Below are 113,372 nucleotides of genomic sequence, written 5' to 3' on the forward strand. Positions count from 1 at the left end.
TTCGACCCCATCAACGCGGCCCTCAACCTCGCCACGGCCGAGTGCCACACCGAGATGCTCACCATCCAGCCCGGCGGCGCCCGCCCCAGCCTGGAGCTCACCGAGGCCCTGGAGCGCGACCAGCCGCTGACCGACCGCGGTGTCCGGATCCGGACCCTCTACCAGCACACCGTCCGGCACAGCCGCGGCACGCTCGCGTACGTCGACCTCCTCAAGGCCGGCAAGGTCGAGGTGCGCACGCTGGAGGAGCTCTTCGAGCGCCTCATCATCTTCGACCGGACCGTCGCCTTCATCCCGGCCAGCGACGACCGCCAGGTCGCCCTGGAGCTGCGCCACCCGGGGCTGGTGGACTACCTCATCAAGGTGTTCGAGCAGCTCTGGCACCGCGCGGTGCCGCTCCAGGAGGAAGTCACGTACCAGCACACCCGCGGGGGCATCTCGGGCGTGCAGCGCACCATCGCGCAGCTCCTCATCGAGGGGCACGTGGACGAGGCCATCGCCCGTCGGCTGGGCATGAACGTACGGACCTGCCGCGCGCACATCGCGAAGCTCGCCAGCACCCTCGGCAGCGGCAGCAGGGCCCAGCTCGGCTTCCTCATCGCCCGCTCCGGGATCCTGGAGGACGAGGGCGACTGAAACGGGCCGGGCCCCGCCCGGAATCCCGGACGGGGCCTGTGCGCGCGAGAGTCGCTCCGGTACCTGCGGTCAGTCGCTCTGACGCTTCGGCGCGGGGCGCCAGACGACCAGGGCGTTGCCGGGCACCGGCGGCTGGTACTTGACCAGATCCCGCCGGTACGAAGCGTGTACCTGGGCCTCGCGCTGCTGGAGCACGGCCGCCGCGCCGTCCACCGCCGCCGAGAGCTCGGCCACGCGCTGCTGGAGCGCCGCGACCTGGTTCTCCAGTTCGATGATCCGCTTGATCCCGGCCAGGTTGATGCCCTCGTCCTGGGACAGCGCCTGCACCGTGCGGAGCAGTTCGATGTCGCGGGCCGAGTAGCGCCGGCCGCGGCCGGCCGTCCGGTCCGGGGAGACCAGGCCGAGCCGGTCGTACTGGCGCAGGGTCTGCGGATGCAGGCCCGAGAGCTGGGCGGCCACCGAGATGACGTACACAGGAGTGTCGTCGTTGAGCTGGTAGTGGCTCCTGCGGCGGCCGTCCATGATCATGCTCCCTTCGCGGACTCGAACAGCACGGCGCGCGGGTCCTCCGACTCCGTCGCGTCGCGGTACATCTCCAGCGCCTCGCGGGCCTTGTCCGACAGCGAGGCCGGAACGGCGACCTCCACCGTCACCAGCAGGTCTCCGCGGGTGCCGTCCTTGCGGACCGCTCCCTTGCCGCGGGCCCGCATCGTACGGCCGCTGGGGGTGCCCGGCGGCAGCTTCAGCGTCACCGAGGGGCCGTTCAGGGTCGGGACCTTGATGTCGGCGCCCAGGGCGGCCTCGGCGATCGTCACCGGGACGGTGACCGTCAGGTTGTCGTCCTTGCGGCCGAACACCGGGTGGCCGTCGACGTGGACGACCACGTACAAGTCACCGGCGGGGCCGCCGCGCTCGCCCGGGGCGCCCTTGCCGCGCAGCCGGATCCGCTGGCCGTCGGAGACGCCCGCCGGGATGCGGACCTGCATGGTGCGGGAGGACTTGGCCCGCCCGCTGCCCTTGCAGACGTCGCAGGGGGTCTCGGCGATCAGGCCGCGGCCCTTGCAGTCCGCGCAGGGGTCGGTCAGCGAGAAGCCGCCGCCGCTGCCCCGCGAGACCTGGCCGGTGCCGACGCAGGTCGGGCACACGCGCGGCGTGCCGTTCTTGTCGCCGGTGCCCGAACAGGCCTTGCAGGGCGCCTGGGAGGACATCCGGAGCGGAACCGTGGCCCCGTCCACCGCCTCCGTGAAGGAGAGGGTGACCTCCGACTCGATGTCCTGGCCGCGGCGCGGCTGGACACGGGCCCCGGGGCCGGCGCCGCCGCGGTTGAACAGTCCGCCGAAGACGTCGCCCAGACCGCCGCCGCCACCACCGAAGCCGCCGGCCGCGCCGCCACCCGGCTGGGTGCCGCCGAAGAGGTCGCCGAGGTCGAAGTTGAACGAGCCGCCGCCCCCGCCGGGGCCGGGGCGGAAGCCACCGTTCCCGAACAGGGCGCGGGCCTCGTCGTACTCCTTGCGCTTCTTGGCGTCACCGAGGATGTCGTTGGCCTCGGAGATCTCCTTGAAGCGCTCCTCGGCCGCGGCGTCGCCCTTGTTGGCGTCCGGGTGGAACTCGCGAGCGAGCTTCCGGTACGCCTTCTTGATCTCGGCCTCGGTGGCGTCCTTCGGGACACCGAGGACCTTGTAGTAGTCCTTCTCGACGAAGTCCTTCGTGCTCATCCCCGGTGTCCCTCCTCTCGTACCGCTACTGGTTCAACATCAGCCCTTGTCGGGGGCATCCGTGTCCTTGTCCGAAGGCGCGTCGGCCTCGGCCGACTCGGACTTGGGGGCCGCGCCCGGCTGGGGCTCGGCCACCGCGACCCGCGCGGGGCGGATCGTACGCTCGCCGATCCGGTACCCCGGCTGCAGGATCGCGACGCAGGTCGTCTCGGTGACGTCCGGCGCGTACGAGTGCATCAGGGCCTCGTGGATCGTCGGGTCGAAGGGCTCGCCCTCCTTGCCGAACTGCTGCAGCCCCATCTTGGCCGCGGCGGTCTCCAGCGATTCGGCCACCGACTTGAAGCCGCCGACCAGCTCGCCATGGTCCCGCGCCCTGCCGATGTCGTCCAGGGTCGGGAGCAGCTCCGTCAGGAGGGACGCGACCGCGATCTCCTTGACGGCGATCCGGTCCCGCTCGACCCGGCGACGGTAGTTCTGGTACTCCGCCTGGAGCCGCTGGAGGTCCGCGGTGCGCTCGCCGAGCGCGGTACGGGCCTGGTCCAGCTGCGCCAGCAGAGCGACATCCTGTGCTGCTGCGGAGTCCCCGGCCGGGGCCGCGGCCTCCTCCTTGGAGGAAGCTGCGGCCTTCGGCTCGGCGGCGTCGTCAGGCGTGCCGTCGGCGGGGACTTCGGGCTTCTCCTCGAAACCCGGGGTCTCCTCCGACATCAGACAGCGCCGCCCTTCGGCTTGTCCTCGTCCACGATCTCGGCGTCGACGACGTCGTCTTCCGGCTTGGCCTGCTGGCCGGCGTCACCCGCGGCACCGGCCGCGCCCTGGGCGGCCTGCGCGTCGGCGTAGATGGCCTGGCCGAGCTTCTGGCTGACCGCGGCGAGCTTCTCGGTCGCGGTGCGGATCTCGGCGGTGTCCTCGCCCTTGAGCTTTTCCTTCAGCTCGGCGATGGCCGCCTCGACCTCGGTCTTGACCTCGGCCGGGACCTTGTCCTCGTTGTCCTTGACGAACTTCTCCGTCTGGTAGACGAGCTGCTCGCCCTGGTTGCGGGACTCGGCCGCCTCCTTGCGGCGCAGGTCCTCGTCCGCGTACTGCTCCGCCTCCTGGCGCATGCGGTCGACCTCGTCCTTGCCGAGCGAGGAGCCGCCGGTGACGGTCATCTTCTGCTCCTTGCCCGTGCCAAGGTCCTTGGCCGTGACGTGCATGATGCCGTTCGCGTCGATGTCGAAGGAGACCTCGATCTGCGGGACGCCACGCGGGGCCGGCGGCAGGCCGGTCAGCTCGAACATGCCGAGCTTCTTGTTGTACGCCGCGATCTCGCGCTCACCCTGGTAGACCTGGATCTGCACGGACGGCTGGTTGTCCTCGGCCGTCGTGAAGATCTCGGACCGCTTGGTCGGGATCGTGGTGTTGCGCTCGATGAGCTTGGTCATGATGCCGCCCTTGGTCTCGATGCCGAGGGACAGCGGGGTCACGTCGAGGAGCAGGACGTCCTTGACCTCACCCTTGAGGACACCGGCCTGGAGGGTGGCGCCGATGGCGACGACCTCGTCCGGGTTGACGCCCTTGTTGGCGTCCTGACCGCCGGTCAGCTCCTTGACGAGCTCGGCGACGGCCGGCATGCGGGTGGAGCCGCCGACCAGGACCACGTGGTCGATCTCGGACAGCTGGATGCCGGCGTCCTTGATGACGTTGTGGAACGGGGTCTTGCAGCGGTCCAGCAGGTCTGCGGTCAGCTGCTGGAACTGGGCGCGCGTGAGCTTCTCGTCCAGGTGCAGCGGGCCCTCGGCGGAAGCCGTGATGTAGGGCAGGTTGATCGTGGTCTCCGTGGAGGAGGACAGCTCGATCTTCGCCTTCTCGGCGGCCTCGCGCAGACGCTGGAGCGCCATCTTGTCCTTGGAGAGGTCCACGCCGTGGCCGTTGGCGAACTGCTTCACCAGGTAGTCGACGACGCGCTGGTCCCAGTCGTCACCACCGAGGTGGTTGTCACCGTTGGTGGCCTTGACCTCGACGACGCCGTCGCCGATCTCCAGGAGCGACACGTCGAAGGTGCCGCCACCGAGGTCGAAGACGAGAATGGTCTGGTCGTCCTTGTCCAGGCCGTAGGCCAGGGCGGCGGCGGTCGGCTCGTTGACGATACGCAGGACGTTCAGGCCCGCGATCTCGCCGGCCTCCTTCGTCGCCTGGCGCTCGGAGTCGTTGAAGTAGGCCGGGACGGTGATGACCGCGTCCGTGACCTTCTCGCCCAGGTAGGCCTCGGCGTCGCGCTTCAGCTTCTGCAGGATGAAGGCACTCATCTGCTGCGGGTTGAAGTCCTTGCCATCCAGGTTGATCTTCCAGTCAGTGCCCATGTGGCGCTTGACGGAGCGGATGGTGCGGTCCACGTTCGTGACCGCCTGGCGCTTGGCGACCTCGCCGACGAGGACCTCGCCGTTCTTGGCGAAGGCGACGACGGACGGCGTGGTCCTGGCGCCCTCGGCGTTGGTGATGACGGTGGGCTCGCCGCCTTCGAGAACGCTGACGACGGAGTTAGTGGTGCCCAGGTCGATGCCGACCGCACGTGCCATTTTGATTTCCTCCAGCTGACTTGAGTGGAACAGGCTCAACCATGCCGCATCTCCGAGCTGTCGTCAACAGAGGTGAGTGGAGGGGGCTCAACTTTTATCCGGGTCTTACGCTCACGGCGGCGCCGGGAAGCCTCGCCGCGGACTCCCGCGGGCCTTCCGCGGCCTCCCGGGGGCCGAGCGGGCGACGCTGGGACGGCCCACTGCGCGGCACCGCCGAAACCGCCGGAGGCGCATGCAGGGTGCCCCCATGCCGCTGCCGCCGCTCACGCTCCCCCCGATCCGGCACCTCGTACGACGGCGCCCCGCGAGCCCGGACCCCCTCGTGCGCCCGGACCCCCTCGTGCGCCTGCCGACCCTGCCGCGCCTGCCGGACCTGTCGGCGAAGCGGGTGGTCGACCTCCTCGGGGCCGCCGCGCTGGCCGGGCTGTTCGCACTGCCGCTGCTGGTCACCGCCGCCCTCCTGTACGCAGCCCAGGGCGGGCGGGTCTTCGTACGGGAGCCGGCGGCCGGGCTGGCCGGGCGGCCGTTCCTGACCTGGCGGCTGCGCACGGAGGCGGCGGGCCGGCTGGGGGCGGCCCTGCAGCGGTGCGCCCTGGACGGGGTGCCGCAGCTGCTGAACGTGCTGCGCGGCGAGATGTCGCTGGTCGGGCCGCGCCCCGAGCCGCGTACGGACCGGGCCGACCGGCTCCTCGTACGGCCCGGAATGACCGGATTGTGGCAGGTCAGCGCGCGATCCGACCTCCCCTGGGAAGAGATGGCGCTGCTGGACCGGCACTATGTGGAGAGCCATTGGCTGGGGATGGATCTCGCGATCCTGGCTCAGACCCCTCGGGCGGCCTACCGACACAGGCATGCCTGAGCGACACAGATCACCGCTCGCCCACCTACATTGCGGCGCGGGGAATGGGTAACCTCAAGCCTTGACTTCATAAGTTACCGCTTAGTAAGTGCCGCCCGAGGAGCCCTTCCATGCAACTCGCCGCGATCATCGTGTCGCTGGTCATCACGGTGGTGGCCGTCGCGCTGTTCGGCCGCGCCATCGCGCAGATCTACCGCTTCGTGCGCCTCGGCCAGCCAGTGCCCGCGGGCACCCGCACCGGCGATCCCACGCAGCGCACCATCACCCTGGTCAAGGAGTTCCTCGGCCACACCCGCATGAACCGCTGGGGCATCGTCGGCGTCGCGCACTGGTTCGTGGCGGTGGGCTTCTTCTCGCTGCTGCTGACGATCGTCAACGCCTTCGGCCAGCTCTTCCAGGCCGACTGGCTGATCCCGATCATCGGCGACTGGCTGCCGTACGAGATCTTCACCGAGTTCCTCGGCCTGATGACCGTCCTCGGCATCGTGACCCTCATCGTGATCCGGCAGCTGAGCCGGCCGGGCGCGGCGGGCCGCAAGTCCCGCTTCACGGGTTCCAAGACGGGCCAGGCGTACTTCGTCGAGGGCGTCATCCTGATCGTCGGCGTCTGCATCATGACGCTGCGCGGGCTGGAGGGTGCCCTGCACGGCGTCGACGGCTGGGAGCCCGGCTTCTTCGCCTCGTACCCGCTGATCGCCGCGTTCCACGGGCTGAGCCTGAGCACGCTCCAGTACCTGACGTACTTCTTCGCGGCGCTCAAGATCGTCACGTCCTTCACCTGGATGATCACGGTCTCGCTCAACACCAACATGGGTGTCGCGTGGCACCGCTTCCTCGGCTTCCCGAACATCTGGTTCAAGCGGAACGCGGACGGTTCGACGGCGCTGGGCGCGCTGCAGCCGATGTCGAGCGGCGGCAAGGAGATCGACTTCGAGGAGCCGGGCGAGGACGACGTCTTCGGCGTCTCCCAGGTCGAGCAGTTCTCCTGGAAGGGCATCCTCGACTTCTCCACCTGCACGGAGTGCGGCCGCTGCCAGTCGCAGTGCCCGGCGTGGAACACGGGCAAGCCGCTGTCCCCGAAGCTCCTGATCATGTCGCTGCGCGACCACGCCCACGCCAAGGCGCCGTACCTGCTCGCGGGTGGCGGCAAGACCATGGAGGGCGAGGAGAAGGCGACGCCGGAGCAGCTGGCGGACGTTCCCGCGGCGGCGCTGGCGGAGGCGGAGCGCCCGCTGATCGGCACGGCGGAGGAGAACGGGGTCATCGACCCGGACGTCCTCTGGTCCTGCACGACCTGCGGTGCGTGTGTCGAGCAGTGCCCGGTCGACATCGAGCACATCGACCACATCGTCGACATGCGCCGCTACCAGGTGATGATCGAGTCCGCGTTCCCGTCGGAGGCGGGCACGATGCTCAAGAACCTGGAGAAGAAGGGCAACCCCTGGGGCCTCGCCAAGAAGCAGCGCGTGGAGTGGACCAAGGAGGTCGACTTCGAGGTCCCGATCGTCGGCAAGGACGCCGAGGACCTCTCGGAGTACGACTACCTGTACTGGGTCGGCTGCGCGGGCGCCCTGGAGGACCGGGCGAAGAAGACCACGAAGGCCTTCGCCGAGCTCCTGAACATCGCGGGCGTCAAGTTCGCGATCATGGGCGGCGACGAGAAGTGCACCGGTGACTCCCCGCGCCGCCTGGGCAACGAGCCGCTGTTCCAGCAGCTGGCCCAGGAGAACGTGGCCATGCTGAACATGGCGTTCGGCGAGGACGACGAGGACGAGTCGACGCGCAAGCCGAAGTCGGCGAAGCGCATCGTCTCCACCTGCCCGCACTGCTTCAACACGATCGCGAACGAGTACCCGCAGCTCGGCGGCGAGTACGAGGTCATCCACCACACGCAGCTGCTCCAGCACCTGATCGACGAGGGCCGGCTGACGCCGGTCACGCCGGTGGACGGCCTGATCACGTACCACGACCCGTGCTACCTGGGCCGGCACAACAAGGTCTACACGCCGCCGCGCGAGATCATGTCGGCCGTGCCGGGGCTGCGCCAGCAGGAGATGCACCGCCACAAGGAGCGGGGCTTCTGCTGTGGCGCCGGTGGCGCGCGGATGTGGATGGAAGAGCGCATCGGCAAGCGCATCAACAACGAGCGCGTGGACGAGGCGCTGTCCCTGAACCCGGACATCATCTCGACGGCCTGCCCGTTCTGCCTGGTCATGCTGACGGACTCGGTGAACGGCAAGAAGAACGACGGCCAGGCGAAGGAATCCGTCCAGGTCGTGGACGTGGCCCAGCTCCTCCTGGAATCGGTCAAGGCCCCGGCCCCGACGGAAGCCGAACTGGCGGCGGAAGCCCTGGCGGCGGAGCAAGCGGCGGCCGCCGAGGCGGAGGCGGCAGCGGCGAAGGCCGAAGCCGAAGCCGAAGCGAAGGCGGAAGCCGAGGCAGACGCGAAGGCGGAGGCGGAAGCCGAAGCCAAGGCCGAGGCGGAGGCGGGAGCCGAGGCCGCAGCCAAGGCGAAGGCCGAGGCGGAAGCCGCAGCCAAGGCCAAGGCGGACGCGGACGCGAAGGCGGAGGCGGAGGCGGAAGCCGAGGCGAAGCCCGAGGCCGAAGCGGCGGCCGAGACCGAGGCGGACACCAAGGCCGAACCGGACGTCAAGGCGACGGCCGAGTCCCCGGCGGGGCCGGAAGCCGAAGCCGCGGCCGAGGCTGACGCCACCGCTGAGGCCGAGCCGGAGGCGGACACCACCGCTGGGACCGAAGCCAAGGCCCCTGCCGAGGCCGAGGCCGAGGCGAAGCCGGAGGCCAAGTCCTAGCGGGGCGGCAGCCCGCAACGAAACGCCGGTACGGCCGGCCCCTGCTCGGGGGCCGGCCGTACCGGCGTTTCGGGGGTCCGGGGGCACAGCCCCCGGTTTCGGGAAGGGGCGGGGTGGGGGAAAGGCCCCGCGCAGCGGCCCACCCACCCCACCGAGCCATCCCACCCCACCGGCCACCCCACCCCGTCAGAACTGGTCGGCTCGCCCCCGCTTCAGCAGAGCGAAGCCCAGCCCCGCCGCCCCCACCGCAGCCGTCCCCCCGCCGGCGGCAACCAGCATCGGCCTGTCACCCGTCGAAGCCCCGGCACCGGTCCCGACCCCCTCCGCCCCGGCCTTCACTCCACCCTTCGGGACCACCCGGTCCCCCGCCGGCTTCGCAGCCGCCTTCGGCCGCTCGGCCACGTACTTCTCGATCAGCTTCCCGTCGAACCCGTAAACCCAGCTGCTCCCGCCGCCCTTCCCGTCGATGACGACGAACTTCACGCGCTTCCCGTCCTGGACGACCCGGTACGTCCACCCGTCGTTCTGCGCGCTGGGGTGCTTCAGGTCGATCGTCCCGAGCAGGTTCCCGTTCGGCATGGAGATCTCGACGCGCTTGCCGTTCGGGCCGTCGATCAGCTTCGCGATCCGCCCGTCCGGCATGGTGATCCGGACCGAGGTCTCCTTCTTGACCTCGTGCTTCGGCTTCTCCACCGGCATCGGCTTCGGCATCGGCTTCGGCTCGCCCTCCACCCACGAGGTCACGGTCCCGTTCGGCTGGAGGACGACGTGCAGCCCGTTGTTCTGCCCGTACGCCGGCTTGCCGCCCTTGCTGACCAGCGTGTCCAGCTTCGTCGACCCGGAGAAGATCTCGGCCTCGAAGTGGCCGTTGCCGATCTTGTAGACCTTGGCGATCGAGCCGTCCGCCAGCTTGACCGTGGTCACGAAGGCCCGCTCGACCGGCGGCGCGGTCGGGTCGACCTGCGGCACGGTCGGGTCGACCTGCGGCACGGTCGGGTCGACCTGCGGCACGGTCGGATCCACCGCCGGCACCGTCGGATCAACGACCGGCTCCGTAACGGGCTTGTCCTCACCAGACGTACCGTCACCCGACTTCTCCTCCACCGACTTGTCCCCCACCGGCTGCTCGTTGACCGGCTGCTCCTTGACCGGCTGCTCGACCCCCGGCAGAACCTCCTGCTCCGCTCCGGCCGGCGAGTCCGCGAACGCGGATCCGACCGGGAGGGCCAGTACGGCAGCCGCGCCCGCGAAGACGGCGGCGGTACGAAGGGTGGTGCGACGGGTGGTGCTGCGCATGTGGGAACTCTTCTCGTGCTCGTGGTTCGTGGTGCGTGGTTCGTGACTCATGTCTCGTCGACGGCGACACATACGAAGCTACGGACCCGATATCTACGTATTCCGTCGATGACGTAACGAACCCCCGCAGACTCCCCACCAACCAGGTAACTCACCAAAACCGACCCAAACCCGCCCATCCGGGATCCCCTAGGGGATGTCACAGCTCAGCCGCAAAGGGCCCCTATTCCGGCAGCCCGCCCACCACGACTCCCGGGACCAGGTACGTTCGATCACGTGGCTGGATTCAGGATCGGACGCGGCCGGGACAACAACCGCGCTCCCCAACAACCCCCGCGGCAGCAGCCGTACGGTCAGCAGCAGCAACAACCGCCGCAGGCACCGTACGGCCAACAGCCCTACCCTCCCCAGCAGCAGTGGCCTCAGCAGCCCGCCGCCGGAGGCCACGGCGAGCCCGAGTACTTCGACCCGCACGAGCAGCAGCAACACGGCCAGTCGTACGGCCAGCAGCAGCCCCCGTACGGCCACGGCGGCCAGGGCGGCCGCGGCGGAGGCTCGTACGCGAACGACAACCCGGGGCACACCCAGGTCTTCGCGTACGGCGAGGACCCGTACAGCCAGGGCGCGACGTACCACGCGGCCGCCGCACCGACGGGCCCGCGGCTGCCGTGGAAGGAACTCCTCCGCGGCATCGTGATGCGGCCGGGGCCGACGTTCCTGCAGATGCGCGATTACGCCGTCTGGGGCCCGGCGCTGATCGTGACCTTCCTGTACGGCCTGCTCGCGGTCTTCGGCCTCGACGACGCCCGCAAGGACGTCATGAAGGCCACCCTCGCCAACGCCGTCCCGATCGTCCTCAGCGCCGGCGTGGCCTTCGTCATCTGCGGCCTGATCCTGGGCGGCGTCACGCACACCCTGGCCCGCCAACTGGGCGGCGACGGCGCGTGGCAGCCGACGGTGGGCCTGTCGATGCTGGTCATGTCCATCACGGACGCTCCGCGCCTGCTCTTCGCCGTGTTCCTCGGCGGGGACAACCTGTTCGTACAGGCGCTGGGCTGGGCCACATGGGTGGCGGCCGGAGCCCTGTTCACGTCGCTCGTCAGCAAGTCGCACGACCTGCCGTGGCCGAAGGCGCTGGGCGCCTCCGCGATCCAGCTGGTCGCACTGCTGTCGATCATCAAGCTGGGCACGCTGTAAAGCCCACGACCCACGACCCACGAGAAAGGGCCCCGGCGCGTTGCGCCGGGGCCCTTTTCTCACATGTCAGGCGTCGAGAACCTGACCCTCACGCTTCACCACGGGCGGCTCGACCGACCACGGGAAGTTGATCCACTCGTCGGTCTTCTTCCACACGTACTCGCACTTCACGAGCGAGTGGGACTTCTCGTAGATCACGGCGGAGCGGACCTCGGCGACGTGGCCCAGGCAGAAGTCGTGGACGAGCTTCAGCGTCTTGCCGGTGTCGGCCACGTCATCGGCGATGAGGACCTTCTTGTCGGTGAAGTCGATCGCCTCGGGCACGGGCGCCAGCATGACCGGCATCTCCAACGTGGTCCCGACGCCCGTGTAGAACTCGACGTTCACCAGGTGGATGTTCTTGCAGTCGAGCGCGTACGCCAGACCGCCGGCGACGAAGACGCCGCCCCGGGCGATGCTCAGGATGATGTCGGGCTCGTAGCCGTCGTCGGCGATGGTCTGCGCGAGCTCGCGCACCGCCCGCCCGAATCCCTCGTAGTTCAGGTTCTCCCGTACGGCGTCGCTCATGCCTCGTGCCTCACCTGGGTGCGGTGGAAGTTCTGGAAGGAGCGCGAGGCCGTCGGGCCGCGCTGGCCCTGGTACCGCGATCCGTACCGCTCGCTCCCGTACGGGAACTCGGCCGGCGAGCTGAGCCGGAACATGCACAGCTGCCCGATCTTCATCCCGGGCCACAGCTTGATGGGGAGCGTGGCGAGGTTCGACAGCTCGAGCGTGACGTGGCCCGAGAACCCGGGGTCGATGAACCCGGCGGTCGAATGCGTCACCAGCCCCAGGCGGCCCAGGCTGGACTTCCCCTCCAGTCTGGAGGCGATGTCGTCGGGCAGCGAGACGACCTCGTAGGTCGAGGCGAGGACGAACTCACCCGGGTGGAGGATGAAGGCCTCGTCACCCTCCGGCTCGACCATGCGGGTCAGGTCGGCCTGCTCGACGGCGGGGTCGATGTGGGCGTAGCGGTGGTTCTCGAACACCCGGAAGAAGCGGTCGAGACGTACATCGATGCTGGAGGGCTGCACCATCGATTCCTCGAACGGGTCGATGCGAACCCGTCCGCTGTCGATCTCGGCCCGGATGTCTTTGTCTGAGAGAAGCACGTCCCGAGGATACGCAGTGCGCGCGGACCACCCCCAATCGAGAGCGGCCCCGCGCGCCTCGCGGACCGGTCTACCGCTTGACGGCCGTCACCCCGACGGGCACGGCATGCCTCAGTCGCGCACACCGCGGGCACCGCAACAGCCGCCCGGGCCCGATCCGGCCGGCACCGAGGTGCTGCAGCGGAAACGAAGCGGTACTGAAAACGTGCCCTTCGGCACAACGGACGACGGTGTTCTCCATCGAGTCCCTTTCCCCAACCTGCCGTACTGCGACGAATCGCCACATTAGGGGATGATCGCGACCCGCTCCAGCCGCCACTCCAGCACGGCTCCCGCACCACGGCGCACGGGTACGTTACGCCCCAACTCCCGCCCCCACGACCCTCGGTGCACCCCACAAACAACGACGACCCCGCGGCAGATTCACCGGGGGTCGATCATGGGGTAGAGTGTCCAAAGATACCGATCCAGGAAACTGGAACGCTATGCGGATGTAGTTTAATGGTAGAACATGAGCTTCCCAAGCTTATAGCGCGGGTTCGATTCCCGTCATCCGCTCTTACAAGAAGGCCCAGGTCAACGACCTGGGCCTTCTTTATTGTCTAGACCTCTCAGTCCTTACCATGCCCTCCGCGTGCCCCAACTCGCAGGAATGTCCTGATCAGAGGACTCTTCACGCACCACTTGCACCACACCGGCGCGGCACCGTCTCGAATCGCGAGACCCATTTCATGTGACCTGCGGCACAACTCCACGCAGGTTCGCCCGTTCGCAGCACCAAACGCGAGCCCTCAACTACGTACCCGCGCAGGCCGGTTCACCGTGCCGCCGCCCCTCCTCGCGCGGCTCCGGGTCATCCAGGACGACCCCGCCTAAGCGAGGGCGGGCTCGCCCCGATTCAGTAGGTGATCACGAATGGTGACAACTAGGTGACGCGTTGTCAGTGGCGGGTGCTTTCATGGGTCCGGTGCGCAGGGAGGCGCATCGCGACTGGTGGGGGGATACAGCTGTGCCCTGGATCAATGACTACTTCCGGGCAGACGGCACTCGGGTCAAAGGCCACGTCCGGCTCCCTGCCGGGGCCCGGCGGGAGACCGCGCTGCTCGGCCTGATCGTCGCCGGAGTGATCGTCTTCGGGAACGGAACAACATCTGCGGGGGCCGGAGCAGGCTCGGGTCAGGAGTTACCCAGGCCGCAGTCGACGGTGGTCTACCCGATCAAGTGGCCGGCGTGGGAAAACCGCCCAGCGCCCCAACCCATACCGACGGTCTCCTATCCGGTCGTCTTCCCCAGCACGGGGAACGGCAGGTGAGCCCCCGCCCGCCCGCGAAGAGGCGCAGGCGCACCAGCACAGCGAGGCGCCGGAAGGCCACCGGCTCGGGGGAGCTGTGGCTCATCGGCCTGGTCGGCCTCGTGGCCCTCAGTCTCGTCGTGGCGGTGATGTCGTGGCTGGCTGCCCATCCCTGGGTTCTGGTAGTCGGCCTACTCGCAGCCGGTGGCACGGGCGCGCTGTGGCTGCGCCGGCGCCAGGAGACCGCGCGATGGGACCAGGTCCGGGCCCAGGGCCTGCGCTACGCCGTCGAACACCTCGACAGCCTCCACCACAACGACTTCGAGTTCGCCGTACGGGACCTCATGCACCGCGACGGCTGCGCCGACGCCCAGAAGGTCGGCGGCCGGGGCGACAACGGTGCGGACGTCAAAGCCACCGACCCCTACGGCCGCCGCTGGGTCATCCAGTGCAAGCACCGCAAGGCCGGCTGGCAAGGGTCCGCGGTCGGCACCCCGGACCTCCAGGTCCTCAACGGCACCGGCCGCCAGATACACGGCGGCGACGTCCTCGTCATGCTCACCAACGGCCGCTTCTCTCGGCCCGCCCTCGACTTCGCCAAGTCCCAGCGCCTCCACCTCGTCGACCGCCAGCTCCTCGCCGAGTGGGCAAGCGGCTCGCGCCCCCTGTGGGAACTCCTCCGCGCCGTCCCACCGCCCCGTAAACCCACCTCACTCTCCTGACCGAAGGGAGAGGGAGAGTACGACTGCGTCGACGAACCGAGGTACGGATACGCGGATGAGGCCAGGCAACCCGTGCGTGGCCTCATCCGGGGAACCTCCCGGACGAACTCCGAGACAACGTCCTCTCACATGTGGCAGCGACTGCTGTATCGCCACCCGTGCACTCATTCCAGGCCGGTGGCTTCGAGGTGGGCGAGGAAGGCCGCGATAAGCCGGGGCCGTGTCACTTCGGGGACAGCGGCGTCGGACAGATCCTCCTCCAGCCCCCACGCAGTGTTGAACGTCATCGCCACGCCCTCCGGGACGATGTGCTCACGCAGCCAGCCTACGAAGTCCGCGGCCGACTGAGCGGTGGCGTCCAGGATCGAGATGCCTTCCGGCTTCACACGTGCGTACCCCTCCAGTTCCTCGCCTTCCAGCGTGATGCCGTAGTGCATGGAAGAGCCACGCACCGCGCCGTGGGCGTCGATGCGGATGAACTCGTCCGGGTCCCGCTCCAGCAGTCGCGCCTTGAGGGTGTCGTATGCGAGCCCCCAGGTCTGCCCCTCTATGGGGGTGAAGACATACATGGTGCGCAGTTCTGCGAGCTGGGACACGTCCACGGGTGTACTCCTCGGCGGTGCGGGGTGGGTCAGGGAACGTAGCGGGCATAGCCCTTGACGCCGTAGGCAGCCATCATCACGCGCCAGTAGGCGACGGAGTCGGAGTTGTTGGTGACCGTCTCCACGCCCCGCATCTCCGTGTTGCGGGGGTCGTTCAGCGCAGCGGCGTACTTCTGCAGCTCTTTCCGGTCGGGGTCGAAGAGGAATTCCTTCTTGCCCGTCTGGTGGTTGGTGCGGAGCTCTTCGAGGGATCGATAGCACTTCTTGCCCGGGTTGTTGACGTACTTGGCCTCCACCGCCATGCCGTCACTGTCTCGGAAGCCGTCGACCATCAGCGTGGTCCCCTTGCCGGTACCGGGCGCGATGGGTACCTCGTACTCCGGATAGCCGGCGACGCGCAGCTGATAGGCGACCTCGGCCGGCCTGCCGCCGGATACGTCGCCCGCTCGCAGGGAGTTCAACCAGGTCTGGAAGTTCTGCTGCTGCGGCGCGGTCAAGGGAGGGAACCGGGGGCTGGGCGGTGTAGGCGGCGGTACCGGCTGGACCCGGGGGCCGTTGGCGGGGCGGTAGGCCACCGGGACCAGCAGGGGTACCCGGACGAGGGGGGCCAGGAAAGGCGGGAGCGACGGGAGGAAGCCGCCGCCGTCGGGCTGGGGCATGGGGACCCGAGCCTGGGAGCTGTCCATCGCGGGTGGGATCTTGCCCAGACTCGCAATGCGCATGTCGCCGGAGACCAACTCGTGCAGTCCTCCGTCGTGACCGTCGCCGCCGAAGCGCGCGCGGTCCCACGGGAGCAGGTTGTCGCCCGTGATGGGGTTCGACTCTTCGGGAATGCGCTTCGACGCTGTTTCGACGTGATCCGCGTACGCCTCACAGGCCTTCGCGATCATGCGGCAGGCGGTGGGGAGGTTCGCCATCAACGTCTCCTCCTCCCCCACTGCGCTGGGTGGCGGGGTCTTGCCCACGAACAGCTTGAAGAAGCCCTCCACCGCGGTCGCGGTCTCACCCAGCTGGTTGGCGGTCGCGGTCTTCCAGGCGGTCTCGGAGTCCCAGTAGGCGTCTTCGAGGATCCTCGCGGCCGAGTTCCAGACCGTCGCCGTCTTGCGCAGCTTGTCCCGCTGCCCGTGGAAGCGCTTGTCGAGGAGGTACTGGTCCGTCCAGCTCGTCTCGCCGACGACCTCAGGGAGATCCTCGGCCTTGTGACTGGCACGCGGGTTGCAGTCGGGCCCGGAGGGCTGCGAGCCGATTCCTGGAGCAGCCGGGCTTTGGTCGAGCAGGGCCGCCGCGATCGCGTTGTCCTGCCGGATGAAGTCCTCGGCGGCCTTGAGGAGAGTACCGGCGCCGTTCGCCATGACCTGGTGTGCGTGGCCCGCCGAGTTGAAGACGGTCGCCACCGCAGGCTTGTAGACCGTGGCGAACGCCCGCCCGGCGCCGTCGTCTCCCGCCATCCCACCGTGCTGGCTCAGCTCGGTGAACAGCAACCCCAGCATGTCGTAGATGAGGTCCCGGAGATCCACCATGGACCAGGACGCGTTGACGAAACCCTCTGCCCGATGCTCCAGATCCAAGGCTCCCCCTCCTGTTGCCCTGTTGCCCTGTTGCCCTGAAACCGTACATGTGTGCTCCGACTTACCCCTGGGGCCAGGATGGGTTTCCGCCGTCCTGGCCCCAAGTCGTCAGGCTTCCTTGATCCGCAGGCCGGCAGCCGTGCCCAGCGCCCACACCCAGCTCAGGGCCGTCCCCAACGGGTCGGATAACGGAACCCGGCTCACCGCCCCACCTCTCGTACGGCGGGGTACCGGGCGGCACCGACCACTCGGGAAGGCGGGATCGTGCGGGTCCGTGCGCTGTCAGCGGTCATGGCCACCATCGGCTCCTCTCACCGGTCCGGGCAGGCGCCAACAGGCCCTGAACAGTGACTGTTCGAGCCATTCGGAGATCTGCGGGGTGATGTTCAGTCAACGGCGGTCCGCCCTCGCGGGACAGGGCTCAGGATGTAGTCCTGCGTAACCCCGCGTAATCCAGGTGGGGAGGGTGACGGGGTGCCGAGGAACCCGGCCGTCGCGGATCTGATCAAGCAGGCATGCCAGGAACGAGGCTGGGGCCCTTCGGAGTTGGCACGTGCCCTTGGCCTGGCAGAAAGCGGTGATCCGAGGCGCCTGCAACGCCAGCACGCCCGGCGGTGGATCGAGGGGGAGCGGACACCCGACCACTGGTGGCCCTACATCGCGCAGGTGCTGGGGCTTGGCCCTGAGGCGATCAACCTTCCGGAGCCCATGCCGGCGGCACTCCACGCAGATACCGTTGCATCAGTCCTGCGCCTGGGAAGGAGCGACGTGGGACGTCGGGAGTTCATCCTCGCCTCCAGCGGATACGCGCTGTCCGCACTCGGCCTGCCCGACATGGAAAGCATCACCCGACGGACCAAGGCTAAGCCGCTCCACCGCCATCGGATGCGCGGTCGTCCTAGATCACGGCACCTATGCCCGGTACGGTGCTCCCATGACTGACAACCGAAAGGGCAATGCCGCGTAGGCGCCCATCTCACGTGCGGGCCAGCATCCCCGTACGGAACCGCGACCACCGACGCCTCTATCCGGCGATCGACCACCTGTCCGGAGCCTGCACAGCCGACATCCGCCAGCTGGATCAGAGTCGCTACTGGTTTGAGGCCACAGCCGGAGCCTTTTGGCACTGGGCTGCTCTGGCCCACGGCCCTCTAAGGCGGCTGGCCAGTCCGCGCGCCGAAACCCGATGCGACATCCGCGAATGCGGCTGCGATCCCTCCCTCCACCGCGACCACCTCGAAGAGGTCCTGCACGCCCTCCCTACGAAGTCAGCCCGCGAGCTGCGACGACGCGTATGGGCTCTCGACTCAAAGATCCTGGCCCGAGCCAAAGTCATCCCCGCCGACTCTCCTGACGCCAGATGGTGGCCAGGCCGGCTCTAGCCGCCCGGCTACCGTCTCAGTTTCCGTCTCATTCAGACCCGTCCAGCGGCGTTCAGGTGAATCCTGTCTTGGCATCGGTGTCGTCTCCCGGCTGGCAATGAACGCTGGTGGACCGCTCAGGACCCCCAAGACGAGCCCCCAACAGACTTGGAAGGCGTGCGCGGTCCGCGTTGGCGGGTCTTCCTCCAGCATGCTTGACGGAGACCCGCCCGTTTGGTCGGCTCCGACCATGACTGCGGACTCAAGCGAGTACGACAAGGCCATGCCGGCGGTGTCGGCGTTCCTGAACAAGATGGAACGAGGCATCGACCGAACACGGGCGACGCACGCCGGGCAGCCGTACCCGGCGGTCCGCCAGGCCCTTGCACTCGCACTGGAGGAGGAAGGGGCTCGCCCGATGGTGCCGCAAGTGGTCGACGAGCTGGCCAGGCAGATCTCCGAGGAGACCGACCGCTGATAGGTGCTGTCAGCCCGCCCACATCGAGCGTGCCAGACGCGTGCCAGGTAGGGCGGGGAACAGCGGTCGACGGCGAGTGCCGGGGCGAGCCTCACGGGTCACCCAGGCACGCGTTTACACAGGTCAGGGATCAGTTGTGGCGACCAAGTCCGGTGATTCCCAAGCTTATAGCGCGGGTTCGATTCCCGTCATCCGCTCTTGCAAGAAGGCCCAGGTCAGCAACCTGGGCCTTCTTCGTTGTCTAGACCTCTCAGCCCACGCCGCGCCCTCCACGTGCCCCAACTCGCAGGAACGCCCTGGCCAGAAGGCTCTTCACGCGCCACTTTTACCGCAGTGGCGCGATGCCGTCTCGAAACGCGAGACGCAATGCGTGACCCGCGCCACAAGCCCGCTCGGATTCGCCCGTTCGCACCCTGCAACGCGGACGATCAACCACCCCGCCGCGCTACCCAGTTCGCGAGGGCACAACACCCCCACCGACCTCAGGCGCCCCAACTGCCGGAGGCTGCCCCACCAAGCAGTTGGGCACGGGAGAACTGCGTAGCGGCAAGCCCGCTCCGGGCACCCGTGCCGCCTCCACGACAGCGACTTCGCGTTCGTTGTCGTACAGGACCGCACCACCGGGAGGCCGCTCCAGCGGTCCGCCGCGTCGGCACCCGCCCCCAATACGTCCTCAACCAGCCAACTTCGCGACGACCTCGCTGCCGCATCCTGCAGCCGGCGGCGAGCACTTAAAAACGCTGCGCTCGGGGTGAATCAATATCTGTCACCGCGACCTAAGAATTTAACGGATCCTGCGGGGAGAGTTTCTACCGCCACACGGCAGCCAGAAATATTCAACGCACACAAGCCGCTGCAGCGTGCTACTGTCGATCTCGGTTGCAGTTTTGGTACCCAAGAACTTCAAGCGCCTCCAGTCGGACTTCGGGCCGCAAGAAGCGCTTTGTATTTCCCGGTCAATTTCCGGGCGGGGCATCATCGCGGCGACACGGCGTCCGCACAGTGCAGACGTTGATGTATTGCCCCAAAGGAGATATGACATGGCTACTGGTACCGTCAAGTGGTTCAACGCGGAAAAGGGTTTCGGCTTCATCGAGCAGGACGGTGGCGGCGCTGACGTGTTCGCCCACTACTCGAACATCGCCGCCCAGGGCTTCCGCGAGCTGAACGAGGGCCAGAAGGTCACCTTCGACATCGCGCAGGGCCAGAAGGGCCCGACGGCCGAGAACATCGTTCCCGCCTGACGCTGACACACATTCTGCAGCTGGGGCCCGCATCCCTCGGGGTGCGGGCCCCAGCTGCATGCATTTCCCGCGGTGCGTTCACCCGCGGCATCAAGCAGTGAGAGATCCGGCCGACTGGCCCTCTCGGAGTTGCACCCGATTTCGTTTCTTGGTTGTCGCGTCCACATGACGCCACCTTATTTCAGCGTCTGAGCCCGAACAGATTCCTGTCCGCCAGATCCGCTATCGCATTCCATTCGGCCCGTTCTCGCAATTCCGTGCGCCGCTCCTACGCTGCGGGAATTCCTTGATACGTGCCGTATCAAGGAAGGTTCCGCATGAACCCCACACGTACGAACGAGCGCTCTTCTCGCACCCGCGGCCGCACCGGCGGCCCCGCTTTCGGCACCGGCGCCGGTTCGGGGCGGGGCAGCCGCTTCGGCTCGTCGACCCCGAGCGGCTCCGGAGCCCCGAGCCGTTCCGGAGGTCCGAGCCGCTCGGGCGGCTACGGCCGCCGGCCCGCCGCGATCCAGGGCGAGTTCGCACCGCCGAAGACGATCACCCCCGCGCTGCCCGCCGTCGAGGCCTTCGCCGACCTCGACATGCCGGCCCAGCTGCTCACCATGCTCACCCGTGAGGGCATGGCCACACCGTTCCCGATCCAGGCCGCGACACTGCCCAACACCCTCGCGGGCCGCGACGTCCTCGGCCGCGGCCGTACCGGCTCCGGCAAGACCCTGGCCTTCGGCCTCGCGCTGCTGGCCCGTACGGCCGGCCAGAGCGCCGAGCCGGGTCTGCCGCTCGCGCTGGTCCTCGTACCGACGCGAGAGCTCGCCCAGCAGGTCACCGCCGCGCTCACCCCCTACGCCCGGGCGGTCAAGCTGCGCCTGGCCACCGTGGTCGGCGGCATGCCGATCCACCGCCAGGCCGGTGCGCTGCGCGCCGGAGCCGAAGTGGTCGTCGCCACTCCCGGCCGCCTCAAGGACCTCATCGACCGCGGCGACTGCCGCCTGAACCAGGTCGCCATCACCGTCCTCGACGAGGCCGACCAGATGGCCGACATGGGCTTCATGCCGCAGGTCACCGCCCTCCTCGACCAGGTACGTCCCGAGGGCCAGCGGATGCTGTTCTCCGCCACCCTCGACCGCAACGTCGACCTGCTGGTCCGCCGCTACCTGACCGACCCGGTCGTGCACTCCGTCGACCCCTCGCAGGGCGCGGTGACCACGATGGAGCACCACGTCCTGCACGTCCACGGCGCCGACAAACAGCGGACGACGACGGAGATCGCGGCCCGCGACGGCCGGGTGATCATGTTCCTGGACACCAAGCACGCCGTGGACCGCCTCACCCAGGACCTCCTCGACAGCGGGGTCCGCGCCGCGGCCCTGCACGGCGGAAAGTCCCAGCCGCAGCGGACCCGGACCCTGGCCCAGTTCAAGACCGGACACGTCACCGTGCTGGTCGCCACCAACGTGGCGGCGCGCGGCATCCACGTCGACAACCTGGACCTCGTCGTCAACGTCGACCCGCCCACCGACCCCAAGGACTACCTCCACCGCGGCGGCCGTACCGCCCGCGCCGGCGAGTCCGGCAGCGTCGTCACCCTCGTCACCCCCAACCAGCGCCGCGAGATGGCCCGCTTGATGCAGGCCGCGGGCATCACCCCGCAGACCACCCAGGTCCGCTCGGGCGACGAGGCCCTGAACCGCATCACCGGCGCCCAGGCACCCTCCGGCATCCCGGTCACCATCACCGCACCGGTGTCCGAGCGCCCCAAGCGCAGCACGGCCTCCCGCGGTCGACGCGGGCCGATGGCGGCTGCCCGGCGCGCGAGCCTGCGACAGACCGCCTTCGACGCGGCGGCCTGAGAACCACGTGATCAGGACACTGACCCACCTCTGCACAGGAGGCACCTTTTGACGCTGGTCCAGATGCAGCCCCGCCCGGCGCATTCCGATGCCCATGCCGACCTCGTCCACCGGACGGTGGACGAGGCCATGGAAGCGGCCGGTCCACAGGTTTGCGACGACATGACCGTCGAGGTGGCCCTGGCCGTCATGGCCAGCGCCCGCGCGGACCATCTGCTCGTCTGCGACGAGGACGGCCTGTGCACCGGGCTGATCACCCATGCCCAGCTCACCACCGTCCGCGACAGCGCGGCGTACACGGACCGGACCCGTCTGCGCGATGTCCTCGGCGACCGCGGGCCGTTCACCTCGCCCATGACGACGATGGCCGAGGCCGACCACGCGATGCGATACCGCAGGCTCACCGCCCTGCCCGTCGTGGACGAACGAGGCAGCGCCCTGGGCGTCCTCGCCCTCAGCCGCTGAACCACCGCACCGTGGTCGGACCGTTCCCCCTTCACCCTGTGAGGCATCCATGCGCTGTGTCATCGCCCGTTTCCCGTTCGACCTGACCAAAAGCGGTGTCCTGGAATCGATGAAGGGCATCAAGCCCGAGCAGGTAATCGGCGAGTCAGTGACCATCGGCCGCCGCACCTACCCCGTCAAGCAGGTCGGCCAGGTCATCACCCGCCAGGACCGCCGCGACTTCAGCGCCGGCGAAGTCCTCCGCGCCATGACCCAGCTCGGGTTCACCTGCCGCGGCCTTCCCCAGGCCGCAGCACCCACGCGTGTCCTCAGCCCGCTCCAGAAGGCGGCCGCGATGCTCGGACACCCCGTTACCGTCTGACCGACGGGACCGGCGCAAGCCGACACGGACACAGCGACGAGGGCCCGACCGGCACGTGCCGGTCGGGCCCTCCTGCGTACCGACGGCTTTCTCTACGCGGCGCAGGGTCAGTGGTCGGAGTAGCTGAAGTCGCCCACGGTCCAGGCACTGACATCCGCGATCGAGACTCGATACATCCCACCCGTCTCAGGGATCCCCACCGTGCCCTGCAGGATGCGGGCCACATGGAAGTGCAGATGGGTCGGCGGCCCGTACCGGAGGGTCGTGGCGGTGAAGATGGCGGAGAACTCGGCCAGGCGGGCCGAGTCCGTCAGGACCTCCGACACCCGCTGCCTCCACACGGCTTCGGGGGCCAGCCGACCGGTGATGACAGCACCGCTGGTGACCACGGTCAGGGACATCTGGTTGCTCTGCCCGGACTCCACGAGGGTGGCGACATCAACGAGCAGCTGGTCAGGCTTCGACATGAGAGCCGATTCTATTCACCGGCCTTTCCGCCCGCTCCAGCGGTCGCGCTACCAGGCGAGAAGGGCACTCACCGTCTTCCCGCCGGAGGCCCGACGGGTGACCGCGGTCGCTCGGGCGAGTCTGTTGACCATGGGCCAGCCGAACCCCCCGGTGCCACCGTCCATGTCAGGGGTGCGCATGCGCGGCACGTGCGGGCTGGGATCGTGGACGGCCACCTCAATGCCCTCCGCGTGGGCCGTCAGTTCCAAGGTGCAGGTCCCTCCGCCATGGCGCAGGGCGTTCGTGACGAGCTCGGACACGACCAAGACCACGGTGTCCGCGGCTTCCGCGGCTTCTGCGGCCATCGCCGGTTGCCGCAGACGATCCAGGAAGGCTCGCGCCGCATCGCGCGCATCTGCAACAACCGCCGCGGAACGAATCGTTGCGACGCTCTCAGCCATCGTGTTCTCAGGGTCACCCTGGTCTCTGGATCGTGCGCGCCCGACCTTGCCTACCTGATCCATGTGCACCGACCCTCCGCGCGCCAACCCGGCTCAAGTCTCCAAGAGCGGGTCGAAGAGGCGCCAGAGTACGACGCCAATCGGCGAGGCCCGGATCCGTCACGCCTTCGGCTGCGGCCCTTCCGAGCGCCTGACCTGCAATGCAGGCTGCTCACGGCATGCTGGGCCGACCGCGAACGTCTAGCTGTCCTCAGCGCACCGAAAAATCTATGTCGGCCGGAGTAGACATTGAGCTGTGACGTGGTTATGGTTTCTCTCGTAGCCCAGAGAGACAGCAGGGCCTGGCAGAGACGAACTGCCGGGCAGCAGTACCCGCAGTTGCAGTGCGCAGGACGGTGCGGTGGTGGAGTTCCGAAGCCAGAGCGGTTGCATGACGGCGACGGGGCTGACGACCGGACCGGGTGGCCCGCAGTGATCAGGGGCCGCCACAAGCAGTACCGCAGTTAACGCAGTGGCAGTACCCGTAGTAAGCGCAGTTCGCAGTACCAGCAGTGAAGTCAGTGAGCAGTACCTCGGTGAAGGCGTCGGCTGCGGGCGCGCGCACCAAGAAGTTCGGCAGTGGGGTTCTAAGCCAGAGCAGATGCAGGATGGGCAACGGGGCTGGCTGTCGAAGAGTGGCGCTAGGTGAGGTCACTGAGCAGTTCGCAGTAGGAGCAGTACCAGCAGTTCGCAGTTCCCGTTTGGTAAGTGATTGATCCAGAGGGAAGAACGGAGGAGCCGAGCACCATCAGGATCGCCCGGGCGGAAGGCTGAGCCCGGGTACCGCAGGACATCGATAGTGAGGTGGTCTCCGGTCAAGCAACCGCGATCCCCGCACCCCCGACGGCGTATCGGTCGGGTCGGCGGAAACAGAAGGCCGGCGCAGTATCGGGGCTGGCAGATGGTGTAGTAGTTCCTTCGGGGCCCTGGTGCCATAGGCGCCAGGGCCCCTCCACGCGTTCCATGAGAGAGGTGCAATGACAGCAGACGACTCGTTCGGCCGTCTCGATGACGACGACTACCCCGCCTACACCATGGGCCGGGCCGCCGAGATGCTCGGCACCACCCAAGGCTTCCTTCGCGCCATCGGAGAGGCCCGCCTCATCACCCCGCTCCGCTCCGAGGGCGGTCACCGCCGCTACTCCCGCTACCAGCTGCGGATCGCCGCCCGCGCCCGGGAACTCGTCGACCAGGGCACCCCCATCGAGGCCGCCTGCCGCATCATCATCCTTGAGGACCAGCTCGAAGAAGCGCAGCGCATCAACGCCGAATACCGCCGCGCCGAATCGTCCGGTCCGTCGGCCTCGGCCTGAGGTGAGTGTGCCCATCGCATCGGTGGGCCGCGTCCAGGCGGCGGCGTCGCGCCACCGCCCCGTTTCGACCGTCACCGTCCGGTCGTGGTTGCAAGCTGGTTCGGACGGAGTGCTATTCAGGCGCTGATGCTTCTCTGAGGTCCGCTCCGGCGTCAGCGCTGCGCTTGTCCTGGTGGGTGCCGTGCCAGTCCAGGCACATGACCGTGGGGTCGTCCTGGAGACGGCCGCCGTGGGCGCGCAGCACCTCTGCGACCAGGGCCCGGGAGGCCTCGCGGGGGTGGAGATCGCCCGTGCGGACGATCAGGGAGGGCAGGTCGACCTCCACAGCGCGGCGCTCGAGCATGCCGTCGGTAAGCATGACAAGCCGGTCACCCGGCTGCAGGTCCAACCGCTGCACCCGATAGGCGGCACGAAGGTGGACACCGAACGGTAGATCCGCTTCGGGAGCGATCTCCTCGACCCTCCCGTGTCTCAGGCTCACCGGCCAGGGGTGTCCCGCGTTGACGAACTGTGTGGTCCCGTCGAGCAGGCTGACGTGCAGCAGCTGCCCGGTGACGAAGCCCCGCCGCCGTTGTCGATGACTGCCTGGTTGGCCTCGAGAGCCTGATCGTCGAGCTCGGCGCCGGCACGTCTGGCCCTGCGGAGGGCACCCACGGCCAGGGTGGCGCGGAGCGCGGCTTCCACGTCGTGTCCTATGGCATCGGTGACGGAGAGCTGCCTGGTGTCCCGATCGACGACATAGTCGAAGGTGTCGCCGCCGACGTGCGTCGCCGGTTCCAGTGCTCCGGCGACCGTGAACTGGGCCGCCTCACATGCCAGCGAGGTGGGAAGGAGCCGGCCGGCAACGCGTCGGCCCCGCGCAACCGGGCGGGCGCGCATCAGGACATCGTCATGGCCAGTAGGCGACGAGGAAGATGGCGATGTAGTGCGCGGTGAAGGCTGCCACGGTCAAGGCATGGAACACCTCGCGGTAGCCGAACCAGCGGGGTGAAGGGTCGGGGCGCTGGAGGGCGTAGACAACCGCGCCAGCGCTGTGGAGGAGGCCGCCGGTCACCATCAGGGCGAGTACGGCCACCCCGCCACTGTGCAGGAAGTCGGACAGGTAGCGCACGCCGAGGCCACGGCCCATCACCTGCTCACCCACACCGCCGGGCTGCCAGTGCGCGCCAACCTCAAGAACCTCTACGGTACCGACCCCCAGGACATCCGCGACTGAGTCCTCCACCGACGCAGTCAGTGGCCCCTGTCCAGGCTGGCTGGCACTTCCCGGAGCCCAGACCGCACGGCCTCTCGTAACTCCCTGTCGATTCCGCCGTGTGTGTCAGAGGTGGGGTCTACGCTCGCGGCATGGACCAGAACGAGGTCACCAAGAGGGTCGTCGGCATCCTGACAGAGGCGTACGACGATTTCCGTCAGCCAGAGTCTGCCGGTGCACCCAATACAGAAGATCCCGGGCTGATCGGCCAGTTCCTGACGGAAGCGATGCCCAGGATTGAACTCTCGCCCGACGACTCTCTGGAGGAGATCGCCGAGCAGATAGGCCGCGAGATGGGCAAAGCCGTCACGCAGTTGGCCGCCGCCTTCGCCGCGGCATACATCCAACTCGCCCTGGTCCACGACGAAGGGGATCCGGCGGTTCCTTCAGCCGAGGTTCTGCGGGACATGGCTATCCGGGCCGGGGGAGCAGAAGGCGACGCCTGACCCCGTGCCGCCACGCGGTGCGGACCGGCCTTCGGGCGAATCTCTTCGCCCGGGACGCCGCCCAGCGGGCTGTCCGTATCGGCGGAGGCAGGAGCCCTGGCCCCGATCCGCCCCCTCGCGGGAACCACGCCACCCCGTCCGCCTGATCGCTTGCGGAAGCAATCCTCCATGTCAGCGCTCCACCGGCGGCGACGAGTCGCGGGCGATCCGGGCTACTCACGCCGACCGTGAGGCACCACTGCGAAGGGCGTGCCCCAACCGTGCCCTCAAGAACGGTCAACAGCCGTCAGAACCGGATCCGGAAAGGGCCTCACAAGGCGCTTGCCACGGCGTGTTTACGCAGGTCAGCGGCCATAGGGACGAGTTCCGCGCAGTAGATTCCCAAGCTTATGGCGCGGGTTCGATTCCCGTCATCCGCTCCATGACAAAGCCCCAGGTCGGCGACCTGGGGCTTTCGCATTGTCTAAGCCTTTCTATTGGTCCCGTGCCAGATCCGTGCCAGAAGCCTTGGCCTCATGGCACGCACCCGCGCATCGATCCCCGCAGCAACTTCCTGCTGCCGTCACTCGGTGATGGTGAACGGCGTGTCCGCGGTCCGCTTGCTGTCCAGTCCCTTGGCCTCGACGGACCTCTGCTGGTTGCCGACGCCCTCCGCAGGAACCTTGATCTCCGCGACGAAGCCGCCATCGGCCGAAGCCGTGACATCCCGGAGCTGCCACTCCTTGCCGTAGCTGCCGTTGAAGATGAGGCGCACCCGCTCGCCCGCCGCGAAGCCCGAGCCGGTGAGGTTGATCACCGTGCCGCTGGAACCGCTGTCCGGGTTCGCCTCGACGCGGGCGCTCTTCGATGCCTTCGGTGCCGGGCTCAGGGCCGGCAGGGACTGGACCGGCTTCGAGGCCGCCGGGGAGGGGCTGGGCGAGGCTGCGTGCGGCTGGGCAGAAGTGACAGCGGCGGGGCCCGGCTGCGCCGCGGGCTTGCCGTCATGGCTGCCCACCGCGACGGCGGCGATGACCGCGGCCACGATGGTGGCCCCGGCTGTGATCAGCGCGCCGATCACGGCGCCCCGGTTCGGGCCGGGGCTCGGCGGCTGGGCCGGCGGCGGTGGAAACGGGGGACGAGGCGCGTGGGCCGGGGGCGGGGGCACAGGGCCGGGCGAGGGACCCGGGCCGCCGAGTTCGGACACCGCACAACCTCCAGGACAATGATCTGATCAGATGCGATCACCTTATCCATGGTGACCAACAGTCAGCTTCGCCTTATTCACGGGTAGTTGCCGATACATCAGTACTGTCCGTGGGCTCGCGGCACACTGCCTGGGCAGCCCCGGGCAGGGTCGGGGCGTGAACGAGCCGGTGAACCGCGACCCACTTCCCGGGCCGACACGGACCCGATCGACCCGGGCACCCGCCACGTGGTCACTGACGGCACCCGCTCTTTACACGATCCCGCAGGCCCCAGCAAGCACCGCCGCTCGGCCTCCCACCCGGCGGACCGCAGCGCGTCTGCAGCGCCCACAACCCGCTCTCGTGGCGGCACGCGCCCAACCCGTGCCCCATCCGCGCCCTTCGGAGCGGCGAACAGCGGACAACACCGGACTTCGAAGGCATCTCCGACCGCAGCACCTGGGGAGGGTTTGCGCAGGTCAGACAGGATGCGAGGCGTTCACACGTCGGTGATTCCCAAGCTTATGGCGCGGGTTCGATTCCCGTCATCCGCTCTTTGAAAAAGGCCCAGGTCAGCGACCTGGGCCTTCTTCATTGTCCTGACCTCTCGGAGCCCGCGCGCCATGTGTGTGCCACACATGCCGTACCAGCGGGTCAGATTGAGCCCGCCTCGCTCGCCGACGCCTTGGCAGTCGCGAAAATTCGGTCCAGGTTGTGGCGGAGTACCGCGATGGCCGACTCCGGGCTCCGCTGACCCACGAGGATGCTGGTGCCCATGGTCGCCGCCATTGCAAGCAGACTGATCGCCTCCGTGCGCGCGGCGATACCGGGATCGGCCAGGCCTGACGCCTGGGCCTGTTCGAGCAGCCCGGTCAGGGCGTTCTCGGCGGCGTCGGGGTTGTCGATAAAGGGCTGGGCGGCCAGCGCCTCGTCGGTCACGGACAAGATCGCGTAGGAGCTGTAGAGCAGGTGAAAGGTGCGGCTCTCCTCATCGGTCGGAAGGGAGGCCAGAAGCAGCGCCTCGATGGTCGCGCGCGGGCCCGGGTTCGCACCGGCGGCGCGGAGACGGACACTCACCCGCGCGGTGAAGCGGTCGGTCAGGTGCTGGAGCCCGTAGAAGAGCAGCTTCTCCTTGGTCTCGAAGTAGTACTGCACGAGCCGGAGCGACACGCCGGCCTCCGCGGCCACGTCACGCATGCCGACGGCGTGCAGCCCTCGCCGCCCCGCGACCTGGATGAGCGCCTCGGCGATCTGGGCACGCCGTTCCTCGTGGTCCACGCGCTTTGGCATGCGTCGATGTCTCCGCCCGTCGGTGGTGGGTTCGCGGTCCGGCCTCCCCGGACCCCTTTATGGTACTGCCGTACCATCATCGTGGTACGGTCGTATCACGAAGAACGGATCTTCCCGGAGGTGCCCCGTGCCCGAGAACACGACCCGTGTACGCCGCGATGTCGGCCGCTACGTCAACAACGCCCTGCGCGAGCGCTACTTCGCCGCCGCCGACGTGCTCTTCGCGATGGGGGCGCCCCTCCGCTCCGAGACGGACGTCGAGACCAGCTTCGGCACCACGCACATCTACCGGTACGGACCCACGGACCCCGCAGCCGAGTCCCGTACGCCGATCGTCCTGATCCACGGCGCCGGCTACAGCTCGGCGATGTGGTACCCCAACACCCCCGGGCTCAGCCTCGACCGCCCCGTGTACGCCCTCGACACCCCCGGCGACGCCAACCGCAGCGTCCACCGCCAACCCATGTGGCAGCCCGAGCGGGCCGCCCAGTGGATGGACGAGGCCCTCGACGCGCTCGGCCTCGACAAGGTCCACCTCGTCGGCTCCTCCTACGGCGGCTGGCTCGTCCTCAACCAGGCCCACCGGCGCCCCGAGCGGCTCGCCTCGGTCACCGCCCTCGACCCCGGCGGCCTGGAGAAGGTGGGCCTGCGCTTCTTCGTCTGGATCTTCATCAGCCTGTTCGCCACCTTCGCCCCCAAGGCCCTGCGCCCCCGGCTCGCCAAGTGGCTGGACCAGCCGGTCCTCGCCATCCCCGAGATGCGCGAGTGGATCCAGCTCGGCGCCCGCGCGTACCGGATCCGCCGCCCCGCACCTCTGCCGCTGGCCGAGGACGAGCTGCGGTCCATCCGGACTCCGCTGTACTTGATCATGGGCAAGCACAGCCTGCTCGTGCACCCCAATCGGCAGCTGGAGCGCGTACCGAGGCTGGTGCCGGGCGCCCGCGCCGAGATCATCTCCGCGACCGGGCACGGCCCCCAGATCGATCACCCCGACGTGGTCAATGCCCGGATGCTCTCTTTCATGGAGGACGTCGACTGCCTCGACCCTGCCGCGGCCGACGCATAGGGGTACGGCAGGGAGCGACCGCGCGGTCGGCGCCCACTCCGTGCCACAACGTGCCCGTGGGGGCGGTGCACAGCGGTCAACACGGGGTCCGCAGACGCACCCGGGGCGGGTCTCCCTGCGAATGTTTCCGCTGGTCAGAGGGCAATTGAACACCCCAAGTGCCGAGTGATTCCCAAGCTTATGGCGCGGATTCGATTCCCGTCATCCGCCCTCGCCGGGCGTCAGGTCGGGCTGAGGGTGGTACGCAGCAGGTCCAGGAGGAGGGTGGCTGCGGGGCTGGACAGGGCGTTCGTCCGCCACGCCAGAGCGACCCGGCCGCGTAGCTGCGGCTCGGCGATCTCCAGCGTCCGCAGCCCGAAGGGCGACGCCGTGCCGGCGGGAAGCACCGCCACGCCGAGACCGCGGGCGGCGAGCTGCGCGAGGAACAGCGGAGCGGCTGCCTCGAAGGCGATGCGGGGCTGGAACCCGGCCCGCTCGCAGGCACGGTCGAGTACTCCGCGGATGCCCGTGCCACGCGGCAGGCTGATCAGCGGGCGATCGCGGAGCTCGAGCAACGGGACGCTCGTGCGGTCCGGGGGCGTGAGCACGGGGTCGTCCGGGGCAACGGCCGCGACCAGCGGTACGTCGACCAGGACGTGGAGGGATACGCCTGGCAGGGGCTCCTCGTCCGCGAGCCCGATCACGGCGATGTCGAGTTCTCCGCGGTGCAGCGCGGCGAGCATCCGCTCCGAGGTGTCCTCGGTCAGTGCGATCTCGATCTTGGGGTGGTCCTCGTGGAAGCCGGCCAAGACAGCGGCCAGGCCGAACTCATGGGCTGCCGCGGCCGCGCCCGAGACGAGGCCGAGGGTGACCTGGCCACGGAGCAGCCCGGTGAACTCCTCCGCGGTCTGCCGTACCGCTTCGACGGCGGCGAGCGCGGCCCGCGCATACGGTAGTACGGCCTCGCCCACCTCCGTCAGGGTCACCGACCGGCCGGAGCGGTCGAGCAGCGGATGCCCGAGTTCCTTTTCGAGCTGGCGGACTTGGGCACTCACGCCCGGCTGCGCCAGGTGCAGACGGGCGGCGGCGCGGGTGAAGTTGGCTTCCTCCACGACGGTGACGAAGTACCGCAGCTGCCGAATGTCCATAACTGATCATTCTAGTTGCGAGACATACAAACTCTTGGACTTATGGCGGGCGGGCCCAGAGCCTTGAAGTCATGGGGAACACGACGCACCGGAGACCGACGGCGGACATCAGAGCCGCGATCGCAGCCGAACGCCGGGAGCTGGCGGCCGTGCTGGACGGCTTGTCGGACGAGGAGTGGGACGCGCCGACGCTGTGCGGCGGGTGGCGGGTCCGGGAGGTCGCGGCCCACATGACGATGGGGTTCCGGTACTCGCTCCCCAGGATGGCGCGGGAACTGATCGGAGCGCGAGGCAGCCTCGACCGGATGACCGATCGATGCGCCCGCAAGGACGCGGCCGCCCATGCGCCCCGTGCGCTCGCCGCATTCCTCGGCGCCAACGCGGACCACCCCTGGAAGCCGCCGGTCGGCGGGATCGAGGCGGCCTTGGGCCACGACGTGATCCACGGCCTGGACATCACGGTCGCGCTGGGCCTCGGCCGCCGGGTTCCCGAGGACCGCGTGCGCATCCTCCTGGAGAGCGTCAACGCCAGGACACTCAAGTTCTTCGGAGCCGACCTGGGCGGCATCGAACTCCGCGCGGAAGACCTTGACTGGTCCTTCGGCACCGGAACGCCCCTGTTCGGCGACGCGCAGGATCTCCTCCTGCTCGCATACGGCCGACGGCTCCCCCCGGGACACCTCCGCGGCGAACCGTGCGATCGCTTCCTCGCTGTGCAGACGTGCGACGGTGGTCGGCTGCCACGTGACCGGAGACCTTCGAGGGAACACGAGGACCGCCCGTGACACACCACAGGTCCGGCTCGGATCCTCCCCCGCCGCCTCCCCCGCCGCCTCCCTCGCTCAGAACCGCCGACCGGACCTCGACCCACAAGCACCCATTCATGGAGCCGACGAACATGCGCATCCGACTCGTCCAGGGAATCGCCCTGCTCGCCACCGGCCTCCTCGCCGGCGCCTTCGGATACGGCGCGGCCAACCTCGTTCCCACCTTCAACGCAGTACCGCTCGACATGCGGCTGTCATTCCACGCCGAGCTGATGAAGATGAACGGGATCACCATGCAGGCGGCGATGGCCGTATCGGCGCTGAGCTCCCTCGCTCTCGCGACCTTGACGCGCGGCCGCGCCCGGCTGATCGCGGGTACGGCAGGGCTGCTGACCCTCGCGTCCTTCCTGATCACCCGGCTCGGCAATGTGCCGATCAACGGCCGGATCAAGGAATGGGCGATCACCTCGGCCCCGGTCGATCACGCGGCGATCCTGCGGCGCTGGGAACTCTTCAACAACCTGCGCACACTCACCGCCCTCACCGCGTTCGCTCTCCTGATCACCCTCTCCTTCAGGCAACCGACGGCCGACCGGAAGCAGCTGCCCACCCCGGCCTGAAGGAAACCGTCCAACGATCGTCGCTCAGCGGGCGGCCGGCTGATCTGCGGCGGGTGCGGGAGCGCGCTCAGATCCGGTCGATGGCGTTCGTGTCGAGCGTGCCCGAGGTGATGCGGGTGGCGAGGTCGGAGAGTTTGATCCGGTGGGTACGGGCATGGCTGCGCAGGGCGGTGAAGGCGGCGTCGGGGTCGGTCTGCCAGCGTTCCGCGAGGATGCCCTTGGCCTGTTCGATGGTGATGCGGCTGTTCAGCGCCGCTTCCAGCTGCTGGTGTTCGACGGTCTGGCGGTCGATGGTGCGCTGCTGGAGGATGGCGATGGTGGCGACGTCGGCGAGGGTCTGGGCGAGGCGTACGTCGGCGGGGGTGAGGGTTCGGGTGCGCTCGTGGAAGAGGTTGAGGGCGCCGATCACCTGGTGGCGCAGGCGCATGGGCAGGGCGTGGGTGGTGGCGAAGCCGGCCTCGCGGGCGCGGGCCGCGAACGCGGGGAAACCGGCAGTGGCGGCAGGGGTGTTGAGGTCGACGTTGAGCCAGGTCTGCCCGGTGCGGTGGCATTCGACGCAGGGGCCCTCGTCGTGCTGGAGGGCGAAGAGTTCCAGCAGCCGTGTGTGCTCGTCGGAAGCGGCGATGAGTTGGAGGGTGTCGCTGTGGTCGACGAGCATGACGCCTGCGGCGGAGACGTCGAGGAGCTCGACGCAGCGTTCACACAGCCTCTGCAGGAAATCGATCAGGTCGTAGTCGTCGAGCATGGTGTCGACGGCCTCGACGACGACTTCCAGGACGCGGGTCTCGCGGTTCATGGCCTTCACTCCTTCGTTCGGCCAGATGCGTCCGGCTCCGGTTGTTCTCGAAAATGCACCCGTCGGGCCACCACGTCGGTGGCGACGTCTGCCACCGGGCGGTCGTGGCGGTAGGAGTAGGCGCGCAGGAGCAGCAGGGCCTGGGCGAGGGTGACGCGGGCCTGCACGCTGATCATGCCGGTGGCATGGTGCACGGCCGCCCGGTGGAAGTTCGAGGATTCCCCGGCGGTGGCCGACCTCTGGGCCGTGGGGGTCCTGTCGAGGATGACGGCAAGCATGGCGGCCGCCAGGAGCCGGGCGTCCAGGAGGGCCGGGGCCGTCATGGGACCGGGCGTGGCGCGCTGGAAGGTCACCGTGCCCAGGCAGGCGCCGCCCAGGTGCAGGGGCATGCAGAACACCGTCCGGACACCGAGCGCGACGGCTTCCGCCATCAGCACCGGCCAACGGTCCGCCGTCATCGTGTGCAGATCGGGCTCGGTCACGGAGGTGAGGCCGGCGGCCGCGTCCCAGGCGGGCCCCTGTCCGAGGGTGAACTGCAGGTCCTCGAACCGGGCGCTGACACCTGGTGAGGACCAGACCAGCTCGCTGAAGCCCTGCGACGTGGTGAGGGAGACCGCGATGCCGTCGAAGCCCAGCACGATCGCGCACCGGGTGGGATCGCCGCCGAAGAAGTCCGCGCTGCCCGCGTCGGGACGCAGGTCGGCGAGGACGGTGGCCATCTCCGCGCTGCCTGCCATGCGTCACACCTCCCCGCCCCCGATCCCGCAGGCCGCGAGGTCATCTCCAGCGTAGACCTGATCAAGGCTCCCGGCGGAGCCTTCCGGACCGCTGGGCCCGGGCCGGGCCGCACCGATGCGTGTCCGTCCGAACAGAGAAACGTCACTCCCTCAGCGATCGGGTGAATGCGCTGCGTCACGGCTGCCGGTATGCCATGTGTGTTGCCACCATGGGTCCCGGCCAGCTGCTCGCGGCCCGTCACCGCTGTGCGACCGTGCCTCCTGCACGGGCCGTTGCAGTCGGGTGCGGGGCGCCGGCACGGCCGTCCGTGATCACCCAGACCCTGTGATCATTCGGTCCTCGCTGTCACCCGGACCCCGTGGCCGCAGAGGGCATCTCAATGATCACCCGGACCCCGTGATCGCTCCGCCCGTACGGGTGCACGGCCCGACGGCTGTGGACTTTCCGTGCGGCACCGGCCCGTGTGAAGGGCCGGTGCCGTGCCTCGGTCCGCATCCCCGTGATCCGCGCACCCCGTACCCGTGGTGCGGCGCCGGCTACCGCGCCGGACCACGGTCATGCACCGCCGGACCGTCGACGGAGCAGGCCGGGCCGACGCGCCCGGGCACGGTCGACCGGCGGTTCCCGCGCCCACCCTCGGGGTGTGGACGCGGGGGCCACCGGCGGCGGACGCGGTGATCCACCGGCTGACCGCGCTCAAGGCGCCCAAGCGGACGCTGACCGCGGACGATCCCAGCAACGTTGGCCACCCCGTCCCGATGGGCGGGCGGCGTGGTGCCGTGGGTCCACGTTGAGGACGCCGCCGAGGCCACCGTCGCCGCGCCGACGCGGGGCCGGGCGGGCCGCGAAGTACGAATGGGTGCCGCGGACGACGGCGTACGCGGCGGCGGGCGCGGCCTGGTCGGCATGCGGGAGCGGGCGATGATGCGCCGGCGGAGGCGCCGGCCGCGATCCGGGCCCCGGCCGGGGCCCGGCCCCGCTGGCGGGGGTGGCGGAGCGGGCGCGCGCGGTACTGGAGTTGATCGCGCGGGGACTGTCGGCCGACCAGATCACCGCGCGTCGGCACCTGAGCATGGGCGCCGTGTCGTGCACGGTGTTGAGCGCCGGGCGGAGAGCGGCCCCGGCTCGCATCGGATCGCACGGAAGTTCCCCGACCAGACCGCAAGCCAGTGCGGGTTTCCGCGCAATATGCCGCCCGGCGTGTGAATGTGCCGGGGTCGTTGCGTCGCGGGCGTCTGGGTGGGCGTCATCCGTGTGCCTCGCTTCGCAGGCGACATGATGCGGGCCGTCGCTGTGCGTGTCAGCGTGATCCGAGAGGAATCCGTACCCCACGCACCAAGAGGAGTCGCCGTCATGGACGGTACGCAGGACAAGCACCAGGAGCCGGGCAAGGGCCGCGGGGCGCAGGAACACCATCGCCGCCCGGGAGACCCCGCGCAGCCCCAGCCGGGCAAGCAGTCCCGCGAGAGGGGCCAGAAGCCCGGCCAGAAGGAGACCTCGCGCCGCCGCGAGGACGACCTGCTGCGCGAAGAGGATCTGCACGACGAGGGGCTCTGACCAGCGCACCACGCACGCGATTCGAGGTCAGCCTGCCGCATCGGCGGCGCTGTCCTCGGGTTCGGGTGTGGTGGCGATGAGGATCTGAGCGGCCTGCGTGATGTTGTCGGCTTGGACGGCGCGGGCCATCGCTTCGCGGGCGGCGCCGGCGGTGGTGTCCGGAGGAATCACCAGCAGGGCGAAGTGGTCGTTGTGGCCGCGGGTGATGAGGACGGTGTCGTCGCCGACCGGGTCGGAGTCGAGGCGCACGACCTGGTCGTCGATGACCAGGCGGGTCGGGAGGCCGTTCCAGGCGGACGCGTCCACGCCCACCCGGGTGATCGGCCCGAGGTGCCCGGTCAACACGCTGATCAGCGCGGGCAGCTCGGTCTCGATGTCGCGCGTGCGCGGCCACCACGCGCCGTCCAGCAGCCCCTCCCGGGACTGCGTGGTCTCCAGTCGCAGCAGGGCCGTGCCCGGCTTGATCGCCTCGTGGATCGCATCCGGCAGGAGCAGTGGGGGCGTGCGGGGGATGTCGGAATCAGCCATGTGGGTTCGCCCGTCTACGGGTGCGGCCGGACTCCGTCGCAGGTCGGCACCGGTGCCGTGCCGGCGTCGGCGTCATCGCCGCCGTCGGTGCCGGCGTCGGATGCCGGTCGAGGGACGTGCGCGGATCTTTCGCCCTTTCACGGTACTCCCACCGCCCGCTCCACCGCCCGCCGGAAAATACCTGGTCAGATCGACCATGGCCGGCCGAACAGGCGTACGCTAAAGGCACCGGGAGTATTTCGCACACCGGCTTTCACGCGGGTGTCATTTCCGGCGATCGCCTAAAAACCGGGCTGCCGACGGGCAGTCCGGGGGCAGGTCCACACCATGACCAGCATCCTCGACCGGACCGCGCCCCGCGACCTCGCCGCAGAAGTCCCGGCTCGCTTGTCCCTCACCCCGAAGACCACGCTCGCCGGCCGGCTGGACGGGGCCTGGTGGCCCCACTCCCGCGACCTCGAAGCCGAGCTTCCACCGCTCGTCGCCGCCCTGGAGGAACCCTGGGGCCGCGTCACCCGCGTCACCGTGAACCCCACCCGCTGGCCCGTCGTACCGCACACGGTCGCCGTGGACGGGCACAAGGTGCACGTGGGCTGGTTCACCGAACAGGACCCCGACAAGCTGATCCTGCTCTCCTACGGCATCGGCCGCTGGGACCTCCTCGTCATCCCGCCCGAGACCGAACCCGCCGCCGCGGCCCGGCTGATGGCCGCCGCCGCGATTCCGGGCAGCGTCCTCACGGCAGGCGTCCTGATGGCCAACGAAACCGTCATCGGGCGCGGCATCCGCGATGCCCGCCGCCGGGAAGCCACCTGGGAGAGCGAAGGCGGGGCCTGCATGTCCCCCTTCGGGAGCCCGATGGGCCGATCCGCGCTGCCGCTGCCCGCAAACGGCTGGAGGTGAGATCCGTGGAGACCGTCATCCTCATCGCCGTGATCATCCTCATGATCGGCATCGGAATGCGCTGGATCCACCTGCTGAACGCCCAGCACGACGCGCGGATCGAGGCCTACCGCTTCAGCGCCCCCCTGCCGAGGCCTCCTGGCCTGCCGGACGACACCGGTCGTCGAGCCCACCACACGGATGCCGACCGGTGAGGAACGGACCTTCCTCCGACCGGGGGCAGCGGTCGGGGCGCCACGGCGCCCCGATCCGCCGGCCTATCGCCCGCCCCGAAGGGAACCACGCCCACGTGAAGTACATAGAGACCCAGACGCTGCCCTCGCTCGGGCACGCGGAGGTACGGATCATCGCGCACACTCCCGAAGCCGCCCGAGCGGTCGCGGAGGCGCTCCGCCACTGCTTCGCCGGAGCGGAACAGCGCAGCTACCCCGGTCTCGACGGCGACACCCGCCTCCACCTCACCGTGGACACGGCAACACCCGCCGGTCCCGCCCGCTCCTGGCTGGCCGCCAGTAGAACCCCCGTCGGCACCGGCGCCCACTCCGACGAGATCTGAGAAGCCCCGACCGGCCCCGGAGCCGGGCCGCACACGTACGAAAGGACGCGGTCATGGCCACGCTGCGCGAACGCAAGAGCTACCGCGATCAGGTGCTCCGGGTCCTGTACGAAGCCGTCGAGGGCAACCGCCTCCTCGGCATCACCGGAGCGCAGCTGCGTCGCGACCTCCACGTACCGGAACAGGACCTGGCCGCCGCCTGCACCTACCTGGCGGGCGAAGGACTGATCACCGTGGACTGGGAGCCGGGCAACACCCCCGCGATGGTCACCCTCACCCACGAGGGAATCCGGCACATGGAGTCCGACGAGGAGGGGACGGCGTAAGGCACCCCCTAGATGCGGGCGAACGTCTCGGTCTGGTGGGCGAACTCCTGGGCCATGGCCGCGCTGACCGTGGGCTTGGTGTCGCCGATGGTGCCCAGGTAGTCCTCGGTGGTGGGGCGGGCCCGGGTTCCGGTGTCGAAGGTGCGCTCGAACTGGACTTGGGAGACGGTACGCGCCACATGGGCGATGTCTGCGGGGGTGAACCCCTCACTGGCGGTCGCCAGCACCGCGCTGTCGGCCTCCGCGCCCGCTCGGGCCAGGTAGCTCTCCCACAGCGCGGTCCTCGCGCGGTCATCGGGCGGGCCGATCGGCAGCACGTAGTCGAAACGGCCGTGCCGCAGGAACGCGGAATCGAGCGTGGTCACGTCGTTCGTGGCGCAGACGAGCAGCCGCCCGTCCTGGCTCCGGAACCGGACGATCGCCTTGAGCAGTTCGTTGACGACGCCGACCGCAGTCGCGTCCGCGCCGCTGCGGGTCCCCGCGATCTCCTCGACCTCGTCGATGAAGACCAGGACGTGGTCGAGCCGGGCGATCTCGTCGAAGCGCCGGCTCAGCCCGCTCGCCAGCCCGTACTCGGCGGCCAGCCGGGCGGGGAACAGTTCGAGGAAGGGCCATCCCAGACGGCTGGCCACCGCGTGCGCGAACGTGCTCTTGCCGGTTCCGGGCGGACCGAACAGCATCACCGCCCGCGGCAGCTCCACTCCGTGCAGGGTGGCCAGTTCGGGATGGGACAGCGGCAGGACCAGGCGCCGCTCGATGAGCTGCTTCTCCCTCTGCATGCCCACGACCTTCTGCCACAGTCCCCCGGGCGGCAGCTCCGCTCCGAGCGACGAGAGCATGCTGACCGCCTGAGGAGTCACCCGCCCGCGCTTCTCGAAGAAGACCAGGCCCGGACGGGCGCCGAAGCCGCAGTTGTGCAGCGCGGTGGCACCGGTCTCGCCGTCGGGCAGGAGTGCGTGCACCGTTCGAACACCACCGGCGAACAGCCGGTGCTCCAGGGCCGTGATCAGGTCGCTGCCGAGCCCCTGGTGCCGCCAGGCAGGCGCCATGCTGATGCGCAGGATCCACGCCCGGTCCCCCTCCACCCTGCTCACCGCAGCGCCGACCACCACCTCGTCCGCGGTGGCCACCACCGCCGGGTGGAGAGCCTGGAGGGCCGCCACGGCGTCCGAGAGCGGGAAGAGAGGTGGCTCTTCGACCCTGCTGCTCTCCGCATCGACTCGGATCACCGCTTCGAGATCGTCCTGGGTGTAGTCCCTGACACGCCAACCCGTCATGATCAGCTCCGACTGTTCGGCCGTACTCCCATCATCGGCCGATGTGCGCGGGACGCGCGCGGCAGGGGCCGTGTGCCCCAGCCGCGCCCTTGAGGGCAGTTTTCGCAGGTCAGGCCGCACGCGCTGTGCGGGGTTCCGAAGTCAGTCGTCCAGGGCAGGGCCCAGGTTGATCTGGGCGAGGCGCTCAGGGTCCGTGAGGATGTCGAGCGCGACGATCTTTCCGTCCTTGACGGTGAACGCCATGAGCGACAGGGGCTTGCCGTCCGCCATGGCGAGTGCCCCGGGGATGCCGTTGACCAGGACCGGGACGGCGGCCGCGGCGAAGCGGGCGAAGGCGATCGCGTTCGAGGCGACGTCGGTCGCGCCCCGCCGGACTCCGCTGGGGCGCAGCGTGCCGCCGTCGGAGCGGGCCACGACATCGGGGTCGAGGAGGTCGACGAGCGCGTCGAGGTCCCCGCCGCGGGCGGCGGTGAGGAAGGCGTCCACGACCTCGCGGGTGCGCACCAGGTCGAGATCGGGGGTGGGCGCGGCGCCCTCGACCCGGCGCCGGGCGCGGCTGGCGAGCTGCCGCGTGGAGGCGGCGGTACGGCCGAGCACCGGGGCGATCTCGTCGAACGGGACCGCGAAGAGGTCGTGCAGGACGAAGGCGAGCCGCTCGGCCGGGGCCAGCGTCTCCAGGACGACCAGCAGGGCTATGCCCACGGAGTCGGCGACGAGTACCTCGCGCTCCGGGTCGATGCCGGCGAGCCCCGTCACGACGGGGTCGGGCAGCCGGACGTACCCGTCCTGGTCGTACAGCGGATCCTCGCGCCGCGAGGTGCGCGAGCGCAGCATGTCCAGGCACACCCGACCCACGACGGTGGTCAGCCAGCCGCCCAGGTTCTCCACGGCGGAGACGTCCGAGCGGCTGAGCTTCAGCCACGCCTCCTGTACGGCGTCCTCGGACTCGCTGAGCGAACCCAGCATCCGGTAGGCCACGGCCCGCAGGTGGGGGCGGTGCTCCTCGAAGCGCCGGGCCAGGGTGTCCTGCTCGCTCACCGGTCACGTCCTCGTATCGCGATCGTCAATGCACCCAAAGACGCTAACCGGATGCCGCACCGCCGGAGCGGTGTTTCACGTGAAACATCGTCCGACCCTCCCGGGGGTCCACATCATGGACAACTACGCTCGGGACATGAACGCAGAAGCCGCCGACGCGCTCGCCGCCGTGAAAGACGCCGACCGGAAGCACGTTTTCCATTCCTGGTCGGCGCAGGAGCTCATCGACCCGCTCGCCGTGGCCGGGGCCGAGGGCTCGTACTTCTGGGACTACCAGGGCAACCGCTTCCTCGACTTCTCCAGCGCCCTCGTCTACACGAACATCGGCTACCAGCACCCCAAGGTGACCGCGGCCGTCCAGGAGCAGGCGGCCAAGCTCTGCACCGTCGCCCCCGGCTTCGCCGTCGACGTCCGCTCGGAGGCGGCCCGGCTGATCGCCGAGCGCACGCCCGGCGACCTCGACAAGATCTTCTTCACCAACGCGGGCGCCGAGGCCGTCGAGAACGCCGTACGGATGGCGCGCCTGCACACCGGCCGGCCCAAGGTGCTGTCCGCGTACCGCTCGTACCACGGGGCCACCGCCACCGCGATCAACCTGACCGGCGACGCGCGCCGCTTCGGCAACGACAGCGCGACCGCCGGCGTCGTGCACTTCTGGGGGCCGTTCACCTACCGCTCGCCGTTCTACTCGGCCACCGAGGCCGAGGAGTGCGAGCGAGCGCTGCGCCACCTCGAGGACACGATCGTCTTCGAGGGCCCGCAGTCCGTCGCCGCGATCATCCTGGAGACCGTCGGCGGCGCTCCGGGCGTGCTCGTCCACCCGGACGGCTATCTCGCCGGGGTCCGCGAGCTCTGCGACCGCTTCGGCATCGTCTTCATCCTCGACGAGATCATGGTCGGCTTCGGCCGCACCGGAAAGTGGTTCGCCTCGGAGCACTGGGGCGTCACCCCCGACCTGATCTGCTTCGCCAAGGGCGTGACCAGCGGATACGTCCCGCTCGGCGGTGTCGCCATCTCGGCCGCCATCGCCGAGACCTTCGCGCGCCGGCCCTACCCGGGAGGGCTGACGTACTCCGGGCACGTGCTGGCCTGCGGTGCCGCCGTGGCGACGATGAACGTCATGGAGGAGGAGGGCATCGTCGAGCAGTCCGCCCGCACCGGCGCTGAGCTGCTGGGGCCGGGCCTGCGCGCCCTTGCCGAGAAGCACCCGTCGGTCGGGGAGGTCCGCGGTCTGGGCACCTTCTGGGCCCTGGAGCTCGTACGGGACCGGCAGACGCGCGAGCCGCTCGTTCCGTACAACGCGTCCGGGGCGGACAACGCGCCGATGGCCGAGTTCGGGGCCGCCTGCAAGAAGGGCGGGCTGTGGCCGCTGATCGCGGGCAACCGCATCCACGTCGCCCCGCCCTGCAACATCGCCCCCGAGGACGTGGCCAAGGGCCTGCAGATCCTCGACGAGGCCCTGTCCGTCGCGGATGCGCACATGGCCTGAAATGCACGGATGCACGGTCGCCCAATCCGTGGGTGCCTGTCTTGGACGTTCCGCGCCGTTCCGAACACCACGTGAACGTGCTGGAATCCGACAGAGCACCTACGGACCGGGATGCACGTCAGTCCCGGGGCGGTCCTCCGTGACCGAACGGCGGGGAGCGGGCCGACCGCTGGACGCCGGGCGTACGGGATCCAGTCGGTCGGACTCCGTGTACCCGAAGGAATACAGCCATGAGCAAGCACGTCCTCGCGCAGAACCAGTACGGCAAGGCCGAGAACCGCATCGTCAAGGTCACCCGCAAGGGATCCGACGGGTCGTGGCACGAGATCCGCGACCTCAACGTCTCGGTCGCGCTCCGTGGTGAGTTCCGCGACGTCCACCTGACCGGCGACAACGCCAACTGCCTGCCGACCGACACCACCAAGAACACGGTGTACGCCTTCGGCAAGGAGCACGGCATCGCCTCGCCCGAGGCCTTCGGCATCCTGCTCGCCAAGCACTTCGTCTCCTCCCAGTCCCCGATCCGCGAGGCGCAGATCCGGATCGAGGAGTACGCCTGGGAGCGGATCCCGGTCCCGACGCGCAAGGAGCAGCACTCCTTCGTCCTCAAGGGCCAAGAGGTGCGCACGGCGCAGATCACGTACAGCGAGACGACCGGCCTCCAGGTCATCTCGGGTCTGAAGGACCTGACCGTGATGAACTCGACGAACTCCGAGTTCCACGGCTACATCAAGGACAAGTACACGACTCTGAAGGAGGCGTACGACCGCATCCTGGCGACCAAGGTCACCGCGCGCTGGGCGCACTCGGCGCTGGCCGCCGACGACTCCGTGTTCGACTGGGACCAGTCGTACAAGAAGGTCCGCAAGAACATGCTGGAGGCGTTCGCCGAGACCTACTCGTACTCGCTCCAGCAGACCCTGAACCAGATGGCCGAGCGGGTGCTCGACAACTGCCCGCGGGTCAACGAGGTACGCCTCAACCTCCCCAACAAGCACCACTTCCTCGTCGACCTGGAGCCCTTCGGCCTCAAGAACGACAACGAGGTCTACTTCGCGGCGGACCGGATGTACGGCCTGATCGAGGGCACCATCCACCGCGACGGCGTGCAGCCGGTGATCGCGACGAGCGACTGGATCGTCGCGTAGCGGCTACGGGTCGAGTGGTCGGCCGATCTGGAGGTTCCACCTGCCGAGCCGCCCGGTGAGAGTGGTCACCGTGTCCGGCCGTACGTCGAGGCGCCAGAACGCGGCCGCCGGCAGCTCCAGGGCGTGCACCACGCCCGCCCGTACGACGGCCTGGTCGACCACGGCGCGATGCGTGCCCGGGGCCAGGCCGGCCAGTGCGGAGCCGACCCGGGCGATCAGTGCGGTGACGGACTCCCCGCCGGGCGGCGCGTAGTCGGGATCGGTCAGCCATCGCTGTACGGCGGCCGGATCCTGGGCGGAGACGTCGTCCAGGGTCCGGCCCGCCCATTGCCCCGTGTCCGGGCCGCGCAGGCCCTCGTGGCCGGGGCAGGGGGCGCCGTGGCCGAAACGTATCTGCCGCGAGGCGGCCTCGAACGGGCGTGTCACGAACTGAACTCGTACCACGGCACTCTTCATAAGGGGAGCGTAAACGCGGTACGGTCTCGGACGACAACCTAAAAAGACGACGGTATGACGGAAGTACCGGTGAAAATCCGGCACGGTCGCGCCACTGTGAATCCTCCCGGAGGGGGAGGGAAAGTCAGACCCGCCATGTCGTCGCGAGCACCACTGACCGGGACGCGTGTTCCCTCTGGAGGTACTGCCATGGCTCACTCCGCCGTGCCCACGACGGCCCCTGCCGTCGCCCCGATTTCTCTCTCCGCGCTCGCCCCCTGGGCCGTGTTCGTCGGCGTCCTGATGCTGGTCCTGCTCTACCTCGTCGGTGCCGAGCAGGGCGCCACCGCGCTCTTCGAAGGCGACACCGTCCACGAGTGGATGCACGACGGTCGCCACCTTCTCGGCTTCCCCTGCCACTGATCTCCACCTCAGCAAGGGAAGACCGAACCATGAACCCCATTTCCCCCCGCGTGCTGCTGGTCCGGGGCATGCTGGCCGGTCTGCTCGCAGGCGTGGCCGCCTTCCTCGTCGCGTACGTCCTGGGTGAATCCAAGGTCGACGCGGCCATCGCCATCGAGGAAGCGGGCCACGCCGCCCACGACCACGGCGAGGAGGCGGCCCCGGTCAGCCGGGCCCTCCAGGCCACGGCCGGCCTCGGCACCGGCACGCTGCTGTACGGGATCGCGCTCGGCGGCATCGCCGCGCTCGTCTTCTGCTACGCCCTGGGCCGCATCGGCCGCTTCGGCCCGCGGGTCACGGCCCTGCTGGTCTCGGGCGGTCTGTTCGTCGCCCTCAACCTCGTGCCGTTCCTCAAGTACCCCTCCAACCCGCCGGCCGTCGGAGACCCCGACACCGTCGTCCGGAGGACCACCCTCTACGTCTTGATGATCGCGCTGAGCGTGCTGCTGTCCGCGGCCGCGCTCATCCTGGGCAGGCGCCTGGCGCCCAAGCTCGGGAACTGGAACGCGTCGATCGTGGCCTCGGTCGCCTTCGTCGCGGCGGTCGCCGTCGCCTACGCGTCCCTGCCCGGCATCAACGAGGTCCCGGCGGACTTCCCGGCCGCCCTGATCTGGCAGTTCCGCCTCGCCACACTGGCCATCCAGGCCGTGATGTGGACAACCTTCGGTCTGGCCTTCGGCGTTCTCGCCGAACGCTCCCTCACCCCGGCCATCGCCCCCCGCCAGGAAGCACAGCCCGTGAGCTGACGCCGAGCCCGGCAACCCACGGCCTTGACCGCCCCCGGCGGTCAGGGCCGCGGTCATTTCTCCGGTCCACTCGTTCGGTCGTATCTTGCTCAATCCACGCAACGGCGGTGGCCTACCCGTCGCCAGCTGGGAAGACGTCCGCGGTCGGGTGGCGACACGCCTGTGACGCGGCGTCAGTCTTCGGCGTTGTAAGCGGTACTGACGGGCAAGGAGGGGGTCCACTGCTCTCAGGAGTCCCGGCCGCCGGAGCCGGGGATCGGACCAGGAGGGAATTCCATGCCCCGCGCCAAGTGGGTGGTCGGCGTGCTGACAGTGGCTCTGCTGGGAGCCGGCGTAGGCATGCTGCGGAGCACCGAGGGCGCCCGGCCCGCGGCGGCCACCGCCGCCGATGCGCTGCCCTCCCGCGCGCTGGGTCTGTCCGGCCACCGCCGGCTCGTCGAGCAGCTGGAGCATGCCGGGCAGCACGCACCGGGCAAGGGGGCCCGGCCCGCGCGCGCCGCCGCCATCAGACCGCTGCGGGTCTCGCGGCCGCTGCGGCTGCACATCCCGAGCCTGGGCGTCGACCTGCCGCTGGGCGGGGACGCGGAGGAGGCCACCTGGGACCACGACAGCCCGGCTCCGGGCTCGGCCGGCACCGCCGTGGTCACCGCCGACGATCTGCGTCTCGCCGAGCTGCGGCGGGGACTGACCATCGAGATCGCGCGCGCGGACCGCCGTACCGCCGTGTTCACCGTCGACCGGGTCTCGCCCGCCGGGGTCAGCGGTCGCGGGCAGCGGCCCGGGCGCGCCCAACTCCGGCTGGTCAGCGGTGAGACCACCGTTCTGGCCCGGCTGACCGGCCAGCGCCGCACCGGCTGAGCCGGCCGCCGCCGCGGCCTCCTGTCAGCCGAGGGGGGTGTCTTCGTCCCCCGGTCGGGGGCTTCTCCGGTCCGATCGGGGAGTTGTCCGGCGTGTCGGGGCAGACCCCTCGCATGAGCGGGACGCGGCACGCACGCACGGCACTGGCCAGGGCCCTTTCGACGGCCTGTGTCGTACTGCTGTGCCTGTTCGCGTCCGGTCCCGCCGTCACCACGGCCGCAGCGGCGGCTGCTGCGGTCGAACGCACCGCCTCCGGCGCGCCGAGCGAGCCGGGCACCCCCGCCGAGGGGGAGTCCGATCCGGCCGCGGATCCCGAAGTGCGGGTCGCCGTACGGCTCGTCGTGCGCGGGCTGCCGGGAGTACGGCAGCTGCCGCGTCCGGTGTTTCACGTGAAACACGCCGGTCAGGCCGTACGCGCCGACGCCTGCGGGACGTACGGGCCGATGCTGTCCGCGTGGACGGAGCGGAGTGTGGTCCTGCGCTGCTGAGCGGGCCGAGCAGCAGCGCACACCCCACACACACCCGAACACCGTGAGGTTCCGGCATGCCCATCGACCCGTACGCCGCCCTGAACGCCATGCTCCGCGCCGAGGTCACCCGCTCCACCCCGACGGCCCCGAAGCCCCCGGCCCGCGGGACCGACGGCGAGGGCTCCCCCACCGCATCCGTGGCGGGCGTAGCCACCCCGGCCACCGGCTCCGAGTCCTCGCCCGAGGCCTGAGCCCCGGGATGCGAGCAGGCGCCGGTCCTCCCGGGGACCGGCGCCTGCCCCGGCTCTCCGGTCAGGGCTCGCGCGTGTGGTAGCGGTAGAACGCCACCAGCCCGATGCAGAAGCCGGTGATGAAGCCGACCCAGCACGAGCGGATGATCGAGTGGTCGGCCAGGCTGTACAGGTAGCCCACGGCGATCCCGCCGAACGCGCCGTACGCCGCGGCGTGCAACTCCTGCATCAGCCGGGGGCCAAGACGGGCGAGCGTGAACATGATGGCGGCGAAGACGGCGCCGCACAGGATCCCGTAGAAGACGTTGCCCGCGTCGACCCCGCCCGTGTCGCGCCTCATGAAGGCCGCCCAGACTCCGTAGACGAGTCCGAGGAGCAGTGCCCGCGTCAATTGGCCCTTGATCGCGTCGTCCGTGCCGGTCGCGCCGGTCGCCTGCCAGTGCCGCCTCGGGGCGGTGGGTGCCGCATGTGCCATGACAGGGCTCCTCTCTCCCATCATCCAGGGCACACCCGCCGCTCCAGACCGGCAAGTGGATCAGTGGATCAGCCCCCGGCACCCGCCCGCCACCCGCCCGCAGCAGCACCGCTCGCGCCGCTCGCCGCCGCGGCTTTCCCTGGTGACGTGCGCACCTTCCTCTCGGCGGTACTCATCGTGCTGGTGGCCCTCCTCGTGCCCGCCGGCGCCGTCGCGTACTGGGCGGACCACGAGCTGGGCGACGCCGACCGGTACACCGCGGCGATGTCCCCGCTGGCCGAAGACCCGGCCGTCCAGGGCGTCGTCGTCACCCAGGCGGGCCGCGCCCTCGCCGGACAGATCGACGCGGGGCCCTTCCAGGGCGGGGTCGACGCCCTGCTCGGCGAGGCCCTGCGCTCCTTCGCCGGGACCCCGGCCTACCGCACCGCCTGGGACGCGGCCAACCGCGCCGCGCACGCCGCCTTCCTCAAGGCGCTCACCACCGGCGACGGCGACGCCGTCACCATCGATCTCGCGCCCGTGATCGAGCAGGTCAAAGGGGACCTCGTCGCCGACGGCGTGCCGTTCGCCGACCGGATCCCGGTGACCCACGTATCGGTGAAGGTCATGGAATACGACAACCTCGGCGCGCTCCGGAAGGGCTTCCGCATGCTGCAGATCGCCGGCATCTGGCTCCCCGTGCTGACCGTGGTGCTCGCCGCGACGGCGATCGCCGTCGCCGTCCACCGGCGCCGCGCCGTGATCGCCACCGGGCTGGGGATCGCCGTCGGGGCGGTACTGCTGTGGATCGCGGTGGCCGTCTGCCGCCGGCTCACCCTCGACGATCTGCCCGCGGACGTCGACCGGGCGGCCGCCGCGGCGGTGTACGACGCGCTCACCGCGTTCCTGCGCACCACTGCATGGGTGGTGCTGGCGATCGGGCTCGCCGCCGCACTCGCCGCCTGGCTGACGGGCCGACTGCGCCGCACCCCATAAGCTCGGAACGTACCTGCGCGCGCAGAACGCCCCAGAAGAAGCCGAGAAGAACCCAAGAAGAACGCAAGACCCCGGAACAGCGCAGAAGAACCGATTCACGAGCGGCCGCACGGAAGCTGAATGAGCACCGAACGCACCGAACAGATACCCTCCGGGCGCCCCCGGCACCGTCCGCTGGCTCCGCCCGCCTGGCTGCTCAAGGGACTGCGGCCGAGCACCGCCCCCATCCCCTGGGCCGCCGCCGCGCGAGCCGGGATCGCGATGGCCGTCCCGCTCGCCGTCGGCTTCGCCCTGAACGAGCCGGAGTACGGGGCCCTCGTCTCGATGGGCGCCCTGTCCGGGGTCATCGGCGACACCGCCGACGCCTACCGGATGCGGCTCCTGAACATCGCCGTGCCGCAGCTCTTCGGCGCGATCGGAGTCGCCCTGGGCACCCTGGTCTTCGGCCACGGCTGGCTCGCCGTCGGCGCCCTCACGCTGATCGCCCTCGTCTCCGGGATGATCTCCTCGATCGGCACGGTCGCGTCCGTGTCCGGACTGCTGCTGCTCCTCAACGCCGTGGTCGGCGCCGGCCTGCCGCTCCCGAAGCCCTGGTGGACGGCCCCGCTGCTGCTCAGCGCGGGCGGGGTGTTCGTCCTGCTGCTGACCCTGCTGGGCTGGCCGCTGCGCGGACGGCAGCCGGAGCGCGTCGCCGTGGCGGCCACCTACCGGGCGCTCGCCGACGCGCTGGAGGCCGCGGGCGGACCGGACTACGACGAGCGCCGCCGACAGGTCACGCACGCCTTGAACCAGGCCTACGACCTGGTCCTGGGCCGCCGCGCCCGGGTGCACGGCCGCAGTCCCGCGCTCGTACGGATGCTGGCCCAGCTGAACGTGGTGATCCCGCTGGTGGAGGCCGCCCCCGCCATGCACCTGCGGGGCAGAGCGCTGCCGCCAGAGATCCCGGCGGCCGTACGGGACCTGGCACGGACCGTGGAACGCGGCAGCACCGGAAAGCCCGTACTGGAGCTGCCCGCGCCGCAAACCCCCGCCGAACGGGCCCTCGACGCGGCGCTGCGGCACGCCGCGGCCATCGTGCACCTGCCCGATCCGGACCTGCACAACGTCGACGACCGGCTCGGCCGGCCCGCCGCACTGACGGTCCGCGCCCGGCGGGCCGTGCACGACATGATGCTGTCCAGCGCCTCCTGGCGGTACGGGCTGCGCCTCGCGCTGTGCATCGGACTCGCCCAGACACTGGTCTCCGTGGTGCCGGTCGAGCGGTCCTACTGGGTCGCGCTGACGGTCACCTTCGTCCTCAAGCCCGACTTCGGCTCGGTGTTCTCCCGGGCCGTGCTGCGCGCCCTGGGCACGGCGGCCGGGCTGGTCATCGCCGCCGCAGTGCTCGCCGAAGTACCGCGCGGCTGGTGGGACGTGCCGGTGATGGTGGTGCTCGCCGCGCTGATCCCCGTGTTCTCCACCAAGGGGTACGCCTTCCAGACCGCTGCCATCACCCCGGTGATCCTGCTGCTCTCGGACCTCCTCAACCACCAGGGCTTCGACCTGATCCGGCCCCGGCTGCTGGACAGCCTGATCGGCTGCGCCATCACCCTGGTCGCCGGCTATCTGCTGTGGCCCGAGAGCTGGCACACCCGGATCGGCGACCGGCTCGCCGACACCGTGGACGACGCGGCCCGGTACGTGGAACGGGCCTTCGGGTCCCATCCCGACACGGAAGCCGGGCAGCGGGCGGCACGGACCGCGCGGCTCCAGGCCCGGCGGCGGATCTACCGCGAGATGTCGGGCGTACGCAACGAGTTCCAGCGGGCGCTGACCGAGCCGCCGCCGACGGGGGCGCGGGCGGCAGCCTGGTGGCCGCTGGTCGTCGCCGTCGAGCGGATCGTGGACGCGACCACCGCCGCCCGGGTCCGGGTCAACCACGGAGCCGAAGCCCCCCGCGCCGAGGAAGTGGAGATCGTCATCGCCGATCTGCGGGCCCTCGCCGAGGGGGTGCGCAGGGTCCGGACACCGGCCCAGCTGCACCCCGCGGCGCTGCCGCCCGGGGACGAGACCTCCGTCCTGGCCCCGGTGCGCCACGAGCTCGCCGCGGCCCGCGCGATCGCCGCCGACGAGCACTGACGCGCGACCGGCCCCCGTGGGCCCGGGTCTCTCGCGTCACCCGCATGGCCTCGGGGCCGGGCCCGCGCCACCCGGGCGGGAGAGCATCGGTGCATGAGGCCCCTCTCCCGACGCGGCCGCGCAGCGGCCCCGGTCCTCGCCGCCGTCCTCGCGGCGGCGGCCGGGTGTGCCGATGTGGACGGGGTGCACGACGACGGCGACCTGGGCACGGTGCACGCCCCGCAGTCCCTGTGGGCGGACATCCACCCGGACCCGCCCGGCCCGGGCCAGAAGCCCGGTACGGCCGCCGTGGTCCCGGGGCTGCCCAAGGTCGCCGGCCTCAGCATGCGGGGCGTGAACGCGGTCGAGGTCGTACGGGCCGACATCACCGCCGCCACCGCCCAGGACGACGGGACCGGGCGCCTCGTCGACCCCCGGGCGGTGCAGCGGCTCGCGCTGTGTACACAGGCTGTGGACGGAGGTCCGGACTGCCCGGTGCGGCCCCCGGTGCTGCACGACGTGACGGGCAACGGCCGCGAGGAGCTGATCACCGCCCTGGACATCGACGGCCGGGTCAGCGAGCTGCGCGTCTACACCGTCCAGGACGACGGATCGATCGCCCGGATCCTGTCCCGGCGCGGGGTGCTGGAGGGCGTGGAGGTGGCCGCCGAACACCTGGCGGTCCGCGAGCCGACCTCGAACCCGGAGAAGGTCTCCGTCTCCGACTACGTGTGGGACCCCAAGGCCGGGATCATGAACCTGTCCCAGCTCACCCTCGACGAGTGCCCCGGCACGAAGGACAGCTCCACCCCGTGCGCCTCCCCGAGCCGGGGCTGAGAGGGGCCGGGCCGCCATGCGGGTGACGAGCAGTCTGCGCTGGAAGATCGCCCTGACCACCACGGCCGTGTGCTGCGCCGTCGCGGCGGTCCTCGGGATCCTCGTGCACAACGTGGTCGCCCGGCAGATCGTCGGAGAGGTCCGCAAGGACGTGGACCGGGACCTGGACTACGCCCTCGCCCAGTACCAGTACGGCACCTCCCACGGTGACGTGAACGTCGCCCTGGACCCGACCGAGCTCCCCGAGCCGCTGCGGAAACTCGTGGCGCGGGGGCGCACCGGCAGCATGGTCGGCAAGCACGCCGGGAAACCCGTCATGTGGGCCGCCGGGCCCGCCGACGACAAGCCCCTCGCCGTCTGGCTCCCGTACGAGAGCACCCGCCACCGGCTGCGGGACATCGACACCGCGATCCTCGCCTCCGCCGCGCTCGCCGCCGGAGTCGTGGCCCTGGCCGGCCTGTTCCTCGCCAACCGGATCAGCCGCCGGCTGACCACCACGGCCGCCGTGGCCCGCCGGATCAGCGCCGGAGACCTGGACGCGCGCGTGGGGTTCCCCGCCGAACAGGACGGCGAGGACGGCAAGGACGGGGCGCAGGGCAGGGACGACTCCGCCGAAGACGGCAGCCGGCGCCGGCCGCGCTACCGCGACGAGGTGCGGGACGTCGCGCAGGCACTCGACTCGATGGCCCGCTCCCTCCAGGAGCGGATCGAGGCGGAGAAGCGCTTCACCGCCGACGTCGCGCACGAGCTGCGCACCCCCCTCACCGGCTCGCTGGCCGCCGCCGCCCTGCTGCCGGAGGGACGCCCCAAGGAGATGATCAACGACCGGCTCAAGGCCCTGCACCTGCTCACCGAGGACCTGCTGGAGATCTCCCGGCTGGAATCGGGTGTCGAGCGCGCCGACCTGGCCCGGGTCGAACTCGGCGAGGCGGTACGGCGGGCCGTCGCGGCGACCCGCCCGGAGGCTTCCGTACGGGTCGTCCGGGACGCGGTGGTGCTCACCGACCGGCGGCGGCTGGACCGGATCCTGGCCAACCTGCTGGTCAACGCCGACAAACACGGGGAACCGCCGGTCGAGGTGACCGTCGAGGGCCCGGTGGTGGTCGTACGCGACCACGGGCCCGGCTATCCGCCCGAGCTGATCGAGCAGGGCCCGCAGCGGTTCCGCACCGGGGACCCGGGCCGCGGCCGGGGCCACGGACTGGGCCTGACCATCGTGGTCGGCCAGGCGGCGGTCCTGGACATCGCCCTGAGCTTCGCCAACGCACCCGACGGCGGGGCGCTGACCACGCTCAGGCTTCCCGTCGGACGCCTGACGGACGCAGGCTGAGCCCACCCGGCGAAGGACACTGTGCGTGAAACGCCCATAGGCGGTGGATGTTTCACGTGAAACACCCACCGCCTTGGTGGATTCAACCGGTCAACTGACCGTGTCTACCGGCCCGATCAGACGCCGATGTTCTTGCCGTCCTTGCGCCAGACGGACACGACCGCCGGGCGGACGATCTTGCCGGGGCCGTCGGGCCACACCGACTGGGGCTTCTCGACGGACGCGCCGTCGATCTCGCCCGGGTGCTGGACGGCGACCAGGACGCGCTTGTCCTGGACCAGCGGGCCGCAGGTCTCGGCGCCGCGGGGGACGGTCAGGAACTGCTTCAGCTCACCGCGGCGCTCACCGGCGGTGGCGACGCCGAACAGGCCGTCGTGGGAACCGAGCTGGTTGCCGTCCGTCGAGATCCACAGGTTGCCGTGCGGGTCGAAGGTCACGTTGTCCGGGCAGGAGATCGGGCTGACCTTCTCCTTCGGGAAACCGGCGAAGAAGGTGGACGGGTCCTTCGGGTCACCGGCGACCAGGAACAGGCGCCAGGCGAAGCCGTCACCGGCCGGGTCGTCGAAGTTCTCGGCGAGCTCCAGGATCTGGCCGTGCTTGTTCAGGTTGCGCGGGTTGGCCTCGTCCGCACCGGCCTTGCCGGCCTTGCCGCGGTCGCTGTTGTTGGTGAGGACGACGTACACGCGGCCGGTGCGCGGCGAGGGCTCGATGTCCTCCGGGCGGTCCATCTTGGTGGCGCCCACCTTGTCGCCGGCCTCACGCGTGAAGACGGCCACCTCTTCGGCGGTCATGCCCTCGACGTGCGAGATGTTGCCGGAGGGGGAGGAGGTGAGGAGCTTGATCCACACGCCGGAGCCGTCGAACTGGCCGTCGGAGGGGAGCTTGCCGGTGCCGTCGAACTCGGCCGCCGGGGAGTCGCCGGTCAGCTTGGCGACGTAGAGGGTGCCCTCGTCGAGCAGCGTGAGGTTGTGCTCCTTCGCCGCGCGCGAGTCGCCCTTCTTCATCTGCTTCGACGAGACGAACTTGTAGAAGTAGTCGAACTTCTCGTCGTCGCCCATGTAGACGACCGGGCGGCCGTCCTCGGTCAGGCGGGGCTGGGCGCCCTCGTGCTTGAAACGGCCCAGCGCGGTGCGCTTGCGCGGGGTGGAGTGCGGGTCGTACGGGTCGAGCTCGACGACCCAGCCGAAGCGGTGCGACTCGTTGGGCTCCTGGAGCACGTCGAAGCGCTTGTCGAAACGCTCCCACTTGCGCTCGGTGGCGCCGGCGGTCACGCCGTAGCGCTTCAGACGGGCGGCCTCGGTGGCGTCGGTGACCTGGCCGGCGTTGGCGAAGTACTGGTTGAAGTTCTCCTCGCCGTGCAGCGTGGTGCCCCACGGTGTGGTGCCGCCGGAGCAGTTGTTGAGCGTGCCGAGGACCTTGGTGCCGGTCGCGTCGACGGAGGTCTTCACCAGGGCGCTGCCCGCGGCCGGACCGGTGAGCTTGAACTCGCTGGTCGCGGTGAGGCGGCGGTTGAGCTGGTGGCGGTTGACCGCGGTCAGCTTGCCGCTGCGGTGGTCCTCCTGGACGACGACGACGCCGAGGCCGTGCGCGGCCCAGGCGATCTCGACCTGCTCGCGGGTCGGGTTCGCCGGGTCGTAGCCCTTGAACATGAGGATCTCGTCGGTGTACTCGTGGTTGGCCACGAGGAGCTGCTGGCGCTCGTAGTCACCACCGAGCGGGAGCAGCGAGAGGAAGTCGTTGTTGTAGCCGAACTGACCGGCCTGGGCGGCGGCGGTCTGCTTGTCGGCGTTGAACCCCGGAGCACCCTTGACGATGGGCTCGCCCCAGCGGATGACCACGTTCTGCTCGTAGCCCTCGGGGACGGTGACCCGGTCGTCGGTGTTCGGCGCGATGGCCTTGAAGCGCAGACCGCGGGCGCCAGCGGCGTCGGCTGCGGCGCCCTGGGCGGCGGGGGCGGCGGTGGCCGAGGAGCCGTTGCTGCCGAGGGTGATCGCGGTACCAGCGGCGGACGCGACCGTGACGACGGCGGCAGAGCGCAGCATCGAGCGGCGCGAGTAGGCGCGGGCGATGACGTCGCCGACGTACTCGTTGTCGCTCTTGTTCGGCACCTCGTGGAAGCAGGCGTCGCCGCAGCGGAAGCGGCAGGTGAGGGCGGAACGACCGCCCCCATGCGAGTTGCCTATGAGCGGCAGAAGCTTGCGCACGAGTTTCCTCCGTAGATGCACGGGTGCCGACAGCATGTCGGTCGAATCCAAGCCGTGACGGTAGGCGCGGGTTGCGCCGAAGCGGCGGCGCTGGAATGAACGCCCGGTGAACCGGGCACGTCGGTGCGGGAGTTCGGCAAGATGGGGTGTGTGCTGGGCGGGCCGGGCGCCACGAAGGGCGCCCCTGCCGAAGTTCCAGCCAAGCGGCCGATAACCTTACGTGTCCACTCTGGGCAGGGATCAACCGCGCAGCACGGACAAATGACGCACGCACTCATGCGAAAGGCCTGGCCCATGGGTATTCGGAGCTTGTTGCGCAAGGTGTTCGGACGGTCTGCCGAGCCGGTTCCGGAGATGACGGACGCCACTTCGGCCGCCGTCCCGAGCCAGGCGGAACGTACCCCCCTGGACGTGGCGGCCGAGCTGGTCGCCGCCTCCTTCGACAATCCGACGGTTCCCCCGCAGTCCGCTCCGCGGGACCGTGAACCGGGGACGCTTCTCACCGCTCCGGCCCCGGACCCCACGGTCCCGGAGGCCCGGCGCCCCCAGCCGGAACGTCCGGCGGTCGAGGCCGGGACGCCTGCGACGGAACCGGTCGCCGCGCCGGTCGCCGAGCCGGCGGCCGAGGTTGTGGCGGAGCCCGAGGTCGAGGTTGCGGCGGAGGTCGTCGCGGCCGAGGCCGAGACCCCCGAGCCGGAGCCGGTGGCCGAGGCGATCGCCGAGGTCGTGGCCGAGGTCGTGGCCGAGCCGGAGGTACGGCCCGAACCCGAGGTCGCCGTGGAGCCCTTGGCGGCCGAGGCGCAGACCCCGGCGGCGGAGCCGGTGGTCGAAGTGACCGAGCCCGCGGTCGAGCCCGCGGTCGAGGTCGAGGCAGAAGCCGCCGTCGAGGTCGCGGCCGTGGCCGTGGCCGTGGCAGAGCCCGCAGCCGAGGTCGTCACCGAGGTCGAGGCGGTGGCGGAGCCGACTGCCGAGGTCATCGTCGAGGTCGTCGCCGAAGCGGAGCCGGTCGCCGAGGTCGTCGCCGAGCCCGAGGTCGAGGCCGAGGTCGTCGTCGAGCCCGAGGTCGAGGCCAAGGTCGTCGTCGAGCCCGAGGTCGAGGCCAAGGTCGTCGTCGAGCCCGAGGTCGAGGCCATCGCCGAGCCCGACGCGGAGCCGGTGGCCGAGGCCATCGCCGAGCCCGACGCGGAGCCGGTGGCCGAGGCCATCGCCGAGCCCGACGCGGAGCCGGTGGCCGAGGCCATCGCCGAGCCCGAGGCGGAGCCGGTGGCCGAGGTCGTCGCCGAGCCCGAGGTCGAGGCCGTCGCCGAGGTCGACGCGGAGCCGGTGGCCGAGGTCGTATCCGACGTCGTCGTCGAGCCCGAGGTCGAGGTCGTCGCCGCCGGCGCCGAAGCCCCCGTGGCCGAGCCCGAGGGGCCGGCTCACGCGCTCGCCGATGTGAAGCGGGCTGCTCCCGGGGTGGCCGCGGCCTACAAGGCCGCCGGGCAGGTGCTCCGGGGCAAGGGCAAGGCCGGTGCGCGGGCCAAGGTCTACCTGGTCCTGGACCGGTCCGGATCGATGCGCCCGTTCTACAAGGACGGTAGCGCCCAGCACCTCGCGGACCACGCCCTCGCCCTCGCCGCGCACCTCGACGGCGAGGCGACCGTGCACACCGTGTTCTTCTCCACGGACGTGGACGGGACCGCCGACCTGACCCTCGACACCCACGACGGCGCCTGGGTCGAGACCCGCCACGCCGAACTCGGGCACATGGGCCGCACCAGCTACCACCGCGCCGTGGAGCAGGTCCTGGAGCGCCACCAGAAGGACGGCGGCGACCACCCCGCCCTCGTCGTGTTCCAGACCGACGGCGCCCCCGACAGCGTCCGGCCCGCCAAGCAGGCCCTCGCGGACGCCGCGGCCTCGGCACCCGGCGTGTACTGGCAGTTCGTCGCCTTCGGCGACCACGACGCCAAGGCCTTCGACTTCCTGCGCAAGCTGGACGCCGAGAACGCCGGCTTCTTCCACGCCGGCCCGGCCCCCGCCGGGCTGACCTCCGCCGCGCTGGCCAAGGGGCTGCTCCAGAGCTTCTGAGCCCCGTAGCCGCCCGCACAGGACGAGGGGCCCGGGATCCATCGGATCCCGGGCCCCTCGTCCTGCGTACGGCGTACGGGCGATTACCGCGCGGCGTCCGGGTGGACGGCCTCCGCGATCGGCTTGGCGTCGGCCGCCTTCGTCTCGACCGGCTTGCGCAGCGCGATGTTCAGCTCGCGCAGGCGGGTCTCCTCCAGGACCGTGGGCGCGCCCATCATCAGGTCCTGCGCGTTGCCGTTCAGCGGGAAGGCGATGGTCTCGCGGATGTTCGGCTCGTCGGCGAGCAGCATCACGATGCGGTCGACGCCCGGGGCGATGCCGCCGTGCGGCGGGGCGCCGAGACGGAAGGCGCGCAGCATGCCGGCGAACTCGCGCTCGACGGTCTCGGCCTCGTAACCGGCGATCTCGAAGGCCTTCAGCATGACCTCGGGCTCGTGGTTGCGGATGGCACCGGAGGACAGCTCGATGCCGTTGCAGACGATGTCGTACTGCCAGGCCAGGATGTCGAGCGGGTCCTTCTCCTCCAGGTCCTTCATGCCGCCCTGCGGCATGGAGAAGGGGTTGTGCGAGAAGTCGATCTTGCCGGTCTCCTCGTCCTTCTCGTACATCGGGAAGTCGACGATCCAGCAGAACCGGAAGACGTTCTCCTCGAACTGGCCGGCGCGCTTGGCGGCCTCGACCCGGACCGGGCCCATGATCTTGGAGACCTCGTCGAACTCGCCCGCACCGAAGAACACGGCGTGGCCGGGGACCAGGCCCAGGCGCTCGGTGAGGACCTTGACGTTCTCCTCGGTGAGGAACTTGGCGATCGGGCCGGTCAGCGCACCGTCCTCGCCCACGCGGACCCACGCCAGGCCCTTGGCGCCCAGCGAGATCGCGTACTCGCCGAGGCCGTCGAAGAACTTGCGGGGCTGCGCGGCGGTGTCCGGGACGGCCAGGGCACGCACGTGCTTGCCGGCGAACGCCTTGAACTCCGAGCCCTCGAAGACGTCGGTGATGTCGACGAGCTCCAGCTTGGCGCGCAGGTCGGGCTTGTCGTTGCCGTACTTCAGCATCGACTCGCGGAACGGGATCCGCGGGAACGGCGAGGTGACCTCACGGCCGTTGCCGAACTCGGTGAAGAGCTCGGTCATCAGGCGCTCGATCGGCTGGAAGACGTCCTCCTGCTCGACGAAGGACATCTCGACGTCGAGCTGGTAGAACTCGCCCGGCGAGCGGTCGGCACGGGCGTCCTCGTCGCGGAAGCACGGCGCGATCTGGAAGTACCGGTCGAAGCCCGAGATCATCAGCAGCTGCTTGAACTGCTGCGGGGCCTGCGGCAGGGCGTAGAACTTGCCCGGGTTCAGGCGGGACGGGACGACGAAGTCGCGCGCGCCCTCGGGGGAGGTCGCGGTGAGGATCGGGGTCGCCATCTCGTTGAAGCCGAGGGCCACCATCTTGGAGCGGATCGCCGCGATGACGGCCGAGCGCAGCATGATGTTGCGGTGCATGCGCTCGCGGCGCAGGTCGAGGAAGCGGTACTCCAGGCGCCGCTCCTCGTTCACACCGTCGTCGGTGTTGATCGTGAAGGGCAGCGGAGCGGCCGCGCCGAGCACCTCGACCTCGACGGCCTCGATCTCGATCTCACCGGTCGGCAGGTCGGCGTTGACGTTCTCGGCGCCGCGCGAGACGACCTTGCCGTCGACGCGGACGACGGTCTCCTTGGAGAGCTTGTCCAGGACGGCGGCCGCGGCGGTGCCGGGGCGGGCGACGAGCTGCGTGATGCCGTAGTGGTCGCGCAGATCGATGAAGAGGATGCCGCCCAGGTCTCGACGGTTGTGCAGCCAGCCGCTCAGCCGGACGTCGGCGTTGACGTCAGAGGCGCGGAGCTCGCCGCAGGTGTGGGACCTGTACCGATGCATCAGTCATCCAGTTCTTCGCGATACCAGGGTGGATTCAACCCTCACAAGGTTACCGTCCGGGCGGGGGGCCGTGCCGGCGTGCCCGGCAGCCCCCTCGAACAGGCACGCCGGGGGGATGACCTGTAAAGATGACCGGGTGCGCACCGAGGACGTCCTGGCCGCCATCGCGACGGGCCTGTGGCGATGGGACAACGCCTCCGGGACGGTCACCCTCGACGGCGAGGCCGCCCGGCTGCTCGGGCTGCCCGCGGAGCCCGTCGTGCTGCCCGAGGTCGTCGTACGGTCGCGGTTTCACCCGGTGGACTGGAACGAGATCAACGGAATCGTCAACCTCGCGGTGGCCGAGGACACCCTCGCGGAGGCCCGGCTGCGGATCATGGACGAGGACGGTCGGGTGCTGCGGACCGTACGCAGCCGCTCCAAGCCCGTGGAGAACCGGTCCGCCGAGGGCCACGTCGACTACGAGCTGATCGGCACCATCCAGGAGATCGCCGAGCCGCAGCCCGGCACCACCGCCGCCCACACCCCGATCACCGGCGACTGGCGACGCTCCCGCGAGGCGTTCCTGCTGGACGCGGGGCGGGCGCTCGCCGAGGCCCGCTCCACGGCCGAGGTGCTGCGGGTCGCCGCCTCGCTGTCGATGCCCGGCTTCAGCCCCGACGGGCTGGCGGTCTTCGGGGTGGCCGGGGACCGGCTGTCGATCATCGGGCACCACGGGCACGGCCCCGGGGACGAGGCCCCCTTCACGGACATGCGGCTGGAGACGGACTACCCGGCCGCCGACGTCGTCCGTACGGGACGGGCGATCTACATCCCCAGCCCCGAGGACTACAAACGGCGGTTCCCAGCCACCTGGCCGCTCGCCCAGCGCTTCGGCCGGGTCTCCTGGGCCTTCCTCCCCCTGATCGTCGCCGGGCGCACCATGGGCGCCTGGATGGCCGCGTTCAAGCACCCGGTGTCCTTCTCCCCGGACGAGCGGTCCGTCCTGACCACGGTGGCGCGGATGCTGGCCCAGGCCCTCCAGCGGGCCGGCGTGGCCGAATCCGAGCGGGAACTCACCTCCGGCCTGCAACGGTCGATGATGCCGACGCTGGGCCCCGACATCCCGGGCATGCAGATCGCCGCGCGGTACGTCCCGACCGGCGGCGGGCTGGAGGTCGGCGGCGACTGGTACGACATGATCCCGCTGCCGTCGGGCCGGTTCGCGCTGGTCATCGGGGACGTGCAGGGGCACGACGTACGGGCCGCAGGGCTGATGGGCCAGCTGCGGATCGCGGTGCGCGCGTACGCCTCCGAGGGCCACCGGCCGGATGCGGTGCTCTCCCGCGCCTCGCGCTTCCTGGCCGGGCTGTGTTCCTCGGAGGGGGCCGATTCGTACGAGGACTCCGACTTCCGCAGCCCGCGCTTCGCGACCTGCCTGTACGTGGAGTGCGACCCGGCGACCGGGCTGTTGGAGGTGGCCCGCGCAGGCCACCCCGACCCGGTGATCCGGATGACGGACGGCACGGTGCTGATGCGCCCGACCGCCGGGGGCCTCCCGCTCGGCATCGTCCCGGACACGGACTACCCGACGACGCGGTTCACGCTGGAGCCCGGCGAGACGATGATGCTCTGCACCGACGGGCTCATCGAGACCGGCGGGCACGACCTGGACACGGGCTGGGCGCGGCTGCGGGCGATCCTGGAGTCCGAGACGCACGAGCCGGACGCGGCCCACGGGTCCGACGGCCTGGAGAAGCTGGCCGACCTGCTGGTCCAGGCCGTGCACGGGCCCTCCTCGCACCACACCACCGGCCCGCTGGCCGACCGGCGCGAGGACGACATAGCCGTCGTCCTGCTGTGCCGGGAGGGCGCGGACTGCGGCTGCGGGGCCCCGGCGGCGCACCCGGTGCGACCGGCGCGCCGCACGATGCTGACCGTGGCGCAGGCGGAGCCGGAGCGGATCGCGGGCGCGCGCCGGCAGATCCGGGAGCTGCTGCACGACTGGGCGGACGCCGAGCAGGTGGACTCGGCGGTGCTCATGGTCTCCGAGATGGTCACGAACGTCCTCATGCACACGGACGGCGACGCGCTGCTGGTCGCGGAGGCGGTGGGCGAGCTGGGGACGAGGCGGCTGCGCATCGAGGTGGCGGACGCCAGCGACGAGCTGCCGCACAAGCGGCACCCGGGCGAGATGGCGTCGAGCGGGCGGGGCGTCCTGCTGATGGAGATGCTGGCGGACACCTGGGGCGTGGACCCGCGCGGCGAGGGCAAGTCGATCTGGTTCGAGATGGACGAACAGGCCAAGGAAGACTGAGCCTCGGCGACCGCGAAGACCGACCGCGACGACAAGGCGGCACCGGAGCGCCGTGGTTGGATGCACGGGTGCTGACTCTGCTTCCCCCGCCGGTCAGGCGGCTTGCCGCCTGGTGCGTGGTCGCCCTGCTCGTCACCGGCGTGGTCGCCGTCGGCGTGTGGCTGTGCATCACCTTCAAGACCGCCGTCACGCCCGTTCTCCTCGCGCTGCTCGGGGTCGCCCTGCTCGGGCCGATGCACCGGCGCCTCGTACGGATGGGGGTGCACCGCTCCCTCGCCGCCGCGCTCACCTGCCTCGGCGTGGTCGCGGTGTTCGGCGGGGCCGGGTACGTCGTGGTCCACGCCCTGATCGGCACCGGAGACCAGATCCTCGACTCCCTCAAGCAGGCCGGACAGGACCTCGCCGAGCGTTTCGGGCCCGCCGGCACGTCCCTGGAGGACCTGGCCTCGAACGCCAAGGCGCTGCTGGCGAAGTTCGGCGGTACGGCCGCCTCCGGCGTCATCACCGGCATCAGCGTCGTCGGCGAGATGCTCGCCACCGCCGTCCTCGCCCTCCTGCTGATGTTCTTCTTCCTGCGCGACTCGCACCGCGCCGCCGCCACCCTGCGCTCGCTCGCGCCCCGCGCCACCGGCGACACCGTGGAGGCGATGGCCCGCCGTGCCTTCGAGGCCGTCGAGGGCTTCATGCGCGGAACCACCTTCATCGCCCTGATCGACGCCGTCTGCATCACGGTCGGGCTGCTCGTGCTCCGCGTCCCCGGTGCCGTCGGACTCGGCGCCCTGGTGTTCGTCGGCGCGTACATCCCGTACCTGGGCGCCTTCATCTCCGGCGCGGTGGCCGTCCTCGTCGCCTTCGCCGAGCGGGGATGGGTCATCGGCCTGTGGGCCGTGGGCGTGGTGCTCGCCGTACAGGTGCTGGAGGGGCACATCCTGCAGCCCGTGATCCAGAGCCGGACCGTCCAGATGCACCCCGCCGTGGTCATGCTCGCCATCACCGCCGGCGCCAGCGTCGCCGGAATCCTCGGCATGCTGCTGTCCGTACCGCTGACCGCCGCCGCATTCGGTGTGGTCTCGGAGATCCGCGGGCGGTACGCGGGGGCCGGGCGCGCCGAGTAGCGACGTTTTCCGGACAACCGTGAACCGGCCCCCCGCACCGGAGCCGCCCCTCAACGGGGTGCGTGCGGCAGGGGTGTTCTGGCCGGTGCCGCTGGGCGACACCACCGTACGGTCCGCCCCGGTCGCGGGGGCGACCGGCGAGCGGATCCCCGTCGTCGCCGCCTCCCCGGGGATGCTGCGCGCCGCCGGACTGACACTGGGCTCCGGCCGGGCGTACGACGCCTTCCACGACGGGCGCGCCGAGCAGGTCGCGGTGGTGGGCTCGGCGATGGCGGCGCGGCTGGGCATCACGACGGCGGAGAGCCGCCCCGCGGTGTTCATCGGCGAGCACCCGTTCACCGTGATCGGCATCGCGAGCGGCGCGGACCGCAAGCCGGACCTACTGCTGTCGGTGATCGTGCCGCGGGGTACCGCCGAGCGGCTGTGGGGGCCGCCGGAGAACGCCCAGCGGGCCCGGATGCTGGTGGTGACCGAGCTGGGGGCAGCCCGCCGGGTGGCCGCGGAACTGCCGCTCGCGCTGCGCCCGGACCATCCCGACTGGCTGACGCCCGCGCCGCCGCCGGACCCGAAGACGCTGCGCGCGGGGGTGACTTGGGACCTGGACCAGCTGTTCCTGCTGCTGGCGGCGATCTGCCTGGTCATCGGGGCGGTCGGGATCGCCAACACCACGCTCGTCGCGGTGCTGGAGCGGACCGGGGAGATCGGGCTGCGCCGGGCCCTGGGGGCGCGCGGGCGGCACATCACCGCCCAGTTCCTGGCCGAGTCCGCCGCGCAGGGCGCCGTGGGCGGGCTGGTGGGCACCACGCTCGGCACCCTGACCGTGGCCGGGGTGGCGGCGCTGCGCGACCGGACCCCGGTGATGTCACCGCCCACCGTCGCCGTGGCGCCGCTGAGCGGACTGGTCACCGGGGTCCTGGCCGGCCTGTACCCGGCGTGGCGGGCCTCCCGTACGCAACCGGCGGAGGCCCTGCGCCGCTAGGCCGTGTCTTTCGGACACATGCCGGGCCAGGGTTGCTACGAGTGCTGGTCGGCCGACTTCGTGCGCTCCCGGGCGGTGGTGGGGATGGTCCCCAGCCGGCCCGCCTGGAAGTCGTCGAAGGCCTGCTGGAGCTCCTGCCGGCTGTTCATGACGAACGGCCCGTAGTGCGCCATCGGCTCCCGGATGGGACGCCCGCCGAGGAGGACGACCTCAAGGTCCGGGGTGTTCGAGTCCTGGGCCTCGTCCGCCCGCACCGTGATCGAGCCGCCCTCGCCGAAGACCGCCGTCTGCCCGGTGTGGATGGGCCGCCGGTCGGTGCCGACGCTGCCGCGGCCGGCCATGACGTACGCGAGGGCGTTGAAGTCCTCGCGCCACGGGAGGGTGACCTTCGCGCCCGGGGTGACGGTCGCGTGGATCATCGTGATCGGGGTGTGGGTGATGCCGGGGCCGGCGTGGCCGTCCAGGTCACCGGCGATCACGCGGAGCAGGGCGCCGCCGTCGGGGGTGGACAGCAGCTGGACCTGGCCGCCGCCGATGTCCTGGTAGCGCGGGGGCATCATCTTGTCGGAGGCGGGGAGGTTCACCCACAGCTGGAGGCCGTGGAAGAGCCCGCCGGACACGACGAGGGACTCCGGCGGGGCCTCGATGTGCAGGAGGCCGGAGCCGGCCGTCATCCACTGGGTGTCACCGCCGTTGATGACTCCGCCGCCGCCGTTGCTGTCCTGGTGGACGAAGGTTCCGTCGATCAGGTACGTGACGGTCTCGAAGCCGCGGTGGGGGTGCCAGGGGGTGCCCTTGGGCTCGCCGGGCGCGTACTCCACCTCGCCCATCTGGTCCATCATGATGAACGGGTCGAGGTGCTGGTAGTTGATCCCTGCGAACGCGCGGCGCACCGGGAACCCCTCGCCCTCGAACCCACCCGGGGCGGTCGTGACGGCCAGCACCTTACGGGCGGCGGTCTCCTGAGCGGGCTCGGCGACGCGGGGGAGCGTCAACGGGTTCTCCACAGTCACTGCAGGCATGGTCGGAACCTCCTTCTGCGTCGAGTTTAGTTGAAACTCGAACTTTCTGCCACACCTCACAGAACAGAAGGGGCCCCGGGGACATTCCCCCCGGGGCCCGAAGCCTCTCACCTGCACATATGCGGTTACGGCGTAACGACGACCGAGTTGATGGGTGTCAGGTTCACCCACCAGAGCTCGTCCTGGTACATGGTGTAACAGGTCCCCGTACCGTTCCACCCGGTGCACAGCTTGAACTTCCAGCCGCCGGTCTGGTTGTTCTTCACGTAGTGGTAGTTGTTCTGGTTGCTCAGGTTGTAGGTCCGCGCCTCCCGGTAGGAGTTGGTCGGGCCGGTGTCGAGCGCCGCGCCCGCCCCCCAGATGCAGGCGTCGCCGGACCGGCAGCCGTAGAACGTCTGGTCCGAAGCCGACGCCGGCGATGCCGCCAGGACCCCCGTACCCAGCGCCAGGACCCCGGCGGCCGCCAGCGCGGCGAGCTTCGTTCAGATCGACATGCGTGACGACATGCGTGACATCGCGTCTCCCTGGTCCGATCAGTGGAGCGGGGCCCCGCGTCCGTCCCCCGCAGCACTGATATTCGAGACCCCCGGCATCGGGCGCGATCCTTTCGGGCGTGCCCGAAAGGATCCGTGGTCAGCCGCCGCTGTGCAGCAGGTCCACGCCCAGCCCGGTGGCCGCGTGGAGGACCGCCTTGCCGTCCCGCTCCGTGGTGATGAGCCCCGCCGCGCGCAGCGTGCGCGTGTGTTCCGAGACCGACGGCAGGCTGATGTCCAGGTCCCGGGCCAGCTCGCTCGTGGTCCGCTGCTCGATCAACAGCTGGAGTACGGCCGCCCGGGTCCGGCCCAGCAGCGCGTCCAGCGCACCTTCCGCCCGGCCCGGTTCGACCAGGGGCAGCGGGGTCATCGCCGGGTAGTGCAGGACGTGCGACCCGTCCGGCAGGTCGGCCAGCAGCGGGCGCCCCGTCCAGAACGCCGAGGGCATCAGCATCAGGCCGCCGCCGCCGAGCCGGACCTCGTAGTCCGGTGGCAGGCCCACCTCGAAGGCGGTGTCCGACCAGGCCGCCGCCGGATGGATGCCCGTCAGGCACGCCTTGATGCCGTGGGCGGCCAGCAGCCGGGTGCGCCAGGCGACGTCCGCCCGGAAGGACTGACGGATCTGCGGCCACTTCGGGGCCACGACCACCTCGTACGCGCAGCGGATCGCCCCGTCCAGCAGGTCCCACGCCTCGCGGTCCTGACCCCACAGCGCACGCAGCCAGGACGCCCGGCCGGGGGCACGGGCGGCGGTACGGTGCAGCTGGTCCGCGGTCAGCAGGGGACCCGCGTCCCGTACGGCGGCCAGCCCCGCCTCCAGGGTCCGCGCGACGGGCTCGACGAACTGCGGATTGTCGCCGTCCGGCCGCAGCAGATCGAGCAGCGGGCGCGCCCGGTCCGGTAACTCCCGGCTGATCCGGCCGCGCCAGCGGCCGAAAACGGCCTGCTCGTCCACGCGCTGCCAGGCGATCAGCGCCATCGACAGCTCCACCAGCGGCAGCGGCTCGCGCGCGAAGGTGACGTTGAGCAGGTCCTCCGCCGTGAAATGCACTCGCAGCACGATCCGCCCCCCGGCTTCGGCCTCGATCAGCCGTACATGCGGCGCATCGCGTAGTCGACCATCTGCTCCACGGCCTTCGCGTCGAAGACCATGCGGTGGTCGCCCTCCATGTCGAGGACGAAGCCGTAGCCGGTCGGCAGCAGGTCGATCACCTCGGCGCCCGTGATCACGAAGTACTTGGACTCCTTGCCGGCGTACCGGCGCAGCTCCTTGAGCGTGGTGAACATGGGGATCACCGGCTGCTGCGTGTTGTGCAGCGCCAGGAAGCCCGGGGTCTCACCGCGCGGGCAGTAGACCTTCGACGTGGCGAAGATCTGCTGGAAGTCCTCGGCGGACAGCGACCCGGTCGTGAAGGCCCGCACCGCGTCGGCGAGCGACGGCGGCGAGGGCTCGGGGTACAGCGGCTGCTCGCCGTACCCGCCGGCCATCTGCTGCGGGGCGGCGTACTGCTGCTGCCCTGCGCTCACGTTCTGGTCGTAGCCGTACATAGGGCGAAGCCTACCGAGCACCCCCGGCCCCGTGGACGCGCATTCCCGCCAGGGTTCCGCAGGGCCGCGGACCGGCCGCCCGCTGGTGCGCGGCTTGACCCTGGTCACAGTCGCCACATCAGGGGTTGCTTCTTATTACCCGCGGGTAGCATCATGACATTACCGATTGGTATGTACGAGGAACCTGTCTTCCCGAGCCTTAACGGAGCCGTCGCCATGGGGCACTACAAGTCGAATCTCCGCGACATCGAGTTCAACCTCTTCGAGGTGCTCGGCCGCGACAAGCTGTACGGCACCGGACCGTTCGGTGAGATGGACACCGAGACCGCCAAGAGCGTCCTGTCCGAGATCACCCGGCTCGCCGAGAACGAGCTGGCCGAATCCTTCGCGGACGCCGACCGCAACCCGCCGGTCTTCGACCCGGCCACCAACACCGCGCCGGTCCCGGCGTCCTTCAAGAAGAGCTACGAAGCCTTCATGGACTCCGAGTACTGGCGTCTCGGCCTGCCCGAGGAGATCGGCGGCACCACCTCGCCCCGCTCACTCATCTGGGCCTACGCGGAACTGCTGCTCGGCTCGAACCCGGCCATCTGGATGTACTCCTCCGGCCCGGCGTTCGCCGGCATCCTCTTCGAAGAGGGCAACGAGGCGCAGAAGAAGGTCGCCCAGATAGCGGTCGAGAAGCGCTGGGGCTCCACCATGGTCCTCACCGAGCCGGACGCCGGTTCCGACGTGGGCGCCGGCCGCACCAAGGCGATCCAGCAGGCGGACGGCTCCTGGCACATCGAGGGCGTGAAGCGCTTCATCACGTCCGGTGAGCACGACATGGAGGAGAACATCCTCCACTACGTCCTCGCGCGCCCCGAGGGCCACGGCCCGGGCACCAAGGGCCTGTCCCTCTTCCTCGTCCCGAAGTTCCACTTCGACTGGGAGACCGGCGAGCTGGGCGAGCGCAACGGCGTCTACGCGACGAACGTCGAGCACAAGATGGGCCTCAAGGCCTCCAACACGTGCGAGATGACCTTCGGCGACCAGCACCCCGCCAAGGGCTGGCTGATCGGTGACAAGCACGACGGCATCCGCCAGATGTTCATGATCATCGAGTTCGCCCGCATGATGGTCGGCACGAAGGCCATCGCGACGCTCTCGACCGGCTACCTGAACGCCCTGGAGTACGCCAAGGAGCGCGTGCAGGGTCCGGACCTGGCCAACTTCATGGACAAGGCGGCCCCCAAGGTCACCATCACGCACCACCCGGACGTGCGCCGCTCGCTGATGACGCAGAAGGCGTACGCCGAGGGCATGCGCGCCCTGGTGCTGTACACCGCCTCCGTCCAGGACGCGATCCAGCTCAAGCAGGCCGAGGGCGAGGACGCCTCCGCCGAGATCGGCCTGAACGACCTGCTCCTGCCGATCGTGAAGGGCTACGGCTCGGAGCGCTCGTACGAGCAGCTCGCGCAGTCGCTGCAGACCTTCGGCGGTTCCGGTTACCTGCAGGAATACCCGATCGAGCAGTACATCCGCGACGCCAAGATCGACACCCTCTACGAGGGCACCACGGCGATCCAGGGCCAGGACTTCTTCTTCCGGAAGATCGTCCGCGACCAGGGTGCCTCGCTGAACGTCCTCTCCGAGACGATCAAGAAGTTCCTGGCCGAGGCCGTCGGCGGCGAGGAGCTGGCCGGCGCCCGCGACGCGCTCGCCAAGGCCGCCGTGGACCTGGAGGCCATCGTCGGCCAGATGATCGTCGACCTCACCGCCACCGGCGAGGACGTCAAGAACATCTACAAGGTCGGCCAGAACACCACCCGTCTGCTGATGGCGTCCGGTGACGTGGTCGTCGGCTACCTGCTGCTCAAGGGCGCGGCCGTGGCCGCCGAGAAGCTGGCCGCCGGCGCCCCCGCGAAGGACGTCCCCTTCTACACCGGCAAGATCGCGGCGGCGAAGTTCTTCGCCTCGCAGGTGCTCCCGAACGTCTCGGTCGCCCGCGCGCTCGCCGAGGCCGTCGACAACTCCCTGATGGAGCTCGACGAGGCCGCGTTCTAGCCTCTACGGTCATCCGCCCGACGGCCGGGCCCCGCTGAGGGGCCCGGCCGTCGGCATTCACAGGTTGTCGGTGGTTCGTGGGACGCTCGTAGACATGAGCCCGGCAGAGCAGCACAGCCACAGCAGGGGGTACTCCGTCCCGACCGGGCGGCCGTACGCCCTCAAGGAGCTGCAGGCTGCCCTGGGCAGCCTCGGCGACCATCTGCGGGAGCTGTACGACGGCGCCCACCCCGCCGAGTACGAGACCGTCGCCGACGCCTTGTACACCGCCTTCCAGACGGCCGCCGGGCTCGCGCCCGCCAAGAGCTACACCGGCTGTTCCGAGCACCCCAACGGGGCCCTGGACCCCGAGGCGCCCGACGGCTGGGGCCGCTGCCTGATCTGCAACGACCGGCGCCGCCTCGGGCTGCGCGCCCAGGGCGTCCGCGGCGCCCGCGCGGCGGCCGCCGCCCCGCCCGCCGGGGAGCAGCGCCGGCTGGGCTATCCCGTGCCGGACCCTCCGTACACGCTGCAGTCCCTGCGCGAGCAGCTCCGCACGGTCGAGGACCGCCGCTTCCACCTGGGCTTCTCCTCTCCCCCCGAAGAGTTCGTCCGGATGGCGGACGACCTCCACCGGGCGTTCATCGTGGCCCGCGAGCTGTCCCGGCCGCGCAACGCCTCCGGCTGCTCCGAGCACCCCGGCGCGCCCATCGACCCGGACGCGCCGCCCGGTGAGGCCTGTATCTTCTGCGCCGGACGCAAGAGACGCGCGCAGCGCTCCGCGACGACCCCGGAGATGCTCCCGCGCATCCGCCGGGGCGAGCGCAGGCAGCTGCAGCGCAGATTCGAGCGCCCGCCGGGCTGAGAAGCCGCCGGGAAGTGGACCACACAGCCCGCGGTCCCGGCGTTTCGGCTATCCGCCGCAGTCCGACCATGGCGAACACGACCGTCGTTAAGGTGAACCACATGAGCTCTCCCGCCCGCTTCGACCGCGGCCACACCGACGATCTGATGACCTTTTTGACGGCCAGTCCGTCGCCGTACCACGCCGTGGCCAACGCGGCCGAGCGGCTGGAAAAGGCAGGCTTCAGGCAGTTGTCGGAAACGGACGCCTGGGACTCGGGCAGCGGGGGCCGGTTCGTCCTGCGCGGCGGAGCGCTCATCGCCTGGTTCGTCCCGGAGGGCGCGAGCGCTCACATGCCGTTCCGGATCGTCGGCGCGCACACCGACTCCCCCAACCTCCGCGTCAAGCCGCTTCCTGACACGGGCTCACAGGGCTGGCGGCAGATCGCGGTCGAGATCTACGGCGGCACCCTGCTCAACACCTGGCTGGACCGGGACCTGGGCCTGGCCGGCCGGCTGAGCCTGCGCGACGGCAGCGAGCGGCTGGTGAACGTGGACCGCGCGCTGCTGCGCGTCCCGCAGCTGGCCGTGCACCTGGACCGGTCGGTCAACAGCGAAGGGCTCAAGCTCGACAAGCAGCGCCACATGCAGCCGATCTGGGGTCTGGGCGAGGTCCAGGAGGGCGACCTCATCGCCTTCCTGGAGGAGGAAGAGGGCCTGCCGCAGGGCTCGGTGGCCGGCTGGGACCTGATGGTCCACTCGATCGAGCCGCCGTCGTACCTGGGGCGCGACCGCGAGCTCGTGGCCGGCCCGCGCATGGACAACCTGGTCTCGGTGCACGCGGGCGTCGCGGCGCTGGCCGCCGCCTCGACCGCCGACAAGCTGGACCACATCCCGGTGCTGGCCGCGTTCGACCACGAGGAGAACGGCTCGCAGTCGGACACGGGCGCGGACGGGCCGCTGCTGGGGAACGTGCTGGAACGTTCCGTCTTCGCACGTGGGGGCACGTACGAAGACCGCGCGCGGGCCTTCGCGGGCACCATCTGCCTGTCCTCGGACACCGGCCACGCCGTGCACCCCAACTACGCGGAGCGGCACGACCCCTCGCACCACCCGCGCGCCAACGGCGGCCCGATCCTGAAGGTCAACGTCAACCAGCGGTACGCGACGGACGGCAGCGGGCGCGCGGTGTTCGCGGCGGCGTGCGAGCGGGCCGGCGTGCCGTGGCAGACGTTCGTCTCGAACAACTCGATGCCGTGCGGGACGACGATCGGCCCGATCACGGCCGCCCGGCACGGGATCCAGACCGTGGACATCGGCGTCGCGATCCTGTCGATGCACAGTGCCCGCGAGCTGTGCGGTGCGGATGACCCGTACCTGCTCGCGAACGCGCTGGTGGCGTTCCTGGAGGGCTGACGCCCGTCGTACGGGCCCTCCCGGACCGGAGGGCGGAGCGGGATTCGGCCGGGCGGGTCGATCTTGGGCGGTGACGCGGTGCGATGAACCTATGGTGACACTCCGTCATGTTGTGCTGGGGTTCCGTCCTTCCCGGCCGACGAGGAGAGTCCCGTGCTCCGCCTGTTCCGCCTCTTCCGCATGCCGCGCATCGCGGGCGCCGTGGGCGTCGCCCTCGCGCTGCTCGTGGCCGCCCCCGCGGCGGCCACTCCGAAGCCGCCGCAGTCCCCGGGCCCGTCGTTCTCCCTCAGGGACCCGCGGATCGTCGCGCACTTCGACTTCGAGGCCGGCCAGACGCCGGAGAACATCGCCCTGGAGCCCGACGGCGCCGCCGATCTGACCCTCGCCCTCGCCCGCCAGGTGGTACGGGTGGACCGGCACGGCGGCAAACGGGTCCTCGCGACCCTGCCCGACGTCGCGGACCCGCAGACGCCCCTGCTCGGCGTCGCCGTCGTGACCGGGATCGTCCGCACCCACGACGGCACGTTCTACGTCGGCTACAACACCGGAACGGCGGAGACCGGCATCTACCGGATCACGCCCGACGGCAAGGTCTCCAAACTCGTCGACATGTCACCCAAGGGCTTCGTGAACGGCCTCGCCCTCGACGAGCACCTCGGCCTGCTCTACGCCGCGGACTCCGTCCTCGGCACGGTGTGGCGCATCTCCCTGGGCGGCGAGCCCGAGGTGACGGCCTGGGCCACCGGCGCGGCGCTGGAGCCGACCACCTTCTTCGGCGCGAACGGCATCAAGGTGCGCGACCACGCGGTCTGGGTGTCGAACTACGACCGGGCCGCGCTGCTGCGGATCCCGGTCGACGGGGACGGCTCCGCGGGGAGGATCAGGACGCACGCCACCGGGCTGACGGGGATCGACGACTTCGCGTTCGCCGGGCACGGCGAGACGGTGCTCGCCGCGCTGAACACCACCGCGAGCGAGCTCGCCCTGGTCCGGCCCGACGGCACCCACACCGTCGTGCTGACCGGGAAGGACGGGCTGTCCGGACCCACCTCCGTGGCGGTCCGCCACCACAAGGTCTTCGTCACCAGCGGCGCCTTCCTCACGGGCATCGACCCGAACCTGCTGGTCGCCGACGTGGAGAAGGCCGAAGAGAAGCCCGAGGACCACGGCAGGCACCAAGGCTGAGCCGAAGCCGTACGGCCGGGGCCCACAGCGGGTCCCGGCCGTACGACGTCGTCCAGCCGGATGCTCCTAGGTCGTGTCGTCAAAGTCCCGTCTGGTCGCCCTTCCGGGCGGCCGACGCTACTTTGACGACACTCCCTAGGCGTCCATCCCGGCGAGGACGAGCGGCAGCCGGGTGGCGCCGTCGGCCGTGACGGTCACCGGCACGCCCCAGTCCTGCTGGTGCACGTGGCAGGCCGGGTACTCGTTCGCCGGGTCGTCGTCGCAGGAGGCCGCCATCGCCGAGACGTGCAGCACGCCCTCCGTGACCTCCGGGTTCAGGGCCAGCTCCCGGAACAGGTCCGTCCCGGTCCCCTCGCCGCCCACCAGCAGCTCCGGCGGGGTCGAGGACACCAGCAGCCGTGTCGACGGCCCGTAGCGGGTGTCGAGCTTCTGGCCGGTCGGCGCCTGGAACACCACGTCGAGCCGGAGCGTGCCCGGGGCGACCTCGGTGGCGGCCCGCTGCGTGCAGTGGGCGACGGCGTCGACCCGTACCGCCTCCTCCGGCAGCCGCAGCCGGGTCAGCCGGTGCCTGGCGGACTCGACGACCACGATGTCCTCGCCGACCAGCACCGCGTCGCTGGGCTCCCGCAGGTCGGTGGCCAGGGTGGAGACCTGACCGGTCGCCGGGTCGAAGCGGCGCAGCGCGTGGTTGTACGTGTCGCACACCGCGACCGAGCCGTCCGGCAGCGCGGTCACCCCGAGCGGGTGCTGGAGCAGGGCCTGGGCGGCGTCGCCGTCCCGGTGCCCGAAGTCGAACAGGCCGGTCCCGACGGCGGTCCGTACGGCGTACCCGTCGGCCCCCTCGCCCGCGGGTTCCACGTACCGCAGGGCGCTGTTCTCGGAGTCGGCGATCCACAGCCGGTCCCCGGCGGCCGCGAGCCCGGACGGCTGGGCGAGCCAGGCCTCCAGGGCGGGGCCGTCGTGCAGGCCCTCGCTGGTCGTCCCGGCGGAGACCTCGACGGTCCCGGTCTGCGGGTCCCAGGTCCACAGCTGGTGCACGCCCGCCATGGCGATCCACACCTTGCCCTGCCACCACGCGACGTCCCACGGCGAGGACAGGTCCACCTCCAGGGCCGGACCGGAGGTCGGGGAGCCCTGCCACCACTGGCGGCCGGTCCCGGCGACGGTCTCGACGGCGCCCGTCGCGGGGTCGAAGCGACGCAGGGCGTGGTTGACGGTGTCGGCGACGATCACGGACCCGTCGGGGAGCAGCGCCAGCCCCTGCGGCTCGCTGAAGCCGTCGGCGGTGAAGCCGCGCTCGCCGCTGCCGATGCGCCGTACGACGCTCTCGCCGTCGGGGGCGAGCTCCACGAGCTGGTGCCGCGTCGAGTCCGACACGAGCAGGTTCCCGCCCGGCAGCACGAGGGCCTTCCCGGGGAAGCGGAGGTCGGTCGCGACCGGCTCGGGCGCCACGTACGGCCCGTCACCGCGGCGCAGCGTGCCCTTGGCCGCGTGCTCGGCTTCGAGCTCGTCCACGAGCCGCGCGATGGCGTGCGCATGCCCCTCGCCGGCGTGCTGCGCGACGATGTACCCCTCGGGGTCGATGACGACGAGCGTCGGCCAGGCCCGTACGGCGTACTGCTTCCAGGTGGCCAGCTCGGGGTCGTCGAGGACGGGGTGGTGCACCTCGTAGCGCTCGACGGCGTCGACGACGGCCGCGTGCTCGGCCTCGTGCACGAACTTCGGCGAGTGGACGCCGATGATCACCACGGTGTCGCGGTGCTTCTCCTCCAGCTCGCGCAGCTCGTCCAGGACGTGCAGGCAGTTGATGCAGCAGAAGGTCCAGAAATCGAGGATCACGATCCGGCCGCGCAGTTCGGCGAGGCTCAGATCCTTCCCACCCGTATTCAGCCAGCCCCCCTTCCCGACCAGCTCGGGAGCACGGAGACGGGCACGGCGGGGCGCGGGGGTGTGCGCCGGGGCGGCATCGTTCATGCTTCAAGCTTGCCATCCGCCCGCGAACGCCCCCTCACGGCCGACCCCCTAAGCGAAGAGGGCGCTCAGGCGGGGGAGGCGGGTGGAGGTTTCCGCCGTGTCGTCGAAGTCGAAGTCCCAGGACGGGTCCAGGGCGGGGTAGCTGATCGTGAAGGAGTCCGCCGGGAGCTCGCGGCCCGTGGCCGATTCGTAGGCCGCCCAGGCGATCGAGAGGGCCTCCTCGTCCCACAGTTCCAGACCCTCCGCCGCCGCCTCGCGGACCGCGGGGTGGTCCGCCAGGGAGTCGGGGTCGGCCAGGGCCCGGGCGAAGGCCTCCTCGCCCTGGGTCAGGAGCCAGCCGCGGAAGTAGTCGAAGCCGTCGTCCGAGCAGCCGCCGTTGATCACGTACGCCGCGGCCCACAGGGGGCTGCGGTAGGACTCCGCCAGCAGGTCCCACAGCACCTGCTGGGCGGCGGCTATCTCGGCCTCGGGGCAGCGCGCCAGCAACTGCGAGGCGCGCGCCGCCACCTGGTCCGGACCGGCCTCCGTACGAGCCGTGTCGATCAGCTTCCAGAACGTGTGCTTGTCCATGGGGGAAGCCTGGCATCCCCCTCTGACATCGGACGTGCCGTCAGACGGTGAGGAAGGAGTGGAGGGATTCTGTCAAAGCGGTGATGAAGGCCTCCTGCTCCGCCGGGGACACCAGGTCCAGGGAGAGGTACGGGTTCAGGTCCTCCAGCTCGACGAGGAGGAGCTCGCCGGAGGGGGCGCGGCAGGCGTCCACCCGCTGGATGCCGTGCGACAGCGTGTTCCACGCGATGAAGCCGCGGGCGAAATCGAGGTCGGCCGCCGTGGCCTCGTACGGCTTCAGCTCCCAGCGGCGGGCCGGGTCCGGGGCGTAGAGGGCGTACTGGAAGGCGTCGTCGACGAAGTAGAAGGAGACCTCGTAGGCGAAGTCGATACGCGGCTGGATGAGGTTCACCCCCGCCGGTCCGGCCGGGTGCGGGGTGAAGGTCAGTCCTATGGAGTCCGCGCCCTGCTTGGGCTTCACCGCGTACGAGGGCACCGTGGGGAGCAGCGCGAGGTCGGCGGGGTCGTCGATCGTGGGGATGACGGGGTGCCCGGCGGCCGTCAGGTCGAGGAGGTACTGCTTGCCGGCCATGTCGCCGCGGCCCGTGAGCGGGTTGTAGACGCGGGTGCCGGCGGCGAGGGCCGCCGCGCGGAAGGCGTCGTACGCCTCCTGGTAGTGCAGGACCGGACCGCTGTTGCGGACGATCACCGCGTCGAAGTCCGCCATCATGCCCGCCGCGTCCAGCGGATGGCACAGGGCGAGCGGGAAGTGCTCGCGCAGCCGGGAGGTGAGGAAGACGTCCTCGTCGCCGTAGCGGCGGCCGCGCGCCGGGTACGCCAGGTCGGTCACATAGAGCAGAGGCATGGCGGCAACCTATCGCGGGCATCGATGCGGGCATGAAATACCTGGTTCGGGACAAAATGCTGGCCCTGGGGGACGACTACTGGATCGAGGACGAGAACGGGAGGCACGCCTTCCTCGTCGACGGCAAGGCGCTGCGCGTCCGGGACACGCTGGAGCTGAAGGACCCGGACGGGCAGATCCTGATCACGCTGCGGGAGAAATTGTTCAGCCTGCGCGACGCGATGACGCTGGAACGCGATGAGCGCCGGCTCGCCGTGATCCGCCGCAAGCGGCTCTCCCTGCTGCGCAACCACTACCTCGTCACGCTGGTCGAGGGCACCGAACTGGACGTGAGCGGGCGGCTCCTGGACCGGGAGTTCAAGATCGAGTACGAGGGGGAGCTCCTCGCGCTGATCTCCCGCCAGTGGTACCGGATCCGCGAGACGTACGCCGTGGACGTGATCCGGGAGGACGCGGACGCGGCGCTGCTGATCGCCGTCGCCGTGTGCGTGATCCGGATGGCCGAGAAGGAGCGCGAGGAGGGCGAGGAGGGCGAGGAGGGCTGAGGGCTGAGGGCTCGTAGCCGCCGGTCAGCGACCCAGACGGCGGTCCTTCAGGGCCGGGAACTGCTCCCGGGTCTCGGCCACCTTCGCCGGGTCCAGGTCGACGGTGAGGACGTCCTCGCCGGGCCCCGCCTCGGCCAGGACCTCGCCCCACGGGTCCACCACCAGGCTGTGCCCGGCCTGCTCGACGCCCGCGTGCGTACCGGCCAGCCCGCAGGCGAGCACGTACGACTGGTCCTCGACGGCCCGCGCCCGGTTGAGCAGGGTCCAGTGGGCCCGGCGGCGGGCCGGCCAGCCCGCGGCCACGACCATCGTGGTGGCCCCGGCGTCGACCAGGCCGCGGAACAGCTCCGGGAAGCGCAGGTCGTAACAGGTGGCGATGCCGAGGACCTGCTCCGGCAGGGTCACCGTGGTCAGGGAGTCCCCGGCCGACATCAGGACGGCCTCGCCCTGGTCGAAGCCGAAGCGGTGGATCTTGCGGTACGTGGCGGCCAGCTCGCCCGACGGGGACAGGACGAGGGCGGTGTTGTAGAGGGATCCGTCGCCCGCGCGCTCCACGACCGAGCCGGCGTGCAGCCAGACCCCGGCGTCGCTCGCCGCCTTGGACATCGCCTCGTACGTGGGGCCGTCCAGCGGCTCGGCCTCGGTCTCGAACTGCTCGTAGGCGAAGGCGCCCACCGTCCACAGTTCGGGCAGCACGACCAGGTCCGAGCCGGCCTGCTCCCGTACGAGATCGGCCGCTCGGGCACGGCGTGAGGTGACCGACTCCCCGTCGGACACCGCGATTTGGATCAGCGAGGCGCGCACAGTACCACCGTCCTGGCATTCAAGCCGTCAACTCGGGCCTACGATCGTCACACGAAAGCACTGCCGGGGCGCTCACCGGCAGCGTAGTTTTGGAAGCAGTCCACACGCTTCCAGAAAACGCGCCACTGAACAGCACGCGAGGGGTCCCGTTGACCGTCCAGCCGCATCCCAGCCTCCAGCCCTATGCCGACGCGTGGACCCACTCCATCGAGGCGATATCCGAACTGGTCCTCCCCCTGACGGAGGGCGAGTGGAACCGGGCGACGCCGTGCCCCGGATGGTCCGTCCGTGATGTGGTGTCGCACATCATCGGCATCGAGTGCGAGCAGCTGGGGGATCCGCGGCCGATCCACACGCTGCCGCGGGATCTGCGGCACGTGATCGACGAGTTCACCCGGTACATGGAGGTCCAGGTCGACGTCCGGCGGCACCACACCGCGCCGGAAATGACCTCGGAGCTCGAATACACGATCATCCGGCGGTCGCGTCAGCTGCGGAACGAGAAGCGGGATCCGGACACCATGGTGCGGGGGCCGCTGGGCGACCAGGTGACCCTGGAGTTCGCCCTGCGGCTGCGGGCGTTCGACGTGTGGATCCACGAGCAGGACCTGCGGGCGGCGCTGGGCGTGCCGGGGAACTGGGACTCGCCGGGGGCCTACGTGGCACGGGACATGCTGCTGGCCGGGCTGCCGAAGGTGGTCGCGAAGCTGGCCGGGGCGCCGGCGAACTCGGCCGTCGTCATCGACGTGCACGGGCCGGTGGAGTTCATGCGGACGGTACGCGTGGACGCGCAGGGACGCGGGTCGGTGGACGGGACGCCCTCGCTGGGGCCGGCCGTGACGCTGACGACGGACTGGGAGACGTACGTCCGCCTCGCGGCGGGGCGGGTCCGCGCGGGCGCCGTCGCGGACCGGGTGAAGGTCGAGGGCGACGCCGAGCTGGCGGACGCGATCCTGGCCCACTTCGCCGTCACGCCGTAGCGCCGGGCGGGCAGCCCCCTCGGCCTCCTGAGAACCGGCGTGCGCGGTTTCTCGTCCCTGTCACGGGCGGGACAGCGCAGCAGCAGGAGGTTCCAGAGGTGTGGTCCAGATTGTCGTCCGCCGCCGTGCCGGAGGCGGAACGACTCGGTTGGTTCACCGACGTCATCGCGCAGGAACTCGTTTCCCTCGCGATCCGGAGCGGGCAGCCGGGGAGGTTCTGGGCGGAGGCCTCCGTGCTGGACCTCGGCGGTGTGCAGGTGTCCACCTTCGACTTCAGTTCGCTGCACTCGCTGCGTACGGCCGCCCACGTCAGGCGCAGCGACCCCGAGCAGTACCAGCTCGGGCTGGTCGCCGACGGAACCATGTCGCTCGCGCAGAACCGCCGCGATTCGGGTCTGTTCAGCGGTGACATGGTCCTCTGGGACACCTCGCTGCCCATGGAGTCGCTGGCCCTGCCCGGGGACGGTGGCCTGATCCGGGCCGTGACCCTGTCGTTCCCGCGCGATGCGATGCCCCTGCGCGGCGCCCGGGTCGAGCGGCTGCTCGCGCAGCGCATCCCCGGCGACCACGGCCTGGGGGCGATCCTCGCCCAGTACATGCTCTCGCTGGCGGCGCACGGCGCGGACTGCGGGCCGGCGGAGCTGAACCGGCTGGGAACGGTCGCCCTCGACCTCGTCGGCGCCTGCCTCGCCGGGCAGCTGGGCGCCGAGGACAAGCTGTCCGCCGAGGCGCGGAGCCGCGCGCTGCTGGAGCGGATCAACGCGTTCATCGACCACAACCTCGGTGACCCCCAGCTGACACCGTCCGCCGTAGCCACCCGGCACGGCATCTCGCTGCGGTGGCTCCAGCTGGTGTTCCAGGAGCAGGGGCAGACCGTCGCGGCCGGGATCCGGCAGCGCCGGCTGGAGCGGTGCCGGGCCGATCTCGCGGACCCGGGGCTCCTGACCAGCCCCGTCCACACCGTGGCGAGGCGGTGGGGGTTCACCAGCCCCGCCGTGTTCAGCCGGACGTTCCGGGAAGCGTACGGCGTCAGCCCCACGGAGTTCCGGCAGTGGGCCGTCCGGGAGGCACGTGCGCGCAAGATCAACGAGTCCTGCGCGCACGGCACATCCGCGGGGCGTGGTCCGGCCATAGATTCGGCAGCCGGTGGCCGGTCGACGGTGCCACCATCGCCGGCGGGCCGGGGGGTACGGGGGTTCCTCCCGCCCGTCGCCGGCGGGAAAGCCGTACAGAACGACAAGGGGACTCCCTGAAGTTCCGCACGGGCCGCCGAGTCGGCGTGGCCCGTTCCGGGACCAGGAGGTGTCTTACGGATCGGGCCGGATCAGGGAGCGGCGTCTGGTGCCGTGCATCGCAAGGCGGACGAGGGAGTCGACGCGGTGGGGGCACCTCCCGGCGGTAGCTGGGGGATGTCGGCGAGTGAGGACAACGCGGCGAGGCGCGGTGCCGGACGCCGCGAGCCCGGCCTGATCCGTAAGACACCCCCTACGCGGGCGCCCGCCGCGGGGATTCGGCCGGGGCCGGGGATGCGGATACGGATGCGGCAGGGGATGCGGATGCGGCAGGGGCCGCGGTCAGGCGGGTGCGCTCGCGGGTCAGGGCCTGGGGGCGGAGGCGGAGGATCTGGGTGAGACCCAGGAGCTCCACCACGAAGACCGACGAGAAGGCGATCCGGTAGTTGTCGCCGGTGGCGTCCAGGAGGAGGCCGACCGCCAGCAGGGTCGTCATCGAGGCCAGGAAGCCGCCCATGTTCGTCAGGCCCGACGCGGTGCCCTGGCGCTCCGGCGGGTTCGCCGGGCGGGCGAAGTCGAAGCCGATCATCGAGGCCGGGCCGCAGGTGCCCAGGGCGACGCACAAGGTGACGAGGAGCCACATCGGGGCGTGCGGGCCGGGATGGGCCAGGGTCGAGGCCCACAGGGTGGCGGTCAGCGCGACCGTGCCCAGGGCCAGCGGGATCCTGGCGGACTGGCGTCGGCCGATGAGCTGGCCGTACACGAGGCCGAAGCCCATGTTCGAGGCCACCACCAGGGTCAGCAGCCCCGCCGCGGTGGTCCGCGCCAGCCCTTGGTCCTCGACCAGGAACGGCATGCCCCACAGCAGCAGGAACACCATCGCCGGGAACTGCGTCGTGAAGTGCACCCACAGGCCCAGGCGGGTGCCGGGTTCCTTCCAGGAGTCCCGGATCTGGCGGCGTACGAAGCCCTGGCCCGCGACCCCCGCCGACGACGGTTCGTGGCCTTCCGGGTGGTCCCGGAGGAAGAGCGTCAGGGGGATCAGGACCACCACGCCGGCCACCGCGCTGCCCGCGAACGCCTGGACCCAGCCGACCCCGTGCAGTACGGGGGCCAGCACCAGCGTGGAGACCAGGTTGCCGGCCATGCCGACCAGCCCCGCCAGCTGCGCCATCAGCGGGCCGCGCCGGGCCGGGAACCACCGGGTGCCCAGCCGCAGGACGGATATGAAGGTCATCGCGTCGCCACAGCCCAGCAGGGCGCGGGCCGCGAGGGCCATCCCGTACGAGGGCGAGAGCGCGAAGCCGATCTGGCCGGCCGTGAACAGGACCGCGCCCAGCGTCAGCACCTTCTTGGTGCCGAGCCGGTCCACCATCAGTCCCACCGGCACCTGCATGCCCGCGTACACCAGGAGTTGGAGGATGGAGAAGGTCGAGAGCGCCGAGGCGCTGACGTGGAAGCGGTCCGCCGCCTCCAGCCCGGCCACGCCCAGACTCGTACGGAAGATCACCGCGACGAAGTAGACGGCGACGCCGATGGACCAGACGGCCACCGCCTTCCGGCCGCCCGGGGGGTCCCGGAAGACGCCGTTGACGTTGACTCCGTTGATGCCGCTCCCGCCGCTCCCCCCGTTGACGCCGTTGATGCCGTTCACGCCGCTCCCGCTCACCGGCCCGTCCCCCGCACCAGCGCCTCGACCCGGCCCACATGGCCCCGTACGGCCGCGGCCGCCGCCTCCGCGTCCCCGGCCCGCAGCGCCCGGAGGATCTCCGCGTGCTCGGCCAGCGTCCGCTCCACCCTCTCGGGGTGCGCGTGCAGCAGGGCCACGCCCATCCGCAGCTGCCGGTCGCGGAGCTGGTCGTACAGCCGGCTCAGGATCTGGTTGCCGGCGCCGCGCACGATCTCGGCGTGGAAGCCCCGGTCGGCGGCCATCATCGCCGCGAGGTCGCCCTCGGCGGCGTGCCGGCGCTGCTCCTCCAGCAGTTCGGCGAGCCGCTCCAGCAGGCCCGGCGGCGCCGGCACGGCCCTGCGTACGGTGAACTCCTCGACCAGCAGCCGGGTTTCGATGACGTCGGCGATCTCCTGCGCGGAGACCGGCAGCACCAGCGCGCCCTTCTTCGGGTACAGCTTCAGCAGCCCCTCGGTCTCCAGCCGCAGCAGCGCCTCGCGGACCGGCGTACGGGACACCCCGACGGCGTCGGCGAGTTCGCCCTCGGTGAGGAGGGTGCCGCCCTCGTAGCGGCGGTCCACCAGCACGGCCTGCTTGACGTGTCGGTACACGCGCTCGGCGGCGGTGGCGGCTTGGACGGGGGGTGCGGCTGGCGGCATGCGCACAGGATAGATACATGAAGGGTGCACCGGTCACCCCGTCCGGGATGTGGACGTCAACTCCGCACCGCTGCATCGAAGGGTGTACCCGGGCTTCGTCCGGCCGCAGGACGCCGGCGGGCCCGCGCGCCGGGACGCTGAGGTCATGGCCCACACCACCCTCGCCACCCCCGATGTGACCGCGACCCGGCTGCCCCTCCTCGACGTCCTGCGCGGTGCCGCCATCCTCGGCACGCTCATGACCAACGTCTGGATCTTCGCGTCCCCCGGCTCCGAGTGGGGCGTTCTCCAGGGCGGCCTGAACCCGCCCGACCCGGTCGCCGACCCCTCCGCCGCGAACATCGCCGAGAGCGTCTTCCGCTTCCTCGCCGACGGGAAGTTCCTCTCCCTGCTGACGATCCTGTTCGGGGTGGGCCTGGCCATCCAGTACGACTCCGCCGCGCGCCGCGGCGAGCCGTGGCCCGGGCGCTACCCGCGGCGGGCCGCGTTCCTCTTCCTGGAGGGGACCGTCCACTTCGTCCTGGTCTTCGCCTGGGACGTGCTGATGGGGTACGCCGTCACCGCCCTGCTGGTGGCCCGGCTGCTGGCCCGCTCCGAGAAGGTGCGGCGGGCCGCGATGTGGACCGCGGGCGGGCTGCACCTCGCCCTGATCGGCCTGATCACGCTCCGGAGCCTGGTCCGGCCGGAATCAGGGCCTCCCACGGGCCCCGGTCCGGCCGCCGTCCGCCTGTACGCCGAGGGTGGCTACCTCGACCAGATCGCCTTCCGGCTCGGCCACGCCCCCGCGCTGCGCGTCGAGCCCGTCTTCTCCTTCGGACTGCTGGTCTTCCTCTTCCTCCTCGGGGTCCGGCTATACCGCGCCGGAGCCTTCGCGGCGAGCGCCGACGGGCGCCGGATCCGGGTACGGATGGCCGGGTGGGGGCTCGGCCTCGGACTGCCGCTGGGCGCCGCCGCCGCGCTGGGCGGCCCCGACTTCTTCGTCCTGGGGCGCTACGGGATCGCCCCGCTGGTCGCCGTCGGGTACATCGGCCTGATCGGCTGCGCCCTGGACCGCTTCCGGGTCCCGGGGGCCGGCGCCCTCGGCTCCGTCGGGCGCACCGCCCTGTCCTGCTACGTCGGCCAGAACCTGCTCTGCATGCTGCTCTGCTACGGCATCGGGCTCGGGCTCGCCGACCGGCTGGGCGGGACCGGGCCCTGGTGGGTGATGGGCCTGTGGGCGGGGGTCGGCCTCGTCCTGGTCGCCGCGTCGCGGCTCTGGCTGCGCCGCTTCGAGCGGGGCCCGCTGGAGGCCGTACAACACTGGGCGCTCAGGTCCCGTGGCCCCCGTGGGCCCCTTGAGCCGCGCCCGTGACCTCCACCTCCAGGACGAACTCGTCGTACGGGGCCTCCTGCGGATACGGCGGCCGGATCTGCGCGAAGCGGATCCGGGCCCGCCCGCCCGGGCAGCGGCCCCGGACCACGTACGCCCGCTCCAGCGGGGCGCCGGGCAGTACCTCCGCGGGCGGCGCGGGGCCGCTCACATCGCTGACGGAGACGGCGTCCGCATCCCCGGTGACCTGCCAGGTCCACACGTACCCGCGCGCCCCGCGGCCGGTGAGCCGCAGCTCGTACGACTCACCGGCGCCGAGGGCGATCTTGCGTACCTCCACCCGCGAAGACCTCCCGGCTCAGGCGGGGCCGACCGGCGGCCCCTCGTGCCAGCCTGCCCCGTCCCGCCAGTAGTGCTGCAGCTGCCGGTCCGTGCGCAGGACGATGACCTCCAGGTTGAACCCGAAACTGCCCTGGAGCATCCCGGTGACGGCGAGCGCGTCGTGGCCGAAGACGGCGCTGCGGCTCCAGGCGGAGCCGGAGGCGTTGCCGCGCCACCAGTGCTCGACGCGCCCGTCGGCGCCGACCGCGCAGAGCTCGTAGTTCCCGGCGGTGTCCTCGTCGGCCGCCCCGTACTGGGCCTCGATCAGGCAGGGCGCGGAGGTGATCGCGCTGCCGAAGACCTCCCCGGGGCGCCAGGCGAAGCCGTTCGGGTCGTCGCGCCACCACAGCTGCATCCGGCCGTCCGTACGGGTGGCGACGAGGTCGAGGTGGCGGCTGCGGGTCTGGATCAGGGCGGGCCCGAAGTGGGCGATGGCGGAGGCGAAGCGGCCGCCGTCGTTCCAGGTCCAGGGGGCGCCGTTGATCCGCCACCAGTGGTTCAGACGGCCGTCGGCGGTGCGGACGACCGCCTCGAAGTTGCCCGGCTTGCCGTAGTCGCTCTGGATGAACGCCGGGGTCGAGCCGATCGCGGCGTCGCCCGGCCCGAAGGCGCCGCCGTCGCGCCAGACGCCGGCCGACTGCTCGTAGTACCAGTGGCGCAGCCGGCCGCCGGTGGTCACGTGCAGGGACTCCATGTTCCGGTTGTACGTGGTCCCGGTGAAGGCGGGCTGGCCGGAGGCGTCGTTCGCGTACGACCGGGCTCGGGCCCACGGGAAGGGGGCGTCGCCCTCGCGCCACCAGTGCTGGAGGCGGCCGCCGCCGGCGGTGGCGCACAGCTCGAAGTTGCGGTGGGCGCGGCCGTTGCCGCTCTCGTAGACGTTGCCGGCGTGCAGGCGGCGCTTGCTCCACGGGTCGATGTTGGTGCCGCGCAGGCCGCACTTGGCCCAGTAGTCGATGTTGACCTCGCCGTAGGCGATGCGCCCGTACCCGCCGACGTGGTAGCCCGTCCCCCAGGAGTTCTTGAACAGCCAGCAGCCCGCGGCGTCGTCGTAGCCGACGATCAGCACGCAGTGGCCGCCCGCGAGGCGCTCGCTCGTGCGGTGGTAGACGCCGGAGCCGAGGCCGAAGAAATCGTCGTACACGTCGAAGCAGGCGGTGAGCGGGCCGACGGTGTCGAGCCAGACCTTCTGCTGCCCGACGTCGCCGAGGCGGACGTAGTCGGTGATCCGGACGGTCCGGCCGGACCGGTCCCAGCTGGGCGTGTATTCGGCGCGCCAGGCGTCGCGGCGGTCGGCCGGGACGGTGGACGGGGGCGGGGAGTAGGGCCAGCAGTCGGGATCGGCGAGGCCGCCGTTGTCCCTGACCCAGTCGAGGGCGGTCTCGGGGTTGGAGCCCTGGCCGCAGGTGAACTTCAGACCGTCGTGGACGTCCCCCTCGGAGCGCTTCGCCCAGACGTTGTGCTCGATGCGGGCCATGGACTCGACGAGGCCCGCGGCCCCGAAGGCCCAGCAGGAGCCGCACGGGTCCTGGTCCTTGACCTTGGTGATCCAGGGCCGGCCCCAGCGGGTGCGCCAGTCGACGGCGGCCGGGCGGGCTCCGAGCCCCGCCGGCGGCGTGTCGGACAGCAGGCCGTGGGCGGCGCGGCGGCGGGTGAGGTGCGGATTGGCGCTCTCGTGGCCGATGAGGGCCCGCAGGTCGATGGCACCGATCTGCTCGGCGGGCGTGAGGTTCGCCCCGGGTTCCAGGCCGAGGGAGGGCCGGGGTACGGGCTCCTCGTCGGCGAGATGTTCGATGACGGACCAGCGCGCTCGCCGCGATACGAGCTGCGCGCGTAGCTCCCCCACCGTCTGGACAGACTGCTCCGGCATGACCGGCCCCCCAGCTGACACCGTTCGTATGCGAGACCCGGGAGCGTCCACCGGGTGGCGGGGCGCGTCAAGGGTGTCCGCACGGTCGCGCGGTCGCACGGGGGGTCGTACGAGGCGCCCGTCCGCCCCCGGCGTCGCAGGGACGCCGGGGGCGGGGGGTGGGGCCTATTCCGCCGGTGCGGGGGCGGCGGCCGGCATGCCGGGCAGGCCGAGGCCGGTGAACAGGGCGACCACGGTGGCGCCGAGGTCGTTCACGACGTCGTTGGCCTTGGTCCTGGCGTCGGTGGTGCAGCCGCAGGGACCGGCCGCCTTGGCGACTTCGTCGACGGAGGCCTTGAGGTGGTCGACGGCGGCGAGGACGAGGTCCACGCGGGCGCGGTCCACGGCCTTGGGCTTCGCGGCGACGACCGGGGCGACGGCCGGGAGCGTGACGGGCTGCGCGACGGCGGCGGGCGGCTTGGCGGAGTCGAGCGGGGGCTTGGCCACTTCGACGGGCGGCTTCGCCACGTCCACAGGCGGCTTCGCCACGTCCACGGGCGGCTTCGCAGCCTCCACGGGCGGCTTCGCCACGTCCACAGGCGGCTTCGCAGCGTCCACAGGCGGCTTCGCGACCTCCACCGGCGGCTTCGCAGCGTCCACAGGCGGCTTCGCGACCTCCACCGGCGGCTTCGCGACCTCCACCGGCGGCTTCGCAGCGTCCGCCGGCGGCTTGGCCACTTCGACGGGCGGCTTCGCAGCCTCCACGGGCGGCTTGGCCACTTCGACGGGCGGCTTGGCGACCTCGACAGGCGGCTTCGCAGCGTCCACAGGCGGCTTGGCCACTTCGGCGGGCGGCTTGGCGACCTCGACAGGCGGCTTCGCGACCTCCACCGGCGGCTTCGCGGCGTCCGCCGGCGGCTTCGCCACCGATGCCGGGGGCTCGTCCGCGGGCGGGTTCGGCAGGACCACCGGGGTCACCGACACGTTCGCCGGAGGCTTGGCCACGGCCTCCGGCACGGCGGGGGCTGCCGGGGCCGCCGGGGCGGCCGCCGCGAAGGTCTGCTTGAGGCCGGCGAGCGCCGCGTCGATCTTCTGCTTGTGCGCGGCCAGTTCCGCCTCCGGGAGCTTCCCGTCCGGCGACTTCAGTACCTCCCCGAGGAAGTTCGTGACCGGCGTGATCAGGCTGCCGGCGGACCCCAGGGAAGCCACCTGCGCGGTCAGCGCCTCGGCACCGGGGATGGCCTTCTTCGCCACCGGCGCCGACGGCTGCGCCGGGGCGACGGCCGCACCGGCCAGAGCGGGGGAAACGGACAGCAGCGTCACGCACAGGGCGGCGGGGAGGGTGTAGCGGGTGATGCGGTGCAAGATCTCTCTCCTGTTCAGAGTGGCGGGGCAGGGGTTGTGCCCCTGTCCACTCACCGCCACCCGGTCACATTCGGCAACCGGAGACCGGCCCGCGGATCCCGGAAACACCCCCACTCACGCCCCGCCCACCGCCACGACCTGCACGGATCTCTTCCCGCATCGGCTGCGCCGGCGGTGCTGCACCCTCGTGAAACCATCACCCTGCGCGACCACACCCGGTGGCGTCGGAGGGCCCCGTTAGGGTTCCCCCATGGGGACCTGGATCGCGCCGAGCGCTGTCGAGAGAGAGCTGTACGAGGCCAAGAACGCCGGTGAGTGGGGGCGGTATCTCGACGCGCTCGCCCGCGCCGAACTGTTCCTCCCCCAGCCCCGCGCCCAGACCGATGCCGAGCCCACCCAGGCCCGCTTCTACCCGGTCGGCCACAGCCTGCCCGTCTACACCCTCGGGATGCTGCCCGTCCCCACTCCCGAGACCGTCTTCGTGCGCCAGAGCCTCGCCTGGTTCGCCAACGCCTGGGACCACCGCGACCCCCCGTACCTGGCCGTGAACCCCGGCAGCCCCGCCGAGGCCTACCTCACCACCGGCCCCGCCGACCTCGCCCGCTGGCGGGCCCACTGGGACGCCGCCACCGGCTGGGGCCTGCCCTCCGGCGCCGTCCACGCCCTGCACACCGGCGGACCCCTGCACGGGGCCGTCGCCCGCGGACTGGCCGTCGGCGCCCATCTCGCCGTCACCAACGGGGAGTTCTGGAACGCGCTCGCCTACCACGGCTCCGGCTACACCCGCGAGCGCGAGCGCCTGCGCAAGTTGTGGGGCATCACCACCCGCGAGGAATGGCTCGACGTCCTGCACTGCATGCTGAACGCCGAGATCGTCAGCCCCGTCTGGGAGTTCGTCCTGCGCGTCCGCCGGATGCTCGCCTCCGACTTCGCCGGGCCCGTCGACGTCGAGCACTGGCGGCACGCCGCCGAGGCCAGCCTGCGCCGCAGCGCCGAGCGGGCCGCCGAACCGCAGCTCACCCCCGACGGGGTCACGGTCGCCCAGCCGCGCCCCACCGCCGAGGTCGAGGGCGAGGTGGCGGGCGTACAGCGCCTGATCGGCCGCATCGCCCGGTACGAGCAGCGCTTCCGGGCCGACGGGCTGCTCCCCGACGGGGGATACGTACGCTCCGTCGAGGGCTGGGACATCGGCCGGGCCTCGCAGATGGCCCGCTGGGGCCTCGGCACCCGCTACGGCGCCGTGGAGGAGGTGGAGCGCGCCGTGCTCCGCGCCGGCGAGGCGGCCGGCGAGACGTACCGCTCCTGGGAGGAGTTCTCCGCCGGGTACCTCCTCGGCCGGTGCCTGCACTTCGACGAGGAGGAGTTCGGGGAGTGGTACGACAGCTCCCTCGCCACGCACCTCACGCTGACCACCGAGCCGGCCAGCCCGTGGCTCAACATCCCCTGGAAGTGAGGAAAGCCGCCGACTTTCCCCAGTAGCGGCGAATCCTTGGACGGGGCCGGAAGGCCCCAACTAGCCTCGCCCGCATGACCATTGTGTTGAACGACACGGTACGCAAGCTGCTCGACTCCCCGCACCCGGCGGTGCTCACCACCCTCAACCCCGACGGCGGCCCGCAGAGTTCGGTGGTCTGGGTGACCCGGGACGGCGCCGACGTGCTGATCTCCACCGAGCAGGGGCGCCGCAAGCAGCGGAACATCGCCCGTGACGCGCGCGTCGGGCTGACCGTCTTCGACACGGCCAACCCCTTCCTGTACGTGGAGATCCGCGGCACGGCCACCGTCACCGAGGACACGGGCCGCGAGGTCGCCGTCCGCATCTCGGAGGAGTACCTGGGGCCGGGCGCCGGCAAGGAGTACGCCGAGGCCCCGGCCGAGAACGTCCGCCTCGTCGTGCGCATCACCCCGACCAAGGTGCTCGGCAACGCGACCAAGGCCGGATAGCCGCTGTCCCGGCCGGGGTCACGGCAGCTGCGGGCGGACCTCCGACCAGGCGTCGACCGCCGCCGCGAGCGGGTCGCCGTCCGCGAGGTGGGGCCGTACGAGGGCCATCCACGGCAGCAGCAGCTTGATGCGCCGCAGGTGCTGGATTCGGGGTCGCGGCAGGTCGCGCCAGGTGCGGGCCTCCGCGGCCGCCTCCGCCGGGGTCAGATCGATCAGCGCCAGGGCGTCCCGGCACAGGGCCGCCGGGTCGCCCCCGCGGCCCGGGCCGAACCGCCCGATCAGGTAGCCCCGTACGGCGGCCACCTCGACCGCGCGGTCCAGCGCGTGCGAGCCCTCCCGGTCCGCCTTGCGATGCGTCGCGGCCAGCGCCACCCCGCCCCAGCGCAGCCGGATCTCCTCGGGCAACCAGTCCCCCTGCATCCGGCCCACGGCCAGCGTCCGCAGGGTCAGCGGATGCGGCTCGTCCAGCAGCGGCGGGTCGGTGGCCAGCCAGGCCTCGATGTCCTCCAGCGCGTGCCCGCCGGGCGGGACGGCGGTCAGCACCTGGCCCCGGGTGAGCAGCGCGACCAGGGCGCCGGTGAGGTGGACCTTGGCCACGTGCCCCGCGCCGAAGAAGGCCACGGTACGCCCGTACCGCTCGATCCGCCGCAGCCCGAGCCGCAGTTCCCCGACGGCGTAGACCTGCCCGGCGCGCGCGACCCCGCCGAGGCAGCGGACCACGCACACCCCGCCCGTGACGTCGGCCTCCTCGACGGAGTACACCTGCAACTCGGCGATGGCCACTCCCGACCCCCCTTCCCCGGCCGGGAGGCTACCCCCTGCCGGTGTCGGAGCGCCCCTCGGAGCCCGGCCCGGACGCCACTACGCGGCCGGCTCCAGGACGAGGCGGATCTCCGTGACCTCGTAGCCGGCGCGGTCGAACGCGGCGGCCATGGGGGCGTTGACGGTGTCCGTGGTCGCGGTGATGCGCTCAGCGCCGGCGGCCGCGTGGAAGCGGGTGATCTCCGCCAGGACCTCGTCGATCAGACCGCGGCCGCGCTGCTCCGGGACGACGCCCAGGTATCCGACATTGCGGTGGTACGGGGTCGCGGAGGGGACGGCCATGCCCGCGAGCGTGCCGTCCGGGAGGTGGGCCAGCCGCCACCAGGAGCGCTCGCCGGGGCAGTCGAGGTAGAACTCGATGTCCGCGCGCGCCAGTTGCCCGGCTTCCATCGAGCGGAGTTCGTTCTGCGTGTGCAGGTCCAGGCTGCCGGCCGAGAGGCGGGTGAAGGCGTCGAGGAACTCCTCGTCCGTGCCCTCGCGGAAGACCAGGCGCCCGGTCGGCTCGGCGGTCCCGGCGGCCGGGGTCCACTCGTAGCGCAGCCGCTCGATCTCCCGGGTCAGCCCCGCCTCGGACGCGGCCCTCTGACGCCAGGCGACGGCGTCGACGAGCTCGGGGCGGGTCCGCCAGTCGCCGGGCAGCGAGACGTTGTAGAGCGGGAGGTTCCCGAAGGCCGCGTGCCCGGCGGCGAGCAGTCCGGCGGCGAGTGCGGCCGGGTCGGCGACGGAGTCCCGTATCTGGAGGCAGTCGAGCGCGATGGGCTGCTCGCTGCCCGCGCGGCCCCACCACAGCGCGCGGCCCAGGACCTCGCCGTCCTCGTCCTCGGCGAACCAGATCCACTCGGGCCGGAACTGGTTCGCGGCGAGCTCCTCGCGGATCTTCTCGGCGGACAGGGCCTCGACGGGCCCGTCGGCCGGGTAGGCGAGGGCGCGGTCGATGTCGGCGGGGTCTGCGGTGACAGCGCGGAATCTCATATCGATGATCATCGTCGAGGAACCGTACGTCCGGCCAGGCTATTGCCGCTCGCGCGCCTCTCTCGCGCCTCTCGCGTGCCGCTCGTGCCGAAGCCCCCCTCGCGGTGCGGTGGCGAGGGGGGCTTCGGGTGCCGGACTGCGGCCGGGTGCCGCTACGACCAGGTGACGAGGCGGCGGGGGTGTTCCAGGACGGCCGCGATGTCCGCCAGGAACTTCGAGCCGAGCTCGCCGTCGATGAGGCGGTGGTCGAACGACAGCGCCAGGGTGGTGACGTGGCGCGGCTTCACCTTGCCCTTGTGGACCCACGGCTGGAGCTTGATCGCGCCGACCGCGAGGATCGCGGACTCGCCGGGGTTCAGGATGGGCGTACCGGTGTCGACGCCGAAGACGCCGACGTTGGTGATGGTGATGGTGCCGTTCTGCATGTCGGCCGGGGAGGTCTTGCCTTCACGGGCCGTGCCGACCAGCTCGGACAGGGCCGTCGACAGCTCGCCGAGGGTCTTGGTGTGCGCGTCCTTGATGTTCGGGACGATCAGACCGCGCGGGGTGGCAGCCGCGATGCCCAGGTTGACGTAGTGCTTGAGCACGATCTCCTGGGCCGCCTCGTCCCAGGACGCGTTGACGTCCGGGTTGCGGCGGATGGCCACCAGCACCGCCTTGGCGATGAGCAGCAGCGGGTTGATCCGCAGACCGGCGAGGTCCGGGTCGGCCTTGAGCTCCTGGACCAGCTTCATCGTGCGGGTCACGTCGAAGGTGATGAACTCGGTGACGTGCGGCGCGGTGAACGCGGAGCCGACCATCGCCTGGGCGGTGACCTTGCGGACGCCCTTGACCGGGATACGGGTCTCCCGGGCCTCCCGGGCTGCCGCCGCCTCCGGCTGGACGGGTACCGATACGGCCGGAGCCGGCGCGGGCACCGCCGCCTGCGGGGTGATCGCGGCCGCGGCGGCGGCGTGCACGTCCTCGCGGGTCACGACCCCGCCCTCACCGGTGGGCACCACGGAGGCCAGGTCGATGCCGAGGTCCTTGGCGAGCTTGCGCACCGGCGGCTTCGCCAGCGGGCGCTCCCCGACGGCGTGGCCGCTGCCGCTGCCGTTCAGCCCGGCGGCGGCGGCCGGAGCCGCCTCCGGCTGGGCCGGTACGGCCGGCAGGGCCACCGCGGCGGTGCCGTTCTGCACGGCCGCCGCGCCCGGCACGGCCTTGCGCGGGCGGCGCTTGGTCGAGGCCTGGGAGACCCCGTAGCCGACCAGGACGGGCTGGCGGGCCGCGGGGGCCGGCTCCTCGGCGGTCCCGGCCGGAGCCGGGGCGGCAACAGGGGCCGGGGCGGCCGCGGCAGCCGCGGGGGCCTCCTCCGCCGCACCCGTCTGCACCGAGATGATCACCTGGCCGACATCGACCGTGGTGCCCTCCTCGAACAGCAGCGCGTGCACGACACCGTCGAACGGGATCGGCAGCTCCACGGCCGCCTTCGCCGTCTCGACCTCGCAGACGACCTGCCCGTCGGTGACCGTGTCACCCGGCTGGACGTACCACTTGAGGATCTCGGCCTCGGTGAGGCCCTCGCCCACATCGGGCATCTTGAATTCGCGGATCGTCACGGGAACGCTCTCCTCAGTACGCAAGCGAGCGGTCGACGGCGTCGAGCACCCTGTCCAGGCCCGGCAGGTACTCGTCCTCCAGGCGGGCCGGCGGGTACGGGGCGTGGAATCCGCCCACGCGCAGCACCGGCGCCTCCAGGTGGTAGAAGCACCGCTCCGTGATGCGAGCGGCGATCTCCGCGCCCGTGCCCAGGAACACCGGGGCCTCGTGGACGACCACGAGCCGGCGGGTCTTCTCCACCGAGGCCTGCAGCCCGTCGAAGTCGATCGGGGACATCGAGCGCAGGTCCACGACCTCCACCGACTTGCCCTCCTCGGCCGCCGCGGCCGCCGCCTCCAGGCAGACCTTCACCATCGGGCCGTACGCCGCGAGGGTGATGTCCGAGCCCTCCCGCGCCACCCGCGCCGCGTGCAGGGCGTCCGGGATCGCGTCGGTGTCGACCTCGCCCTTGTCCCAGTAGCGCCGCTTCGGCTCGAAGAAGATCACCGGGTCGTCGCTGAGGATCGCCTGCTGGAGCATCCAGTACGCGTCGCTCGCGTTCGAGGGCGAGACCACCTTCAGGCCCGGGACGTGCGCGAACAGCGTCTCGGGGGACTCGGAGTGGTGCTCCACCGCACCGATGCCGCCCGCGTACGGGATGCGGACGACGACGGGCATCTTGACCTTGCCCAGCGAACGCGCGTGCATCTTCGCGAGCTGCGTGACGATCTGGTCGTACGCGGGGAAGACGAACCCGTCGAACTGGATCTCCACCACGGGGCGGTAGCCGCGCAGCGCCAGGCCGATCGCCGTGCCGACGATGCCGGACTCGGCGAGCGGGGTGTCGATGACCCGCTCCTCGCCGAAGTCCTTCTGCAGTCCGTCGGTGATCCGGAAGACACCGCCCAGCTTGCCGACGTCCTCGCCCATGATCAGGACCTTCGGGTCCTGCTCCAGGGCCTTGCGCAGGGACTCGTTGAGCGCCTTCGCGATCGACATCTTCTCGACAGCCATCAGTGACCCTCCTCGGCCGACTCGAAGGAAGCGAGGTAGGCGGCGAACTGGGCGCGCTCCTCGTCGACGAGCGCGTGCCCGTCCGCGTAGACGTTCTCGAAGATCGCCATGGTGTCCGGGTCGGGCATGGCGCGCACGACCTCGCGCACCCGCTTGCCCAGCGCCTCGCTCTCGACCTCCAGGGCCTCGAAGAAGGCCTCGTCGGCCCCGCCGCTCGCCAGCAGGTACGTCCTCAGGCGCAGGATCGGGTCCTTCGCCTCCCAGGCCGCCGTCTCCTCGTCCCGCCGGTACTTCGTCGGGTCGTCGGAGGTGGTGTGCGCGCCCATGCGGTACGTGAACGCCTCGACCAGGGTCGGGCCCTCGCCCGCGCGGGCCCGCGCCAGCGCCCAGCGGGTGACCGCGAGGCAGGCCAGGACGTCGTTGCCGTCCACGCGGACGCCCGGGAAACCGAAGCCCTGGGCGCGCTGGTACAGCGGCACGCGCATCTGGCGCTCGGTCGGCTCGGAGATCGCCCACTGGTTGTTCTGGCAGAAGAACACCACGGGGGAGTTGTAGACGGCCGAGAAGGTGAACGCCTCGGCGACGTCGCCCTGGCTGGACGCGCCGTCGCCGAAGTAGGCGATGACCGCGGAGTCCGCGCCGTCCTTGGCCACGCCCATCGCATAACCGGTCGCGTGCAGCGTCTGCGAGCCGATCACGATCGTGTACAGGTGGAAGTTGTTGATTTTCGGGTCCCAGCCGCCGTGGTTCACACCGCGGAACATGCCGAGCAGGTTCGTCGGGTCGACGCCGCGGCACCAGGCCACGCCGTGCTCGCGGTACGTCGGGAACACGTAGTCGTCGTCGCGCAGCGCGCGACCGGAGCCGATCTGGGCGGCCTCCTGGCCGAGCAGCGAGGCCCACAGGCCCAGCTCGCCCTGGCGCTGGAGGGCGGTCGCCTCGCCGTCGAAGCGGCGGGTCAGGACCATGTCGCGGTAGAGCCCGCGCAGGTCCTCGGTGGTGATGTCCTCGACGAAGGACAGGAACTCCGCAGCGTCGGGATTGTCCGCTGCGCCGACCCGTTCTCCCTCGGGCGTCAGCAGCTGTACGAGCTGGGGCTCGGCGTTCTGCGCGGTGGCGACAGCCTTGGCAGCGGGGGCCTTGGCGGCGCTCGCCGCGCCTGCCGCCCGCTTGGTGCCGCTGCTGCGTCGCGGCTTGCGCGCGGCAGTGCTCTCCACGGTCACGTGTTGCTCCTCCGTCGGTCCGGCTCCCGGGTTCTCCGGGGTCCAGTGCGGCTCACCTGGATCTGTACCAGCGCACAAGGGTGGGTGCGCCTCGTGTACGGATTCAGGCGTGACAGGTGCCCCGGCAAGTGCCCTGCGCAATGCACGTTACCCAGTGCGCCGCATATCTGCGAAACCCCACTTGACCTGCGTTTTTGCTTGGATTTCCAAGTAAATCCGCCGGGTGGGGAACAACCACTGGTCACAGCCTTGCAGGGGGCCGGAACAACGGCACGTTATCCCGGGTAACGACGTCAGGGAAGGGGTGAGTGTGTGAAACTGAGTTCGTGCGCGAAGACGGAAAAATCAAGGTATTCCTCCTGGACGACCACGAAGTGGTACGTCGCGGCGTTCATGAGCTCCTTTCGGTCGAAGAGGACATCGAGATCGTCGGCGAGGCAGGTACCGCCGCGGATGCCCTGGTCCGCATCCTCGCCACCCGTCCCGACGTGGCCGTGCTCGACGTGCGCCTGCCTGACGGCAGTGGCGTCGAGGTCTGCCGCGAGGTGCGCTCCCAGGACGAGGACATCAAGTGCCTGATGCTGACCTCGTTCGCCGACGACGAGGCCCTGTTCGACGCGATCATGGCCGGGGCCTCCGGATACGTGCTCAAGGCGATCCGCGGCAACGAGCTGCTCAGCGCCGTACGGGACGTCGCGGCCGGCAAGTCGCTGCTGGACCCGGTCGCCACGGCGCGGGTGCTGGAGCGGCTGCGCGACGGCAAGAACGGCAAGGGCGACGACCGCCTGGCCAACCTCACCGAGCAGGAGCGGAAGATCCTCGACCTGATCGGCGAGGGCCTGACCAACCGCGTCATCGGCGAGCGGCTGCACCTGGCCGAGAAGACCATCAAGAACTACGTCTCCAGCCTGCTGTCCAAGCTGGGCATGGAGCGCCGCTCCCAGGCCGCGGCGTACGTGGCCCGGCTGCAGGCCGAGAAGCGCGCCTGAACCTGCGCAGCCTTCGTACGGCGTGACGGTGCGACCTGCCCGTTCCGTGGGAGGGTCCGTTCACTCGGGACCAACGTCCCCGATCATCGGGGCGGCCTCCTCTTTTCGGCCGGATCATCCGTACCGGAGAGTGGACCCATGTCTCCGGAGGAACTCCACGCCATCGAACTGCTAGGCCGGGTGCCTTACGGCAGGGTGGCCACCAGCATGCGCGCGCTGCCCTTCCTCGCCCCCGCCCGCCACATCGTGGTGGACGGCGACGTCGTGCTGAGAATGCACGCGGGCTTCGGCTACCACCAGGCGTGCAACGGCAGCGTGGTGGCCTACGGCGCCGACAACTTCAATTCCGCGGATCCCCGCCTGTGGTCCGTGCAGTTCACCGGAACGGCCCAGATCATCGAGCCGACCACCCGGGAACTCGAACTATTCGGGCCCGGGCCGCATTTCGTGGACGGCGCGGTCTTCGACCCCGTCCACATGCGAATCGAGCCCCAGTTCGTCACCGTGCACTCCCTGGCCGGAAATCCGGACAGGGAGTACCAGCACGTCCTCTGAGCTGCGAATTCCCTACTGGTCTCCCAGGGGGTTATTCGGCGGTTCCACCGGCGGGCTCACGCTCTTCGACGCCGACGAGGACGGCTTCGGCGAGGACTTCGACGGACTGCTCGACGGCGAGGTCGACGGGCTCGTCGAAGGCGACGTGGAGGGGCTGGTGCTCGGAGTGAACTTGCTGCGGCTCGGCGACGTGGACACGTGGTCCTCCGACGAACGCGACGACGGCGTCTCCGGCGTGGACGCGCTCTGCTGCTCGGACGGGGCGCTCTGCTGGCCGCTCGAAGAACTCTGGACGGCGGGCGGAGTGCTGTCGTCCTTGTTCTTGTCCGACACCGAGGTGACGGCGTACGCCACGCCGCCCGCGATCGCGACGATCGCAAGCACCGCGAACAGCCACAGCTTCCAGCGGCTGCTGCCGCGGTCGTCGTAGCCGTCGTACCCGTCGTGGCCGCCCTGCCCGCCGCCGTGGCCGCGGTTGTCGTACCCGCCCCCGCCGGGGAAGGCCGAGCCGTCGTCCGGGTTCAGCGGCGGCACCATCATCGGCTGCTGGAACTGCGAGGTCGTGGCGTGCGCCGCGTACGGCTGCTGCCCGACGGCCTGGCCCATCGGCATCGCCGTGGTCTGCGCCCCGCCACGCCCGTGGGGCAGGGCCATGGTGACCGGGCCGGTGTTCCAGGTGCCGGTGTTCGCGCCCTGGTCGTGCAGCATCTGGAGCGCGTACTGGACCAGCCCGCGCATCTCCTCGGCGCTCTGGAACCGGTCGTCCGGGTCCTTGGCGAGGGAGCGCATGACGAGCCCGTCGAGCTCCTGCGGGATGTGGTGGCCCTCCGGCAGCTGCGAGGGCGGAACCGGCGCGTCCTGCACGTGCTGGTAGACCACCGACAGCGGGGTCTCGCCGGTGAACGGGGGCCGCAGCGCGAGCAGTTCGTACAGCAGGCAGCCCGTCGCGTACAGGTCGGAGCGGTGGTCCACCGCCTTGCCGAGAGCCTGCTCGGGCGACAGGTACTGCGGGGTGCCCATGACCATGCCGGTCTGGGTCATCGTCGACTGGGCGCCGTGCAGGGCGCGCGCGATGCCGAAGTCCATGACCTTGACCGCGCCGGTCTCGGTGATGATCACGTTCGCGGGCTTGATGTCGCGGTGCACGATGCCGTGCTGGTGCGAGTACGCGAGGGCTTCCAGCACGCCCGAGGTGATGATGAGCGCCTGCTCGGGGCCCGGGGCCTCGGCGCTGATCAGCAGATCGCGGATGGTGCGGCCCTCGACCAGCTCCATGACGATGTACGGGACGGTATTGGGGCCGACCTTGTCCTCACCGGAGTCGTACACGGCGACGACGGCGTGGTGGTTGAGCCCGGCGACCGACTGGGCCTCACGCGTGAAGCGGGCCTTGGAGACCGGGTCCTCCGCCAGGTCGGCGCGCAGCAGCTTGACGGCGACGGTCCGGCCCAGCCGGACGTCCTCGGCGGCGAACACCTCCGCCATGCCGCCGCGGCCCAGGCGGTGGGTGAGCCGGTAGCGGCCGTCGCCGACCAGGCCGCCGGCGCCCCAATGCTCAGGACCCTCGGCCATCCCGGCGCCGTTTCCCTCGGGTTCGGGTGCCATCAGTCCTCGCCGTCGTCTCTCTCGGCCGCCGCTCAGCGGTAGGTCCTTTTCGGGTGCTCCGATGAACGCTACAGCCTCGGAACAGATCGCCGTCCGGACAATGGCGCGCCGTGGCCCCGTGGTCACGGAACGGGCACCTGGCTTGACGTGTGCTTGCCCTCCGGCAGACTGGGCGCCACATGCGCTCAGCCAGAGGCGTTGGGACACATCCCGAGGGGAAGCAACAGTCATGAGCCAGGACGGCACTCAGGGCCAGTACGCGGGCGGCTCTCTGGCCGGTGGCCGTTACCAGCTAAGGGACTTGCTGGGTGCGGGCGGTATGGCGTCCGTCTACTTGGCGTACGACTCGGCGCTCGACCGGCAGGTCGCCATCAAGACCCTGCACAGCGATCTCGGCCGGGAGCAGTCGTTCCGCGAGCGCTTCCGCCGTGAGGCGCAGGCTGTTGCGAAACTGTCGCACACGAACATCGTCTCGGTCTTCGACACCGGCGAAGGCGAAGTGACGTTCAGCGGTCCCGGGGCGGGCGACGCCGCGGTGATGCCGTACATCGTCATGGAGTACGTGGAGGGCCAGCCCCTCGGCTCGGTCCTGGAGGCGGACATCCGCCAGTACGGGGCGATGCCGGCCGACAAGGCGCTGAAGGTGACGGCCGACGTGCTGGCCGCGCTGGAGGTCAGCCACGAGATGGGCCTGGTCCACCGCGACATCAAGCCCGGCAACGTGATGATGACCAAGCGCGGCCTGGTCAAGGTGATGGACTTCGGCATCGCCCGCGCCATGCAGTCGGGGGTCACCTCGATGACGCAGACCGGCATGGTCGTCGGCACCCCCCAGTACCTGTCGCCCGAGCAGGCGCTGGGGCGCGGGGTCGACGCCCGGTCCGACCTGTACTCGGTCGGAATCATGCTGTTCCAGCTGCTGACGGGCCGGATCCCGTTCGACGCGGACTCGCCGCTGGCCATCGCGTACGCGCACGTGCAGGAGGAGCCGGTCGCTCCGTCCTCCATCAACCGCTCGGTCACCCCGGCGATGGACGCGCTGGTGGCGCGGGCCCTGAAGAAGAACCCGAACGAGCGCTTCCCCACCGCCGCCGCCATGCATGACGAGGTCGCGCGGGTGATGTCGGCCGGCCGGACCGGGGCGCCGGCCATCGTGCCCGGCGCGCACACGGGCGCCAGCGGGGCGGGCGTGGGCTCGGCCGTGTTCCCGCCGGTGGACTCCGGGTTCCAGGCGCCGCCGGCCCAGGCCGTGCAGCAGCCGTACGCGCCGACCCCGGCGCCGTCCCCGTACGCACCGCAGACCCCGCCGACGGTGGCGCAGGCGCACGGGCAGGGCGGGTACGCGTACCCGCCGCAGCAGCAGCCGGTCACGCACCAGCAGCACCAGCAGCAGTACGCGCCGCAGACGCCGCCGCCGTTCACCATCTCCCCGGCGGCCTCCACGGCCCCGTCCGGCGGGGGCGGCGACAAGCGGAACACGCCGGTGGTCGTCGGCGCGATCGTGGTGGCGCTGCTGGCCGTCGGCGGTCTGATCGCGGCGATCTCGATGAACGGCGAAGACGACAAGGGCAAGACCGGCGACACGGCCGCGTCGTCCGGGGCCTCCACGTCCGCCTCGGGTTCGGCCAAGGCCGGCTACAAGGGTCCGGACACCTCGCGCACGATCGACGCGGCCAAGTGCAAGGACCCGAGCAAGCACTTCAGCGACGCCACCAAGTACACGGCGCCCGACCTGCGCTACAAGAACCTGCTCTCGGTCAAGGCGTGCATCCAGGCCTCCGGCGGCAAGTACAAGATCGTCGACAAGGACGAGGCCGTGTACGGCAAGGACACCGTGCTGGACCAGAGCCCGCGGCCCGGGGACAAGATCGAGAAGGAAGGCACGGAGTACACGCTGACCGTGTCGACCGGCAATCAGGAGTAGGTCCCCGCGAGGCACCCGTAGCCCCTCGCGCGGCACGAGCAGGCCCCGCGCGACACACCCGGCATCCCGGGCGACCCTGATGGGCCGCCCGAGATGCCTGTTTTGCCCCATTATGTGAACCTGAGCACAACATCTCGGCTGCTCGGGACGGGAGGGGCTCCCCGTGACTCAACGCCTCCGCGCGCAGCGCTGGCTGGCCGGGGCCGCAGTGGCCGCCGCCGCGCTGTCCCCCGCCACCCCCGTCGCCTCCGCCGCGTCCGGCGCCGCCTCGTCCCCGGCCGGTCGCGTCGCGGCCGTCCGGCCCCCCGCCGCGGCCCTGCCGGGCAGGGCTCCCGCCGCCGCGCCGAAGACCGACGATCCCGAGGCCGACCCGGTGGCCGACGTACCGCACGAGGCGTACGAGGAACTCGCCGGCAGCGCCGCCGGCGTCGGGCGGGAGCGGCCCGGGCGGCCCGCCGCCGAGCCCGCGAACCCGGAGACGGTGCTCGCCGCCCGCCCCCTCCCGGCGCGCCCGCGCCACCGGCCGGCCAGCCCGCGGCCGGTTCCGCCGCCCCCGCCGAGCCCCCCGCCCGTGGTCACCGCGATCGGCACCGGCCCGAACGAGCGCGCCGCCGACCTGGCCGCGCACATACTGCCGCTCGGCACCGGATTCGCCCTGATGGGGCTGGGTCTGGGCTACCTCGGGATGCGGCTGCGCAAGGGCCTCTGACACCCCCGCACCCCCGTCCCGAGCGGGAGGCGGGGCCGCCCGTCCCCCTTCCGGCCTACGCCTCTGGATGGTTGCGCGGCCCTGCATACTCGGTATACATACTGAGTATGTCGATCCGCCACGGCCTCCTCGCCCTGCTGGAAAGGGGTCCTCGGTACGGCTCTCAGCTGCGTACCGAGTTCGAATCCCGCACCGGCTCCACCTGGCCGCTCAACGTCGGGCAGGTGTACACCACCCTCGCCCGCCTGGAACGCGACGGCCTCGTCGCACCCGGCGGCCAGGACACCGCCGGGCACACCCTCTACGCCATCACCGACTCCGGACGCGCCGAACTGCACCAGTGGTACGAGCGCCCCGTCGACCGCACCAACCCGCCCCGTGACGAGCTGTCCATCAAGCTCGCCATGGCCGTGGGCGCCCCCGGCGTGGACATCCGCGCCGTCATCCAGGCCCAGCGGCACGCCACGATCAAGGCGATGCAGGACTACACCCGGCTCAAGGCGCAGGCGCTCGCCGCGATCGAGAGCGGGAAGTCCCGCGAACGCGACGACGTGGCCTGGCTGCTGGTCCTGGAGCAGCTGATCTTCCAGACCGAGGCCGAGGCCCGCTGGCTCGACCACTCCGAAGCACGCCTCGTACGGCTCTCCCTGCCGGCCGACCGGAGAGCCGAGCCCGACCCGCCCCAGGCCACAGAAACCGGCGCCGCCGGCCCCGCGACCGCCGCCGCACCGAAGCCCCGCACGTTCCGCACGCCGCGGGGCTGAAGCCACCACCGTCCCAGGGGGGACCTCCATGCCCGACCAGCAGTCCGCACCCCACATACCGTCCACACCGCCCGCACCGTCCGCACGGCCGGTGCTCCAGCTCGACAAGCTCGTCCGCACGCACGGCAGCGGCGCCACCGAGGTGCACGCCCTGCGCGGCATCGACCTGTCCGTGTACCCCGGCGAACTCGTCGCCGTCATGGGCCCCTCCGGCTCCGGCAAGTCCACGCTGCTCACCCTGGCCGGCGGCCTCGACACGCCCACCAGCGGCCGCGTCATCGTCGAGGGCACCGACATCACCACCGCGAACCGCAAGCAGCTGGCCGCGCTGCGCCGCCGCAGCATCGGGTACGTCTTCCAGGACTACAACCTGATCCCGGCCCTCACCGCCGCCGAGAACGTGGCACTGCCCCGGGAGCTCGACGGGACCTCCGCCCGCAAGGCCCGCTCCTCGGCCCTGGCCGCCCTGGAGGAGATGGGTCTCGGGCAGCTCGCCGACCGCTTCCCCGACGAGATGTCCGGCGGCCAGCAGCAGCGGGTGGCAATCGCCCGCGCCCTCGTCGGCGACCGCCGCCTGGTCCTCGCGGACGAGCCCACCGGCGCGCTCGACTCCGAGACCGGCGAATCCGTCCTCGCCCTGCTGCGCTCGCGCTGCGACGCGGGCGCCGCCGGAATCCTCGTCACCCACGAACCGCGGTTCGCCGCCTGGGCGGACCGCGTGGTCTTCCTGCGCGACGGCAGCGTGGTCGACGAGACCCTGCGCAGCCAGGCCGACTCCCTGCTCTCCGGGCAGGCCGGCCGGTGAAGTCCTCGTACCACTCCTGGATCGCGGCCATCCGGATCGCCCGCCGCGACGCCTGGCGCGCCAAGGGCCGCAGCACCCTCGTCCTCGCCATGATCGCCCTGCCGATTGTCGGCGTGAGCGCCGCCGACCTCACCCTGCGCAGCGCCGAGCTCTCGCCCGAGCAGAAGGTCTCCCGTCAGATCGGCGCGGCCGACGCCCGGCTGAAGGATTCCGAGCTGAGCGGGCCCGTCTACCAGGACGTCGAGGGCAGGAACTCCATGCCCGTCGGCGGCTACGACAAGTACAACCCCAGATCGGAGACGGATCCGAAACTGCTGACCTCCGCGATCCCGGCGGGTGCCCAGTCCCTCAAGGACAGCACGGCGCACGCCAAGATCCGCACCCGGTACGGCCTGCTGGACACCGGCCTGCGGGAGATCGACGCGGCCAGCCCGCTGGTCAAGGGCATGATCGAAATGAAGCGCGGGCGGCCGGCCCGGGAAGCGGGCGAGGTCATCGCCACGACCGCCTTCCTGGAGGAGTCCGGGCTCTTCGTGGGCTCCGAGTTCCGCGCCCGCGGCTCGGAGACGTGGTACCGGATCGTGGGCGCGTACGAGCTGCCCTCCGAGCTCGGGCACTCCGAGGTCCTCGCCCCGCCCGGCACCCTGCTGGCCCCGCTCGACAAGGCCTTCCAGACCGCCGGGGTCCCCGGCGTGGTCGCCACCGACACCTACCTGGTCAAGGTCGGCGGCGATGGTTTCACGTGGAACATGGTCAAGGCGCTCAACACGAAGAGCGTGCAGGTCGTCTCCCGCGCCGTGCACCTCGACCCGCCGGCCGAGTCCGAGGTGCCGTACATCGCCCAGCAGAAGGAACTGGGCTACTACACCGCGAAGGACGGACTCCCCGCCACCGAACTGGCCGTCCTGGCCACGGTCGTGGGCCTCGCGATGCTGGAGATCTGCCTGCTGGCCGGACCCGCCTTCGCGGTCGGCGCCCGGCGCTCGCGCCGCCAGCTCGGCCTGGTCGGCGCCAACGGCGGCGACCGGCGCCACATCCGGGCCATCGTGCTCTCCGGCGGCCTCGTCATCGGCGCCGCGGCCGCCGTCACCGGCACCGTCGTCGGTGTCGCCCTCACCGTGGGGCTGCGGCCGTGGCTGGAGGAGAATCTCGGCGCGCGCTTCGGCGGCTTCACGCTGCGCCCGCTGGAGATCCTCGGCATCGCCCTGCTCGCCGTCGTGACCGGCCTGCTGGCCGCGATCGCCCCGGCCGTCACCGCCTCCCGGCAGACCGTGCTGGCCTCCCTGACCGGCCGTCGCGGGGTCCGCCGGGCCAACCGGGTGCTGCCCGTCCTCGGCCTGATCGCCCTCGCCGCCGGCGCCGCCATCGCCCTCTACGGCACGGCCTCCCGGATGGGCGCCACCGTCGTCGCGGGCGGCAGTGCCATCGCCGAGCTCGGCATCGTCGCCCTCACCCCGGTGCTGGTCGGCCTGTTCGGGCGGCTCGGGCGCTGGCTGCCGCTGTCGCCGCGGCTCGCGCTGCGCGACGCCGTACGCAACCGGGGCCGTACGGCACCGGCCGTGGCCGCCGTCCTGGCCGCCGTCGCCGGCACCGTCGCGGTGGCCACGTACCAGCACAGCATGGAGCTCCAGGCCCGCCACGAGTACGTCGCCGACCTCCCGGACGGCGCCGGGGTGGTGACGCTCCAGGAGCTCGGCCGCAGCAAGGACATGCCCGCCATCCGCGAGGCCCTGACGCAGGAACTCCCGCTGGCCGTACGGGCGGACGTGGACCACATCTCGTTCGGCAAGCCCGGCTGTGAGCGGTTCACCGGCCCCGAGGGCTGCGGCCGGGCCGAGATCATGCGTCCCAAGGAGCAGCGCTGCCCGCTGTTCGAAGCCACGGACGGGCCCGACTCGTTCAGCCCCGCGCGGCGGAAGGAGCTGCGCCAAGACCCGCGGTGCACGTACGACCGCCACTCCTCGCGGTTCGCCGTGGTCATCGCCGACGAGAAGCTGCTGGCGGTGCTCGCGGTCACCGATCCCGGCGCCGTGTCCGCCCTGAAGGAGGGCAAGGGCGTCTCGTTCGACAAGCGCAACGTCAAGGACGGCAAGGTCACCGTCCGGCTGATCGACAACAAGGACGAGACCTACGAGCGGGGGGTCGACCCAAAGGGGGAGGACAAGGTCTTCGCCGTCCACCAGACGCCCGACACGGCGGAGGGCTACGGCCTCCAACTCGTCCTGCCGCCCGCCGCGGCCAAGACCGCCGGGCTGACGGTCCTGCCGTACGCCTCGTACTTCACCCAGGACGGCACGGCCACCAGCCAGCAGAAGCAGCGGGTGGCCGCGCGGATCGACCAGATCGGCGTCGAGGCCCCCGTCACCATCGAGGCCGGCTACCAGGCCGCGGCCGACATCACCATGCTGGCCCTCACCGTCTTCGCGGGGCTGGTCACCATCGGCGCGGCCGGCATCGCCACCGGACTCGCGCAGGCCGATGCCGAGGCCGATCTGAAGACCCTGGCGGCGGTCGGCGCGCCGCCGCGGGTGCGGCGCACGCTCAGCGGCTTCCAGTGCGGGGTGGTGGCCCTGATGGGCGTGGTCCTGGGCTCGGCGGCGGGCATCCTGCCGGCGGTCGGCCTGCGGCTGGTCCAGCGGCGGGAGACGGAACACCTCATGGAGATGGCCGGCGACGCGAAAGACACGCTGTACGTGCCGATCGCGGTGCCGTGGGAGACCCTCGGCGGGCTGCTCATCGTGGTCCCGCTGGGCGCGGCCCTGCTGGCCGCCCTGGTCACCAAGTCCAGCGGCGCCATGGCGCGGCGCGAGGCGGGCTGACGGTCACTGTGCGTTCTCGCCCCCGTACAGGGTGGATCACGCCCGTACGGGGGCACACCGTGTGAGTAAGACGGTGTGCGAGAGAATGACGGCATGGAGATGCCGAGGAGTGAACGGTCGCAGGACAGCCCCCCGCACGGCCTGATCGTGGGACAGGACGGGATGCCGGTCGGCGGCGCCGATGACGAGTCGCGCGAGGTCCCGGTGACGGAGATGGTCGAACAGCCCGCCAAGGTCATGCGGATCGGCAGCATGATCAAGCAACTTCTGGAAGAGGTCCGCGCCGCACCTCTGGACGAGGCCAGCCGGGTCCGTCTGAAGGACATCCACGCAGCGTCCGTGAAGGAGCTGGAGGACGGTCTGGCTCCGGAACTGGTGGAGGAACTGGAGCGCCTGTCGCTCCCGTTCACCGAGGAGGCGATCCCCTCCGAGGCGGAACTGCGGATCGCCCAGGCCCAGTTGGTGGGCTGGCTGGAGGGCCTGTTCCACGGCATCCAGACCGCGTTGTTCGCGCAGCAGATGGCCGCGCGGGCCCAGCTGGAACAGATGCGCCGCGCCCTCCCGCCGGGCGCCCCGACGGACGAGGAAGACGGCCACGGCGCCATCCGCTCGGGCCCGTACCTGTAAGCGGCGACGTGACATGAGACCCGGGGTCCCGGGGGCGTGAGCCCCGGGACCCCGGTCCCGTACAGGCACCCGGTAAGTGCAGCTCCCCGCAGGGAACATGGGCCGCGCATACTCGGGGGTATGACCTACGACGCGATCGTGCTGGCCGGCGGCGCCGCAAGACGACTCGGCGGCGCGGACAAACCCGCCCTCCACGTCGGCGGGCGGGCGCTCCTCGACCGCGTCCTGGACGCCTGCGCCGACGCCGCCACCACCGTCGTGGTCGGTGGCCGCCGGCCCACCGCCCGCCCGGTCCGCTGGACCCGGGAGGACCCGCCCGGCGCCGGACCCGTCGCCGCCCTGGACGCCGGGCTGCGCGCGACCACCGCCGAGCTGGTCCTCGTCCTCTCGGCCGACCTGCCGTTCCTCGACCGGGCCACGGTCCGGACGCTGCTGGATTCCGCCGGAGGCGACGGCGCCCTGCTGCGCGACCCCACCGGCCGCGACCAGCCCCTCGTCGCCGCCTACCGCGCCGAACCGCTGCGCCGCGAGATCGCCCTCCTGGCGACCGAACACGGCACCCTCTCCGGCCTACCCCTGCGCGCCCTCACCGCCGATCTCGACCTGACAAAGGTGACGGACTCTGCGCCACTCGCCTCCTTCGACTGCGACACCTGGGAAGATCTCGCGGTCGCCCGAGCCCGGATCAGGGAGCATGGAAACGTGCTGGACCAATGGATCACCGCCGTCAAGACCGAGCTGGGCATCGACGTCGCCGTCGACACCAAGATCCTGCTCGACCTCGCCCGTGACGCCGCACACGGCGTCGCCCGGCCCGCCGCCCCCCTGACCACCTTCCTGGTCGGCTACGCGGCCGCCCGGGCCGAAGCCGCCGGCGGCGACCCCGCCACCGCAGTCGCCGAGGCCTCCCGCAAGGCCGCCGACCTGGCCCTGCGCTGGGCCGCCGAAGCCGAGGCAGAGGCAGAGGCCCGAGAGAACGGCTCAGGATGACCCCCACCGATGCCGACCACGCGCTCCGGGCCCTCGACGAGGCCCTGGCCCTGGTCAGCCGCGACCCCCGTACCGCCGACGCCACCGGCGGCCACCGCGCCACCGGTTGGCCGCAGGCCCGGGAAGCCGCCGCCCGCGCCGGCTCCGGCATCCGGCCCCGCACCCACCGGGTCCCCCTCGCCGACGCGCTCGGCGAGGTGCTGGCCCAGTCCCTGGACGCGCTCACCGACCTGCCGTCCTTCGACAGCTCCGCCATGGACGGCTGGGCCGTCGCCGGCCCCGGGCCCTGGACCGTCCGCCCCGGCGGCGGGGTGCTGGCCGGCTCCGACCGCCCCGAGCCGCTGGCCGACGGAGAGGCCGTACGGATCGCCACCGGCGCCCGGGTCCCCGCCGACACCACCGCCGTGATCCGCAGCGAGCACTCGCGCGAGTCCGGCACCCAGCTCCACGCCGACCGGGCCGTCCTCACCGGCCAGGACATCCGCCCGCGCGGCCAGGAATGCCGCTCCGGCGACCTGCTGCTGCCCGCCGGCTCCCTCGTCACCCCCGCCGTCCTGGGCCTCGCGGCGGCCGCCGGGTACGACGAGCTCACCACCCGGCCCCGGCCCCGCGTCGAGATCCTGGTGCTCGGGGACGAGCTGCTCACCGAAGGCCGCCCGCACGACGGCCTGATCCGGGACGCCCTCAGCCCCATGCTCGGCCCCTGGCTCACCCGGCTCGGCGCCGAGGTCACCGCCACCCGGCGGCTCGGCGACGACCCGGCCGGAGCCAAGGCCCTGCTGGCCGCCGTCACGGACTCCGACGCCGACCTGGTCGTCACCACCGGCGGCACCGCCTCCGGCCCCGTCGACCACGTCCATCCCGTCCTGCGGGAGGCCGGCGCCGAACTGCTGGTCGACGGGGTCGCCGTACGCCCCGGGCACCCCATGCTGCTGGCCCGGCTCGGCGACCGCACGGACGGCCGCCACCTGGTCGGCCTGCCCGGCAACCCGCTCGCCGCCGTCTCCGGGCTGCTGACCCTCGCCGAACCGCTGCTGCGCGCCCTGGCCGGCCGCCGCCAGCGGCCCCGGTACACGGTCCCGGTGCAGGGCGACGTACCAGGACACCCGTACGACACCCGGCTCGTGCCCGTCCTGCTGACCGACGAGCACGCCGTACCGCTGCGCTACAACGGTCCCGCGATGCTGCGCGGCGTGGCCGCCGCCGACGGGCTGGCCGTCGTACCGCCGCACGGCGCGCGCGACGGACAGGACCTGGAGATCCTGGATCTGCCGTGGGTCTCCGGAGGATGTTTCACGTGAAACTTCACGGCCACGACGCGATGGCCCGGGGCGCCGACGAGAAACTCGTCTCACGGCGCATCAAACTGCCCAGGCGCGTCGTGGAGAAGCCGCTCCGGCAGGTCGGCAAACGCCTGTTGATGGCCCTGTTCGTGCTGTTCCTGACGGTCATGATCGTGTGGCTCGACCGCGACGGGTACCACGACAACGCCAACGAGCAGGTCGACTTCCTCGACTGCGTCTACTACGCCACGGTGACCCTGTCGACGACCGGCTACGGCGACATCGTCCCGTACAGCGACAGCGCACGACTGACCAACATCCTGCTGATCACTCCCCTGCGCGTGCTGTTCCTGATCATCCTGGTCGGAACCACACTGGAGGTCCTGACCGAGAAGACCCGGGAGGAGTGGCGGCTGAACCGCTGGAGGAAGAACTTGCGTGAGCACACGGTCGTCGTCGGCTTCGGCACCAAGGGCCGCTCGGCCCTGCAGACGCTGCTGGCCACCGGTCTCCGGAAGGAGCAGGTCGTCATCGTGGACCCGAGCGCCAAGGTGATCGACACGGCCAACGCGGAGGGCTTCACCGGAGTGGTCGGCGATGCCACCCGCTCCGATGTCCTGCTCCGCGCCGAGCTCCAGAAGGCCCGTCAGATCGTGATCGCCACACAGCGGGACGACACCGCCGTGCTCGTCACCCTGACGGCGCGGCAGATGAACCGCGGAGCGAAGATCGTCGCGGCGGTCCGCGAGGAGGAGAACGCGCCGCTGCTGCGCCAGTCGGGCGCGGACGCCGTCATCACGAGCGCGAGCGCCGCCGGCCGGCTGCTGGGGCTCTCGGTGCTGAGCCCGAGCGCGGGCACGGTGATGGAGGATCTGATCCATCAGGGCAGCGGGCTGGACCTGATCGAGCGGCCCGTGCGGAAGGCCGAGGTCGGCAAGGGCGTACGGGAGACGGATGACCTGGTGGTGAGCGTGCTGCGCGGCCACCGGCTGCTCGCGTACGACGACCCGCACGCGAGCCCGCTCCAGCTGACGGACCGTCTCATCACCATCGTGCGGGCGGCGCCGCCCGCCTCGCCGACGGTGACGCTGGGGCCCGCGAAGTAGCCGACCCGTCACGGAGTTGGCGTACCCTCCGGGCCATGCATGCGATCACCATCGAACAGCCCGGCGGCCCCGAGGCCCTCGTCTGGGCCGAGGTACCCGATCCGGTGGCCGGCGAGGGCGAGGTCCTCGTCGACGTCGCGGCGAGCGCCGTGAACCGCGCCGACATCCTCCAGCGCCAGGGGTTCTACGATCCCCCGCCCGGCGCCTCCCCCTACCCCGGCCTGGAGTGCTCGGGGCGGATCGCCGCCCTCGGCCCGGGGGTGTCCGGCTGGGCGGTGGGCGACGAGGTGTGCGCCCTGCTCGGCGGCGGCGGGTACGCGGAGCGCGTGGCCGTCCCGGCGGGCCAGCTGCTGCCGGTCCCGGCCGGCGTGGACCTGGTCACGGCGGCGGCGCTGCCCGAGGTGGTCTGCACGGTGTGGTCGAACGTGTTCATGGTGGCGGGCCTGCGCCCCGGCGAGACGCTGCTGGTGCACGGCGGTTCCAGCGGCATCGGCACGATGGCCATCCAGCTGGCGAAGGCGGTGGGCGCCACGGTGGCGGTGACCGCGGGGGGTCCGCAGAAGCTGGCCCGCTGCAAGGAGCTGGGCGCGGACATCCTGATCGACTACCGCGAGCAGGACTTCGTGGCGGAGCTGCGGGCCGCGACGGGCGGCGCCGGGGCGGACGTGATCCTGGACATCATGGGCGCGAAGTACCTGGCGCGGAACCTGGACGCCCTGGCCGTGAACGGCCGGCTCGCGGTGATCGGTCTCCAGGGCGGGGTGAAGGCGGAGCTCAACCTGGGCGCGCTGCTGGCGAAGCGGGCGGCCATCACCGCCACCTCCTTGCGGGCGCGCCCGCTGGAGGAGAAGGCGGCCATCGTCGCCGCCGTACGGGAACACGTCTGGCCGCTGGTGGCCGCGGGCCGGGTGAACCCGGTGGTGCACGGGTCGTTCCCGATGAACGAAGCCCCCGAGGCCCATCGCACGATGGAATCCAGCACCCACGTGGGCAAGCTCCTGCTGACCACCTGACCGGCCGGTCCCCGCTGCGCGGGTTCTCTCCCCGACCGGGGGAGAGAACCCGCGCAGGGCACCCGTTACAGCGAACGCAGGAGCACCGCGGGGGACTCCACGCAGTCCGCGACGTAGCGGAGGAAGCCGCCCGCCGTGCCGCCGTCGCAGACCCGGTGGTCGAAGGACAGGGACAGCTGGACGACCTGGCGGACCGCCAGCTCACCCTTGTGGACCCACGGCTTGGCCACGATCCGGCCGACGCCGAGCATGGCCGCCTCCGGGTGGTTGATGATCGGCGTGGAGCCGTCCACACCGAACACCCCGTAGTTGTTCAGGGTGAACGTGCCCCCGGTGAGGTCGGCCGGGGCCAGTTTCCCGGCCCGGGCGACCTCGGTCAGGCGGGCGAACTCCGCCGACAGCGACTCCGGGTTGCGGGCCTGCGCGTCCCGGACCACCGGGACCACCAGCCCGCGCTCCGTCTGCGCCGCGAAGCCCAGGTGTACGGAGGGCAGCCGTACGATCTCGTTCGCCGCGAGGTCCACGGTCGAGTTGAGCTCGGGGTACTTCGCCAGCGCGGCGGTGCAGATCCGGGCCAGCAGCGCCAGCACCGAGATCTTCGGCCCGCCCACGGCGTTCATCGCGGCCCGCGCCGCCATCAGCTCGGTCGCATCGGCGTCGACCCAGCACGTGGCGTCCGGGATCTCCCGGCGGCTGCGCGACAGCTTCTCGGCCACCACGCCCCGCAGGCCCTTCAGCGGCACCCGCTCACCCGCCGGCGCGGCCGCCACAGGGGCGGGGGCGGCGACGGGAGCCTGCTCCGGCGCCCGGAGCGCCGCCTCCACGTCCGAGCGCAGGATCAGCCCTTCGGGCCCGGACCCGGTCAGCCCGCGCAGGTCGATCCCGTGGTCCCGCGCCAGCTTGCGCACGAGCGGCGAGATCACGGCGACGGGACCGGTCGCCGGGGGAGCGGCAGCGGCAGGAGCGGTCGCAATGGGAGCCGTCGCGATGGGAGCGGGTGCGATGGGAGCGGGTGCGGGAGCAGCGGCACCGGCCGGCGCTGCGGAGCCAGGTCGCACCCGCCTCCGACGCGCCGTGCGCGAGTGGTCCGTCCCGTAGCCGACCAGGACGTTGCCCGAGCCGGAATCCTCGGGCTCCGCCTCCGCGGCCTCCCCCGCACCCACCGCCACCGTGATCAGCGGTGCTCCGACGGGGAGTTCCGTGCCCTCCTCCCCGAACCTGGCGGTGACCACACCGCCGTACGGGCACGGCACCTCCACCATCGCCTTGGCCGTCTCGACCTCGACCACCGGCTGGTCGATGGCGACGACGTCGCCCACCGCCACCAGCCAGCGGACGATCTCGGCCTCGGTCAGTCCCTCCCCGAGGTCGGGGAGCTTGAACTCCATTACCTGCGGCATCAGTTCTCCCACTGCAGGCGGGCCACGGTGTCCAGGATCCGGTCCACACCGGGCAGATGGTGCTTCTCCAGCATCGGCGGCGGGTACGGGATGTCGAAGCCCGTCACCCGAAGCACCGGCGCCTCCAGGTGGTGGAAGCACTTCTCCTGGATGCGGGCGACGAGCTCCGCGCCCGGTCCGCCGAAGCCGTTCGCCTCGTGGACCACCACCGCGCGCCCTGTGCGGCGTACGGAGGCCACGACCGTCTCCTCGTCGAACGGGACGAGCGAGCGCAGGTCCACGACCTCCAGGTCCCAGCCCTCCTCGCGCGCCGCCTCGGCCGCCTCCAGGCACACCGGCAGCGAGGGCCCGTACGTGATCAGCGTGGCGCTCGTGCCGGTACGCCGGACGAGTGCCTTCCCGATCCCCGGCACGGCCGCCGGCGTCCCGGGGTTCCACTGCGCCTTCGACCAGTACAGCCGCTTCGGCTCCAGGAAGACCACCGGGTCGTCGCTCGCGATCGACGCGCGCAGCAGCCCGTACGCGTCCTCCACGGTCGCCGGGGTCACCACGTGCAGGCCGGGGGTGGCCACGTAGTACGCCTCGGAGGAGTCGCTGTGGTGCTCCACGCCGCCGATCCCGCCGCCGTACGGCACCCGGATGGTGATCGGGAGCGGCATCGCGCCGCGCGTCCGGTTGCGCATCTTCGCCACGTGCGAGATCAGCTGCTCGAACGCCGGGTACGCGAACGCGTCGAACTGCATCTCCACGACCGGCCGCAGCCCGTACATGGCCATGCCCACCGCGGCGCCCAGGATCCCGGCCTCCGCGAGCGGGGTGTCCGTGCAGCGCTCCTCGCCGAACTCCTTCGCGAGGCCGTCCGTGATCCGGAAGACCCCGCCCAGCGTCCCGACGTCCTCGCCCATGACGTGGACCGTCGGGTCCTCCGCCATCGCGTCGCGCATGGCCCGCTGCAGGGCCTGCGCCATCGTCGCCGGCTTCACGGCCACCGTGGTCACGACTGCTCCTCCGCGTCGAGCTCGGCGCGCAGCATCTCCGCCTGCTCGCGGAGCCGGCCGGTCTGCTCCGCGTAGACGTTTTCGAACAGGTCCATCGGGTCGAGCACGGGCTCGGCGTTCATCCGCTCGCGCAGGGTCGCGGCCATCACCTCGGCGGCGTCCTTGGCCTCCTGGATGCCCGCCCCGTCCAGCATTCCGCGGGCGGTCAGCTCGCGCTCCAGCAGCTCCACAGGGTCGTGCGCCTTCCATGCCTCGACCTCGGCGTCACCGCGGTAGCGGGTCGCGTCGTCGGCGTTCGTGTGGGCCTCGACGCGGTACGTGACCGCCTCGATCAGCGTCGGTCCGCCGCCGGCCCGGGCCCGCCGGACGGCCTCGGACAGCACCTCGTGCACGGCGGCGATGTCGTTGCCGTCGACGAGGCGGCCGGGCATCCCGTACCCGACGGCCTTGTGCGCCAGGGTGGGGGCGGCGGTCTGCTTGGCCAGCGGGACCGATATCGCGAAACCGTTGTTCTGGACCAGGAAGACCACCGGGGCCTGCCAGACGGCCGCGAAGTTCAGCGCCTCGTGGAAATCGCCCTCGCTGGTGCCGCCGTCGCCCACCAGGGCGAGCGCGACCACGTCGTCGCCGCGCAGGCGGGCCGCGTGCGCCAGGCCGACCGCGTGCGGCAGCTGGGTGGCGAGCGGGGTGCACAGCGGGGCGATCCGGTACTCGCGCGGGTCGTACCCGGTGTGCCAGTCGCCGCGCAGCAGGGTCAGCGCCTGGACGGGGTCGAGTCCGCGCGCCACGGCCGCGAGGGTGTCGCGGTAGCTCGGGAAGAGCCAGTCCTGCTCCTCCAGGACCAGCGCGGCCGCGATCTCGCAGGCCTCCTGTCCGACGGTGGAGGGGTACACGGCCAGTCGGCCCTGCCGGGTGAGGGCGGTGGCCTGGGCGTTGTACCGGCGGCCGCGCACCAGCTCGGCGTAGCAGCGGCGCATCAGCTCGGGGTCGAGCTTCTCGGCGGCCGGTGTGCCCAGCACCCGGTACGGCTCGGGGTCCGGGAGCAGCGGGGCGGCATCCGTACGGGGCCTCCAGGCGGGCGGCGGGGTGGAGCGGTGGGATGCACCGGCACCGGGCAGCTCTTGGACCGTCATGGCGGCGTACACCTCCTCGTGGGAAGCGGGCAGGGCGACTCGGCTGTGAGGCGCCTCACCAACCGATTGTTCGGTCGATGGCGCAATTTGGCTACAGGCGGCTCCAGGCTGTGGACAAAGTGACGCCGGGGCCCTGGGATGGGTGCAGGACGTCCAGAAGAGGGAGGCAGTGGGCAATGCCGGATGAACAAATGGCCGCATCGGGTTCCACGCCGGGTTCCGCACCGGTGCCACCGGGCGGTGCGCCTTCGGCCCCACAGACCCCGCCGACCCCGCCGCGCCCCCTGGATCCCATCGACCGTTCGATCATGCGTCTGCTCCAGGCGGACGGCCGCGCGTCGATACGGTCGGTGGCCGAGCAGGTCCACGTCTCGCGCGCGAACGCCTACGCCCGGATCAACCGGCTGATCGACGATGGCGTGATCCGCGGGTTCACGGCCCGCGTCAACCATGAAAGGGCGGGCCAGGGCGCCTCCGCGTACATCACCCTGAAGATCGTCCAGAACTCCTGGCGCACGGTCCGCGAGAAGCTCCGCGAGCTCCCGGGCGCGGCCCACATCGCCCTGGTCAGCGGTGATTTCGACGTCCTGCTGCTGGTTCACACCCCGGACAACCGCACGCTGCGCGAGCTGGTCCTGACCCGTCTCCAGTCCATCCCGGAGGTCCTGTCGACCCGCACGCTGCTGGTGTTCGAGGAAACGGATCTGCTCGATTCCGGCCCCGGCCCGAGCGGCTCCCCGGCGATCTCCGAGGAGTAGCGGGCCCGGGACCGCCCCGGGATACGGCAGAGCCCCGGGAAGGCCGTGAGGGCCGCCCCGGGGCTCTGCAAGAGGCCGGTTGCGCGGTTACTTCGTGTCGTAGTAGCCGAACATGTCGACGATCAGGTCCGTGGTGTCCCAGCTCTGGTTCCAGAAGTCGACGATCCCGGTGGTGCCGGTGCTCGCCTGAACCATGTTCGGGACGGTCGTGCCGGCCGTCCAGTTCAGCGTGGACGCCGTGGGCCGTGCCGGGAAGACCTTGGTGCCGTTGTCGTAGTCGTCCCAGGTGTTGGGGTCCGGGGCGACCGACAGGAATCCGTCCTGCTTCGTGTTCGTCACCGTCGTGTTCAGGACGACGCCCGTGATGCCCGGGTCCTGGGTGGACATGGGCATCCAGATGTAGCCCCGGGCGTACATCGGACCCTGGCCCCAGCTGCGGGTGTCGAGCCTGCGCAGCGGCGCCATGGCCATGAAGGCCCCCGAGCTGTCCGGGCTGTAGTAGCCGACGACGTCGACGATGACGTCGGTGCCCGCCCAGGCGCCGTTGAAGATGTTGACCTTGCCGTCGGCACCGACGGGGACGATCACCGAGTTGGCGACGGTCTGCTTGGCCTTGAAGTTCACGTTGGACGTGTTCGGGGCCTGCTGGCCGCTCGGGTAGGCCGTCAGGTGGCCGTCCTCGCGCGGGTTGGTGACGGTCACGTTCAGCGCCACGGCGGTGGCGTTGTTCGGCACGTACCAGCCGCCGAGCTGCACGCCGATCGTCTTGCGGCCGCCGACCTGACCCTGGGGCGCGCCCTGGCCGGAGCGGGTGTCCACGGCGCGGACCGGGGTGATCGGGGTGTAGCCGCTGGCCGCGGTGCGGGTGAAGTAGCCCGTGATGTCCGCGATCAGGTCGATCGCCGTCCAGCTGCCGTTGTAGAGCTCGACGGTGCCGTCCTTGCCCACCGGCACGATCACCATGTTCGGGACGGTCTGCGCGGCCACGAAGTTGACGTTGGACGTCGTCGGACGCGTGGTGCCGCCGGGGAACACCGTGACGTGACCGGGGTTCGACGTGTTGGTCGCGGTGACGTTCAGGGCCACGGCCGTGACGCCCGCCGGGATCTTGCCGGTGCCGGCGATCTTGATCTTGGCCGAGGAGTACGCCTGGACCATGCCCCGCGGGGCTCCGGTGCCGTCCCGGGTGTCCAGGAGACGGGTCGGGGCGTACGGGGTGAAGTCCGAGCCCAGCGTCGACAGCGGGAGCTCGTTGACGACCTCCGCCTGGTTCACCGCGTCCGTCACGGTGACCTTGACGTTGTACTCGCCGACCTCGGCGTAGGTGTGCTTGAGCGACACCTCCTGGCCCGGGTAGGCGTCGGTGCCGTCGGTCGTCCCGTCGCCCCAGTCGTAGGTGATCTTGAGCGTGGCGCCGGCAACGCTCACGACCTGGGCCCGCAGCTCGATACCGTGCGCGGACTCGCTCGTGGCGTCGAGGACGAGGCCCAGCTCCGGGTTGCCCGCAGCGACGCTCTCCGCACCCTGTGCGGTGGCGTTCGCGGCAGCCTTGCCCTTGGCTGCGGGCAGGGTCTTGCGG

At 71.1% G+C, this 113,372-nt stretch carries 102 protein-coding genes, 1 tRNA gene and 4 pseudogenes (2 of these 107 running past the window's edge); 59 read left to right on the top strand and 48 right to left on the bottom strand.

Going from position 1 to position 113,372, the window contains the following annotated elements:
• Positions 1–636 carry the 3' portion of a helix-turn-helix transcriptional regulator gene (locus ACIQU4_RS22810; protein ID WP_385573883.1) on the top strand. Its footprint begins 378 nt before the window's first position, so the window shows 636 of its 1,014 coding nt (coding positions 379–1,014); its start codon lies off the left edge, out of view; the stop codon is at positions 634–636.
• A gap of 69 nt (positions 637–705) precedes the next feature.
• Here ACIQU4_RS22810 and ACIQU4_RS22815 read toward each other — a convergent pair whose 3' ends face one another.
• Genes ACIQU4_RS22815 through dnaK form a run of 4 tightly spaced genes read right to left on the bottom strand, consistent with a single transcriptional unit; the run spans position 706 to position 4,906 of the window.
• Positions 706–1,158, bottom strand: a complete 453-nt coding sequence (locus ACIQU4_RS22815; protein WP_053692746.1) for a heat shock protein transcriptional repressor HspR — start codon at positions 1,156–1,158, stop codon at positions 706–708.
• A gap of 2 nt (positions 1,159–1,160) precedes the next feature.
• Positions 1,161–2,351: a molecular chaperone DnaJ gene (gene dnaJ / locus ACIQU4_RS22820; RefSeq protein WP_403733613.1), complete on the bottom strand. Its 1,191-nt coding sequence runs from the start codon at positions 2,349–2,351 to the stop codon at positions 1,161–1,163.
• Between the two features lie 39 nt (positions 2,352–2,390).
• Entirely contained in the window at positions 2,391–3,056 is a 666-nt protein-coding gene (gene grpE, locus ACIQU4_RS22825; RefSeq protein ID WP_030152902.1) for a nucleotide exchange factor GrpE, read from the bottom strand.
• Complete coding sequence (dnaK, locus tag ACIQU4_RS22830) at positions 3,056–4,906, bottom strand: molecular chaperone DnaK (protein WP_403733615.1); 1,851 nt, start codon at positions 4,904–4,906, stop codon at positions 3,056–3,058. The genes grpE and dnaK overlap by 1 nt, the downstream gene beginning before the upstream one ends.
• A 247-nt stretch (positions 4,907–5,153) precedes the next feature.
• Here dnaK and ACIQU4_RS22835 point away from each other — a divergent pair, with 247 nt between their 5' ends.
• The gene (locus ACIQU4_RS22835; protein ID WP_403733617.1) at positions 5,154–5,765 is read left to right on the top strand and encodes a sugar transferase; all 612 of its coding nucleotides are present in this window, start codon (positions 5,154–5,156) and stop codon (positions 5,763–5,765) included.
• Between the two features lie 110 nt (positions 5,766–5,875).
• Positions 5,876–8,113, top strand: a pseudogene (locus ACIQU4_RS22840) ((Fe-S)-binding protein); the annotation flags it as partial.
• 648 nt (positions 8,114–8,761) lie between these two features.
• On the opposite strand, the gene ACIQU4_RS22845 reads toward ACIQU4_RS22840, so the two are convergent.
• A complete protein-coding gene (locus ACIQU4_RS22845; protein ID WP_403733620.1) occupies positions 8,762–9,871 on the bottom strand; it encodes a hypothetical protein in 1,110 nt (369 codons plus the stop codon).
• A 276-nt stretch (positions 9,872–10,147) separates the two neighbouring features.
• Here ACIQU4_RS22845 and ACIQU4_RS22850 point away from each other — a divergent pair, with 276 nt between their 5' ends.
• The gene (locus tag ACIQU4_RS22850) at positions 10,148–11,068 is read left to right on the top strand and encodes a Yip1 family protein (protein WP_403733623.1); all 921 of its coding nucleotides are present in this window, start codon (positions 10,148–10,150) and stop codon (positions 11,066–11,068) included.
• A 66-nt stretch (positions 11,069–11,134) separates the two neighbouring features.
• On the opposite strand, the gene ACIQU4_RS22855 is transcribed toward ACIQU4_RS22850, so the two are convergent.
• Both ACIQU4_RS22855 and dcd read right to left on the bottom strand, forming a co-directional pair.
• Positions 11,135–11,635: a phosphoribosyltransferase gene (locus ACIQU4_RS22855; RefSeq protein ID WP_030304218.1), complete on the bottom strand. Its 501-nt coding sequence runs from the start codon at positions 11,633–11,635 to the stop codon at positions 11,135–11,137.
• The gene (gene dcd / locus ACIQU4_RS22860; protein WP_351585027.1) at positions 11,632–12,219 is read right to left on the bottom strand and encodes a dCTP deaminase; all 588 of its coding nucleotides are present in this window, start codon (positions 12,217–12,219) and stop codon (positions 11,632–11,634) included. The genes ACIQU4_RS22855 and dcd overlap by 4 nt, the downstream gene beginning before the upstream one ends.
• A 487-nt stretch (positions 12,220–12,706) precedes the next feature.
• Here dcd and ACIQU4_RS22865 point away from each other — a divergent pair.
• Positions 12,707–12,777: transfer RNA gene (locus ACIQU4_RS22865), tRNA-Gly, on the top strand.
• 750 nt (positions 12,778–13,527) lie between these two features.
• Positions 13,528–14,232, top strand: a complete 705-nt coding sequence (locus ACIQU4_RS22870; RefSeq protein ID WP_403733626.1) for a restriction endonuclease — start codon at positions 13,528–13,530, stop codon at positions 14,230–14,232.
• A gap of 164 nt (positions 14,233–14,396) precedes the next feature.
• Here the strand turns inward: ACIQU4_RS22870 and ACIQU4_RS22875 are convergent, their stop codons facing one another.
• A complete protein-coding gene (locus ACIQU4_RS22875; RefSeq protein WP_403733629.1) occupies positions 14,397–14,834 on the bottom strand; it encodes a hypothetical protein in 438 nt (145 codons plus the stop codon).
• A 29-nt stretch (positions 14,835–14,863) separates the two neighbouring features.
• Positions 14,864–16,402 (bottom strand): restriction endonuclease fold toxin-2 domain-containing protein, encoded by a 1,539-nt coding sequence (locus ACIQU4_RS22880; protein ID WP_403733632.1) that lies wholly within the window; start codon positions 16,400–16,402, stop codon positions 14,864–14,866.
• A gap of 1,611 nt (positions 16,403–18,013) precedes the next feature.
• Between ACIQU4_RS22880 and ACIQU4_RS22885 the strand changes: the two genes are divergently transcribed.
• The 5 genes from ACIQU4_RS22885 to ACIQU4_RS22905 all read left to right on the top strand — a co-directional run bounded on the left by ACIQU4_RS22885 (position 18,014) and on the right by ACIQU4_RS22905 (position 22,161).
• Entirely contained in the window at positions 18,014–18,241 is a 228-nt protein-coding gene (locus tag ACIQU4_RS22885) for a hypothetical protein (RefSeq protein WP_403733634.1), read from the top strand.
• Between the two features lie 1,040 nt (positions 18,242–19,281).
• Complete coding sequence (locus tag ACIQU4_RS22890; protein ID WP_403733636.1) at positions 19,282–19,485, top strand: cold-shock protein; 204 nt, start codon at positions 19,282–19,284, stop codon at positions 19,483–19,485.
• A gap of 317 nt (positions 19,486–19,802) precedes the next feature.
• Complete coding sequence (locus ACIQU4_RS22895; protein ID WP_403733639.1) at positions 19,803–21,335, top strand: DEAD/DEAH box helicase; 1,533 nt, start codon at positions 19,803–19,805, stop codon at positions 21,333–21,335.
• Positions 21,336–21,383: 48 nt separating this feature from the next.
• Entirely contained in the window at positions 21,384–21,800 is a 417-nt protein-coding gene (locus ACIQU4_RS22900) for a CBS domain-containing protein (protein ID WP_403733642.1), read from the top strand.
• Positions 21,801–21,849: 49 nt separating this feature from the next.
• A complete protein-coding gene (locus ACIQU4_RS22905) occupies positions 21,850–22,161 on the top strand; it encodes an SCO5918 family protein (protein ID WP_403733646.1) in 312 nt (103 codons plus the stop codon).
• 107 nt (positions 22,162–22,268) lie between these two features.
• On the opposite strand, the gene ACIQU4_RS22910 is transcribed toward ACIQU4_RS22905, so the two are convergent.
• Entirely contained in the window at positions 22,269–22,628 is a 360-nt protein-coding gene (locus ACIQU4_RS22910; protein WP_403733649.1) for a hypothetical protein, read from the bottom strand.
• Positions 22,629–22,676: 48 nt separating this feature from the next.
• A complete protein-coding gene (locus tag ACIQU4_RS22915) occupies positions 22,677–23,069 on the bottom strand; it encodes an ATP-binding protein (RefSeq protein ID WP_403733652.1) in 393 nt (130 codons plus the stop codon).
• A gap of 1,016 nt (positions 23,070–24,085) precedes the next feature.
• On the opposite strand from ACIQU4_RS22915, the gene ACIQU4_RS22920 reads away from it, so the two are divergent.
• Entirely contained in the window at positions 24,086–24,421 is a 336-nt protein-coding gene (locus tag ACIQU4_RS22920) for a MerR family transcriptional regulator (RefSeq protein ID WP_403733655.1), read from the top strand.
• 112 nt (positions 24,422–24,533) lie between these two features.
• Here the strand turns inward: ACIQU4_RS22920 and ACIQU4_RS22925 are convergent.
• Together ACIQU4_RS22925 and ACIQU4_RS22930 are read right to left on the bottom strand one after the other, a co-directional pair.
• Positions 24,534–25,300 (bottom strand): annotated as a pseudogene (locus ACIQU4_RS22925) (PP2C family protein-serine/threonine phosphatase).
• A gap of 10 nt (positions 25,301–25,310) precedes the next feature.
• Positions 25,311–25,532 (bottom strand): annotated as a pseudogene (locus ACIQU4_RS22930) (hemolysin III family protein); the annotation flags it as partial.
• A gap of 236 nt (positions 25,533–25,768) precedes the next feature.
• On the opposite strand from ACIQU4_RS22930, the gene ACIQU4_RS22935 reads away from it, so the two are divergent.
• Complete coding sequence (locus ACIQU4_RS22935) at positions 25,769–26,122, top strand: hypothetical protein (RefSeq protein ID WP_403733658.1); 354 nt, start codon at positions 25,769–25,771, stop codon at positions 26,120–26,122.
• 562 nt (positions 26,123–26,684) lie between these two features.
• Here ACIQU4_RS22935 and ACIQU4_RS22940 read toward each other — a convergent pair.
• Together ACIQU4_RS22940 and ACIQU4_RS22945 are read right to left on the bottom strand one after the other, a co-directional pair.
• Positions 26,685–27,179 carry a hypothetical protein gene (locus tag ACIQU4_RS22940; RefSeq protein WP_403733661.1) on the bottom strand — a complete coding sequence of 165 codons (495 nt, stop codon included), beginning with the start codon at positions 27,177–27,179 and terminating at the stop codon, positions 26,685–26,687.
• Between the two features lie 760 nt (positions 27,180–27,939).
• Positions 27,940–28,575 carry a TetR/AcrR family transcriptional regulator gene (locus ACIQU4_RS22945; protein WP_403733663.1) on the bottom strand — a complete coding sequence of 212 codons (636 nt, stop codon included), beginning with the start codon at positions 28,573–28,575 and terminating at the stop codon, positions 27,940–27,942.
• 127 nt (positions 28,576–28,702) lie between these two features.
• On the opposite strand from ACIQU4_RS22945, the gene ACIQU4_RS22950 reads away from it, so the two are divergent.
• Positions 28,703–29,641, top strand: a complete 939-nt coding sequence (locus ACIQU4_RS22950) for an alpha/beta fold hydrolase (RefSeq protein ID WP_403733666.1) — start codon at positions 28,703–28,705, stop codon at positions 29,639–29,641.
• 221 nt (positions 29,642–29,862) lie between these two features.
• On the opposite strand, the gene ACIQU4_RS22955 is transcribed toward ACIQU4_RS22950, so the two are convergent.
• Positions 29,863–30,768 (bottom strand): LysR family transcriptional regulator, encoded by a 906-nt coding sequence (locus ACIQU4_RS22955; protein ID WP_403733669.1) that lies wholly within the window; start codon positions 30,766–30,768, stop codon positions 29,863–29,865.
• 71 nt (positions 30,769–30,839) lie between these two features.
• Here ACIQU4_RS22955 and ACIQU4_RS22960 point away from each other — a divergent pair, with 71 nt between their 5' ends.
• Both ACIQU4_RS22960 and ACIQU4_RS22965 read left to right on the top strand, forming a co-directional pair.
• Positions 30,840–31,553, top strand: a complete 714-nt coding sequence (locus tag ACIQU4_RS22960) for a maleylpyruvate isomerase family mycothiol-dependent enzyme (protein ID WP_403733672.1) — start codon at positions 30,840–30,842, stop codon at positions 31,551–31,553.
• A 113-nt stretch (positions 31,554–31,666) separates the two neighbouring features.
• Positions 31,667–32,155, top strand: a complete 489-nt coding sequence (locus tag ACIQU4_RS22965) for a DUF1772 domain-containing protein (protein WP_403733674.1) — start codon at positions 31,667–31,669, stop codon at positions 32,153–32,155.
• A gap of 67 nt (positions 32,156–32,222) precedes the next feature.
• Here ACIQU4_RS22965 and ACIQU4_RS22970 read toward each other — a convergent pair whose 3' ends face one another.
• Both ACIQU4_RS22970 and ACIQU4_RS22975 read right to left on the bottom strand, forming a co-directional pair.
• Positions 32,223–32,951 (bottom strand): ANTAR domain-containing protein, encoded by a 729-nt coding sequence (locus ACIQU4_RS22970; RefSeq protein ID WP_403733677.1) that lies wholly within the window; start codon positions 32,949–32,951, stop codon positions 32,223–32,225.
• A 5-nt stretch (positions 32,952–32,956) separates the two neighbouring features.
• Positions 32,957–33,688 (bottom strand): ANTAR domain-containing protein, encoded by a 732-nt coding sequence (locus tag ACIQU4_RS22975; RefSeq protein WP_403733679.1) that lies wholly within the window; start codon positions 33,686–33,688, stop codon positions 32,957–32,959.
• 1,354 nt (positions 33,689–35,042) lie between these two features.
• Here ACIQU4_RS22975 and ACIQU4_RS22980 point away from each other — a divergent pair.
• On the top strand, positions 35,043–35,246 hold the full coding sequence (locus tag ACIQU4_RS22980; protein WP_403733682.1) for a hypothetical protein: 204 nt from the start codon (positions 35,043–35,045) through the stop codon (positions 35,244–35,246).
• 27 nt (positions 35,247–35,273) lie between these two features.
• Here ACIQU4_RS22980 and ACIQU4_RS22985 read toward each other — a convergent pair whose 3' ends face one another.
• Positions 35,274–35,774, bottom strand: coding sequence for a DUF5994 family protein (locus ACIQU4_RS22985; protein WP_403733685.1), 501 nt, complete (start codon positions 35,772–35,774; stop codon positions 35,274–35,276).
• A gap of 327 nt (positions 35,775–36,101) precedes the next feature.
• On the opposite strand from ACIQU4_RS22985, the gene ACIQU4_RS22990 reads away from it, so the two are divergent.
• The 4 genes from ACIQU4_RS22990 to ACIQU4_RS23005 all read left to right on the top strand — a co-directional run bounded on the left by ACIQU4_RS22990 (position 36,102) and on the right by ACIQU4_RS23005 (position 37,559).
• The gene (locus ACIQU4_RS22990) at positions 36,102–36,677 is read left to right on the top strand and encodes a DUF5994 family protein (RefSeq protein WP_403733688.1); all 576 of its coding nucleotides are present in this window, start codon (positions 36,102–36,104) and stop codon (positions 36,675–36,677) included.
• A 5-nt stretch (positions 36,678–36,682) separates the two neighbouring features.
• The gene (locus ACIQU4_RS22995; protein ID WP_385587599.1) at positions 36,683–36,871 is read left to right on the top strand and encodes a hypothetical protein; all 189 of its coding nucleotides are present in this window, start codon (positions 36,683–36,685) and stop codon (positions 36,869–36,871) included.
• Positions 36,872–36,966: 95 nt separating this feature from the next.
• Positions 36,967–37,233: a hypothetical protein gene (locus tag ACIQU4_RS23000; protein ID WP_403733690.1), complete on the top strand. Its 267-nt coding sequence runs from the start codon at positions 36,967–36,969 to the stop codon at positions 37,231–37,233.
• A gap of 53 nt (positions 37,234–37,286) precedes the next feature.
• Positions 37,287–37,559: a hypothetical protein gene (locus ACIQU4_RS23005; RefSeq protein ID WP_403733692.1), complete on the top strand. Its 273-nt coding sequence runs from the start codon at positions 37,287–37,289 to the stop codon at positions 37,557–37,559.
• 8 nt (positions 37,560–37,567) lie between these two features.
• Here the strand turns inward: ACIQU4_RS23005 and ACIQU4_RS23010 are convergent, their stop codons facing one another.
• Positions 37,568–38,836, bottom strand: coding sequence for an ATP-binding protein (locus ACIQU4_RS23010; RefSeq protein ID WP_403733695.1), 1,269 nt, complete (start codon positions 38,834–38,836; stop codon positions 37,568–37,570).
• Between the two features lie 141 nt (positions 38,837–38,977).
• Positions 38,978–39,874: a sigma-70 family RNA polymerase sigma factor gene (locus ACIQU4_RS23015; protein ID WP_403733698.1), complete on the bottom strand. Its 897-nt coding sequence runs from the start codon at positions 39,872–39,874 to the stop codon at positions 38,978–38,980.
• A 136-nt stretch (positions 39,875–40,010) separates the two neighbouring features.
• Here ACIQU4_RS23015 and ACIQU4_RS23020 point away from each other — a divergent pair, with 136 nt between their 5' ends.
• A complete protein-coding gene (locus tag ACIQU4_RS23020; protein WP_403733701.1) occupies positions 40,011–41,363 on the top strand; it encodes an aspartate aminotransferase family protein in 1,353 nt (450 codons plus the stop codon).
• 230 nt (positions 41,364–41,593) lie between these two features.
• Positions 41,594–42,511 (top strand): factor-independent urate hydroxylase, encoded by a 918-nt coding sequence (gene pucL / locus ACIQU4_RS23025; RefSeq protein WP_403733704.1) that lies wholly within the window; start codon positions 41,594–41,596, stop codon positions 42,509–42,511.
• 3 nt (positions 42,512–42,514) lie between these two features.
• Here pucL and ACIQU4_RS23030 read toward each other — a convergent pair whose 3' ends face one another.
• On the bottom strand, positions 42,515–42,967 hold the full coding sequence (locus ACIQU4_RS23030; protein WP_403733707.1) for a histidine phosphatase family protein: 453 nt from the start codon (positions 42,965–42,967) through the stop codon (positions 42,515–42,517).
• 189 nt (positions 42,968–43,156) lie between these two features.
• On the opposite strand from ACIQU4_RS23030, the gene ACIQU4_RS23035 reads away from it, so the two are divergent.
• The 5 genes from ACIQU4_RS23035 (at position 43,157) to ACIQU4_RS23055 (ending at position 45,733) form a co-directional block, all read left to right on the top strand.
• On the top strand, positions 43,157–43,369 hold the full coding sequence (locus ACIQU4_RS23035) for a CbtB-domain containing protein (protein WP_030857499.1): 213 nt from the start codon (positions 43,157–43,159) through the stop codon (positions 43,367–43,369).
• 29 nt (positions 43,370–43,398) lie between these two features.
• The gene (locus ACIQU4_RS23040; RefSeq protein ID WP_403733710.1) at positions 43,399–44,154 is read left to right on the top strand and encodes a CbtA family protein; all 756 of its coding nucleotides are present in this window, start codon (positions 43,399–43,401) and stop codon (positions 44,152–44,154) included.
• 276 nt (positions 44,155–44,430) lie between these two features.
• Complete coding sequence (locus tag ACIQU4_RS23045; RefSeq protein ID WP_403733713.1) at positions 44,431–45,012, top strand: hypothetical protein; 582 nt, start codon at positions 44,431–44,433, stop codon at positions 45,010–45,012.
• A gap of 113 nt (positions 45,013–45,125) precedes the next feature.
• Positions 45,126–45,500, top strand: a complete 375-nt coding sequence (locus ACIQU4_RS23050) for a hypothetical protein (RefSeq protein WP_403733716.1) — start codon at positions 45,126–45,128, stop codon at positions 45,498–45,500.
• A gap of 56 nt (positions 45,501–45,556) precedes the next feature.
• Positions 45,557–45,733 (top strand): hypothetical protein, encoded by a 177-nt coding sequence (locus ACIQU4_RS23055; RefSeq protein ID WP_403733719.1) that lies wholly within the window; start codon positions 45,557–45,559, stop codon positions 45,731–45,733.
• 61 nt (positions 45,734–45,794) lie between these two features.
• Here ACIQU4_RS23055 and ACIQU4_RS23060 read toward each other — a convergent pair whose 3' ends face one another.
• Complete coding sequence (locus ACIQU4_RS23060) at positions 45,795–46,208, bottom strand: hypothetical protein (protein ID WP_403733722.1); 414 nt, start codon at positions 46,206–46,208, stop codon at positions 45,795–45,797.
• 147 nt (positions 46,209–46,355) lie between these two features.
• Between ACIQU4_RS23060 and ACIQU4_RS23065 the strand changes: the two genes are divergently transcribed.
• The 4 genes from ACIQU4_RS23065 to ACIQU4_RS23080 all read left to right on the top strand — a co-directional run bounded on the left by ACIQU4_RS23065 (position 46,356) and on the right by ACIQU4_RS23080 (position 51,447).
• The gene (locus tag ACIQU4_RS23065) at positions 46,356–47,183 is read left to right on the top strand and encodes a hypothetical protein (protein WP_403733724.1); all 828 of its coding nucleotides are present in this window, start codon (positions 46,356–46,358) and stop codon (positions 47,181–47,183) included.
• Positions 47,184–47,303: 120 nt separating this feature from the next.
• Entirely contained in the window at positions 47,304–49,301 is a 1,998-nt protein-coding gene (locus tag ACIQU4_RS23070; protein ID WP_403733727.1) for an FUSC family protein, read from the top strand.
• 93 nt (positions 49,302–49,394) lie between these two features.
• Entirely contained in the window at positions 49,395–50,117 is a 723-nt protein-coding gene (locus ACIQU4_RS23075; protein WP_403733728.1) for a hypothetical protein, read from the top strand.
• Positions 50,118–50,133: 16 nt separating this feature from the next.
• On the top strand, positions 50,134–51,447 hold the full coding sequence (locus ACIQU4_RS23080; protein WP_403733732.1) for a sensor histidine kinase: 1,314 nt from the start codon (positions 50,134–50,136) through the stop codon (positions 51,445–51,447).
• Positions 51,448–51,563: 116 nt separating this feature from the next.
• Here the strand turns inward: ACIQU4_RS23080 and ACIQU4_RS23085 are convergent, their stop codons facing one another.
• Positions 51,564–53,651, bottom strand: a complete 2,088-nt coding sequence (locus ACIQU4_RS23085) for a PhoX family protein (RefSeq protein ID WP_403733735.1) — start codon at positions 53,649–53,651, stop codon at positions 51,564–51,566.
• A 354-nt stretch (positions 53,652–54,005) separates the two neighbouring features.
• On the opposite strand from ACIQU4_RS23085, the gene ACIQU4_RS23090 reads away from it, so the two are divergent.
• A complete protein-coding gene (locus ACIQU4_RS23090) occupies positions 54,006–55,721 on the top strand; it encodes a VWA domain-containing protein (RefSeq protein ID WP_403733737.1) in 1,716 nt (571 codons plus the stop codon).
• A gap of 83 nt (positions 55,722–55,804) precedes the next feature.
• Here ACIQU4_RS23090 and aspS read toward each other — a convergent pair whose 3' ends face one another.
• Positions 55,805–57,622, bottom strand: coding sequence for an aspartate--tRNA ligase (gene aspS, locus ACIQU4_RS23095; protein WP_403733739.1), 1,818 nt, complete (start codon positions 57,620–57,622; stop codon positions 55,805–55,807).
• Positions 57,623–57,758: 136 nt separating this feature from the next.
• On the opposite strand from aspS, the gene ACIQU4_RS23100 reads away from it, so the two are divergent.
• The 3 genes and pseudogenes from ACIQU4_RS23100 to ACIQU4_RS23110 form a co-directional block, all read left to right on the top strand.
• Entirely contained in the window at positions 57,759–59,918 is a 2,160-nt protein-coding gene (locus ACIQU4_RS23100) for a SpoIIE family protein phosphatase (protein ID WP_403734057.1), read from the top strand.
• Positions 59,919–59,989: 71 nt separating this feature from the next.
• Positions 59,990–61,033, top strand: a complete 1,044-nt coding sequence (locus ACIQU4_RS23105; RefSeq protein WP_403734060.1) for an AI-2E family transporter — start codon at positions 59,990–59,992, stop codon at positions 61,031–61,033.
• 49 nt (positions 61,034–61,082) lie between these two features.
• Positions 61,083–62,012, top strand: a pseudogene (locus ACIQU4_RS23110) (ABC transporter permease); the annotation flags it as partial.
• Positions 62,013–62,047: 35 nt separating this feature from the next.
• Here ACIQU4_RS23110 and ACIQU4_RS23115 read toward each other — a convergent pair.
• From ACIQU4_RS23115 to ACIQU4_RS23130, 4 genes are all read right to left on the bottom strand, one after another.
• Positions 62,048–63,034, bottom strand: coding sequence for a pirin family protein (locus tag ACIQU4_RS23115; protein ID WP_403733742.1), 987 nt, complete (start codon positions 63,032–63,034; stop codon positions 62,048–62,050).
• A gap of 125 nt (positions 63,035–63,159) precedes the next feature.
• Positions 63,160–63,300 carry a hypothetical protein gene (locus ACIQU4_RS23120; protein ID WP_403733744.1) on the bottom strand — a complete coding sequence of 47 codons (141 nt, stop codon included), beginning with the start codon at positions 63,298–63,300 and terminating at the stop codon, positions 63,160–63,162.
• Between the two features lie 367 nt (positions 63,301–63,667).
• Complete coding sequence (locus ACIQU4_RS23125) at positions 63,668–64,627, bottom strand: helix-turn-helix domain-containing protein (RefSeq protein ID WP_403733746.1); 960 nt, start codon at positions 64,625–64,627, stop codon at positions 63,668–63,670.
• A gap of 26 nt (positions 64,628–64,653) precedes the next feature.
• Complete coding sequence (locus ACIQU4_RS23130) at positions 64,654–65,115, bottom strand: SseB family protein (protein WP_099890461.1); 462 nt, start codon at positions 65,113–65,115, stop codon at positions 64,654–64,656.
• A gap of 216 nt (positions 65,116–65,331) precedes the next feature.
• Here ACIQU4_RS23130 and ACIQU4_RS23135 point away from each other — a divergent pair, with 216 nt between their 5' ends.
• The 4 genes from ACIQU4_RS23135 (at position 65,332) to ACIQU4_RS23150 (ending at position 70,584) form a co-directional block, all read left to right on the top strand.
• On the top strand, positions 65,332–67,161 hold the full coding sequence (locus ACIQU4_RS23135) for an acyl-CoA dehydrogenase (RefSeq protein ID WP_403734063.1): 1,830 nt from the start codon (positions 65,332–65,334) through the stop codon (positions 67,159–67,161).
• A gap of 94 nt (positions 67,162–67,255) precedes the next feature.
• On the top strand, positions 67,256–68,005 hold the full coding sequence (locus ACIQU4_RS23140) for a hypothetical protein (RefSeq protein ID WP_403733748.1): 750 nt from the start codon (positions 67,256–67,258) through the stop codon (positions 68,003–68,005).
• A gap of 101 nt (positions 68,006–68,106) precedes the next feature.
• Positions 68,107–69,399 carry a M18 family aminopeptidase gene (locus tag ACIQU4_RS23145; RefSeq protein WP_403733751.1) on the top strand — a complete coding sequence of 431 codons (1,293 nt, stop codon included), beginning with the start codon at positions 68,107–68,109 and terminating at the stop codon, positions 69,397–69,399.
• A gap of 153 nt (positions 69,400–69,552) precedes the next feature.
• Positions 69,553–70,584, top strand: coding sequence for a hypothetical protein (locus ACIQU4_RS23150; RefSeq protein ID WP_403733754.1), 1,032 nt, complete (start codon positions 69,553–69,555; stop codon positions 70,582–70,584).
• 135 nt (positions 70,585–70,719) lie between these two features.
• Here the strand turns inward: ACIQU4_RS23150 and ACIQU4_RS23155 are convergent, their stop codons facing one another.
• From ACIQU4_RS23155 to ACIQU4_RS23165, 3 genes are read right to left on the bottom strand one after another with little or no spacing between them, the layout of a single operon-like run.
• Positions 70,720–72,558, bottom strand: coding sequence for an NHL domain-containing thioredoxin family protein (locus ACIQU4_RS23155; RefSeq protein WP_403733756.1), 1,839 nt, complete (start codon positions 72,556–72,558; stop codon positions 70,720–70,722).
• A 48-nt stretch (positions 72,559–72,606) separates the two neighbouring features.
• The gene (locus ACIQU4_RS23160; RefSeq protein WP_403733759.1) at positions 72,607–73,128 is read right to left on the bottom strand and encodes a DUF4240 domain-containing protein; all 522 of its coding nucleotides are present in this window, start codon (positions 73,126–73,128) and stop codon (positions 72,607–72,609) included.
• Positions 73,129–73,168: 40 nt separating this feature from the next.
• The gene (locus ACIQU4_RS23165; RefSeq protein ID WP_403733762.1) at positions 73,169–73,972 is read right to left on the bottom strand and encodes a hypothetical protein; all 804 of its coding nucleotides are present in this window, start codon (positions 73,970–73,972) and stop codon (positions 73,169–73,171) included.
• 32 nt (positions 73,973–74,004) lie between these two features.
• On the opposite strand from ACIQU4_RS23165, the gene ACIQU4_RS23170 reads away from it, so the two are divergent.
• Positions 74,005–74,517 (top strand): LURP-one-related/scramblase family protein, encoded by a 513-nt coding sequence (locus tag ACIQU4_RS23170; protein ID WP_403733764.1) that lies wholly within the window; start codon positions 74,005–74,007, stop codon positions 74,515–74,517.
• 24 nt (positions 74,518–74,541) lie between these two features.
• On the opposite strand, the gene ACIQU4_RS23175 is transcribed toward ACIQU4_RS23170, so the two are convergent.
• The gene (locus ACIQU4_RS23175) at positions 74,542–75,321 is read right to left on the bottom strand and encodes a carbon-nitrogen family hydrolase (protein WP_403733767.1); all 780 of its coding nucleotides are present in this window, start codon (positions 75,319–75,321) and stop codon (positions 74,542–74,544) included.
• 149 nt (positions 75,322–75,470) lie between these two features.
• Between ACIQU4_RS23175 and ACIQU4_RS23180 the strand changes: the two genes are divergently transcribed.
• Both ACIQU4_RS23180 and ACIQU4_RS23185 read left to right on the top strand, forming a co-directional pair.
• Positions 75,471–76,301, top strand: coding sequence for a maleylpyruvate isomerase family mycothiol-dependent enzyme (locus tag ACIQU4_RS23180; protein WP_403733770.1), 831 nt, complete (start codon positions 75,471–75,473; stop codon positions 76,299–76,301).
• Between the two features lie 110 nt (positions 76,302–76,411).
• The gene (locus ACIQU4_RS23185; RefSeq protein ID WP_403733772.1) at positions 76,412–77,554 is read left to right on the top strand and encodes a helix-turn-helix domain-containing protein; all 1,143 of its coding nucleotides are present in this window, start codon (positions 76,412–76,414) and stop codon (positions 77,552–77,554) included.
• 232 nt (positions 77,555–77,786) lie between these two features.
• Here ACIQU4_RS23185 and ACIQU4_RS23190 read toward each other — a convergent pair whose 3' ends face one another.
• Together ACIQU4_RS23190 and ACIQU4_RS23195 are read right to left on the bottom strand one after the other, a co-directional pair.
• Positions 77,787–79,142: a nitrate/nitrite transporter gene (locus tag ACIQU4_RS23190; protein ID WP_403734066.1), complete on the bottom strand. Its 1,356-nt coding sequence runs from the start codon at positions 79,140–79,142 to the stop codon at positions 77,787–77,789.
• Positions 79,143–79,198: 56 nt separating this feature from the next.
• On the bottom strand, positions 79,199–79,861 hold the full coding sequence (locus ACIQU4_RS23195) for a GntR family transcriptional regulator (protein WP_403733775.1): 663 nt from the start codon (positions 79,859–79,861) through the stop codon (positions 79,199–79,201).
• A gap of 145 nt (positions 79,862–80,006) precedes the next feature.
• Here ACIQU4_RS23195 and ACIQU4_RS23200 point away from each other — a divergent pair, with 145 nt between their 5' ends.
• The gene (locus ACIQU4_RS23200) at positions 80,007–81,212 is read left to right on the top strand and encodes a DUF418 domain-containing protein (protein WP_403733778.1); all 1,206 of its coding nucleotides are present in this window, start codon (positions 80,007–80,009) and stop codon (positions 81,210–81,212) included.
• On the opposite strand, the gene ACIQU4_RS23205 is transcribed toward ACIQU4_RS23200, so the two are convergent.
• The 3 genes from ACIQU4_RS23205 to ACIQU4_RS23215 form a co-directional block, all read right to left on the bottom strand.
• Positions 81,169–81,510, bottom strand: coding sequence for a protease inhibitor I42 family protein (locus ACIQU4_RS23205; protein WP_403733781.1), 342 nt, complete (start codon positions 81,508–81,510; stop codon positions 81,169–81,171). The genes ACIQU4_RS23200 and ACIQU4_RS23205 overlap by 44 nt on opposite strands.
• A gap of 18 nt (positions 81,511–81,528) precedes the next feature.
• Positions 81,529–83,418 (bottom strand): C1 family peptidase, encoded by a 1,890-nt coding sequence (locus ACIQU4_RS23210; protein WP_403733782.1) that lies wholly within the window; start codon positions 83,416–83,418, stop codon positions 81,529–81,531.
• Between the two features lie 165 nt (positions 83,419–83,583).
• On the bottom strand, positions 83,584–84,762 hold the full coding sequence (locus ACIQU4_RS23215) for a hypothetical protein (RefSeq protein WP_403733786.1): 1,179 nt from the start codon (positions 84,760–84,762) through the stop codon (positions 83,584–83,586).
• A 250-nt stretch (positions 84,763–85,012) separates the two neighbouring features.
• On the opposite strand from ACIQU4_RS23215, the gene ACIQU4_RS23220 reads away from it, so the two are divergent.
• On the top strand, positions 85,013–86,215 hold the full coding sequence (locus tag ACIQU4_RS23220; RefSeq protein ID WP_403733790.1) for a DUF1266 domain-containing protein: 1,203 nt from the start codon (positions 85,013–85,015) through the stop codon (positions 86,213–86,215).
• A 74-nt stretch (positions 86,216–86,289) separates the two neighbouring features.
• Entirely contained in the window at positions 86,290–86,706 is a 417-nt protein-coding gene (locus ACIQU4_RS23225) for a PPOX class F420-dependent oxidoreductase (protein WP_385587178.1), read from the top strand.
• Between the two features lie 18 nt (positions 86,707–86,724).
• Here ACIQU4_RS23225 and ACIQU4_RS23230 read toward each other — a convergent pair whose 3' ends face one another.
• From ACIQU4_RS23230 to pdhA (ACIQU4_RS23250), 5 genes are all read right to left on the bottom strand, one after another.
• Positions 86,725–87,489: a hypothetical protein gene (locus tag ACIQU4_RS23230; RefSeq protein WP_403733793.1), complete on the bottom strand. Its 765-nt coding sequence runs from the start codon at positions 87,487–87,489 to the stop codon at positions 86,725–86,727.
• A 78-nt stretch (positions 87,490–87,567) separates the two neighbouring features.
• Positions 87,568–88,500 (bottom strand): GNAT family N-acetyltransferase, encoded by a 933-nt coding sequence (locus ACIQU4_RS23235; RefSeq protein WP_403733796.1) that lies wholly within the window; start codon positions 88,498–88,500, stop codon positions 87,568–87,570.
• Between the two features lie 152 nt (positions 88,501–88,652).
• Complete coding sequence (locus tag ACIQU4_RS23240; RefSeq protein WP_403734069.1) at positions 88,653–90,077, bottom strand: dihydrolipoamide acetyltransferase family protein; 1,425 nt, start codon at positions 90,075–90,077, stop codon at positions 88,653–88,655.
• 34 nt (positions 90,078–90,111) lie between these two features.
• Complete coding sequence (locus ACIQU4_RS23245) at positions 90,112–91,092, bottom strand: alpha-ketoacid dehydrogenase subunit beta (protein WP_403733800.1); 981 nt, start codon at positions 91,090–91,092, stop codon at positions 90,112–90,114.
• Positions 91,092–92,315: a pyruvate dehydrogenase (acetyl-transferring) E1 component subunit alpha gene (gene pdhA, locus ACIQU4_RS23250; RefSeq protein WP_403733803.1), complete on the bottom strand. Its 1,224-nt coding sequence runs from the start codon at positions 92,313–92,315 to the stop codon at positions 91,092–91,094. The genes ACIQU4_RS23245 and pdhA (ACIQU4_RS23250) overlap by 1 nt, the downstream gene beginning before the upstream one ends.
• Before the next feature lie 326 nt (positions 92,316–92,641).
• On the opposite strand from pdhA (ACIQU4_RS23250), the gene ACIQU4_RS23255 reads away from it, so the two are divergent.
• Positions 92,642–93,304 (top strand): response regulator, encoded by a 663-nt coding sequence (locus tag ACIQU4_RS23255; protein WP_403733806.1) that lies wholly within the window; start codon positions 92,642–92,644, stop codon positions 93,302–93,304.
• Positions 93,305–93,442: 138 nt separating this feature from the next.
• Positions 93,443–93,859 (top strand): pyridoxamine 5'-phosphate oxidase family protein, encoded by a 417-nt coding sequence (locus ACIQU4_RS23260; RefSeq protein ID WP_403733809.1) that lies wholly within the window; start codon positions 93,443–93,445, stop codon positions 93,857–93,859.
• A gap of 12 nt (positions 93,860–93,871) precedes the next feature.
• Here ACIQU4_RS23260 and ACIQU4_RS23265 read toward each other — a convergent pair whose 3' ends face one another.
• Complete coding sequence (locus ACIQU4_RS23265; protein WP_403733812.1) at positions 93,872–95,464, bottom strand: protein kinase; 1,593 nt, start codon at positions 95,462–95,464, stop codon at positions 93,872–93,874.
• Positions 95,465–95,693: 229 nt separating this feature from the next.
• On the opposite strand from ACIQU4_RS23265, the gene ACIQU4_RS23270 reads away from it, so the two are divergent.
• From ACIQU4_RS23270 to ACIQU4_RS23315, 10 genes are all read left to right on the top strand, one after another.
• Entirely contained in the window at positions 95,694–97,388 is a 1,695-nt protein-coding gene (locus tag ACIQU4_RS23270; protein WP_403733818.1) for a protein kinase, read from the top strand.
• 163 nt (positions 97,389–97,551) lie between these two features.
• Entirely contained in the window at positions 97,552–98,097 is a 546-nt protein-coding gene (locus ACIQU4_RS23275) for a hypothetical protein (protein WP_403733823.1), read from the top strand.
• Between the two features lie 107 nt (positions 98,098–98,204).
• Positions 98,205–98,861: a PadR family transcriptional regulator gene (locus tag ACIQU4_RS23280; protein ID WP_403733826.1), complete on the top strand. Its 657-nt coding sequence runs from the start codon at positions 98,205–98,207 to the stop codon at positions 98,859–98,861.
• 28 nt (positions 98,862–98,889) lie between these two features.
• A complete protein-coding gene (locus ACIQU4_RS23285) occupies positions 98,890–99,666 on the top strand; it encodes an ABC transporter ATP-binding protein (RefSeq protein WP_403733829.1) in 777 nt (258 codons plus the stop codon).
• Positions 99,663–102,485 carry an FtsX-like permease family protein gene (locus ACIQU4_RS23290; protein WP_403733832.1) on the top strand — a complete coding sequence of 941 codons (2,823 nt, stop codon included), beginning with the start codon at positions 99,663–99,665 and terminating at the stop codon, positions 102,483–102,485. The genes ACIQU4_RS23285 and ACIQU4_RS23290 overlap by 4 nt, the downstream gene beginning before the upstream one ends.
• Before the next feature lie 93 nt (positions 102,486–102,578).
• A complete protein-coding gene (locus tag ACIQU4_RS23295) occupies positions 102,579–103,112 on the top strand; it encodes a bacterial proteasome activator family protein (RefSeq protein ID WP_030153082.1) in 534 nt (177 codons plus the stop codon).
• 120 nt (positions 103,113–103,232) lie between these two features.
• On the top strand, positions 103,233–104,102 hold the full coding sequence (locus ACIQU4_RS23300) for an NTP transferase domain-containing protein (RefSeq protein ID WP_403733835.1): 870 nt from the start codon (positions 103,233–103,235) through the stop codon (positions 104,100–104,102).
• Positions 104,099–105,403, top strand: coding sequence for a molybdopterin molybdotransferase MoeA (locus ACIQU4_RS23305; RefSeq protein ID WP_403733838.1), 1,305 nt, complete (start codon positions 104,099–104,101; stop codon positions 105,401–105,403). Before ACIQU4_RS23300 ends, ACIQU4_RS23305 begins: the two co-directional genes overlap by 4 nt.
• Positions 105,391–106,491 (top strand): potassium channel family protein, encoded by a 1,101-nt coding sequence (locus ACIQU4_RS23310; protein WP_403733841.1) that lies wholly within the window; start codon positions 105,391–105,393, stop codon positions 106,489–106,491. The genes ACIQU4_RS23305 and ACIQU4_RS23310 overlap by 13 nt, the downstream gene beginning before the upstream one ends.
• 35 nt (positions 106,492–106,526) lie before the next feature.
• Positions 106,527–107,504, top strand: coding sequence for an NAD(P)H-quinone oxidoreductase (locus tag ACIQU4_RS23315; RefSeq protein WP_403733843.1), 978 nt, complete (start codon positions 106,527–106,529; stop codon positions 107,502–107,504).
• A gap of 65 nt (positions 107,505–107,569) precedes the next feature.
• Here ACIQU4_RS23315 and ACIQU4_RS23320 read toward each other — a convergent pair whose 3' ends face one another.
• From ACIQU4_RS23320 to pdhA (ACIQU4_RS23330), 3 genes are read right to left on the bottom strand one after another with little or no spacing between them, the layout of a single operon-like run.
• On the bottom strand, positions 107,570–108,904 hold the full coding sequence (locus ACIQU4_RS23320; RefSeq protein ID WP_403733846.1) for a dihydrolipoamide acetyltransferase family protein: 1,335 nt from the start codon (positions 108,902–108,904) through the stop codon (positions 107,570–107,572).
• The gene (locus ACIQU4_RS23325) at positions 108,904–109,902 is read right to left on the bottom strand and encodes an alpha-ketoacid dehydrogenase subunit beta (protein ID WP_403733849.1); all 999 of its coding nucleotides are present in this window, start codon (positions 109,900–109,902) and stop codon (positions 108,904–108,906) included. The genes ACIQU4_RS23320 and ACIQU4_RS23325 overlap by 1 nt, the downstream gene beginning before the upstream one ends.
• Positions 109,899–111,035: a pyruvate dehydrogenase (acetyl-transferring) E1 component subunit alpha gene (gene pdhA, locus ACIQU4_RS23330; protein WP_403733852.1), complete on the bottom strand. Its 1,137-nt coding sequence runs from the start codon at positions 111,033–111,035 to the stop codon at positions 109,899–109,901. The genes ACIQU4_RS23325 and pdhA (ACIQU4_RS23330) overlap by 4 nt, the downstream gene beginning before the upstream one ends.
• Before the next feature lie 176 nt (positions 111,036–111,211).
• On the opposite strand from pdhA (ACIQU4_RS23330), the gene ACIQU4_RS23335 reads away from it, so the two are divergent.
• Complete coding sequence (locus ACIQU4_RS23335; protein ID WP_403733856.1) at positions 111,212–111,793, top strand: Lrp/AsnC family transcriptional regulator; 582 nt, start codon at positions 111,212–111,214, stop codon at positions 111,791–111,793.
• Positions 111,794–111,880: 87 nt separating this feature from the next.
• On the opposite strand, the gene ACIQU4_RS23340 is transcribed toward ACIQU4_RS23335, so the two are convergent.
• Positions 111,881–113,372: the 3' portion of a PKD domain-containing protein gene (locus ACIQU4_RS23340; RefSeq protein ID WP_403733859.1), read on the bottom strand. Its footprint extends 83 nt past the window's final position; the window shows 1,492 of its 1,575 coding nt (coding positions 84–1,575); the start codon falls outside the window, past its right edge — the gene reads right to left on this strand; it ends in the stop codon at positions 111,881–111,883.

This window comes from Streptomyces sp. NPDC090741 (assembly GCF_044769045.1).
Lineage (GTDB): Bacteria > Actinomycetota > Actinomycetes > Streptomycetales > Streptomycetaceae > Streptomyces.

Coding starts and splice junctions, on each gene's coding strand:
- ACIQU4_RS22815 (WP_053692746.1), bottom strand. CDS start 1,158: ATGGACGGCCGCCGCAGGAGCCACTACCAGCTCAACGACGACACTCCT.
- dnaJ (WP_403733613.1), bottom strand. CDS start 2,351: ATGAGCACGAAGGACTTCGTCGAGAAGGACTACTACAAGGTCCTCGGT.
- grpE (WP_030152902.1), bottom strand. CDS start 3,056: ATGTCGGAGGAGACCCCGGGTTTCGAGGAGAAGCCCGAAGTCCCCGCC.
- dnaK (WP_403733615.1), bottom strand. CDS start 4,906: ATGGCACGTGCGGTCGGCATCGACCTGGGCACCACTAACTCCGTCGTC.
- ACIQU4_RS22835 (WP_403733617.1), top strand. CDS start 5,154: ATGCCGCTGCCGCCGCTCACGCTCCCCCCGATCCGGCACCTCGTACGA.
- ACIQU4_RS22845 (WP_403733620.1), bottom strand. CDS start 9,871: ATGCGCAGCACCACCCGTCGCACCACCCTTCGTACCGCCGCCGTCTTC.
- ACIQU4_RS22855 (WP_030304218.1), bottom strand. CDS start 11,635: ATGAGCGACGCCGTACGGGAGAACCTGAACTACGAGGGATTCGGGCGG.
- ACIQU4_RS22885 (WP_403733634.1), top strand. CDS start 18,014: ATGACTGCGGACTCAAGCGAGTACGACAAGGCCATGCCGGCGGTGTCG.
- ACIQU4_RS22890 (WP_403733636.1), top strand. CDS start 19,282: ATGGCTACTGGTACCGTCAAGTGGTTCAACGCGGAAAAGGGTTTCGGC.
- ACIQU4_RS22895 (WP_403733639.1), top strand. CDS start 19,803: ATGAACCCCACACGTACGAACGAGCGCTCTTCTCGCACCCGCGGCCGC.
- ACIQU4_RS22905 (WP_403733646.1), top strand. CDS start 21,850: ATGCGCTGTGTCATCGCCCGTTTCCCGTTCGACCTGACCAAAAGCGGT.
- ACIQU4_RS22910 (WP_403733649.1), bottom strand. CDS start 22,628: ATGTCGAAGCCTGACCAGCTGCTCGTTGATGTCGCCACCCTCGTGGAG.
- ACIQU4_RS22915 (WP_403733652.1), bottom strand. CDS start 23,069: ATGGCTGAGAGCGTCGCAACGATTCGTTCCGCGGCGGTTGTTGCAGAT.
- ACIQU4_RS22920 (WP_403733655.1), top strand. CDS start 24,086: ATGACAGCAGACGACTCGTTCGGCCGTCTCGATGACGACGACTACCCC.
- ACIQU4_RS22935 (WP_403733658.1), top strand. CDS start 25,769: ATGGACCAGAACGAGGTCACCAAGAGGGTCGTCGGCATCCTGACAGAG.
- ACIQU4_RS22945 (WP_403733663.1), bottom strand. CDS start 28,575: ATGCCAAAGCGCGTGGACCACGAGGAACGGCGTGCCCAGATCGCCGAG.
- ACIQU4_RS22955 (WP_403733669.1), bottom strand. CDS start 30,768: ATGGACATTCGGCAGCTGCGGTACTTCGTCACCGTCGTGGAGGAAGCC.
- ACIQU4_RS22960 (WP_403733672.1), top strand. CDS start 30,840: ATGGGGAACACGACGCACCGGAGACCGACGGCGGACATCAGAGCCGCG.
- ACIQU4_RS22965 (WP_403733674.1), top strand. CDS start 31,667: ATGCGCATCCGACTCGTCCAGGGAATCGCCCTGCTCGCCACCGGCCTC.
- ACIQU4_RS22970 (WP_403733677.1), bottom strand. CDS start 32,951: ATGAACCGCGAGACCCGCGTCCTGGAAGTCGTCGTCGAGGCCGTCGAC.
- ACIQU4_RS22975 (WP_403733679.1), bottom strand. CDS start 33,688: ATGGCAGGCAGCGCGGAGATGGCCACCGTCCTCGCCGACCTGCGTCCC.
- ACIQU4_RS22980 (WP_403733682.1), top strand. CDS start 35,043: ATGGACGGTACGCAGGACAAGCACCAGGAGCCGGGCAAGGGCCGCGGG.
- ACIQU4_RS22985 (WP_403733685.1), bottom strand. CDS start 35,774: ATGGCTGATTCCGACATCCCCCGCACGCCCCCACTGCTCCTGCCGGAT.
- ACIQU4_RS22990 (WP_403733688.1), top strand. CDS start 36,102: ATGACCAGCATCCTCGACCGGACCGCGCCCCGCGACCTCGCCGCAGAA.
- ACIQU4_RS23005 (WP_403733692.1), top strand. CDS start 37,287: ATGGCCACGCTGCGCGAACGCAAGAGCTACCGCGATCAGGTGCTCCGG.
- ACIQU4_RS23010 (WP_403733695.1), bottom strand. CDS start 38,836: ATGACGGGTTGGCGTGTCAGGGACTACACCCAGGACGATCTCGAAGCG.
- ACIQU4_RS23020 (WP_403733701.1), top strand. CDS start 40,011: ATGAACGCAGAAGCCGCCGACGCGCTCGCCGCCGTGAAAGACGCCGAC.
- pucL (WP_403733704.1), top strand. CDS start 41,594: ATGAGCAAGCACGTCCTCGCGCAGAACCAGTACGGCAAGGCCGAGAAC.
- ACIQU4_RS23030 (WP_403733707.1), bottom strand. CDS start 42,967: ATGAAGAGTGCCGTGGTACGAGTTCAGTTCGTGACACGCCCGTTCGAG.
- ACIQU4_RS23035 (WP_030857499.1), top strand. CDS start 43,157: ATGGCTCACTCCGCCGTGCCCACGACGGCCCCTGCCGTCGCCCCGATT.
- ACIQU4_RS23040 (WP_403733710.1), top strand. CDS start 43,399: ATGAACCCCATTTCCCCCCGCGTGCTGCTGGTCCGGGGCATGCTGGCC.
- ACIQU4_RS23045 (WP_403733713.1), top strand. CDS start 44,431: ATGCCCCGCGCCAAGTGGGTGGTCGGCGTGCTGACAGTGGCTCTGCTG.
- ACIQU4_RS23050 (WP_403733716.1), top strand. CDS start 45,126: ATGAGCGGGACGCGGCACGCACGCACGGCACTGGCCAGGGCCCTTTCG.
- ACIQU4_RS23055 (WP_403733719.1), top strand. CDS start 45,557: ATGCCCATCGACCCGTACGCCGCCCTGAACGCCATGCTCCGCGCCGAG.
- ACIQU4_RS23060 (WP_403733722.1), bottom strand. CDS start 46,208: ATGGCACATGCGGCACCCACCGCCCCGAGGCGGCACTGGCAGGCGACC.
- ACIQU4_RS23070 (WP_403733727.1), top strand. CDS start 47,304: ATGAGCACCGAACGCACCGAACAGATACCCTCCGGGCGCCCCCGGCAC.
- ACIQU4_RS23075 (WP_403733728.1), top strand. CDS start 49,395: ATGAGGCCCCTCTCCCGACGCGGCCGCGCAGCGGCCCCGGTCCTCGCC.
- ACIQU4_RS23080 (WP_403733732.1), top strand. CDS start 50,134: ATGCGGGTGACGAGCAGTCTGCGCTGGAAGATCGCCCTGACCACCACG.
- ACIQU4_RS23090 (WP_403733737.1), top strand. CDS start 54,006: ATGACGGACGCCACTTCGGCCGCCGTCCCGAGCCAGGCGGAACGTACC.
- aspS (WP_403733739.1), bottom strand. CDS start 57,622: ATGCATCGGTACAGGTCCCACACCTGCGGCGAGCTCCGCGCCTCTGAC.
- ACIQU4_RS23115 (WP_403733742.1), bottom strand. CDS start 63,034: ATGCCTGCAGTGACTGTGGAGAACCCGTTGACGCTCCCCCGCGTCGCC.
- ACIQU4_RS23130 (WP_099890461.1), bottom strand. CDS start 65,115: ATGTACGGCTACGACCAGAACGTGAGCGCAGGGCAGCAGCAGTACGCC.
- ACIQU4_RS23135 (WP_403734063.1), top strand. CDS start 65,332: ATGGGGCACTACAAGTCGAATCTCCGCGACATCGAGTTCAACCTCTTC.
- ACIQU4_RS23140 (WP_403733748.1), top strand. CDS start 67,256: ATGAGCCCGGCAGAGCAGCACAGCCACAGCAGGGGGTACTCCGTCCCG.
- ACIQU4_RS23145 (WP_403733751.1), top strand. CDS start 68,107: ATGAGCTCTCCCGCCCGCTTCGACCGCGGCCACACCGACGATCTGATG.
- ACIQU4_RS23155 (WP_403733756.1), bottom strand. CDS start 72,558: ATGAACGATGCCGCCCCGGCGCACACCCCCGCGCCCCGCCGTGCCCGT.
- ACIQU4_RS23160 (WP_403733759.1), bottom strand. CDS start 73,128: ATGGACAAGCACACGTTCTGGAAGCTGATCGACACGGCTCGTACGGAG.
- ACIQU4_RS23165 (WP_403733762.1), bottom strand. CDS start 73,972: ATGCCTCTGCTCTATGTGACCGACCTGGCGTACCCGGCGCGCGGCCGC.
- ACIQU4_RS23170 (WP_403733764.1), top strand. CDS start 74,005: ATGAAATACCTGGTTCGGGACAAAATGCTGGCCCTGGGGGACGACTAC.
- ACIQU4_RS23195 (WP_403733775.1), bottom strand. CDS start 79,861: ATGCCGCCAGCCGCACCCCCCGTCCAAGCCGCCACCGCCGCCGAGCGC.
- ACIQU4_RS23200 (WP_403733778.1), top strand. CDS start 80,007: ATGGCCCACACCACCCTCGCCACCCCCGATGTGACCGCGACCCGGCTG.
- ACIQU4_RS23210 (WP_403733782.1), bottom strand. CDS start 83,418: ATGCCGGAGCAGTCTGTCCAGACGGTGGGGGAGCTACGCGCGCAGCTC.
- ACIQU4_RS23220 (WP_403733790.1), top strand. CDS start 85,013: ATGGGGACCTGGATCGCGCCGAGCGCTGTCGAGAGAGAGCTGTACGAG.
- ACIQU4_RS23225 (WP_385587178.1), top strand. CDS start 86,290: ATGACCATTGTGTTGAACGACACGGTACGCAAGCTGCTCGACTCCCCG.
- ACIQU4_RS23235 (WP_403733796.1), bottom strand. CDS start 88,500: ATGAGATTCCGCGCTGTCACCGCAGACCCCGCCGACATCGACCGCGCC.
- ACIQU4_RS23240 (WP_403734069.1), bottom strand. CDS start 90,077: ATGCCCGATGTGGGCGAGGGCCTCACCGAGGCCGAGATCCTCAAGTGG.
- ACIQU4_RS23245 (WP_403733800.1), bottom strand. CDS start 91,092: ATGGCTGTCGAGAAGATGTCGATCGCGAAGGCGCTCAACGAGTCCCTG.
- ACIQU4_RS23260 (WP_403733809.1), top strand. CDS start 93,443: ATGTCTCCGGAGGAACTCCACGCCATCGAACTGCTAGGCCGGGTGCCT.
- ACIQU4_RS23265 (WP_403733812.1), bottom strand. CDS start 95,464: ATGGCACCCGAACCCGAGGGAAACGGCGCCGGGATGGCCGAGGGTCCT.
- ACIQU4_RS23270 (WP_403733818.1), top strand. CDS start 95,694: ATGAGCCAGGACGGCACTCAGGGCCAGTACGCGGGCGGCTCTCTGGCC.
- ACIQU4_RS23280 (WP_403733826.1), top strand. CDS start 98,205: ATGTCGATCCGCCACGGCCTCCTCGCCCTGCTGGAAAGGGGTCCTCGG.
- ACIQU4_RS23285 (WP_403733829.1), top strand. CDS start 98,890: ATGCCCGACCAGCAGTCCGCACCCCACATACCGTCCACACCGCCCGCA.
- ACIQU4_RS23295 (WP_030153082.1), top strand. CDS start 102,579: ATGGAGATGCCGAGGAGTGAACGGTCGCAGGACAGCCCCCCGCACGGC.
- ACIQU4_RS23300 (WP_403733835.1), top strand. CDS start 103,233: ATGACCTACGACGCGATCGTGCTGGCCGGCGGCGCCGCAAGACGACTC.
- ACIQU4_RS23305 (WP_403733838.1), top strand. CDS start 104,099: ATGACCCCCACCGATGCCGACCACGCGCTCCGGGCCCTCGACGAGGCC.
- ACIQU4_RS23310 (WP_403733841.1), top strand. CDS start 105,391: ATGTTTCACGTGAAACTTCACGGCCACGACGCGATGGCCCGGGGCGCC.
- ACIQU4_RS23315 (WP_403733843.1), top strand. CDS start 106,527: ATGCATGCGATCACCATCGAACAGCCCGGCGGCCCCGAGGCCCTCGTC.
- ACIQU4_RS23320 (WP_403733846.1), bottom strand. CDS start 108,904: ATGCCGCAGGTAATGGAGTTCAAGCTCCCCGACCTCGGGGAGGGACTG.
- pdhA (WP_403733852.1), bottom strand. CDS start 111,035: ATGACGGTCCAAGAGCTGCCCGGTGCCGGTGCATCCCACCGCTCCACC.
- ACIQU4_RS23335 (WP_403733856.1), top strand. CDS start 111,212: ATGCCGGATGAACAAATGGCCGCATCGGGTTCCACGCCGGGTTCCGCA.